A 113,933-nucleotide genomic window follows, 5' to 3' on the forward strand; every position below is an offset into this window, starting at 1 on the left:
CGCCGAGCTCGTCAAGGACCCGACCCTCAAGGTCTACCCGGGCTGGCCGCACGGCCTGTACGGCAGCCACCACGACACGTTCAACAACGACCTGCTGGAGTTCCTGGAGCGCTGACAGGAGGCCTCACCGGTCCCGGCCCCCGCTCCGGCCGGCGCCGTGCGCCTCGGTCTTCGAGGGCCGGGGCTGCCGGTCGCCGGCCCGCTCGCGCAGTTTCTGCGTCTTCTTCCGGATCTCGCCCAGCTTGCCGTACAGGGCGGGCCCCGGGCAGTCGGTGGTGTAGGCGTCCACGTGGCCGGATATGACGTCGAGTCTCGCCTTCTCGCCCTTGTCGAAGCGGCTCGCGTCGCTCGACGAGGTGAGGGTCGTGCGTCCCGTCGGGTCCGAGCCCCGCTCGAGCTTCCAGGCGGCGACCGCGGCTATCGAGTCGAGCATCGGCTCGGGCACCGCCTGCCCCTCGTGGAACGTGCCGACCGCCGCGATTCCGATGGTGTGGGCGTTGAACCCCTTGGTGTGCGCGCCCTCGACGGAGCGGGCCAGCCCCCCTGCGCGGCCTTCGTAGATCTTGCCGCAGCGGTCGACGATGAAGTTGTAGCCCAGGTCGTCCCAGCCGCGCTGTATGTGGTCCTTCTCCAGTGTCCGCAGCAGGCGCGGCACGTCGGAGCAGTCGTAGCCGTTCGGCTGGTTCGTGTGGTGGATGAAGACGCTGCGGACGCCGTGCAGCGCCGAGGCGCGCTCGCGCACCATCCCCTCGTCCGCGTTCCAGCCGCTGCGGGGCACCACCTCGGGACGGGGGGCGCCGGGAGGCGAACCGGCCCGTCCAGGGCCGTCGCGGCGGGCCGAGGACGTGGCCTCCCGCACCGGATCGTCCCAGGTCACCAGGAAGGCCACCGGAAGGAGGCCCACGACCACGAGTCGTGAGCGCCATCGGGGCTTTGGCTTACGGTGCCGCATAGGTGACACGGTGCGCCGGGCCCTCCGACTCGCACAGGTGACCGTATCCGTTCGGGTGACGGGCCCGCCCGGGGCGGACGGGCACCTCCCGGCCGCCCCGAGCCGCTACGACAGCGAGCGGGCGACCGCGGACGCCGCTTCCGCGATCAGTTCGTCCTCGGGCTCCGCGTCCTCCCCGCTGCGGTTCGACATGATCGCCATGACGACGGGGGCGGCACGCGGAGGCCACACGACGGCGATGTCGTTGCGGACGCCGTAGCCGCTTCCCGTCCCGGTCTTGTCGCCGACCTTCCACCCCTCGGGCACTCCCGCCCGGATGAGGCCGTCCCCCGTGGTGTTGCGCCGCAGCCACTCCGCGAGCTGGGAGCGCTCGGGCTTGCGCAGGGCGTCACCCAGCACATAGGCGCGCAGGTCCCCGGCGATCGCCCGCGGCGTGCTCGTGTCCGGCGTGGACCCGGGCTTCCACCGGCTGAGCTCCGGTTCGCGGCGCTCCATCCGGGTCACGTCGTCGCCCAGCCTCTCGAGTGCGGCGTCGAGGCCCTTCGGCCCGCCGAGCGCGTCGAAGAGCAGGTTGGCCGCCGTGTTGTCGCTGTGGCGGACGGCGGCGTCGCACAGCGCGCGCAGGCTCATCCCGGTCCCGACGTGCTTCTCGGTGACGGGGGAGTAGTCGACCAGGTCGTCGCGCGAGTACTCGATCACCCGGTCCATGCGGTCCGGCCCGTACTTCCGCAGGACCGCACCGGCGGCCAGCGCCTTGAACGTCGAGGCGTAGGCGAAGCGCTCGCGGTCCTTGTACGCGACCTCCTCGCCGCTGCCGGTGTCGACCGCGTAGACCCCGAGCCGTGCCCCGAACTTCTCCTCCAGCTTTCGCAGTTCACGAGCAGCCTGCTTCCCGTCCGCCCCTTCTCCCCCCGCTTCCGCCGACGGCCGCGACGACGGAGCCGCGTCGCCGCCACCCCCGCAGGCGGCCAGCGGCACGAGGGAGAGCACGGCGAGCGCGGCGACGGCGGCGCGGCGGGTCCCGGGCCTCCGCCGGGCCGGCAGGGGTGAATCGACAGGAAAGAGCGGCTTGTTCGGCATGACCGGAAACCTCCGTCGTGGGTGGGAAGAACACCCTCACCTCCGGGCAGCCATGCGGTCCAATACGCCCGAATGCCGTTCCATGACGATCCGGCATAGGCTCGGGCCCGTGGATCTGGTCGCAGCGAGCCGAGCGTTCGTCAGCGTCGGCGAGCACGGGAGTTTCACCGTGGGGGCCGCCGCGGCCCGGATGTCGCAGCCGGTGGCCAGCCGTCGCGTCGCCGCCCTGGAGGAGCGCTTCGGTGAGCGGCTGTTCGAGAGGACGTCACGACGCGCCGTCCTCACCCCCTTCGGGAGGGACCTGCTGCCGGCGGCACGCCAACTCGTCCAGGCAGCCGACCTGTTGCTGCACGAGGCGGACACCGTCAAGCAGAGGCCGAGGCCGATCGCGATGCCGGACGTCTGCTCCGCCGCGGCCCTCGCCCGGCTCATGGCCGACGCGGGGGCGCAGGGCCTCACGCTCGACCTGCGCGTCGCGGGCCCGGCGCGGCGCCTGGAACTCCTCCACTCGCAGCAGGTGCGCGCCGCGCTGCTCGCCGTGCCGCCGGACGAGGCGACGTGGTGCGTGCCGCTCGGGCTCGCGGGCGCGCGGGAACAGGGCGTGCGCCGCGTGTACCTCGAAACGCTGCGGCTGTCGCGGCTCTCCCCCGGCCCGGCCCGCCGTGTCCGGCTCCAGCCGGAGGACGACGTGCCGCACGTGCGCGACCCTCTGACCCGGCTGCGCGACGCCCTCGGCCTGCGTCCCTCGCAGCTCGCGGCCGCGCGTGATCTGACGACCGCCGCGGCCGAAGTCCTCGGCTCGGACGACCTGTTGCTGTGCTCCCGCGCGCAGGCCCGCGAACTCGGCCTGGACTGGCGCCCGTTGGGCGAGGTCTCCCTGCTCCGCGGTTACGCCCTGGCCGCTGCCGCGCAGGACTGCCCGCAGGAGCTCGAAGCGCGGCTGGCCGCCGCATTCGTCCGCTGCCTCGGCGCGGACGTGCCGGAGCGCGCTGCCGGAGGGGCGAGGCGATGAACACCGAGGCCGTGCTCAGCGAGGCGCGGAGCAGGCTGCGCGACGGCGGTCTGCACGCGTGCCTGCTCGTACGCGAACTCCACACCGGCGACGAGCTGGGAATCGAGCCGGACACCGTCCTCCCCGCGGCGTCCCTCGTCAAGGTCCCGCTGGCGCTGGCGACGGCGGAGCGCATCCGGCGCGGCGAGCTCGACGGAGCGACGATGCTGGACGTGCGCCCCGGCCGCATCACCACTCCCGGGCCCACCGGGATCAGCCGCTTCCGCCATCCCGCCCGTGTCGCGCTCGACGACCTGCTCTACCTGAGCACATGCGTCAGCGACGGGGCCGCCGCCGACGCGCTCTTCGGCCTCACTCCGCCCGCCCAGGTCACCGGAGTACTCCGGGAGTTGGGGCTCGGGGGCATCACTGTCCGGCACACCATGGGCGAGCTGTCCGACACCCCTGTCGAACGGCTCGACGCCTCGCAGGCGCACCTCGCCCACGCCCTCGCCGTCGGCGCCGGCACCAGCGGCCGTGGACACCGGGTGCCGCAGCTGGACACCACCCGCGCGAACACCGGAAGCGCCCGCGCATTCGCCGGCCTCCTCCAGGCACTGTGGACCCCGTCGGAGATCCATCCCGACGTGGCGCACCGCGTGCGCACCCTCATGTCCTGCAACGTGCTCCGGCACCGGCTCGCCCCCGACTTCAGCTCCGACGCCACCACCTGGTCGTCCAAGACCGGCACGCTGCTGAACCTCCGTCACGAGATCGGCGTCGCCGAGCATGCGGACGGCAGGCGCTACGCGATCGCCGTCCTCACCGAGTCGCAGGTGGCCGCCGTCGAACAGCCCGGCGCCGACGCCCTGATGGCCCAGGTGGCCCGGCGGCTGCGCGACCACCTCCGGCAGCGGTAGGGGTCGCGCGCACGCCGCGGCAGGGTTGCGCGCACGCCGCCCTGGTGATGCCCCGCGGGCGTTCCCACGCGCGCCGCGCACGTCGTGGTGCGTACGCGTAGCGGCTCGGGCCCCTGGGCAGAGGAGCGGCATGCCACTCACCGATGTCCGCCTCGTGTCGGGGCGTTCCATCCGTCTGGTCGAGATGCGGATGTCCTCCACCTACGGCGGGCTGATTGTCGGCTCCCCGTCGAAGCGGACCAACGAATTCATCGTCGACAGCACCGTGAACAGGGCCAGGAACGACTGTCCGAGCCGACCGGTCCACCTGGTCCCGCCCGCCCTCGCATACCCGGACGAGAGCGCGGGTGCGTTCGGGCCGGTGGAGGTGATGCCACGCGTCCGCTGCACGGGACTCTTCGAATCCTGGGAGATCGACCCCGCACACAACTCGGGATGGTGGTTCTCCGCGCTCACCGTGGTCTGGTTCCAGCACACCACGGACCTCCCGGCGGGGAACGACGCCCCCGCGGACCTGCGCGAGATCGCCTGGGAGGAACTCGCCGTGGACCTGGAGGAGTAGGGGGCCACGGCAGAGGGGGCCACGGCAGGGGGTCACGGCAGGCCCCCGGACGGCCCGCGTGGCACCGGGACTTCACCGGGCCCACGGCGTCACCCCGGAATCAGTACCGGAGTCGGCCCCGGCCCGGCGCCGACTCCCATGCCGGCACACCCAGTTGCCGCCGCCGCACCGCCGGAGGAGCCTCCCGGCCGAGTGGCGGCGTCCGAGAGCCGTTCAGGCGGAAGCGGGAGAAAAAACCATGGGGAAACGGAGACTGCCCCTTCTTCGGACGAGCGTCGTGGCCGCCGGTGCGGCGGCCGGTGGCGCGATGCTCTACAGACACCACCGGCGGCGCTCCGTCGTGGTCACCCTGTACAGCGAACCGCACTACAGAGGCGTACGGCAGGGCTTCGTGTACGACCAGAGGGCCTACGCGCTGGGCGCCACCAAGCTCCCCCAGGTCGGTTCCGTCCGCGTCGAGCAGGTCGACCGCACCTTCCGCAGGGGCCCGGACACACTGCGCTCCTTCCTGTACATGGCCGTCTCCGGTGACCGGCAGGCCCGGCAGGAGGCCTCTTTCTGGCTCCCCCTGGCACTCGTCCGGCTGACCGATCCGGACACGTGGCGCCGCGAACACGACCCGGCCGCAAGCAGGGCGTCGTGGGTCCGGCTGTGGGCGGAACGCCCCGCAAGCCCGCCACCGCCGCTGGACGGCGCGGCGGCCACCGGGCAGAAGCCGTACCACGACGTCCTGATGAGCACGCCGGACCTCGGGGAGTGGAGCCGGCGGGTCCGCTACATCGAAGCCGGAGTCCGCAATCCCTTCCGGACGGACCTCACGCCTCCGGGGCGGGAGAGCGGGCTGCCGCTGCCCCTGCAGATCGTGGAGTGACCGGCCTCCGACCCACCTGCTGCCGCCCCGTCGAGGTGCACCACGCGCGACGGTTGCACGCCACGGCCGAACGGTCCCGTATCGAGCCCCGACCGTGACGCCATCGCGACAGGCGTTCGGCAACCCGCTCGCCGCCCCGTTCCGTCCAATCGGCGATAGCGACAAGCCGCACCACCTCAGGGGGACGTCTCATGCACCATCCAGCACCGGCGGCCGGAGCCGTCGGACGCGGCCTCGGCCGGAACGCGCGCCGGCCGCTCGCGATGCTCGCGGCGGGGATGCTCGCCATGGCACTGGCCGTCACCGGCTGCAGCGGCTCCAGCAGCGAGTCCACGAGCCCGACGAGTGATCAGCGCGCGAACCACGCGCCCGAGAACGGCGAGGCGGGCGTGGGCGATTCGGCCGACCGGGCCCCGGACTCCAAGTCCGACGGCGAAGGGGGCCAGTCCGACAGCAAGCCGGGCGAGCAGAGCGGCACGGCCGATCAGAAGCCACCGAAGATCACACCGGACCAGGTCGTACGCAAGGCCAGGCTCACGGTGCGCGTCAAGGACGTGTCCTCCGCGCTCGACGACACGCGGACCGCGGTGGAGAGCGCCGGCGGATACGTCGGCGACGAGACCACCGACCGCGACAGCAAGGGCCACGAGCGGTCGCACCTGGTGCTACGGGTGCCGCAGGAGGAGTACACGGAGGTCCTGGACGAGCTCGCGGACAGCGGCAAGCTCATCGAACGCAAGGTGACGGCCGACGACGTCACCGGCCGGATGGTGGACGTCAAGAGCCGCATCGCCTCGCAGAAGTCGAGCGTCGAGCGCGTGCGGAAACTGATGGACGAGGCCACCGAACTCTCCGACGTGGTCTCCCTGGAGAGCGAACTGAGCACCCGCCAGTCGGCGCTGGAGTCGCTCCAGGCGCAGCAGGCGTCGCTGAAGGACCGTACGGCGCTGGCCACGATCACCCTCGTGCTCTCGGAGACCGAGGTGAAGAAGAAGGAGAAGAAGGACGACGAGACCGGCTTCACGGACGCGCTCGACGGCGGCTGGCAGGCGTTCGTCACGACGGTGCGCTGGGTCGCGGTCGTGATCGGGGCGACGCTGCCGTTCCTGGCCGCGCTGGCCTTGTTGCTGGTGGCCTGGCGTCTGGTGCGCGGGCGCCTGCCGCGCCGCGAGCGCAGCGCCTGGCGGTCCGCGCCTGTGCCCGCCGGCGCGGGCGGTGGGCGTCCGCCGGCCCCTGCCGGGGCGCCCTCGACGGTGCCGCCGCCGGCGAAGACACCCGGAGCCGCCCCGGAAGCGGCGGGGGCGCCGGGAGCGGAGGAAGCGCCGGAAGCACCAGAGGCGGCGAAGGCGTCCGAGGCGCCGAAGACCTCCGAGTCCGACTGAGCGCGCGGCTGCCCCGCGCCGCCGCAACCACCCGACGGCTGAGGCCGGTTCCCTGCCCGGAACCGGCCTCAGCCCTCCCGGGTCGTCCGCGGCCGGAGCGCCCCGGGAACCCGGGAACCCCGGCCCGGACCGTAGGCGGTGGTGGAGTCCATGCGGCGAACTCCTCACGCACGCACGGCAGTTCGCGAACAGGGGCCCTGTCGCCCCTACTGGGGAGAGAGTTCAGCTCTCCTTCGTGCGCGGGGTACTGACGAGTAGACAACTCTGCGCTGGAATACCCCGCATGACGACACACGGGCACGGCCCTCACCACGACGACCACGACCACCACCACCACGACCACCACCACCACGACCACGGCCACGGCCACCGCCACCGGACGCCCAGCAGACGCGCGCTGCTCGCCGGCGCGAGCGGCCTCCTCGTCCTCTCCTCCGCCCCCGGCACCGCGAGTGCGGCCGGCACCCGGACCGCCAGATCGTCCGACGTCCCGGCCCAACGCATCGGCGCCGCCCGCACCTCACGCCTCACGCAAGGCACCACGCTCGTCCACGCCGACATGCACAACCACACCGCCATGTCGGACGGCGACGGCGACCCCGAACTCGCCTTCGCCTCGCTGCGCGACGCGGGACTGGACGTCGCCGCCCTCACCGACCACGCCACACTGCTGGGCATCGAGGGCATCAGCGACGAGGAATGGGACCGCACGGGCCGGCTCGCCGACGCCGCCGACGACCCCGGGGCGTACACCGCCATCCGCGGATTCGAGTGGTCCCATCCGCTGCAGGGGCACGCCAACATCTGGTTCACCGACGACTGGGTCGACCTCGGCGGGGCCGACGGCCCGGACTCGCTCTACAGCTGGCTGCGGGACCGGGACGCCGTGGCCAGCTTCAACCACCCGGGCCGCGAGCCGGGGATGTTCGACAGCTTCAGCTTCTCCGCCGGCGTGCTGGAGAAGATGGTCGGCCTGGAGATGTTCAACCGCGGCGACGACTACCTCTTCGACGGCTGGTCCGACACCGGCCGCTCGCCCCTCGTCGCCTGCCTCAACGCCGGCTGGCGCACGGGCCTGACAGGCGTCACCGACGAGCACGGCACCGACTGGGGCTTCCCCGAGGGCAAGGGCCGCAGCGGACTGTGGGTCGCCGAGAACACCCGCGCCGGCGTCTTCGAGGCGATGCGGGCCCGGCGCTTCTTCGCGACGCGGGTCTCGGGTCTGCGGCTGGACGCAATCGCCGGCGGGGTCCGGATGGGCGGCACCCTCGGGCAGTCCTCGGGCGACGTCCGCTTCACCGTCGACCTCGACCGCGGCCCCGAATGGGAGGGCAAGCCCCTCAACATCCAGGTGCTGCGCCCCGGTTCGGACGCGCCGGCCGTCGCGGACGTCATCGAGACGCAGTCCAACAAGGTGACGGAGTTCACCGTGCCCCTCGACGCGGCCGACGGCGACTGGATCGTCCTGCGCATATCCGACCCGTCCCAGGCCAACCCCTCCCCGGGCCCGTCCGGCCACCCCTGCAACGACTGGGGCGTCGCGTACTCGAGCCCCTGGTGGCTCCAGGCGTGACCCGCGGCGCGGGCCCCTTCCGTATCCGCGCGTCTGCCTGTCCGCGCATCCGCGTACCGGAAGGGGCCGTCCCGCCCCGGGCCGCCCCGACGCCCTCCCGCCGGGCGCGGCTGCGGCAGGAGGCGCCGGCAGGAGGCGCAGGCAGGAGGCGCCGGCTCTCAGCGGGCGAGCGGCAGCTCGAACCACACGACCTTGCCCGAAGTCACGGACCGCGCACCCCACTTCGCGGCGAGCTCGTCGACCAGCTTCAGCCCCCGCCCCCACTGGCCGTCCGGGGTCGCCTCGGCGCGGTGCGGCAGGCGCTCGTCCGAGTCCGAGACCTCCACCACGAGGCTGGCCCCCTTGGCGAGCTGGATCCCGACATCGCCTCTTCCGTGCCGGAACGCGTTCGTGACCAGCTCGTTCGCCAGCAGCCCGGTCACGTCGCGCAAGGCGTCCAGGCCCCAGTCGACCAGCATCCGGTCTATGAGCTCCCGGGCCTCGGAGGCCATGGCGGGCTCCGGCGGGAGGCTCCAGCGGGCGCTCCTGTTCCGGGGCGTGGGCGTCGCCCGCGCCATGAGGATCGCCAGGTCGTCGCCCGCGGAGCGGGGAGCCATGCGGGCGACGACGTCGTCGCACCACTGCTGCACCGAGAAGACCGACGGGCCCGGCGCGGCCAGCGCCGACACCAGGGCGGCGATGCCGTCGCCGATGTCCCCCCGCTGCTCGACCAGCCCGTCGGTGTAGAGCACCAGCGTGCCGCCTTCGGGCAGCGCCAGTTCGGTGACGGGGAAGTCCGGGGCCACGAGCCCGACGCCGAGCGGCACCCCGGGTTCGACGGGGATGAGGCGAGTGGTGCTGTCCCGGTGCCGCAGGATCGGCGGCGGATGCCCGGCGCTCGCGATGCCGCACTCCCGGGTCACGGTGTTGTACACGGCGTACACGCAGGTGGCGTGCTGCATCGCCGGGCTGCTCTCCACGATGCCGTCCAGCCGCGTCAGCAGCTCGACGGGCTCCAGATCGAGCCTGGCCAGGGTGTGCATCGCTGTGCGCAGCCGGCCCATGCCGGCCGCGGCATGGATGTCGTGCCCCATCACGTCGCCGACGACCAGCGCGACGCGATGGCCGGACAGCGGTATGACGTCGAAGAAGTCTCCGCCGACGTTCGCGGAGCGGCTCGTGGACCAGTAGTGGTACCCGGTCTCCAGGCCCTGCCGGACGGGGATGTCCTTCTCGCCCGGCAGCATGTTGCGCTGCAGAGCGACCGCCGTGCGGCGCTCGTCGTCGTACAGGCGGGCGTTGTCCAGGCTGAGCGCGGTCCGTGCCGCGAGCTCCTCGGCGACCCTCCGGTCGTCCTCGTCCAGGGCGTCGCGGTCCGCGAACCGCCCGAACGTGACGAGCCCGAGGCATCGGCCGCGGGCCACCAGAGGCGCCACCACCCCGGAGTCCGGGACGGCGTCCTCCGGCGGCCCCGGCAGGACCTCCCCCGGGACGAGGACGGCGGCGTCCTCCGCCCGCAGCTTCCCCTCGTGCCAGGACAGTCCGGAGCTCAGGCCTCTGTGCGCGGGCGACCCCGCGGGGTGCTCGCGCACGCTCCCCGAGACGGCCTCCCGCAGGCGGCCGGAGCCGTCGTCCGCCGTGCCGCGCCCGGCGAGCAGGACCGTGGCCGCCGACCCGCCGGAGTCGGCGAAGGCGCTGCCGTCGAGGAAGTCGGTGCGCATCTCGACCGACGCGACGTCGGCGAAGTCCGGCACGACGAAGTCGACCAGCTCGCGCGCGGTCCGCGCCATGTCCAGCGTCGTGCCGACCTTGCTGCCCGCCCTGTTCACCAGGTCCAGCCGCCGCCGCACGCCGGATGCCTCCAGCAGGGCGGTCTGCCGCTGGGTCACGTCGACGACCAGTCCGCCCAGGCCGAGTACGCGGCCGCCGTCCGAGGTCAGGCGGAAGAACGTCACCGACCACACCCGGTCGCGGTCCCGGTGGCCCTCCGTGCGCCCCGAGATCAGGACGTTGTGGAGCGGTTCGCCCGTCTCCAGGACGCCGCGCAGATGCTTCTCGTACTCGCCCTTGTCGGCGGCCCGGACGACCTCGCTCACGCTGCGTCCCTCGTGGTCCTCCGCCGGGATCCCGTTGAAGCCCGCGAGGGCGTCGTTGACCATGACGTAGCGCAGTCCGGTGTCGAGGATCCCCATGCCGTGCGGGGAGGACCGTAGGAAAGCGTCCATGAACGACGCACGGCCGCACGGCGCCGCACCGGGCGAGGCGTCCGCCGCTGCTCCGCGGCCGTGGTGCGGCAGGGCATCGGAGTGCGACTGCCTGCGGTGATGCGGCGTTCTGCCGTACTGCGGCGGGTCGCTGAGCTCGCACAGCAGCCCCGTGGCGGCGCCTCCCGGAGGTCGCCCGCCGTCGGCCCCCCGGCCGTCCGGCGGCATCAGCGGCGAGCAGCTCAGCAGCACGTCCTGCCGGGCCCCGTCGCCGGAGACCACCGGCACGACCCGGCCGTAGTCCTCACCCGATGCCGCGCGGTCCCGGGCCTCGGCCAGCGCGTCCAGCGCAGGGCCGGCGAAGACCGCACCGCAGTGCCGGCCCAGCACGTCGGGGGCCGGCCGGCCGAACCATGCGGCGGCTGCGGGACTCCACGAAGTCACGTGCGCCGCGAGGTCCAGGGTGAAGGAGGCTATAGGCATGTTCTTCCATGACCGTGTTGGATGAATTGCCCGTTTTTGCAGTCTATGAGCCCGCTCGAACTCTCGCTCGACGGGCCCGGGGGCGGTCCGGAAATGCCCATGCGCCGCGCCCCCGCGCCGTAGGAGGATCCTCGCGGGACCGAGAGGGCGGGTGACACGTGGGCAAGATGCACACCGACGAAGCGGAGACCGACGAGGAACTGGTCGGACGGCTGCTGCGCGCCCAGTTCCCCCGATGGGCCGGCCTGCCGGTCACCCGGCTCGCTTCCGGCGGCACCGTCAACGCGATCTACCGGCTCGGCGAGGAGCTGACCGTACGGCTGCCGCTGCGGCCCGGCGGCGCCGAGGCCGTCGCGACGGAGGCACGGCTGCTTCCCCGGCTGGCGCCGCTGCTGCCGCTGCCGATCCCGGAAGTCGTCGCCGTCGGCGCCCCGGGCGAGGGATATCCCCTGTCCTGGGCGGTGCACCGGTGGATCGAGGGCCGCAACCCCGTGGAGGGCGGGCTGGCCGAGCCCGAGACCGTCGCCCGCGACCTCGCCCGGTTCGCGCTCGCCTTCCGCGAGATCGACCTGCCGGACGGCCCGCCCGCACACCGCGGCCGGCCGCTGATCGGCGAGGACCGGGAGATGCGGGCCGCGATCGAGGCGCTGCGCCGCACCGACGAGCCCTTCGACGCAGACGAGATCGCGGCGGCCTGGGCCGAGGCGCTCGCCGCGCCACCGTGGACGGGCCCGCCCTGCTGGACGCACTCCGACCTCATGCCGAGCAACCTCGTCCTCGCCGGCGACCGCGTCTCGGCCGTCATCGACTTCGGCGCCGCAGGCATGGGCGAACCGGCGACCGACCTCATTCCGGCATGGAACCTGCTGCCCGCCCCGGCACGGCGCGCCTACCGGGAGGCAGTCGACGCGGACGAGGCGACCTGGGCACGCGCCCGGGGCTGGGCGCTGTCCATGGCGGTCATCCAGCTCCCGTACTACCGGGAGACCAACCCCGTCATCTCCGCGAACGCCCGGTACGTGATCCGGGAGGTCCTCGGGAGCCGCGAGTAGGGAGGGGGCCGGAGGCGCGTGCGGTACGTGGAGCCCGGCCGGGAACCTCCTCCCGGAGGCGGGCTCTCCCGGCAACCGGTTCCGGTGCCCGCCGCGTCGACCATGGCATGACCGCGACTACTCCTGCCGAGCCTCCGCCCTACCCCCACTGCGGCCGCGGGGCCGGCACGGAAGACCCGGTGGGATGCCGGGGCCACCGCGTCCCGCACCCACGACCCGACGGCGGCGAGGCGGCCGATGCGGCCCTGCACGGCGCCTGCCTGGCACATCTCGACGGCAGCGACCGGGACACCTACCTGGCGTCCCTCCGCCCCGGCAGCAACATGGACCACCGCGGCACGACCTTCGACCCGGCCCTGTTAGCCGGCCTGCTGGACGCCGTGCGCGATCCCGCGGACCAGCGGCCGCGGTTCGGCGCCGTCCGCTTCGGCAGGGCGACGTTCGAGGGCGACGCCGCCTTCGGCACGGCGGCCTTCAAGGGCCGAGCCGCCTTCGACGGCGCGACGTTCACGGGCCGCGCCCTGTTCAACAGCGCCGTGTTCGGCAGCGAAGCCCGGTTCCGCGGCGCGACGTTCGAAGGCGACGCCTGGTTCGACGGGACGACGTTCGAGAGCGAGACCCGCTTCGACAGAGCGGCGTTCGGCGGCGACGCCTTGTTCCTCCGCGCGACGTTCGAGGGCGACGCCGTGTTCGACGAGGCGGTGCTCGGGGCCGGCACCGGGTTCCATCGCGCGACCTTCAGGGCCTGCGCCGGATTCGACGGCGCGACGTTCAAGGACGTCGCCCTGTTCGTCCGCGCGGCGTTCGAGGGCGACGCCTGGTTCGACGGCGCGGCGTTCGAGGGCGGTGCGGGGTTCAACAGCGCCACGTTCAAAGGCCGCGCCAGGTTCGACGGCACGACCTTCCAAGACGGCGCCAGTTTCGACAGGGCGGCGTTCGAGAGCGCCTCGTCGGTGGGGCCGCTGGCGTGCCGGGGAACCCTGAGCCTCGCAGAAGCCGTCTTCTCCGCGGCGGTGACCTTGGAGATCGCGGCGAGCAGAGTCGACTGCCACCGCACCCGCTGGGCCTCGACAGCCTCGCTGCGGCTGCGGCACGCGGTCATCGACCTCAGCGACGCAGTGCTGGAGTTCCCCGTCAGCGTCACTGCCCACGACCCCGAGTTCCTCACCACGAGGGGGTGCCCCCTGGACGAATCCGGGCTCCACCAGGCGCCGGTGCGCGGGGAGTCGCTGCACGGTGTGGACGCGGCGCACCTGGTGCTGACCAACCTGAACCTGGCCGAATGCCGCTTCAGCGGAACCGTCCACCTGGATCAACTGCGGATGGAGGGCCGCTGCCCGTTCCCCCTGCCCAACCCCCAAGGCATCCACTGGCGGCGCGGACTTCCGGTACGGCACACGCAACGGCTCCTCCTGGCCGAGGAGCAGCACTGGCGCCACAGCATGCCCCGCTCCGACCCGGGATGGCTGCCGGCGCCACCCGGCGCCGACATCGTGGAACCGCCCGCGCTCGCCGCCCTCTACCGTGCGCTGCGCAAATCCCACGAGGACTCCCGCAACGAGCCCGGCGCCGCCGACTTCTACTACGGCGAGATGGAGATGCGCCGCGCCGACCCCACCATCGCCCCCGCCGAACGCGGCCTGCTCAACCTCTATTGGGCCCTCTCCGGCTACGGCCTTCGCGCCGCCCGCGCCATCGCCTGGCTGCTGGCCGCGATGACCGCGACCGTGCTGCTGATGACCGGCTTCGGACTGCCGGACTCCCCCGCCCGGCCCTACCCGCGCGGAGCCGGCGTCATCGGCAAACAGAACCCGCAGTTGCGCGCCGACTTCCCCGACCGCTTCACCACTGCCCGCGCGCAGAAGGCCGCCGACGTCGTCATCAACTCCGTGATCTTCCGTTCCAGCGGCCAGTCCCTCACCACCGCCGGCCGCTACACCGAGATGGCCTCCCGCTTCGCCGAACCCGCACTCCTCACCCTGGCCCTCCTCGCCATCCGCGGCCGCCTGAAGCGGTAGCCCTCCGGCACAGACGCGGCACCCCGAAACCCCAAAAGCCCCTCCCGTCACCGGAAGGGGCCTCTGACCTGGTCTTTCAAGTGAGCCGCCTGGGGGAGTCGAACCCCCGACCTACGCATTACGAGTGCGTCGCTCTGGCCAACTGAGCTAAGGCGGCGTGCTGCCCGCAGGCCGAAGAACTCGGTGCGGGCGCAGCGCGGACAAGTTTACACAGGTTCCGGGGGTGCTCCGTACGGGGTATCGGGGGGGGTGGGGCGCCCGGCCGCCCCACCCCCCGGATACCGGCGTCCTGCCGCCCCGCCCCGCAACCTACGAGCAGCGCTTGCCGTCCTTCGGTGCCTTCCCCTTGAGCAGGTAGGCGTCGACGGTGTCGTTGATGCAGGCGCCTGCGCGCAGGTACGCGGTGTGCCCGTCGCCCTCGTAGGTCAGCAGGCGGGCCGTGTCGAGCTGGCCGGCGAGGCCCTGCGCCCACGCGTAGGGAGTGGCCGGGTCGCGGGTCGTGCCGATGACGAGGATCGGGTCCGCGCCCTTCGCGGCGATGCGGTGGGCTTCGCCGGTGGCCTGCTCGGGCCAGTAGCCGCAGTTGAGGGCCGCCCACGCGAAGCCGCGTCCGAAGACCGGGGATGCCTTCTCGAACGAGGGCACCGCCTTCTCCACCGAGTCCGGCGAGTCGAACGCCGCCGGAAGGTCCAGGCAGTTGACGGCGGGGTTGGCGTACATGATGTTGCCGTAGTGGCCGTTCGGGTCGCGCTCGTAGTACTCGTCGGCCATGGCGAGGAGTTGGGCGCCGTCGCCCTTGTTCGCCGTCGTCAGCGCGTCGCGCAGCTGGGGCCAGGAGCCCTCGTCGTACATGGCGCGGATGACGCCCGTCGTGGCGAGCGACTCGGTGAGTTCGCGCGGATCGCCCGTGGGGAGCGGCTTGGCGTCGACCTTCTTGAAGAACGCGCTGAGCTTCCGCCCGGCGTCCTTGGTGCTCTTCGTGCCGAGCGGGCAGTCCGACCGCTTGACGCAGTCCGCCGCGAACTCCTTGAAGGCCGTCTCGAAGCCGCCCGTCTGGTCGCGGTTGAGCTGCAGCATCGACAGCGACGGGTCCATGGCGCCGTCGAACACGAGCCGGCCGGAGCGCTGCGGGAACAGCCCCGCGTAGTAGGCGCCCAGGTAGGTGCCGTAGGAGGCGCCCACGTAGTTCAGCTTCTTGTCGCCGAGGAGGGCCCGCAGGACGTCCATGTCGCGGGCCGCGTCGACTGTCGAGACGTGCGCGAGCAGTTCGCCCTCACGCTTCTCGCAGCCGGCCGAGAACTTCTTGTACGCGCCGACGAGCTTGTCCTTCTCGGCGGCGTCATCGGGCGTCTGGTCGGTCTGCGTGTAGGTGTCCATCTCCTTGTCGGTGAGGCACCTGATCGGTTCGCTGGCGGCCACGCCCCGCGGGTCGAGGCCGACGATGTCGTACTTCTGCCGTACGGGCGCCGGATAGCCGACCGCCGCCGCCTGCTGCACGTACTCGATGGCCGAGCCGCCCGGGCCGCCCGGGTTGACCAGCAGCGAGCCGATCCTTCCGCTCTTCGCGCCCTTCTTCCGGGCCACGGCGAGGTTCAGGTCGTCGGCGGGGTCGGGCTTGTCGTAGTCCAGCGGGGCCTTCATCTTGGCGCACTGGAAGCCGTCTCCGTCGCCGCAGTCGCGCCAGGTGAGCTTCTGCTCGTAGTACCTCTTGAGGTCGGACGGTACGGAGGCGGGAAGCGGCTTGAGGGGTTCGGCGCTGTCGAGGCCGTTGGCGCGGTCGCTGCTCGCCGACGAAGGGGCGCCCTCCGGAGCGTCCGCCCCGCCCGAACCGGAAGAGCAGCCGCTCATCACCAGCATGACGGCCGCCCCGAGTACGGCCGTCGTGGTGCTCAGCCCGCGCCTGGTGTCCATGGACCATCCCTCGGTTCGCGTCGGTCTCGGCAGCCGGAGAGAAGCGGTCCGGCGATTGAGGGCGAGCGTATCCGGGGTCGGCGCCGGGCGTGTTCCCGTAACGGTGGGCGCTGCTCGGATCGGGTGACCGGGCGACGCGGTCGGCCCAGGCACGCCGGTGGGGCCCCACGGCGGGCCCCATGGCCGCCGGCCGTGCGAACGGCGCGGGCTCAGCCCGCCCGCAGCGTCATCGCCATCGCCTCGACGGCCAGCAGCGGGGCGACGTTCCGCTCGAGCGCCTCCCGGCACGCCAGTACCGCCTCGATACGCCGGAGTGTCTGCTCCGGCCGCGAGTTCGAGGCGAGCTCCGCCACCGCGGCTGCCGCCTCCTCGTTGGACAGGGCCACCCCGGAGCCCAACTGCCGTGCCAGGACGTCCCGGTAGAAGCCGGTGAGGTCCGTCAGGGCGAGGTCGAGCGAATCGCGCTGGGTGCGCGTGGCCCGCCGCTTCTGCTTGTCCTGCAGGTCCTTCATGACCCCGGCGGTGCCGCGCGGCATCCGGCTCTTGCCTTCCGCGCCCAGCGCGGCCCTCAGCTCCTCGGTCTCCCGCTCGTCGAGCTCCTCGGAGACCTCCTTGGCGTCCTCGGCAGCAGCGTCGATCAGCTCCTGAGCGGCCTTCAGCGCACCCCCGACGTCCGCCACCCGCTGCGGCATCCGCAGCACCGCCGCCCTGCGCCTGCGCGCACGGTCGTCCGTGGCGAGGCGGCGGGCCCGTCCGATGTGGCCCTGTGTGGCGCGGGCCGCGTAGGACGCCATCTCCGGTTCGATGCCGTCCCGCCGCATCAGCAGGTCGGCGACGGCGTCGACCGGGGGTGTGCGCAGGGCGAGGTGACGGCAGCGCGAGCGGATCGTCGGCAGCACGTCCTCCGTCGAGGGCGCGCACAGCAGCCAGACCGTCCGCGGCGCCGGCTCCTCGACGGCCTTGAGCAGGACGTTGCCCGCGCCCTCGGTGAGCCGGTCCGCGTCCTCCAGGACGATGACCTGCCAGCGGCCCCCGGCCGGGGACATCTGGGCCCTGCGCACCTGCTCGCGCGTCTCCTTGACGCCGATGCTGAGCAGGTCCGTGCGGATCACCTCGACGTCGGCGTGGGTGCCGATCAGGGACGTGTGGCAGCCCTCGCAGAAGCCGCAGCCGGGGGCGCCGCCGAGCGCCCGGTCCGGGCTCACGCACTGCAGGGCCGCGGCGAAGGCACGCGCGGCAGTCGAACGGCCCGAACCGGGCGGGCCGGTGAAGAGCCAGGCGTGCGTCATCGAGGAGCCGGAGAGCGGGGCCGTGCCCTTGCCGACCGCCTCGGCGGTGACGTACGCGTCGGCGTCGCGTGCCGCGGCGCTCAGCTGCGCCGTGACACGTTCCTGGCCGACCACGTCGTCCCAGACCGCCATCGCTGCCGTCCCTCCCTGACTTCCGGCTGCGCGGAAGCGCCCTCGCCGCCCGGGGCCGCTGCCCGCTCGCCCCACGTCCGTGTGACGCGGAAGGGGCCGGCCGCCGGCCCGCGTGCCGCGCGTCAGACCATTGTGGTCCACGGGACCGACAGCCGTGACCGGCGCTTCAGTTCCCCGGCTCGGCGGACCGGAGAGCGTGCGGGCGCGGACGCGGGAAACGCTCCCGGGCGCCCGGGCCGCCCCCTGCCGCATCCGGAGAGGCCGGGCGGCTTGGCCCGCCGGGGCCGGCCGCGGGGGGCCGGCCGCCGTCGGCACGTCCCGCCCCGGCGCGGCCGCTGCTCGCCGCGGCTACTTGCCGCGCCGCCGCTTCCGGCCGTCCTCGTCGTCGTCCTCGCCGGCGCCCAGCAACTCGTCCGCGAGCGACGGCACATCATCGAGAGGCGTCTCCTCCGCCCAGTCGGGCCGCGGACGCGACGAGCGCCGCGCCTCCGGCTCGGCCGGGGGCGGAGGCGGAGGCATCTCCCTCGTGCGCTCCTCCTCCTCCGCGGGCGGACGCGGAAGCTGCGTCGTCTCCTCGTCCGGCCGTTCCTGCGGGCCCCGCCGTCCCGGCTGCGAGGTGTCCGGCAGCAGCGGTGCCTGCGGAGTGCTGGGCAGCACCTGCGTGCGGTCGCTCTCCTGATCGCCGGCGGGCTCGCCGGGCTCCGGGAGCTTCGCGGTGTCGCCGTCGGAGCCGTCCGGGTCGGAACCGGTCCGGCGGGAGCGCGACTGCTCCGCCCGCTGCAGCGCCTCCTCCGCCTTGCGCTGCTTCTCGAGGCGGCGCTCCTCGGCCTGGGCCCGCAGCCGCGCCTCCTCTTCGGCGAGGCGCCGCTGCCGCGCGATCTCCTCCGCGCGTGTGCGCTCCTCGGCCTCCCGCCGCTGGCGTTCCTCCTCGGCGATCCTGCGGGCCTCCTCGGCACGCTGCCGGGCCTCCTCGGCGCGACGGGCCTCGGCGCGCTGCCTCTCCAGTTCCGCCTCGCGCTGCTTGCGCTCTTCCTCCTCGGCCCTCAACCGGGCCATCTGCTCCTGGCGTTCGCGCTCCTGGCGCTCCTCCTCCGCCTTGCGGGCGGCCTCTTCCTCCGCCCTGCGGCGCGCCTCCTCCTCGGCTGCCTTGCGTGCCTCCTCCCCGGCCTTCACCTCGGCCTCGGAGAGCGGCAGCACCTGGTCGAGCCGGTGGCGCACGGCCGTCGTCACCGCGTCGGGCGTCTGCGACGCGTCGACGACCAGGTAGCGCGCCGGGTCGGCAGCGGCCATGGTGAGGAAACCGGCGCGGACCTTGTCGTGGAACTCCGCGGGTTCGGACTCCAGCCTGTCCGGCGCCTCGGTGAACCTCTCGCGCGCCGTCTCCGGGGAGACGTCGAGCAGCACGGTCAGGTGCGGCACGAGCCCGCCGGTCGCCCAGCGCGAGATGCGCGCGATCTCCGTCGGCGAGAGGTCGCGGCCCGCGCCCTGGTAGGCGACGGAGGAGTCGATGTAGCGGTCGGAGATGACGATGGCGCCCCGTTCGAGGGCGGGACGTACCACCGTGTCGACGTGCTCGGCGCGATCCGCCGCGTACAGCAGCGCCTCGGAACGGTGCGACAGGCCCGACTCGGAGACGTCCAGCAATATCGAACGCAGCCGCTTGCCGACCGGTGTGGCGCCGGGCTCCTTCGTGACGACGACTTCGTGGCCCTTGGCGCGGATCCACTCGGCCAGGACCTCCACCTGCGTGGACTTCCCGGCTCCGTCGCCGCCTTCGAGGGCGAGAAAGAACCCGTTCCCGGCGGGCGCCTCCTTCGGGTGGCCGCCGCCCAGCGCTTCGAGCAGGTCCCTCCTGAGAGTGACGCCCTGGCGGTCGTCCGTACGCCCGAGCACGAGAGCCGCGACGGGCAGCAGCAGCGCGCCGACGAGCATCAGCGTGAAGGCGGCGCCGCCGTGGTCGAAGACGAACTCGCCGCTGCCCACGCGGTGCGGCCCGATGAAGCCGGACGCCGCCGGCGCGGCCAGGGCGCCCAAGGCGATCGCGATGCGGACGACGGTCTGCAGGTGCTCCGTCATGCGGGACCGGTGGCTCATCCCCGATACCGGCCGCAGGTCCTCCGTCTCCTGGTCCAGCAGCACGTGGCCGGACTGGGCGGCGAGACCGGCCGAGAAACCGGAGATCAGCATCAGCACTATGCCGGTCGTGGCGTCGGTGACGAGCCCGGCCGCGAGAAGGCCGACGCCGGTCACGGCGATGGCGAGCGCGAGCAGGCGGCGCCGGGAGAACCCGGGCAGGACGCGGGGGGCGAGGCGAATACCCGCGGCGGTTCCCCCGGTGAGCGCGAACACCTGGAGGCCGAAGCTGACAGGACCTCCCTCCAGGTCCGCTGCCTGGAGCGCGGCCACCGCGACAGCGCAGGAGATCGCCCAGGCGATCGCGGAGCAGGCCAGCAGCAGGAGCGGGATCGCTCCGGTGCGCCCCCGGTCGGGGCCGGGCTTCTCCTGCCCGGCCGCGGCGCCGCGGGGACGGCGCAGACCCTCGAGGGGGCTGCGCGGCCGCAGGCTCCCCGCGTCGGGAAGCTCCAGGAAGTACACGACGGAGACCGCCGCCGCGAAGAGTCCCGCGGCGACGTACGCGCCGAGCGCGGCCTGGTGCGTGTCGAACCACTCGAAGGGCGAGCTGAGCAGCTTGCTGACGAGGGTGACCACGACCAGCGTGATGGCGGCCGCCGGCAGCGACAGGAAGGTGCTGCGGAGCCAGAGCCGGCGCAGGGCGTCGTGGCGGTCCGGCAGCGGACGCACGGCGGAGCCCTCGGGGGGCGGGGCGGGCAGCAGCGCGGGGGCCGCGCTGTCCTTCGCGACCGTCCAGAAACGTTCGGCCACGCCGAGCACGAAGGTGGTGATGAGGATCAGCGCGAAGGCGTCCCCCGGCGTCCAGTCGACCCACATGGGCGCGACGATGAGGGCGAGGGCGCGCAGCACGTCGACCCCGAACATCGTCCAGCGCCGGTCCAGCACTCCCTTGCCGGGCGCCATGAGCGCGGAGAGCGGACCCAGCAGCACCGCGCCGAAGAGGAGCGTGGCCAGCAGCCGCGCTCCGAAGACGGCCGTGATGACCAGTGCCATGCCGCGGTATCCGCCGCCGAAGACGACTTCACCGCCCGCCGCCCTGACGGTCGCCGCCTGGAGGGCGAGCAGCAGGAGCACCAGCAGGGCCAGCGCGTCTCCGATCCCACCGGTCAGCTGGGCGCTCCACAGGCGCCGGAGCGGACCGAATCGCAACAGCGCGCCCACGGCGCGCTCGCGGGATTCCGCGGCGAGTGCGTCGTCAGGGGCGTCAGAGGTGGGGTTCACGCCCGATGGCTGATCTGCTCGCGTCATGGCGGTCAGCGTATAGGGCACGGCCGACGGCGCGTGGGGCCACCCGAACAAACGGGCGGGACCTGCGCTTTGACCGCCGGCGGGCCTACTCGGTCGTGGTGCCGGAGGAACCGGAACCCTTCGCCGCGGCCTTGGCGGTGGCCTTCTTCGCCGTGGCCTTCTTGGTCGTGGCCTTCTTGGCCGTCGTCTTCTTCGCAGCCGTCTTCTTCGCGGTGGCCTTCTTGGTCGTGGCCTTCTTCGCGGTCGACTTCTTGGCCGCGGACTTCTTCTTGGTGGCCTTCTTCACCGGCCCCTTCGCCCGCTTGTCCGCCAGGAGTTCGAACCCGCGCTCCGGGGTGATGGTCTCGACGTCGTCGTCCCGGCGCAGTGTGGCGTTCGTCTCGCCGTCGGTGACGTACGGGCCGAACCGCCCGTCCTTGACGACGACCGGACGCTCCGTCTCCGGGTCCGTGCCCAGCTCCTTCAGCGGCGGCTTGGCGGCGGCGCGGCCGCGCTGCTTGGGCTTGGAGTAGATCTCCAGCGCCTCTTCGAGGGTGATCGTGAAGATCTGCTCCTCGGTCTCCAGCGAGCGCGAGTCCGTACCGCGCTTCATGTACGGCCCGTACCGGCCGTTCTGCGCGGTGATCTCCTCGCCCGTCGACGGATCGGTGCCGACCACGCGGGGCAGCGCGAGCAGCTTGAGTGCCTGCTCGAGCGTCACCGTATCGAGCGACATGGACTTCAGCAGGGAAGCGGTTCTCGGCTTCACCGCGTTCTTGCCGGTCTTGGGAGTGCCTTCCGGCAGCACCTCCGTGACGTACGGGCCGTACCGCCCGTCCCTGGCGACGATCGGACGGCCGCTCTCCGGGTCGGTGCCCAGCTCGAAGTCGCCGCTCGGCTTCGCCAGCAGCTCCTTCGCAAGCTCGACGGTCAGTTCGTCCGGCGGGAGGTCGTCGGGGACGTCGGCGCGCTGGCCCGGCTCGTCGGGCGAGGGCGGCGGGCCCTCGACGTACGGGCCGTACCTGCCCACGCGCAGCGTGATGCCCTCGCCGACGGGGAAGGACGAGACGCCCTTCGCGTCGATCGCCCCGAGGTCGGAGACGAGCTCCTTCAGACCGCCCAGGTGGTCGCCGTCGCCGTTGCCCGAGTCGGCCGCGGAGCCCTGCACGCCCTCGCCGGCGGCCTCCTCGCCGAAGTAGAAGCGGCGCAGCCAGGGCACCGACGCGGCGCTGCCCGCGGCGATGCGGTCGAGGTCGTCCTCCATCTTGGCCGTGAAGTCGTAGTCGACGAGCCGTCCGAAGTGCTTCTCCAGCAGGCCCACCACGGCGAAGCTCAGGAAGGAGGGCACCAGGGCCGTCCCCTTCTTGAAGACGTACCGCCGGTCGAGGATGGTGCTGATGATCGAGGCGTAGGTGGAGGGGCGTCCGATCTCCCGCTCCTCCAGCTCCTTCACCAGCGTGGCCTCGGTGTAGCGCGCGGGCGGCTTGGTCGCGTGCCCGTCGGCGGTGAGGTCCTCGGCGGTGAGCGGGTCGCCCTCGGTGACGTGCGGGAGGCGGCGCTCGCGGTCGTCCAGCTCGGCGTTGGGGTCGTCGGAGCCCTCGACGTACGCCTTGAGGAAGCCGTGGAAGGTGATGATCTTGCCGGTGGCGCTGAACTCGGCGTCCCGGCCGTCGCTCGCCCGGCCTCCGACGCGGACGGTGACCGACTGCCCGGTCGCGTCCTTCATCTGCGAGGCGACGGTCCGCTTCCAGATGAGTTCGTAGAGCCGGAACTGGTCGCCGGTCAGGCCCGTCTCGGCGGGGGTGCGGAAGCGGTCCCCGGAGGGGCGGATCGCCTCGTGCGCCTCCTGCGCGTTCTTGACCTTGCCCGCGTAGACGCGCGGCTTGTCCGGCAGGTAGTCCGACCCGTACAGCTGCGTCACCTGCGCCCGGGCGGCGCCGACCGCGGTGTCCGAGAGCGTCGTGGAGTCCGTACGCATGTAGGTGATGAAGCCGTTCTCGTACAGCTTCTGCGCCACCTGCATCGTCATCTTCGCGCCGAAGCCGAGCTTGCGGCTGGCCTCCTGCTGCAGCGTGGTCGTACGGAAGGGCGCGTACGGCGAGCGGCGGTAGGGCTTGGACTCGACGGAGCGCACCGCGAACCGCGTGTCCTCCAGGGCGGAGGCGAGCGCGCGGGCGTTCTGCTCGTCCAGGTGCAGCACCTGGCCGGGGTTCTTCAGCTGACCGTCGGAGCCGAAGTCGCGGCCCTGGGCGACCCGCCGTCCGTCGACGGAGCTGAGGCGGGCGCCGAACGTGCCCGGCTCGGAGGCGTCGGTGGATCTCTCCGCCGCGAAGGTGGCCGTCAGGTCCCAGTACTCGGCCGAGCGGAACGCCATGCGCTCCCGCTCCACGACGAGCCGGGTCGCCACCGACTGGACGCGGCCTGCCGAGAGCCGCGGCATGACCTTCTTCCACAGGACCGGCGAGACCTCGTAGCCGTAGAGGCGGTCGAGGATGCGGCGGGTCTCCTGGGCGTCGACGAGGCGCTGGTTCAGGTCGCGGGGGTTGCGGACCGCGTCCTGGATGGCGTCCTTCGTGATCTCGTGGAACACCATCCGCCGCACGGGGACCTTGGGCTTGAGGACCTCGCGCAGATGCCACGCGATGGCCTCGCCCTCGCGGTCCTCATCGGTGGCGAGCAGGAGTTCGTCGGACTCGGCAAGAAGCTGCTTCAACTTCTTGACCTGGTCCTTCTTGTCCGTGTTGACGACGTAGAGGGGCTCGAAGTCGCTGTTGACGTTCACGCCCAGCCGCGCCCAGGACTCCCCCTTGTACTTCGCCGGAACCTCGGCGGCACCGTTGGGAAGGTCCCGGACGTGACCCACGCTGGCCTCGACCACGTAACCGGGGCCGAGATAGCCCTTGATCGTTTTGGCCTTGGCGGGCGACTCGACGATCACGAGTCGGCGCCCGCCGTTTGCGGGCTCGCGGGTCGGGGACAACTTCTCGCTCTTCTCTCCGGTCGGCATGCGGCATCGGTAGCTCGGTATCGCTGCGGAGTGTGACGGTACCTCCCGCCTACGTGTCAAACGGGAAAACTCCGCAACGCAACTCGAACGGTAACCCGACACCAATCGATCCTGCCGCCCGATACAGCCCGATCTTCAGGAGGCGAGCAGGACCCAGCCACCTGTGAGGAGCGAAATCACGCCGAATACGAGGGCTCCCACCGCGGCCGCGGAAGCCGGTACTCCGTAGGCCACCGGCAGGTGGGACCGCATCCGCACCCCGGTCCACAACAGCAGCGCCACCCCGAACAGCGCCAGCGACAGTCCCGCGAAGACGGACGGCGTACTCTCCATGCTGCTCTGCATGGCCCGCACCCTGGCACCGCCAGGCGACCCCGCCGCGAACAGCAGGTGAACCCGCGAAGCCGCCGCCCGGGCACCGGACCCCGTCGGGCCCCGGCAGGGCTGCCGGCTACTCCTCCGCCGCGTCCCGCGCCACCACCGGAAGCAGGAACCCCTGCTCGACCAGCAGCCGGATGGCGCGCGGCGTGCGGTCCCGCAGCAGCACGGGGTCCTCGCCCACCAGCTGCGCGATGGCGTCCAGAATCCGCCATGCGGGCAGCGAGCCGTCACACACGCCGGCGAAGCCCGCCCCGACGGTGTCGACCTTGGTCGCCCGCCGCATCCCGCGGTGCTGGCGGAGCACCACGTGCTCCGGGTCCTCGGCGCCGGGCATGCCGACCTGCTCCTGCACGACCCCCTCGGCGAGCTCGAAGTGGCAGTCCAGGAGGCCCGCGTCGTCCGTCGCCCGCAGGAAGTCCTGCCGCTGGAAGTGCTGCACGATCTCCTCGCCGAGCGGCTGCTCCACCGGATGCGGCCACTCCTCGACGAGGACGGCGGGATCGGCCGCGCCGCTCTTGCGCAAGGTGATCCAGCCGAACCCGACGGCCGTCGTGCCCCGCCGTTCGAACTCGTCGAGCCACTCGCCGTACCGGGCGGCGTACGCAGCGTCGCCCGCGCGGTGGTCCCCGGCGTCCCGCAGCCACAGTTCGGCGTACTGCGTGACGTCCTGCACCTCGCGCTGCACGATCCAGGCGTCGCATCCGTCCGGCACCCAGGACCGCAGCCGCTCGTGCCAGTCCTCCCCGTCCCTGTGCTCCCAGTTGGCGAGCAGCTGGCAGTAGCCGCCCGGCGCCAGGCGTCCGGCGGCGCGGTCCACGAGGGTGCGGCACAGGTCGTCGCCGCTCATGCCGCCGTCCCTGTACGTCAGCCGGGCCCGCGGGGAGATGACGAACGGCGGGTTCGAGACGATCAGGTCGTACGGCTCCTCACCGGCCACCGGCTCGAACAGGGTGCCCTGCCGGAACTCCGCCTCGGGGGCGCCGGAGAGCATGAGCGTGAGCCGTGCGAAAGCGAGAGCCCGGGGGTTGAGGTCGGTGGCCGTCACATGCCCGGCGTGCTGGGCGGCGTGGAGCGCCTGGAGCCCCGAACCGGTTCCGACGTCGAGCGCACGGGCGACGGGCCTGCGAACCGTGATCCCGGCAAGCGTCGTGGAGGCGCCGCCCACACCGAGGACGACGTCCCCGGCGTCCCCGCCGTTCGCGCCCTGCGGGGAACCGACGCCTCCGGCTCCCGCCACGGCGCAGCCGAGGTCGGCGACGATCCACCAGTCCTGCCCTTCGGGCCCGGAGTACGGCCGTACGTCCACGGTGGCGCGGACGCACTCCCCGCCATCCGCCGCTCCGGGTTCCGGTTCGCCGGGAACGAGCCAGCCGCCGGCGAGCACGTCGTCCAGGGGAAGCGCCGCCTCCACCCGGTCGCGGGGAACGCTCTGCTGCAGCAGGAACAGCCGGACCAGCGTCTGCAGAGGTTCCGCTCCGCGGGTGGCGCGCAGCGCGGGCACGGTCTCGCTCCGGGCGAGGGCGGCGTAGGCGGGCCCCCCGAGCAGGTCCAGCAGACCGTCGGCGGTGAAGTCAGCGCTGCGCAGCGCCTCCCGCAGCCGGTCGATGCGTTCGGAGTCCGCTTCGGGAAGGCGTTCGCTGATACTCACGTCACCATTGTGTCGTCCCCACGGCCGGGCGTGCCGCCGCGGGGGCGGGATCTCAGACCTTCGGGGAGTTGCCCGGGCGCTTGCAGCCCTCCTGCTCGGCCATCGCCTTGCCGACATCGCCCGACTGCAGCTTGCTCAGGGCCTTGTCGCCGCTCTTGCCGAGCGCGTCGAGCTTCGTGGCGACGCCCTGGAGCCCTTCGGCGAACTTCGCCTGGTCCTTGGTGTCCAGCCCTTCGACGGTCTTCCGCAGCTGGCCGTACTTCGAGGAGATGGTGCGCAGCTCCTTCACGGCGTCCTGGTGCAGCTTCTCGCCGTCGTCCACGGGCGGCGGGCCGGCCTGGTCGACGGCGCCGGCGAGCGACTTGTACGCACCAGAGATCTTGTCGAACGCGGCCGCGTCGGTCTTCTTGACCTCTTCCGAGGAGCTCTTCTCCTTGGAGGCCTCGTTGATGGAGGTGTTGGCCTCCTGGATCTTCTTGACCTCGGGCTGCACCTTGTCGCAGACCTTCTTGGCCCACGCCTCGGTCTCTTTGCCGCTGTCGTCGCTGCAGCCGGTCAGCGCGAGTGCGAGCACCGCGCCGCCGGAGAGTGCAGTCGCAACCTTCTTGTTCACCGGATCGGTCCCTTCCGTGGCTGTTCGGCCCGGAACATACACGCACAGGGGCTGCACACGGCTAGTCGGGCGAGAACTCTGCGCCTGATTGTAGCCGTTTGCACCACATTTCCTGACGGGGTGTGGGGCTTCCCACACCACGCACTGGGGCGGGCGAGGCGCCAACGCGCCCCGCCCGCCCCAGTGTTGGCGGGTCGACCTGCCCGAGGGTCAGGAAGCCGCGACCGGATCGGTCGGCTTCGCCGTCCGCTCGGCGTCGCTGCCCTCGCTGCCGCCCTCGGACGCGTCGTCGCTCATGGCGATGCCGCGCCTCTTCGAGACGTACACGGCTCCCACGACGACCGCCGCGGAGACGAGCGCGACGACTGTCCGCACGCCCGCGCTCGCGTCCTCGCCGTACGAGAACTGGATCACGGCGGGCGCGATGAGCAGCGCCACCAGGTTCATCACCTTCAGCAGCGGGTTGATCGCCGGGCCCGCGGTGTCCTTGAACGGGTCGCCGACGGTGTCGCCGATGATGGTGGCCTCGTGGGCCTCGCTGCCCTTGCCGCCGTGGTGCCCGTCCTCGACGAGCTTCTTGGCGTTGTCCCACGCGCCACCGGAGTTGGCGAGGAAGACGGCCATCAGCGTGCCGCAGCCGATCGCACCCGCCAGGAAGGCGGCGAGCGCACCGGCGCCGAACGTGAAGCCCACCAGGATCGGCGACATGACGGCCAGCAGACCCGGCGTCGTCAGCTCGCGCAGCGCGTCCTTGGTGCAGATGTCGACGACGCGTCCGTACTCCGGCTTCTCCGAGTAGTCCATGATCCCGGGCTTCTCGCGGAACTGCCGCCGGACCTCGTACACGACCGCGCCCGCCGACCGGGAGACGGCGTTGATGGCGAGGCCGGAGAAGAGGAAGACGACCGCCGCACCCAGCATCAGGCCGACCAGCGTGCTCGGCTGCGCGATGTCGAGGAGTTGCAGCATCTTGCCGCTGCTCTCCCCGGCCTCGCTGAGCGCGCTGACCATCTCCGTGCGGTACGAACCGAACAGCGCCGCGGCGGCGAGTACCGCCGTCGCGATCGCGATGCCCTTGGTGATGGCCTTGGTGGTGTTGCCCACCGCGTCCAGGTCGGTGAGGACCTGGGCGCCCGCGCCCTCGACGTCGCCGGACATCTCGGCGATGCCCTGGGCGTTGTCGGAGACCGGACCGAAGGTGTCCATGGCCACGATGACGCCGACGGTGGTCAGCAGACCGGTGCCGGCGAGCGCGACCGCGAACAGCGCGAGCATCACGGTGCCGCCGCCGAGCAGGAAGGCGCCGTAGACGCTCAGCCCGATCAGCAGGGCGGTGTAGACGGCCGACTCGAGGCCGATCGACATGCCCGAGAGGATCACGGTCGCCGGGCCCGTCAGCGAGGTCCGGCCGATGTCCCGTACGGGCTTGCGCTCGGTCTCGGTGAAGTAGCCCGTCAGCTGCTGGATCACCGCGGCGAGCACGATGCCGATGGCGACCGAGACGACCGCCAGCACGCGCGGGTCGCCGCTGTGGCTCAGGATCTCCTGGGCGTCGTCCCCTGCGACACCGGTCAGGTCGGCGTAGCTGGAGGGGAGGTAGGTGTAGGCCGCGATGGCGACCAGTACCAGGGAGATCAGCGCGGAGATGAAGAATCCGCGGTTGATGGCGGTCATGCCGCTGCGGTCCTTGGCGCGCGGAGCGACCGTGAACACACCGATCATGGCCGTGATCACGCCGATCGCCGGGACCAGCAGCGGGAACGCGAGACCGTCGTTGCCGAAGACCGCGGTGCCCAGAATCAGCGCCGCGACGAGGGTCACGGCGTACGACTCGAAGAGGTCGGCGGCCATGCCGGCGCAGTCGCCGACGTTGTCGCCCACGTTGTCCGCGATGGTCGCCGCGTTGCGCGGGTCGTCCTCGGGGATGCCCTGCTCGACCTTGCCCACGAGGTCGGCGCCGACGTCGGCGGCCTTGGTGAAGATGCCACCGCCGACACGCATGAACATCGCGATCAGCGCGGCACCCAGACCGAAGCCCTCCAGGACCTTCGGGGCGTCCGCCGCGTAGACGAGCACCACGCAGGCCGCACCCAGCAGGCCGAGGCCCACCGTGAACATGCCCACGACGCCGCCCGTACGGAAAGCGATCTTCATGGCCTTGTGCGAGACGCTTGTCAGGTCCGCGGCGGGCGCCCCTTCCTCGGGCGTCGCCTCACGTGCCGCAGCAGCAACTCGTACATTGCTGCGTACCGCGAGCCACATGCCGATATAGCCGGTGGCAGCGGAGAAGGCCGCGCCGACCAGGAAGAACAGCGAACGTCCAACACGCTGACCCATGTCGTCGGCAGGCAACAGGAACAACAGGAAGAAGACCACTACGGCGAAGATGCCGAGCGTTCGCAACTGCCGCGCCAGGTAGGCGTTCGCACCTTCCTGAACGGCTGCCGCGATCTTCTTCATGCTGTCAGTGCCCTCGGTCGCGGCGAGCACTTGACGGACCAGCACCACGGCGACGCCGAGAGCTGCCAGGGCGACTAGCGCGATCACGATGACGAGACCGCGGTTGGCGCTGGTCAGCACTGCGTCAGCGAGGTGCTGTTGATTCTGAGATGGGCTGAGGTGCCCCGCCATTCGTCCTCCTTGACGCTTGGCGCAGGGGCGCGCGGTTCGACGTACGGCTCCTGCTTGCAAAGATGTGGACGGATTGTAGGGATCAGCTCCAGATCAAAACAGAGCGCCGGATCGGCAATTCGCCTACACCAGCGGAGATCAAATGGAGTTCGTGTGGGGAATTAGCTCGGACGAGCTAGGCTTACAAAAATGCTGACGCTGTAAAAAATGATCAACACGGGCGCCGCATATGCCTCTCTTTTCACATCAAAGCCGCGCAGAAAAGAGGCTTTCGGAGTCCTCGCTGACACCCGGCAGCCGGACGCACAGGGGCCCGTACAGAGGGACGCGACCGTCCGAGGGTGCGGTGTCACCGGCTTGATGAAGATCCGGAAACAATTGCGACTCAGGCGGAATACTAGCTTCCGAATCCCTGCGACCAGCGCTTGGGGCCCTCGGGCTCTCCGAGTGCACCCGCCCCGTCTCGACGCCGCGAGTCACGGCGCGAAGCGTCTGGCGGTCAGCCCGCCCGGTTCTCTCTCGCTCGCCCGAAGCCTGCGCCGGGCTGTCCGCCGCGCAGCGCGCTTCCCAGCGCGGCTGACGCCGGGACGAGTGGCAGAGCAGGCGCTTGGACGTGCCGGGGCGCGGCTTGCGGGACGGGGCGCCGTCGCGATCAGCCCGGCCCAGGGCGAGGCTGACGAACGGTGCCGCCACTGGGGAGCAGTGAAGGGAACCTGCGAACCGGCCGGAAGAGCAGGTACAGGAAGAACGGCTCAGGGCTCAGGGGAGAACCGGCTCCGGAGTGACGGGCCAACTCATGCGGATCAGGCCGCCCTTGTCATCCGCGATCACTTCCACGTCGTCCACGAGACCGCTGATGACGGCGAGCCCCATCTCACTCTCGGCTTCTTCGCTGTCCGCCGCCGGGGACGCCGGGGCAGGCCCCGTGGAACCGTGGGCGCCGGCAGTCGCCGACGGGGCCGCGTCGCCCACTTCGATGGAGAACTTCTTCTCCTCCTCGATGAGCGCCACGCGTACGGGGGTGTCGAGTCCATGGCCCACGTGCAGGCCGACAGCGCGGGAGCACGCCTCACCGACCGCCAGGCGCACCTCGTCGAGCACGGCCTCGTCGACCCCGGCCCGCCGCGCCACTGCCGCGGCCACCAGCCTTGCCGTACGCACGTGCTCCGGCAACGCGCTGAAGCGGAGTTCCACGATGGCCATGCCATCCCCCTCGGTCTTGCACTGTCACATTGCCGGGTACCGGGCTCGCAGAGCCCGGTACCTCCGGCGTCTTTCGAATAGCCGGTCCGTCCGCGACGGACGTCAGTCGGTCGCGGCGACGGCCTCGTCCACGGAACCGTGGATGGGGAACACCTTGGTCAGACCGGTGATTCGGAAGATCTTGAGAATGCGCTCCTGGTTGCACACGAGACGCAGCGAGCCCTCGTGGGCACGCACCCGCTTGAGCCCGCCGACGAGCACACCGAGTCCGGTGGAGTCCAGGAAGTCGACGCCTTCCATGTCCACGACGAGGTGGTAGCTGCCGTCGTTCACAAGCTCGACCAGCTGCTCCCGCAGCTTGGGCGCGGTGTATACATCAATCTCGCCACCGACCTCGACGATCGTGCGATCGCCTACGGTCCGGGTCGACAGGGACAGGTCCACGGATCCTCCAGCACCTTGCTATCGAGTCGTCCCCCCACTGAAATATCCCAGCCGAGGACAGGCCGGGACAGCGGGCGGATCGGCAGCCGCAGAAGCATTCAATCACTTACGGGCCTGCACGCACGACGCCTTGCGGTCATTGAGCGTCGCGCCGGGGACACCCTGGGTGCCCACGGGCGACCGACCGCTTCTGGTCGCGACGAGCGTACGCTCACCTGCTGTGCCCTCCCGCAAGGTATCCGACAGTGATCCCCGAACGGTGCTCGCCCAACTCACCGCCGGGGAGGGCAGGGCTGCCCGCATCACCCATACGGAGCACTTGCCCCCGCGGGCGGGCCACCATGCGGAATGGCCCGGTCAGATCCGGCCTGAAGTGATCGATGCCGTAAGGGAGTCGGGCGTCGAACGGCTCTGGGAGCACCAGGCGCGCGTCGCCGAGCACGCCCTCAGCGGCGAATCAGTGATCATCGCCACAGGCACCGCCTCCGGAAAGTCGCTCTCCTACCTCATACCGACCCTGAGCGCTCTCCTCGAGGGCACTGACTCGGCGGCCGGATCGGGAGAGGCAGGCGGGGGCGAGGACGGGGAGAGCGCCGCGAACGGAGCCGCCTCGAACGGAGCTGCCTCGAACGGAGCTGCCTCGAACGGAGCTGCCTCGAACGCCGCCGGGACAGATGCCGACAGGGAGGACGGCAGCCGTCCGCCGAAGCAGCGCGCGAGGAGCTCGAACGGCGGGCCGCAGAGGCACCGCCGTGGCGGCACCGCCCTGTATCTGGCGCCCACCAAGGCGCTCGCCGCCGACCAGTGCCGCGCCGTCACGGAACTGGCCGCGCCGCTGGGGACCGCGATACGTCCGGCCGTCTACGACGGGGACACCCCCTTCGAGGAGCGCGAGTGGGTGCGCCTCTTCTCCAACTACGTGCTCACCAACCCGGACATGCTGCACCGGGGAATCCTCCCCGCCCACGCGCGCTGGGCCTCCTTCCTGCGCTCCCTGCGCTACGTCGTCATCGACGAGTGCCACACCTACCGCGGTGTCTTCGGCTCGCACGTGGCGCAGGTGATCCGGCGGCTGCGGAGGATCTGCGCCCGGTACGGCTCGGAGCCGGTCTTCCTCCTGGCGTCCGCCACCTCCGCCGGCCCGGGTGAGTCCGCCGCGCGGCTGACCGGCGTACCCGTGACCGAAGTCACCGAAGACGCCTCTCCCCGGGGTGAGTTGGTCTTCGCTCTGTGGGAGCCGCCGCTGACCGAGTTCGAAGGCGAGCGCGGAGCCCCGGTACGGCGTACAGCCACCGCAGAGGCGGCGGAGCTTCTGACGGACCTGGCCGTGCAGAGCGTGCGGACCGTCGCCTTCGTCCGCTCACGCCGGGGCGCCGAACTGATCTCCCTGATCGCCAAGGACCGTCTCGGCGCCGTGGACCGGCGGCTGCCGGACCGGATCGCCGCGTACCGGGGCGGATACCTGCCCGAGGAGCGCCGCGCCCTCGAACAGCGCCTGCACTCGGGCGACCTCCTCGGTCTCTCCGCGACCAACGCGCTGGAGCTGGGTGTCGACGTGTCGGGGCTCGACGCCGTGCTCATCACCGGATATCCCGGCACGCGTGCCTCTGTGTGGCAGCAGGCCGGGCGAGCCGGACGGTCGGGGGAAGGCGCACTCGCCGTTCTGGTCGCGCGGGACGACCCTCTCGACACCTATCTCGTGCACCACCCCGAGTCGCTCTTCCGCGCCCCGGTCGAGTCGACCGTCCTCGACCCGGACAATCCGTATGTCCTCGCCCCCCATCTCTGCGCGGCCGCGGCGGAGATCCCCCTCACCGAGGCCGATGCGGAGCTCTTCGGGCCGGGTTGTCCGGATCTGCTGCGGCAGCTGGAGGGGCGCAAGCTGCTGCGGCGGCGGGGAGGCTCCTGGTTCTGGACCCGCAAAGAGCGAGCTGCCGACCTGGCCGACATCCGCGGCTCCGGGGGGACGCCCGTCCAGATCGTGGAGGACGGAACAGGCCGCCTGCTCGGCACGGTCGACGCCGCGTCCGCCCACACCAACGTGCACGAGGGCGCCGTGCATCTGCACCAGGGGCGCACCTACGTGGTGAGGCAACTCGATCTGGAGGACTCCGTGGCGCTCGTGGAGGAGGCGAACCCTCCATGGACCACGATGGCCAGGGACACCACATCCGTGTCCGTGCTCGAGACGGAGGCGGAGGTGCCCTGGGGCGAGGCCCGGCTCTGCTACGGGACCGTGGAGGTGACGAACCAGGTCGTCTCCTACCTCCGGCGCCGCCTCGTGACCGGGGAGGTCATGGGCGAGACGAAGCTCGACCTTCCCCCTCGTACGCTGCGCACCCGGGCCGTGTGGTGGACCGTCACCGAAGACCAGCTCGACGCGGCGCGGGTCGGCCCGGAGATCCTCCCCGGGGCGCTGCACGCCGCCGAGCACGCCGCCATCGGTCTCCTGCCGCTGTTCGCGACATGTGACCGGTGGGACATCGGGGGCGTCTCCATCCCCCTGCACCCAGACACCCTGCTGCCCACCGTGTTCGTCTACGACGGGCAGCCCGGCGGCGCCGGCTTCGCCGAACGCGCCTTCCACACGGCTCGCGAATGGCTGGCCGCCACCCGGGACGCCATCGCGGCCTGCGAGTGCGAGGCCGGCTGCCCCTCGTGCATCCAGTCGCCCAAGTGCGGCAACGGCAACGACCCGCTGCACAAGCGGGGCGCCGTCCGGCTGCTGACGGAGCTGCTCAAGCCACCGCCTGACGGGACGTAGCAGCTCCGGCCGAGGCGCTGTCCACTCGCGGCAGTTCGCGTCCGTCGCTGCTGCGGCCGTCGAGGACGACCCTGCGTTCGGGGAGGCGGCGAGCCCGGCTCGGGTGGCCGCGTCCGGCGGACCCGCCCTGGCCCGGGCCTCGGGCGCGTACGGGCCCGTCGACACCCGCGCAGAGACGTCGGCGATCTCACCGCGCACGGAGCACCGGACCAGGCGGGCGCCTTGCGCGGACGCCACCCGGCGGGCCGCGGCGCACGCCCGGTCCTCGCCGTCGAGCGCCCGGTCCGCGGCGGCGAGCGCCGACAGATCCGCCGCACCGGCCGCACGGTGCCGCAGGGCCACCGCCTGTCCGAGCCCCATCAACGTGGCCGCGACGCCGCACAGCACCACCCCGCTCAGGGCCGCCCAGACCGTCGCCGAACCGCGGTCACTTCCCAGCACGGCCCATGCCTCCCGTCCCGTCCTCGGCCATGGCGACCGCTTCGGCGCTCAACGCGAGCGACAACGGACCGGGGCCGAGGGAGCGTGCCGTGACGCGCACACGCACGAGGTCTTCCTGACGGTGGGTCTGCACGGCGGCGTCCTCCGGAGCGGCGGAGCGCACAACAGTCCGTACGGCGGCCTCTTCCTCGCCCCGCGCAGCCGCACGGGCTCCGGCACGCGCCCCGTCGACCACCTGGATGTGCTGCGCCGCCGCCATCACTCCCCACAGCAGCATCCCGAACAGCAGGACCAGGGCAGGTACGACGACTGCGGTCTCCGCGGTGACGTAACCGTCGTCAGCCGCTCGCATCGAGCGCCCTCTCGATCAGTTGCTGCAACTCGGCGCTGACAGCGCCACTCGTCAGCACCTTGTAGAGCACGGCTGCGAATCCGCACGCCGCGATCGTCCCGACCGCGTACTCGGCGGTGCTCATGCCCGCATCGCGCGCCAACTCCTGCCGTACGGCGAGGAGATGGCGGCGTCCCTCTCCCAGCAGCCGATGCGGGGTCGCGACGCGAGCCCGAAGGATACGGCTGAGCTTGGTGAACATGGTTCGTTCCTTCCTGAGGTGAGGCGGTCGGTCGGTGACGTCCGTCCGAGTTCTGGCTCTGCCACGTGGCTTCGGAGTTCAGAGCAGGGACCGGGCCAGGCCTATGACCACCGGGGCCACTCCGACTGCCAGGAACGCGGGCAGGAAGCACAGCCCCAGCGGCCCCGTCACCAGAACCGCCGCACGCCTGGCGCGAGCAGCCGCTGCCCGCGAGGCCGTGGCGCGCAGCTCGGCGGCGAGCCTCGTCACGGACTCCGCCGCCGGTACACCGCCGCTGCCCGCGCGCTCCATGGAGCGGACGAAGGTGGCGCCGCCCGGCAGCGACCCGAAGCGCCCCCAGACCGCGGCGGGTTCAGCTCCGAGATGGAGCTCCGTCGCCGCCTTCGTCAGCCTGGCCCCCAGCGGCCCCCCGACCGACCTGCCCACCGCGTCGGCTGCCCGGTCCGGCGCGGAGCCCGCCGCGAGACAGGCCGCGAGCAACTCGGCCGCCAGAGGAAGCTGTGCGCCAGCGGTACGGAGTTCGGCCAGATCGCCGCTGCCGACGTCAGACCCCTCCCGCCGAACCGCCCATCGCCACACGCAGTACGCCCCGATGCCCGCGGCCAGCCAGCCGGGCACTCCTTCGACGACAGTCACGATCAGTGCCCCCGCTCCCGTGGCCGCTGCCCCAGCTCGCAGCCGACCGCGCCGGACCCGCCGCCTCCACCACTGCCGATGAGCGTCGAGACAGTGCTGCGGCGGGCGGGCGGCCCGACCGGAACGCCGCAGCCCGGCGGACCCGCGCTGCTCCGGCCGCTCCGGCTGTTCCCGTCCGGCCGCCTGCCCCAGCAGCAGCCGGCCCCGCGTGCGTGCCCGCCGCCCCTTCCAGAGCTCCCAGCACAGACCGGCGAGGGCTCCGCACGCCACCAACAGGGGCACCCACACCCGCGGATCGGCCGCAGTCATAGCTGTGTTCACGCCGCGCCCTTCTCCTCGTACTTGCCAGGGCCCTCCGCAGTGCGGACGAGCCGGGCGACCCAGGCGAGCCCCGCCCACTCCAGCAGCCCGCCGATCGCCAGGCAGGCCAGTCCAGCCGGGCTGTGCAGGAGGACATGCATCGGATCGGCCCCCATCGCGGCACCGAGCAACAGCCCGAATACGGGCAGGAGCGCGAGGACGAGTGCGGTGGAACGCGGCCCTGCCAGCAAGGCCTGTAACTCCTCGCGTTGGTCCCGTTCGGCCCGCAACGCGCAGGCCACCGTGTCGAGGCCCTTCGCGAGTCCCGCCCCTCCCTCCACCGACACGTGCCAGCAGGCCGCCACTCCCCCGAGCCCTTCCGCGCCGGGGCTGCGTGCCGCCTCCCGCAGCGCCTCCGGGACGTCCCCGCCGAAGCGCGCCGCCGCCAGCACCGCCGCACCGCTCTCCCCCAACTCCCTGAGGGGAACAGCCCCTGCGGCGAGGAGCGCCCGATCCGGTTGCCTCCCCGCGTGCAGCTCGCCCGCGACCGCGGCGCACAGCTCGACCACCGCCGCTGCTCGACGTTCCGCCGCCGAGCGGCGCCCACGCCTGAGCAGCAGCCGTCTGACGACGGGTACCGCGGCGGCGCCGGCGAGAAGAGGCAGCAGCGACTCGCCGAGGAACCCCAGTACCGCGCCCACCGGCAGACACCACCAGGCCCTGCCTTCCGTGCCTCCCAGCCGTTCCCGTACGGCGCTGATCAACGAAGCGCAGGCGGGCGGCAGCCGGGGACCTGGATCGCACGGCCCGCCGTCACCGGCGAGTATCAGACGTGCCCGGTTCACCCCGCCGTCCCGCCCCGCGAGGAGCCAGGCGGCAGCCCCCGCACACACCATCGCCGCGTACATGGGTGCCGCGTCGAGCCCCGGCACTCCGGTTCCCCCGGCCCCCGTCACCGCGTTCCCCTCTCCCGCTCGGCCCCCTCGGCCCCGTACGCCGTCCGCCCTGCCTCGTACGCCGATGTCCCGTACGGGGCGGCGCGCGCCGGGCCGCGTCGTCGGCCGCCGTACTCGGTGACGGCGGCTCGATCCGTGCGCCCTCTTCCGCAGAGCCGCGCCAACTGCTCGGCGCCACGCCCCTCCACGAACCCCCGGTCGCCCCACACCACGGCGGGAACCGTCGCGACCAGACCGTCCGCGCCCCGCGTCAGCACATGGATCTCGGCGACGCGCCGCCGGCCGGAACGGTCCCTCACGAGGTGCACCAGGACGTCCAGTGCGGCGGCGAGCTGGCTGTGCAGGGCCGCCCGGTCCAGCCCGGCGGCCGTCCCGAGCGCTTCCAGCCGGGCGGGGACGTCAGCCGCCGTGTTGGCGTGCAGCGTTCCGCAGCCGCCCTCGTGACCGGTGTTCAACGCGGCCAGCAACTCGGTGACTTCGGCGCCGCGGACCTCCCCGACCACGAGCCTGTCCGGCCGCATCCGCAGTGCCTGGCGCACCAGGTCGTCCAGGCCCACCGTGCCCGCGCCCTCCTGGTTCGCGGGCCGCGCCTCCAGCCGCACGACGTGGGGGTGGTCCGGCCGCAGTTCGGCCGAGTCCTCCGCGAGGACGATCCGCTCGTGAGGGGCGACGAGCCCCAGCAGCGCGCTCAGCAGCGTCGTCTTCCCGGAGCCCGTGCCCCCGCTGATGAGGAAGGAGAGCCTGGCGTCCAGCACGTCGCGGAGCAGCCGGTCACCTCCGGGAGGGAGGGTGCCCGCACTCACCAACTCGGCCAGCCGGAACGCACGAGGACGCACCACGCGCAGCGACAGGCACGTCGAACCTACCGCTACCGGGGGCAGTACGGCGTGCAGCCTCGTGCCGTCCGGGAGGCGCGCGTCCACCCACGGCCGGGCGTCGTCCAAGCGCCGCCCCGCCGACGTCGCGAGCCGCTGCGCCAGCCGCCGCACGGAGGCTTCGTTCCGGAAGCGCACATCGGTTCGCTCCAGCCCCCTGCCGCGGTCGACCCACACTTCGTCAGGACGGGTGACCAGCACGTCCGTGACCTCGGGGTCCGCGAGCAGGGGCTCCAGCGGCCCGGTGCCGACCAGCTCCGAGCGGAGCGCCTCCACCACACCCAGTACCGCGCTGTCGCCCAGCAGCCGCCCCTGGGCCCTCAGGGCCGACGCGACCCGGGCCGGGGTGGGCTCGGCCCCCGTCTCGGCGAGTCTGCGTCGAACCGCGTCGAGGAGCGACTCGTCAGCAGCCGAGGGCGGAGCGACGTCCGTCCCGCCCACGGTGCTCCGGTCCCCTGAACGGGGCACGCGACGCGCGCCGGCCACTCCGGCCGTCGTCCGCCCGCCCGCACTCAGCCCGCCGTCCACCGCGCTCATACGGCCACACCCCCGCCGCTGACGCCTCCGCTGAGCGCCTGGGACCAGAAGTCCCTGCAGAAGCGGGACAGCGCACCGCTCGTCTTCGCGCCCGGCGGCACCCCTCGCTCGACCGCCTCCAGCAAGCCGGCCTCCCACGGGAGTTCACCGGCCAGCGGGAGCCGGAGCAGCCGTGCCACTTCCTCCTCGTCCAGCCCCGGCCCGTACCCTCGCGCCCCGCCGGGGCCGCCGGGCGTCCGTACCACCGCCCGCAGGTCGCGCAGCACCATCTGCGTACGGGAGGCGACGCGGTGCGCGGCGGCGACCGCCCTCAGCTCCGCGGGGACCAGGAGCAGCCCGAGATCTGTCTGCGCGAGCGCTTCCGCCACCGTCTCGTCGATCCGCCGCGGCAGGTCGACGACAACGACGCCGCCCCGCCGCCGCGCGGCGGAGAGCACGGACTTCATCGCGTCCGCGGGGATCAGCACGGAGTCCCCGCGGTCCCAGCTGAGCACGCTCAAGTCGTGCAGTCTCGGCAGCGATTCCGCGAGCGCACCGCCGCCGACCCGCCCTCGCGACTCCGCGAACGCCGGCCATCGCAGTCCCTCCGTCCGTTCTCCGCCGAGCAGCACGTCGAGACCGCCTCCGAGGGCGTCGCCGTCGATCAGCATCGTGCGCTGCCCGTTCCGCGCCGCCGTGACGGCCAGGGCGCAGGCGAGGGTGGACGCGCCGGCGCCTCCCCGTCCGCCCAGGACCCCCACCGTCAGCGCCGGCCGGCCCACGCACTCCGCCGCGTCCGCGATGCGGCCCGCCAGCCAGCTCTCCGCGTCGGGCAGCATGACCACGCCTTCCGCGCCGATCCGCGCCCCGCGCTCCCAGACCCCCGGGTCGTCCAGGTCCTTGCCGACGAGCAGCACGCCGGCTCTGCGAGCCGCTCCGGGTGCGCCTCCGCCGGACGCGCCGCTGAGACCGGGCGCTCCGGCGCAGTCGTCACCCACGAGCACCAGCGGTGCCTTCTCCCAAGCCGCGGCGCCGCTCCAGCCCGCCCACGCCACCCGGCTCAGAGGTGCTCCGTGTGCGACTTCCGCTTCCGCTCCGGCGGCTGCGCACAGGCGCAGCAGGTCATCAAGGAGTTCTTCGTCCTCAGTGACAATCAGAATGGTTTCGGCCACGTTCCAGAGCCCCTTCACTCTTCACAGCCTCGCTCCCGCAAACACCTGCGAGAGCTGTCGGGAATCACTGTGCGGTGAAGAGGAAATGCCTGGTGATCATGGTCAAAAACTGTGGACATGCAGCGAGTTGTGAATAACTCCGTCACCCGTCCTGGCGACTTCCGCAGAGCAGCCCGACGATTACACTCAGTTACTGGTTCGATGGGTGCCGGAACAGGCGCTCGAAGATCGCTCAAGGAGGGGTCGGCGATCAGTCAAGGAGAAAAAGGGGCCCGGACATGCGACGACCCCCGCCGGGGGGGAGAGCGGGGGTCGTCCCCAGGGCCGACTCGGGGGGGGAGGAGTCGGGCCGGGTTAGCACGGTCGCGAACGATCCGTGACTTCCATGGTGTACCCGAGAGCCTTCTCAGGCAAACCCACGCGCCACAGCTTACGCCGAATGGCTGGCGCCTATGCTCGCCTTCGTGGAAAACCTAGCGATGCGCCGCACAGCCGCGTTCTTCGATCTGGACAAGACGGTCATTGCGAAGTCGAGCACGCTCACCTTCGGCAGATCCTTCTACCAGGGTGGCCTGATCAATCGCCGTGCCGTACTCCGTACTGCTTACGCTCAGTTCGTATATCTCCTCGGCGGAGCCGACCACGACCAGATGGAGAGGATGCGCGAGTATCTCTCTGCCCTCTGCCGTGGCTGGAACGTCCAGCAGGTGAAGGAGATCGTCGCCGAGACGATCCACGATCTCATCGACCCGATCATCTACGACGAGGCCGCGTCCCTCATCGAGGAGCACCACCTCGCCGGGCGGGACGTCGTCATCGTCTCGACGTCGGGCGCGGAAGTCGTGGAGCCGATCGGAAAGTTGATCGGGGCGGACCGCGTCGTGGCGACCCGCATGGTCGTGGAGGACGGCTGCTACTCCGGCGAGATCGAGTACTACGCGTACGGGCCCGCGAAGGCGGAGGCGATCGCCTGGCTCGCCGAGACCGAGGGGTACGACCTGAGCCGCTGCTACGCCTACAGCGACAGCATCACCGACGTCCCCATGCTGGAGTCGGTGGGCCACCCCTACGCCGTCAATCCGGACCGGGCCCTGCGCAAGGAGGCCGCCGGCCGCGACTGGCCGGTTCTCACCTTCTCCCGTCCGGTGCGGCTCAAGCAGCGCGTGCCGAACCTGTCGATGCCCTCGCGGCCCGCGCTCGCGATCGCCGCGGCGGCGGTCGGCGCCGCGGCCGCCACGGCGGGGCTGGTCTGGTACACGAGCCAGCGCCGCGCCCGCTTCGAGCGAGTTTGAGCGGAACGGTAAATACGGGAAATACCGCCCGCGAGGGGTTCCACATCGCCGCCCGCCGCAGTACAAAGGAGTTGACGGCCCGCGTGACCAGCGGAATCGGTTGAGGATTCCGACGCAGACAGGCCCACGGACCGGAAGCATGAATACCGGGTACCCACGCGACGCCAAGCCCGCGTAACGGGCTAGCTCGCAGGCGACGGGCACAGCGTCCCGGCCTGACGGGCCCGATGAGAGCACGCACTGGTAGCGCGGTATCCATGCCAGCGGCGGCACCACCCGTAAGGGCGGCGCCGCCGCAATTCGCTGTGCGCCTCGCGTGCCTACGCGGCTCCCCGCTGGAGCGCCTCGCACACCGCGGTGGTCTCGCGGGCGCCGAGTTCGGCCGCCTTCCCGCAGTGCCCGATCCATGCCGCCATGCCCTCGGGCGTCCCCGAGGCGTACGCGGCGAGGGCCATCGTGTACTGCTCGCGCCCCAGTTCCGCGTGTCCGGCCTCCGCGGGGCAGATCGACTTCGGGTCCAGCCCGCTCGCGACCAGGACGATCCGCTCGGCGGCGCGCGCCACCAGGCCGTTGTACGAGCCGAAGGGCCGCAGCGCGGCCAGCTCACCGTGCACCACCGACGAGGCCACGAGGGCCGGCGCCTCGCTTCCGGCCACGACGAACTGCGCCAGCCCGTCCAGCCGTACGGCCACGTCCTCCGCCGCCGGAGGCTCCCCCAGGCCCAGGTCCGGTTCGTTCACGGACTCGCCCGCGAGCCGGGGCCTCCCCACGGTCTCGTCCGGGACGTCGCCCCCTGCCACGACGAGATGCAGCCGGGCCAGTACACGAAGGGGCGACTGCCGCCATACGTCCAGTAGTTGGCCCGCCTCAGCAGTGGCGCGCAGGGCGGCCCCGACGGTCCGCGGCTCGCCCTCTTCCCCGAAGTCGGTGCGGCGCCGCATCTCCTCCAGCGCCCAGTCGGCGCCCTCCAGCGCTGCGGAACCCCGTGCGCCGCGCAGTGCGGCCTCCGCGGTCACTTCGCCGCTGCGGCGGCGCATGACGCGGTGCCCGTAGATGCGGTCCACTGCTTTCCGCACGGATTCCACGGAGTCCTGGACGCCCGGGAGCTTCCCGAGCGGGGCGAGAGGGTCAGCGGTGCTACTCATGCGTACGACCCTACGCGCCCCGCTCTGCCGCAAGCCGCGCCCCACGATCGGGTGGTATACCTGACGCCCTCGCAGCTCCGGGGGCCTGCGCAGACCTACGCTCTTGTTCATGAAAATCGCTTTCGTCGGCAAGGGAGGCAGCGGCAAGACCACGCTGTCCTCTCTCTTCATCCGTCATCTCGCCGCGCGGCGCACCCCTGTGATCGCAGTGGACGCGGACATCAACCAGCATCTCGGCGCAGCGCTGGGGCTCGATGAGGCCGAGGCGGCCCGCCTGCCCTCGATGGGTGCGCAACTCCCGCTCATCAAGGACTACTTGCGCGGCACGAACCCCCGTATCGCCTCCGCCGAGACGATGATCAAGACGACGCCGCCCGGAGAGGGCTCCCGCCTGCTGAGCATCACCGGGGACAACCCGGTCTACCGTGCCTGTGCCCGCACGCTCAGGCCCGAGGGCGACGGCGGCGGCGAGGTGCGGCTGATGGTGACCGGCCCCTTCACCGAGGCCGACCTGGGCGTGGCCTGCTACCACTCCAAAACGGGCGCCGTCGAGCTCTGCCTGAACCATCTCGCCGATGGCCGTGACGAGTTCGTCGTCGTCGACATGACGGCGGGCAGCGACTCCTTCGCCTCCGGCATGTTCACGCGTTTCGACATGACGTTCCTGGTCGCGGAGCCCACCCGCAAGGGGGTCTCCGTGCACCGCCAGTACAGGGAGTACGCGCGGGACTTCGGGGTGCCTCTGAGCGTCGTGGGCAACAAGGTGCAGGGGCCGGACGACCTGGAGTTCCTGCGGGACGAGGTCGGCGACGACCTGCTCACCGCGTTCGGGCAGTCGGACTGGGTGCGTGCGATGGAGAAGGGCCGTCCCCGCACGCTGGCCGAGCTGGAGGAGTCCAACCGCGGGGCTCTGGACGTCCTCCGGGAGACGGCCGACGCCGCGTACGAACGGCGCGACTGGCAGCGCTACACGGAGCAGATGGTCCACTTCCACCTGCGCAACGCGGAGAGCTGGGGCAACGAGAAGACCGGGGCCGACCTGTCCCAGCAGGTCGACCCCGGCTTCGTACTGGGGGAACGGCCGGCTCCGCAGCCGGCGCCCGCCTGACCGGGAGCCCGTTCCTTCAGCGGAATTCCCCCGCCGAGAGCCCGGGGCTGCCGGCGAGCGGCGCCCCGGGCTCTCGGCGGGGAAGGGGAGAGTGCGGACAGGGGGGTCGCGGTCAGGGAGGGACGTCAGCGCGAGAGGAGTTCGGTGCGCGGCGCGCGCAGGAACTTCTTCCAGCCGCCCTCGGGCTTCTCACCGACGGGCAGCGAGCGCAGCCGCTCGAGCACCTTCGGATCCTGCTCGTCCAGCCACTCGACCAGCTGCTTGAACGAGACGCAGCGGACCTCGCGCTTCTGGCACACCGACTTCATGACGTCCTCGACGGCGTCCATGTAGACCCCGCCGTTCCAGTCCTCGAAGTGGTTGCCGACGATCATGGGCGCGCGGTTGCCCTTGTAGGCACGCTCGAAGCCCTGCATCAGGCCGTCGCGCATCTGCTTGCCGTAGGCCGCGTGCTTCGAGGCCGGTCCGTGGACGGTTCCCGACTGGTTTGCCAGGAAGTTGTAGTCCATGGAGAGGGTCTCGAACTTCCGGCCCGGCATGGGGACTTCCTGCAGCGGCAGGTCCCACAGACCGCTCTTCTTCCCGGGCCAGACCTGCCGTCCGTTACCGCTGGAGTCGTAGCGGAAGCCCATCGACTTCGCCGCTTTCAGCAGGTTCTCCTGGCCCTGGAGACAGGGGGTGCGCCCGCCTATCAGCTCCCTGTCGTAGTCGAAGGGAAGCGGGTCCTCGCCCTTCCAGCCGGTGGTCGTCTTCCAGTTCTTGACGAACCACTTGGCCTGGCGTATTTCGCTCTTCCACTGGTCCGCCGACCAGCTGCCGACACCGCCCGGGCCGCAGAAGTGGCCGTTGAAGTGGGTGCCTATCTCGTTTCCGTCGAGCCACGCCTTGCGTATCTCCTTCAGCGTGGCGCGTATGTTCCCGTCCTTGAGGTAGCCGATGTCCGAGGCGCCCGTGCGGTGCCCGGGGGGCCTGTAGCGGGACGACTCGGCCTCGGGGAGGGCGTAGACGCCGCTGAGGAAGAAGGACTGGGCCGCGCCGTACCGCTTGCCCGCCTTGCGGAACCGGGAGAAGAGCTTCTTGCCGTCCTCCCCGGCGCCGTCCCAGGAGAAGACCACGAACTGCGGGGGCTTCTCGCCGGGGGCGAGCCGGCGGGAGGCGGGCTGGTTCGGCTGGGCGCCGGTCAGGGCCGTCGAGCCGTCCCCGATGACGCGGGACTGCTGCGCCGCCTTCTCCTCGGGGGCGGACTTGCCGTGACGTTCCGGAACGCCCGTGGTGGTGCCTCCGGAACAGCCGCTCATCACCGTGAGCGCCATCCCCGTGGATATGCCCACGAGCCACCGTCGCGTGGCTGTCATCGGATCACCTCATCCTTGTCCTTGTCTCTCCGTAACGGAGCAACTCCGGTACGTGAATCAAACGTTGCATCTCACGCATAACCGGCAACTCGGGCAAGGGATCGGGGTGGGATCGGGGTGACTTCTTCACTCGTTGAGCCGTAGGCCGCCGTCCGCGAGCGGGGCTCGACGACGGAGGGCCGCGCCGTGCGCGCCGCCCGCCCATCGGAGCGCGTAGGGCCAACTACCGGGGGCACACGAGGGCGAGAAGCTGCCCGCGGGGTTTCCGGGGACCCCGGGCGAGGGCCTCACCCTCAGCTTCGGAATACCGTCCGCAAGTCCACCGCCCGGCTCCGGACGCATGACCATGACAGGTCTAAACCAATTTCGTCGAGAACCCTTGTCACAACGGCGCAACGGCTGATGAGCTGTACCCGAGGTCCGAGGTCCGGGGCCTGTGGAGGACACAACAGACACCCTGGGAAAGGGAGATGTCGTGAGCAACGAAAGCCTGGCCAATCTGCTCAAGGAAGAGCGGAGGTTCGCCCCGCCCGCCGATCTGGCCGCCGAAGCCAACGTGACCGCCGCGGCGTACGAGCAGGCGAGGACTGATCGGCTGGGCTTCTGGGCCGAGCAGGCACGCCGCCTGACCTGGGGCAAGGAACCGACCGAGACGCTCGACTGGTCCAAACCGCCCTTCGCCAAGTGGTTCAAGGACGGCAAGCTCAACGTCGCGTACAACTGCGTGGACCGGCACGTCGAGGCCGGGCACGGCGACCGCGTCGCACTGCACTTCGAAGGCGAGCCGGGCGACACCCGCTCGCTCACCTACGCGGACCTTCAGCGCGAGGTCTCCAAGGCCGCCAACGCGCTGACGGAGCTGGGCGTCGAGGCCGGCGACCGCGTCGCCGTCTATATGCCGATGATCCCGGAGACCGTGGTCGCGATGCTGGCGTGCGCCCGCATCGGCGCCCCGCACTCGGTGGTCTTCGGCGGCTTCTCCGCCGACGCGCTGGCGACCCGCATCGAGGACGCCGACGCCCGCGTCGTCATCACGTCCGACGGCGGCTACCGGAAGGGCGGCGCCAGCGCGCTCAAGCCCGCCGTGGACGAGGCGCTGACCAGGCCGGGCACGGAGAACGTCCGCAACGTCCTGGTCGTCAGGCGCACCGGCCAGGAGGACATCGACTGGACCGACGGACGCGACGTGTGGTGGCACGACGTCGTCGACCGGCAGAGCGACCAGCACACGCCGCAGGACTTCGACGCGGAGCACCCGCTCTTCATCCTGTACACCTCCGGCACCACCGGAAAGCCGAAGGGCATCCTCCACACCACCGGCGGATACCTCACCCAGGTCGCCTACACCCACCACGCCGTGTTCGACCTCAAGCCGGACAAGGACGTCTACTGGTGCACGGCCGACGTCGGCTGGGTGACCGGGCACTCGTACATCGTCTACGGGCCGCTCGCGAACGGCGCCACGGAGGTGCTGTACGAGGGCACCCCCGACACCCCGCACAAGGGCCGCTGGTGGGAGATCGTCGAGAAGTACAAGGTCTCGCTGCTCTACACCGCGCCGACCGCCATCCGCGCCTGCATGAAGTGGGGCGACGACATCCCGGCCAAGTTCGACCTGTCGTCGCTGCGCATCCTCGGCTCCGTCGGCGAGCCCATCAACCCGGAGGCATGGGTCTGGTACCGCCACCACATCGGCGGCGACCGCACGCCCATCGTCGACACCTGGTGGCAGACGGAGACCGGCGGAGTCATGGTCAGCCCGCTGCCGGGAGTCACCGAGACCAAGCCGGGCTCCGCACAGCAGGCGCTGCCCGGCATCTCGGCGACCGTCGTGGACGACGAGGCGCGCGAGGTGCCCGACGGCGGCGGCGGATACATGGTGCTCACCGAGCCCTGGCCGTCGATGCTGCGCACCATCTGGGGCGACGACCAGCGCTTCCTCGACACCTACTGGTCGCGCTTCGAGAACCTGTACTTCGCCGGTGACGGCGCGAAGAAGGACGACGACGGCGACATCTGGCTGCTGGGCCGCGTCGACGACGTCATGCTCGTCTCGGGCCACAACATCTCCACCACCGAGGTCGAGTCGGCGCTCGTCTCCCACCCGAAGGTCGCCGAGGCGGCCGTCGTCGGGGCGACCGACCCGCAGACGACGCAGTCCATCTGCGCGTTCGTCATCCTCCGCGGTTCGGCCGCCGAGGACGACGGGCTGGTGGACGAGCTGCGCCAGCACGTGTCGAAGCAGCTCGGCCCGATCGCGAAGCCCAAGCGGATCCTGCCGGTCGCGGAGCTGCCCAAGACGCGTTCCGGCAAGATCATGCGCCGGCTGCTCCGCGACATCGCGGAGAACAGGGAGCTCGGCGACGTGAGCACGCTGACCGACTCCTCCGTCATGGCGCTGATCCAGGAGAAGCTGCCGAGCGCGGCCAGCGAGGACTGAGACGTGCGCCTTCGCATGGACTCAGACGTGTACTGACGCGGCGAAGTCCCGCCCGGCACCGGCCCGTTCCGGCCGGGACGGGACGTCCGGCGGGCGGAGCAGCGGCCGGCGCCCTGCCCGCCGCACCGCCGAAGTGGAGCGTCCGAGAGGGGCATCCGGCGGGCGCCGGATGCCCCTCTCCGCGTCGCGGGGACCCGCGGCACCACGGGGTCGCCCCGGCACGGCCCGGGGCGTTGCGCCCTCCGCCCGCCGCCGCCCCGTACGCTTCGTCAACATCGGGGCCGCGGGGCGGGCTTGCACCGGTGGCCTCCCTGGGCACACGTGCAGCACGATGGTCCGGCATGATCTGACGGACGAGCAGGCCAGATCCGATGGAGAGGGAGAAACCGATGAGTTCTGCCGACGACGGCCGCAGCCTCGGCCAGTTGGTCGCCTCGGCGACGGCCGAGATGTCCGCGCTCGTACACGACGAGATCGCGCTGGCCAAGGCAGAGATCCGGCAGGACGTGAAGCGGGGGATCGTCGGGGGCGGCGCCGCCACCGTCGCCGGGGTGCTGCTGCTCTTCTCGCTGCCCGTGCTCAGCTTCGCCGCCGCCTACGGCATCCACAACCTCGGTCTGGGGCTCGCCTGGTCGTTCCTGATCGTGGGCGGCGCGTACATCGTCGTCGCCCTGATCCTGCTGCTCCTGGCCATGCGGAAGTTCAAGCGGATCAAGCCGCCGGAGAAGTCGATCGCTTCCGCGAAGGAGACGGCGGCCGTGCTCTCACGTGCCAAGCCCCACCCCCGTCCGGCCGTCGACCTCGGCAAGGACGACCCGAGGCTCGAAGGGGGCGCCGGGCGCCCGGCCGTGGAGCGTGCACCGCACTCGGCAGGCGTCTGACGCTGCGCCCGCGAGAGCTGAGCGCGAGGGCCGGGGCGTACGCGGGCGCCCGCGCGGACGGCTTGGCGTAGGGCTGCGCGCCCTGGCGCTGCTCCGCACCACCGCACGCGACTGCCACCCGCACGCGGCGTCCGGTCCGCCGGAAGTGTGACAGGCTCGTCCGTATGACGCGTCCCGCAGTTCCCGCCCACGTGATCCGTCCCGAAGGCCCCTGGACGCACCGGGACGTCGCCGCGAACGGGGCGCGTTTCCACATCGCCGAGACGGGCGACGGACCGCTCGTCCTGCTGCTGCACGGATTCCCGCAGTACTGGTGGACGTGGCGGCACCAGATGACGGCGCTCGCCGACGCCGGGTTCCGCGCCGTCGCCATGGATCTGCGCGGTGTCGGCGGCAGCGACCGCACGCCGCGCGGCTACGACCCGGCCAACCTCGCCCTCGACGTGACCGGTGTCATCCGCTCACTCGGCGAGCCCGACGCCGCGCTCGTCGGCCACGACCTCGGCGGCTATCTGGCGTGGACGGCGGCCGTGATGCGTCCGAAGCTGATCCGGCGGCTGGCCGTCTCCTCGATGCCTCACCCGCGGCGCTGGCGGGCGTCGATGCTCAAGGACGTGCGGCAGACCGCGGCCGGGTCGTACATCTGGGGATTCCAGCGTCCATTCGTGCCGGAGCGTCAACTCGTGGCCGACGGAGGCGAGTTGGTGGGCAAGCTCGTGCGGGACTGGGGCGGTCCCCGGTTCTCCGAGCAGCCCGATTCCGCCGAGGCGGTCGCCCGCTACCAACAGGCCATGTGCATCCCCTCCACGGCGCACTGCTCCGTCGAGCCGTACCGCTGGCTGGTGCGTTCGCTCGCGCGCCCGGACGGGATCCAGTTCAACCGGCGCATGAAGCGGCCGGTCCGGGTCCCGACGCTGCAACTTCACGGGTCCCTCGATCCGGTGCTGCGTACGCGGAGCTCCGCCGGGTCGGGGCAGTACGTCGAAGCGCCGTACCGCTGGCGGCTGTTCGACGGCCTGGGCCACTGGCCGCACGAGGAGGACCCGGCCGCCTTCTCGTCCGAGCTCATCGGCTGGCTGAAGGACCCCGAACCCGACAGGTGACGCATGGTCCGGGCGAGCGGGGGCACCCGTGCGGACGGAGCCGCGCCGCTGGAATGCCGCCGCTCACGCTTCGCCCACGCGACCGACACGTGCCCCCCGCATACTCATTTGATGGGCCGTCAGACGGTTACCGGCCTCGGCGCCCGGGCAGAGTGCGCTGTATGGGCTGGACGCACGACTACCGTGACGTGGCACGTAAGAGCAGCGGACTGAAAGGGCTGGTCCCCGTGCAGCGAACGGGGCGCAACCGCCCCGATCGGCTCGGGATCATCGGCGAACCAGGGATTCCACACCTTCTCCGCCGTCGCGCGCGCTGGTTCGGCGCACGGCTGCGGCATCCACGCGGCTGAACCGCACCAGCGGATCACGCGAGCACTGACGAGACGCCGGCCGGCAGCACATCGCGCTGACAGCCGACGGACCGGCGCGTGGCGGGAGTTGAGCCGGGCTGCGGAGTGGACCACCGCCGGCGCGCACCCCCGTCGTGGGCCCGTGTGTGCCGGTGGCGCCGACGCAGCGGGCCGCGAGCAGGGCGGACCCGGATGCTCAGCCGCAGGGATCGGCTCGGGCTCCCCATCCGTCAGACGGCCGGGGTTTCCCATTCGTCAGACGACCCGCTCACATGGCGCAGGTCTGGCTGTCGGCCCGCTTCGCGACGCTGCGGCCCCGCACCGCGTCGGACCGCACCTCGTCGGCGGTCAGCGCGTACCCGGTGCGTGAGTCGTCGAGCGACTTGGCGAAGACGACGCCGTAGACCTTGCCGTCGGGCGTGAGGAGCGGGCCTCCGCTGTTGCCCTGGCGAATCGTGGTGTGCAGCGAGTAGATGTCGCGCCTCACCTTGTCGCGGTGGTAGATGTCGGGGCCGTCGGCGTCGACCCGGCCCCGTACCCGCGCGGCGCGGACGTCGTACCCGCCGTTCTCCGGGAAGCCCGCGACGATGGCGCCGTCGCCCCGCTTCGCGTCCTTGCCCGCGAACTCCAGTGCCGGTGCCTCCAGGGCGGGGACGTCGAGGACGGCCACGTCCCGCTTCCAGTCGTACAGGACGACCTCGGCGTCGTAGACCCGGCCCTCACCGCCGACCTGCACGGTCGGCTCCAGCACTCCCCCGACCACGTGGGCGTTCGTCATCACCCGGTGCCGGCCGTAGACGAAGCCGGTGCCCTCGAGGACCTTCCCGCACCTGGTGGCCGTACCGAGGACCTTGACGATGCTGCGCTTGGCCTCGGCCGCGACCGGCGACTTCGCCAGCTTCGGATCGGGCGCCGGGACCGACGTGATCGGCTCGTCGGAGAAGGGTGAGAAGACCTGCGGCAGCCCGTTCTGCGCGAGCGTCGAGGAGAAGTCGTTGAACCAGCTGTCCGCCTGCTGCGGCAGCACGCGCGAAACCCCCAGCAGCACGCTCGAGTTGCGCACCTCCTTGCTGACGGCCGGCAGGGACGTGCCCGCGAGAGCGGAGCCGATCAGCCACGCCACGAGCAGCATCGCCACCACGTTCACCAGCGCGCCGCCCGTGGCGTCCAGCGCCCGGGCGGGCGTCCACGTGATGTGCTGCCGCAGCTTGTTGCCGAGATGCGTCGTGAACGCCTGGCCCACGGACGCGCAGACGATGACGAGCACCACGGCCCCCACCACCGCCGCCGTACCGGGCGGCGAATCGTCCGTCACCCGCTCCCACACGAAAGGCAGCAGGTAGACGGCGACCAGGCCGCCGCCGAGGAAGCCGGCAACCGAGAGGATGCCGACGACGAAGCCCTGCCGGTAGCCCACGACGGCGAACCACACGGCGGCGAGCAGGAGCACGAAGTCCAGCGCGTTCACGGAAGCCACCGTTTCATGCGGGCCCCGGGGCCCGGACGGGGGACCCGGTCGCGGGTACGAGGCGGCGGGGTCGCCGGGCCGTCCAGCACGTCATTCGTCTCTTCTCTTCGTCGGTGGAGGGCGGCTCACGCACGCCAGTCGAGGGGTACCCGCCTGTCGCGGTCCCAGGGCCTCTCCCATCCGGCGTGGTGCAGGATCCGGTCGATGACGCCCGCCGTGAAGCCCCATACGAGGGCCGGCCCGACGCTGAACGCCGGACCGGTGTGGCCCGAGGGATGTACCGCCATGGCGCGGTTCGCCGGGTCCGCCAGTTCGGAGACGGGGACGGTGAAGACCCGCGCCGTCTCCGCGGGGTCGACGGGCGCCACCGGAGTGGGACGGCGCCACCAGGCCAGTACGGGCGTGACCACGAAATCGCTCACCGGGATGTACAGCGCCGGCAGCGTCGCGAAGATCTGCACCCCCGACGGGTCGAGGCCTGTCTCCTCCTCCGCCTCGCGCAGCGCGGCCCGCAGCGGGCCGTCGCCGTCCGGGTCGCCGTCCTCCGGGTCGAGGGCGCCGCCGGGGAACGAGGGCTGGCCCGCATGGGAGCGGAGGCTGGACGCCCGCTCCATCAGCAGCAGTTCCGGCCCGTCGGCACCCTCGCCGAAGAGCACGAGCACCGCCGAGGGGCGCCCCTCTCCGTCGGCCGGGGGCAGGAACCGGCTCAGCTGCCGGGCCTCGAGGGTGCCGGCGGCCCGCGCCACGGGCGTCAGCCAGTCCGGCAGTCCGCTGTCGTCGACGTCCACGGGTGCCGCGGGACGATCGCCGTGGAGCGCGGAGCCGTCACACGCGGAGCCCGTACGAGGTCCGCTCACCGGGCCGCCCCGTCGCCGCCCAGCGGAGGGGCCGGCATGCCCGGGTAGTCGGGCGGGGGCTTGAGACGCTGGCCGGGCCGGCCGCCCATCTCGTACTTGAGCAGCTTCTTCGCCTTCTCCGGATCGACCTCCCCCTCGCCGTACGAGGGGCACAGCTGCGCAATCGGGCACGCGCCGCACGCCGGTTTGCGCGAATGGCAGATGCGCCGGCCGTGGAAGATCGTGCGGTGCGAGAACATCGTCCACTCGCTCTTGGGGAGCAGGTCCGCGATCTCCGTCTCGACCTTGTCCGCGTCCGTCTGCTCAGTGAGCTTCCAGCGGCGTACGAGCCGGCCGAAGTGCGTGTCGACGGTGAGCCCCGGCACGCCGAACGCGTTGCCGAGCACCACGAAGGCCGTCTTGCGGCCCACACCCGGCAGCGAGACCAAGTCCTCTATCCGGCCGGGGACCTCACCGTGGAACCGGTCGCGCAGCGCCGCGGACAGGCCGAGCACGGACCGGGCCTTGGCCCGGAAGAAGCCCGTCGGACGAAGGATCTCCTCGAGTTTCTCGGGGTCCGCAGCGGCCATGTCCTCCGGCGTGGGATACGCGTCGAAGAGCGCCGGGGTCGTCTGGTTGACGCGCAGGTCCGTGGTCTGGGCGGAGAGCACAGTGGCGACGAGGAGCTGGAAGGGGTTCTCGAAGTCGAGCTCGGGATGCGCGTAGTAGTACACCTCGCTCAGCTCACGGTTGATGCGGCGGGCGCGGCGGACCTTGGCGAGACGGGACTCGGCTGCCGGGGGCTTGGCGGGTGCCTTCGCGGCAGCGGGCTTCTTCGCGGACGTCTTCTTGGCGGTCGCCTTGTTCGCACCAGCGGGCTTCTTCGCGGACGCCTTCTTCACCGTGGCGTCCTGCGCCGCGGCCTTCCCCGCGGCCTTCCGCGCGACGGCCTTTCTCGCTCCCGCCCCCGCGGCCGCTTCCTCCGCCTTCGCCTGGCTTGTTCTCTTCACGGGCTCCTGTTCGCCCACAGCGGAATCTCCCATCGCGCTCACCCGTCCGGCCCCGCTCCGCGTGCGCTCACCGGGGCAATGGACACTCGGCCAGACTAGAGGGACCCGATGACATCCGCCCCGCACGAAGGCAATTCACAGCCCAATCGGCCCCCTGCCTTCGGGGGCGCGGGGTGCGTGCGTCAAACTTGTGACTGATCGCACTGTTTCACCCTCCGGCATCATGGGGTTCAACGGTCCCCTCGGCCCCCGGGCCGGGGAGGTTTCATCCATGGGCAGGTCGACAAGGAGAGAACTCGTGGACGACGTTCTGCGGCGCGCCCCGCTCTTCGCGGCGCTCGATGAGGAGCAAGCCGCTGAGCTGCGCGCCTCCATGTCGGAGACCACGCTCGCGCGCAGTGAGGCCCTCTTCCACGAGGGCGACCCGGGCGACCGTCTCTACGTAGTGACCGAGGGGAAGGTGAAGCTCCACCGCACCTCCCCGGACGGCCGCGAGAACATGCTGGCCGTCCTGGGGCCCGGCGAGCTGATCGGCGAGCTGTCCCTCTTCGACCCGGGCCCGCGCACGGCCACCGCCTCCGCGCTGACGGAGGTCAAGCTGCTCGGCCTGGGCCACGGGGACCTGCAGCCCTGGCTGAACGTGCGTCCGGAGGTCGCCTCCGCCCTGCTGCGCGCCATCGCGCGCAGGCTGCGCCGCACCAACGACTCGATGTCCGACCTCGTCTTCTCGGACGTCCCGGGCCGCGTCGCCAAGCAGCTCCTGGACCTTTCGCGCCGCTTCGGTGTGCAGTCCGAAGAAGGCATCCACGTCGTGCACGACCTCACGCAGGAAGAGCTGGCCCAGCTGGTGGGCGCCTCCCGCGAGACGGTGAACAAGGCCCTCGCCGACTTCGCCGGGCGCGGCTGGCTGCGCCTGGAGGCCCGCGCCGTGATCCTGCTCGACATCGAGCGGCTGGCCAAGCGGAGCCGCTGACATACGTCAGAACAAGCGGTTCGTAAGGGGCGTCCTCCCTGGAGGGCGCCCCTTACGTCTGCCACCGCGCGGGAGGCGTGCCACGGGAGACGTCCCGCGCCGCTCGTTCAGGGCGTCTCCGCTGAGATCCCCCGCTCACGCAGATACACGAGCTGCGCCCGCACCGACAGCTCCGCCGCGGGCCACAGGGAGCGGTCGACGTCGGCGTAGACGTGCGCGACCACCTCGGAGGGGGTGCGGAACCCGCTGCGCACGGCGGTCTCGATTTGCGCGAGACGTTCCCGACGGTGCGCCAGGTAGAAGTCGATGACCCCCTGGGCGTCCTCCAGGACCGGACCGTGCCCCGGCAGGACGGTCGAGACCCCGTCGTCCGCGGTGAGCGAGCGCAGCCGGCGCAGCGAGTCCAGGTAGTCGCCCAGCCGTCCGTCGGGGTGCGCCACGACAGTCGTACCGCGCCCCAGCACCGTGTCGCCGGTCAGTACGGCGCCTTCCGCGGGCAGGTGGAAGCAGAGCGAGTCGGCGGTGTGGCCGGGGGTCGGCACCACGCGCAGTTCGAGACCCCCGGTGTCGACGACGTCGCCCGCGGCCAGGCCCTCGTCCCCGAGGCGGAGGGCCGGATCGAGCGCCCGCACCGACGTTCCCGACAGTTCCGCGAACCGTGCCGCGCCCTCCGCGTGGTCGGGATGGCCGTGGGTGAGCAGGGTGAGCGCCACGCGTTTCCCCGCGCGCTCTGCCGTGTCGATCACATGGCGCAGGTGTCCCTCGTCGAGCGGGCCGGGGTCGATGACGACGGCGAGATCGGAGTCCGGCTCGGCGACGATCCAGGTGTTCGTGCCGTCGAGCGTCATGGCGGAGGGATTCGGGGCCAGCACGCAGTGGGCACGGGCGGTCGCCGGGCCGCTGATCACGCCGCCGCGCGGCTGGCCGGGCAGGGAGGCGGCGTGTGTCATGCCGTGCTCCCGTCTCCCGTCGCACTGTCCGCGACAGCACTGTCCGGCACTCCACTGTCCGTGCCGCCGCCGGCGCTGTCACTCGCGGAGGCCGCCCCAGGGCGGGCGCTGTCCCCGACGTCGACGCGCTTGGTGAACTCGTCGTGGCCCGGCCAGCTGAGCACCACCTGACCGTCCTCCAGCCGTGCCTCCGCGAGCACCGGCGACAGGTCTCGCTGCGCACTCGCCCGCAGTGCCTCGGCCGCCGAACCGTACGGGGCGAGCTGGCGCAGCATGGCGATCGTGGGCGGCATCATGAGCAGCTCGCCGCGGTCGTAGCCTTCGGCTGCGTCGGCGGGACGCGTCCAGACCGTGCGGTCGGCCTCGGTCGACGCGTTGCGGGTGCGCTGGCCCTCCGGGAGCGCGGCCACGAAGAACCAGGTGTCGTAGCGGCGTGCCTCGAACTCGGGGGTGATCCAGTGCGACCAGCCGCCCAGCAGGTCGCTGCGGAGGACCAGGCCGCGCTGCTGCAGGAAGTCGGCGAAGGACAGTTCGTGCGCGACGAGCGCCGCGCGGTCACGTTCCCAGTCGTCTCCTGTCGTGTCGTCCACGACGCTCGACTCGTCCGGGCCTGCGAGCAGTACGCCCGCCTCCTCGAACGTCTCGCGCACGGCCGCGCAGACGATCGCCTGGGCGGTCGCCTCATCTGTACCGAAACGTTCCGCCCACTCCGTACGGGAGGGACCCGCCCAGCCGTCGCCCGGCCTGCGGCCGCCGCTGCCCCAGTGCTCGTCGCGCGGGTCGACGCCGCCGCCGGGGTAGGCGTACGCGCCGCCCGCGAAGGGCATGGACGTGCGCCGCCGCAGCATGTACACCGAGGGCCCGCCGCCGGGGGTGTCGCGCAGCAGCATGACCGTCGCGGCCAGCCGCGGCGTCACGGGCGTGAGCTCGCCCGCGGCCAGGGCGCGGATACGGGCCGGCCATTCCGGGGGGTACCACTGACCGTTCGTGGAGGAGGACGACATGGGCGGATGCTACGGGCCCTCGCTGCGATGTTCGAGAGGGGCCAGGGGCCACCTCGCCGGGAGCGGCGCCCGGCCGGGGCCCCGGCGCCGCAGGAAGGACGGGAACGCCGTCCCGCCTGCGGACGTCCGCCGCGGTATGCGGTCACCTGCGCGAGCTGGACGCTGAGACCACGCGCTGCCGCAACGGCACGCGGTCAGTACGACGTGCCCCAGCGGCACACGGTCAGTACGGCGCGGCCCGGCTACGGACAGCGGTACGACTCGTAGCCGGTACGACTCGCAGCCGGTGCGACGCGCGGTCAGTGCAACCGGTCAGCGCGACTCGCGCTCAGTCAGTCGGACCAATCGGCGAGCTCGACCTGGATCTCGACCTCGACCGGTGCGTCCATCGGGAGCACCGCCACGCCCACCGCGCTCCGCGCGTGCACACCCCTGTCGCCCAGGACCTCGCCCAGCAGTTCACTGGCCCCGTTGAGCACACCGGGCTGTCCGGTGAAGTCGGGCGCGGACGCCACGAAGCCGGTGACCTTCACGACACGGACAACGCGCTCCAGGCCGCCCGCCACCGAAGCCACCGCCGCCAGCGCGTTCAACGCGCACGTGCGCGCGAGGTCCTTGGCCTCCTCGGGCGTGACCTCCGCACCGACCTTGCCGGTCATCGGCAGCTTGCCGTCCACGAACGGCACCTGCCCCGCGGTGTAGACGTACCGCCCGCTGCGCAGCGCCGGAACGTACGCCCCCGCGGGAGTCGCCACGTCGGGCAGCGTGATGCCCAGCTCCGCGAGCCTGGCCTCGACGCTGCTCACTGCTTCTCCCGCTTCAGGTATGCCACCAGCTGCTCGGAGTTGGGCCCGGGAACGACCTGGACGAGCTCCCAGCCGTCCTCGCCCCAGGTGTCGAGGATCTGCTTCGTCGCGTGGACGAGCAACGGCACTGTCGAGTATTCCCACTTCGTCATGGTGCCGAGCGTAGCCCGTCGGTTCCCTGGTTAGGCTCCCGGGCGTGAGCAGGCTGCATGTGGTGACGGGCAAGGGCGGGACCGGCAAGACGACGGTCGCCGCCGCACTCGCGCTGGCCCTGGCCAGCGGCGGCAGGCGGACGCTCCTCGTCGAGGTCGAGGGCAGACAGGGCATCGCCCAGCTCTTCGAGACGGAGGCGCTGCCCTACGAGGAGCGGAAGATCGCTGTCGCGCACGACGGCGGCGAGGTCCACGCCCTGGCGATAGATCCCGAACGGGCCCTGCTGGACTACCTGCAGATGTTCTACAAGCTGGGCAGCGCCGGCCGCGCGCTGAAGAAGCTCGGCGCGATCGACTTCGCCACGACCATCGCGCCGGGGCTCCGGGACGTACTGCTGACGGGCAAGGCCTGCGAGGCGGTCCGGCGCCGCGACAAGAACGACCGCCGCGTGTACGACGCAGTGGTCATGGACGCGCCTCCCACGGGGCGCATCACCCGCTTCCTCGGCGTCAACGAGGAGGTCGCCGGCCTCGCCAAGGTCGGGCCCGTGCACAACCAGGCGCAGGCCGTGATGCGGGTGCTGAAGTCGCCCGAGACCGCAGTGCACCTGGTGACGCTGCTGGAGGAGATGCCCGTACAGGAGACGGTGGACGGGGTGGCGGAACTCCGTGCGGCGGGCCTCCCGGTGGGCGCCGTCCTCGTCAACATGGTGCGGCAGCACCTCCTCGACGAGGAGCTGCTGGACCGGGCGGAGAGCGGCGGTCCGGACGGTCCCGCCGGACACGTCGCCGAAGCGCTCGGCCGCGCGGGCCTGCCCCACGGGGACCGGCTGGTGGCTCCGCTGCTGGAGCAGGCGCGCGAGCACGCGGAGCGCGTGGGGCTGGAGAGGGACCAGCGCACCGCGCTGGCGGAGCTGGAGCTGCCCGTCTACGAACTCGGCCTGCTCGGCGAGGGAATCGAACTCGCGGGTCTCTACCAGCTCGCCGCGGACCTGCGCGAACAGTTGCCACCGTCCAGGGAGGCGGCATGACCGACAAGACCCCTCCGCCCCGGAAGTCCGCCGGACCCGGAGCCGGTGCCGCACCCGGCGGCAATCCGCTGGCCGCGGAAGTCCCCCTGGTCGTCGACCCGTTGCTCGACGACCCCGGCACCCGGATCATCGTCTGCTGCGGTGCGGGAGGCGTCGGCAAGACGACGACGGCTGCCGCACTGGGCGTGCGCGCGGCGGAACGCGGCCGCAGGACCGTCGTACTGACCATCGATCCGGCACGCCGTCTCGCACAGTCGATGGGCCTCACCGAACTCGACAACACCCCGCGCCCCGTCCCCGGCATCGACGGCGAGGCAGGCGGCGAACTGCACGCGATGATGCTCGACATGAAGCGGACCTTCGACGAGATCGTCGAGGCCCACGCCGACCCCGAGCGCGCCCAGGCCATCCTCGGAAACCCCTTCTACCAGTCGCTGTCGGCGGGCTTCGCGGGGACGCAGGAGTACATGGCGATGGAGAAACTGGGACAGCTGCGCTCTCCTTCGGACGACGGCGAGGAGTGGGACCTGATCGTCGTCGACACCCCTCCGTCGCGTTCCGCTCTGGACTTCCTCGATGCCCCGAAGCGGCTCGGCTCCTTCCTCGACGGCCGCTTCATCAGGATGCTGATGGCCCCCGCGAAGGCCGGAGGCCGTGCCGGGATGAAGTTCGTCAACCTCGGGATGGCCGGCCTCTCGATGTTCACCGGCGCGCTCAACAAGCTGCTCGGCACCGGGCTGCTGAGCGACGTGCAGACGTTCGTGGCCGCGATGGACACCATGTTCGGCGGCTTCCGCACCCGCGCCGACGCCACCTACCGGCTGCTGCAGGCACCGGGCACGGCCTTCCTCGTGGTGGCCGCGCCGGAGCGGGACGCGCTGCGCGAAGCGGCGTACTTCGTGGAGCGGCTGGCCGAGGACCGCATGCCGCTGGCCGGTCTGGTGCTCAACCGCGTTCACGGCAGCGGCGCCGCCGACCTCAGTGCGGAGCGGGCTCTCGCGGCGGCGGAAAATCTTGAAGAGGGCCGCATTGTGGATCGAGGGGACGGGAAGGAGAAAAAGGACGGCGCCCCCTCCCCCGGGCGGCCCGGCACCCAGGACGAGGACGAGGCCGATCAGCTGGCCGCCGCTCTTCTCCGGCTGCACGCCGAGCGCATGCAGCTGCTGACGCGTGAGCGCCGCACCCGCGACCGCTTCGCCGCCCTGCACCCCGAGGTGCCCGTCGCCGAAGTGGGCGCGCTCGCAGGCGACGTGCACGACCTCGCCGGACTGCGGGCGATCGGTGCCCAGTTGGCGCACGCGGCGGAGTCCGCCTGACGCGCACTGCTCCCGTCTGACGCTCACCCGTCCAACGCTCTGCCCGCCCGACGCTCTGCCCACCCGCGGTTCCGATCGCGGTCGCGGGCCGACCGCGCGTGCGCTCCCGCTCCGGGGCGCCGCACCGCGGGCCGTCCCATGCAGAACGCGGACGGGGCCCGCGGGCCGGCCCGATGGGGGTTGCGGGTCGGCACGAGGCCCGGTCCGTGTCTGCTGTGTCTCGTCCGGAAGTCACCCGGCAACGAGGTAGTGCGCCGCCATGAGGGCGCCCACGGGCCCGGCCGCTGGTCGCGGCCGGCCCGTCGGACTTCTGTACGCCTCTTGCGGCGGTACGTCTTCTCTCGGCGGGTGCCGTCCCGGGTCAGGGAACGGGCAGGTCACGGCAGCCCCGCGCACTCCCGTACGCGGTGGTGCCCAAGTCGCCGTCACATGACGCGAGCAGCCGTGCCGCTGGTCCCTCTGCGGCAGTCCGGCCGTCGGTCACCCGGCCGGTCGGTCACCCGACCTCTCGCGTACGCCGTGGAGTTCAGCCCGCCGCTGCGTAGTCCTTCACGGCGTTCACGGCGTAGTCCTTCGCCTCCTCAAGGTCCAGGGGCAGCATGCCTCCCGAGTCGCGCTCGTACTCGCTGCGCGCTGTCTCGAGCAGGCGGCGCCAGGAAGTGACCGTCGGACGCCGGCGCAACAACGCCCTGCGCTCCCGCTCGGTCATTCCGCCCCAGACACCGAACTCCACTCGGTTGTCCAGAGCATCGGCCAGACACTCGGTGCGCACAGGGCACCCGGTGCAGACGGCCTTGGCGCGGTTCTGTGCCGCTCCTTGCACGAACAGTTCATCCGGATCGGTAGTGCGGCAGGCTGCCTGCGCACTCCAGTCGGTTACCCAGCCCATAGCCGGCGCCGTCCTCTCCCGAATCGAGGCTCCCCCACGGCGGCGAACGGCATATTCACCGTTGCCAGATGGTGACGTTACGGAAGGTGGGCAGGGTGCAACACCCCCTGCGGGCCCAAACTTGGATGGCCCGAACGGACTATGCGGGCGCGACAGATCACCCACCGGAGTGACTCGGTAACAACCTGGGACTTCGAAGGCGAAGCAGGTGGACCGCGAAAGCGATGGGGCGCGACTTGCGAGACACATCACGACAGTTGGCGCTGTTCCGGACAATCCTCATCACTCACAGGAGTGAGGAATGAGGCAGTTGCGGTGCGATGCCGCGATGACGGTGTGAGGTTCGATGTGCCCATCAGCTTAGGCGAACAGAGGCTCCCCTGTCCGGCAATTGAGAACGTAGGCTGATCGGCATGGTGAAGAAGGGGTCGAGCGGCGCAGGCGTGCCCGCATCGCAGCAGGCGGCCAAGTTTCTCGGGGTCAGTGTGCTGGCGGGTGCGGTCCTCGCAGGACTCGCGCTGCCCGCTGCCGGCGGCCTCGGTCTGATGGCGAAAGGCACCGTCGAGGGCTTCGACGAGCTGCCCGCCAACCTCAAGCGCCCGCCGCTGAGTCAGCGGACCACCATCCTGGACGCGGACGGCGGCGAGATCGCGAAGATCTACTCGCGGGACCGCACCGTGGTCGACCTGAAGGACGTCTCGCCGACGATGCGCAAGGCCATCGTCGCGATCGAGGACGCCCGCTTCTACAAGCACGGCGCCGTGGACCTCAAGGGCATCCTCCGCGCCCTCAACCGCAACGCGCAGAACGGCGAGGTCGAGGAAGGCGCCTCCTCGCTCACCCAGCAGTACGTCAAGAACGTCTTCGTGGAGGAGGCGGGCGACGACCCGGACAAGGTCGCGCAGGCCACCCGGCAGACCATCGGCCGGAAGATCAAGGAACTCAAGTACGCGATCCAGGTCGAGGAGAGCCTCGGGAAGAAGAAGATCCTCGAGAACTACCTCAACATCACCTTCTTCGGGCAGCAGGCCTACGGCATCGAGGCCGCCGCGCAACGCTACTTCTCCAAGCCCGCCAAGGAACTCGATCTGGCCGAGTCGGCGCTGCTGGCCGGGCTCGTGCAGTCGCCCGCGCGGTACGACCCCGTCCAGCACGAGGACGCGGCCGAGAAGCGGCGCAACACCGTGCTCTCCCGTATGGAGGCGCTCGGCCACATCAGCGAGAAGGAGGCCCGGGAGGCACGGAAGGAGCCCCTCGGCCTGGACGTCAGCAAGCCGCGGAACGGCTGCATCACCGCCTCGCACGGCGCCGGCTTCTTCTGCGACTACGTACGCGAAGTGGTCCTCAACGACCCGGCGTTCGGCAAGACGGCCAAGGCCCGCGCGAAGCGCTGGAACCAGGGCGGCCTGACGGTCAGGACGACCCTGGACCCGAAGGCCCAGAAGTCCGTCGAGGCCTCGGTGAAGGGCCATGTGAACAAGTCCGACAAGGTGGCGACGGCCGCGTCCATCGTCGAGCCCGGCACCGGCCGCATCCTGGCGATGGGTCAGTCGCGACCGTACGGCTTCGGCAAGAACGAGACGCAGATCAACCTCTCCGTCGACCAGGACATGGGCGGCGGCGCCGGCTACCAGCCGGGCTCCACCTTCAAGCCGGTCATCGCGGCGGCCGCGCTGGAGCGCGGGATGAGCGTGTACAAGAAGTACCCCTCGCCGTACAAGATGAAGTACCCCTCCCCTGTGCAGACCTGCAAGGGGCAGTGGAACGGCAGCGCGCCGGTGGAGAACGAGAACCGGCGCGAGGTCGGCCCGTACGAGATGAAGGAGGCGACCGCGAAGTCGGTCAACACCTACTTCGTCTCCCTCATCAGCGAGACCGGCGTCTGCCCCGTCACGGAGATGGCGGAGAAGATGGGCATCCAGCGGGCCGACGGCAAGAAGATCGACCAGGTGCCGTCGATCTCCCTCGGCACGCAGGAGATGTCCCCCCTGACGATGGCCGAGGGCTACGCGACCTTCGCCAACCGCGGGGTGCGCTGCACGCCTGTCGCCCTGAAGTCGATCACCGACGCGGACGGCAAGTCGCTTCCCGTCCCGAAGACTTCGTGCACGCGGGCCATGAGCCAGCGCACCGCCGACACCGTCAACTCGCTGCTGCGCGGAGTCGTCGAGGACGGCACGGGGAAGAAGGCGGGGCTGAGCGGGCGCGACAGCGCGGGCAAGACCGGTACGACCGACCAGCGTTACGCCGCCTGGTTCGTCGGCTACACGCCGAACATGTCCGGCGCCGTCTGGGTCGGGGACCCCGCGCACAAGACGCAGATGACGAACATCAGCATCGGCGGCGTCTACCACGACAAGGTCTTCGGCGGTGAAGTCCCGGGCCCCATCTGGCGGGACGCCATGGCAGGCGCTCTGGCGGGCGAGCCCGCGCCGGACTTCAACCTCATCCCCATCCGGGACGGCAAGGGCAAGGACAAGGGGCGCGACAAGCCGAAGCCGCCGGACGACGACAGCCCCTGGCCCGACATCACGCTTCCGCCGGACTTCATCGGCGGCGGCGGCAACGGCGGCGCGGACACCGGCGCGACAGGCGGTCCCGGAGGCGGCTCCAACGCGGGTGCGGGCGGCGGCACCGCCGACGGCGGCGGAGGGTTCCCGTTCGGCGGCAACGGCAACGGCGGCCGGGGCGGCGGCGGGCCGGGCGGCCGCTAGCAGCGGCGCCGACGTCCCGGCGGCAGCAGTCCCCGGCCGCAGAAGCCGTGCGGTTCATGTGTGAGGGGCGTCCCCATGGGGGCGCCCCTCACGCGTACGCGACGGCCTCGCTGCCCGGCGGCCGTACCGTCCGTCGGACGGTCGCGGCAGGGCAGCCACGCCGGGGAGCGTCAGCCCTCCGCCAGCCGCTTCTTGACGGCGGCGGCCACCCGGCCGCCCTCCGCCCGTCCGGCCACCTTCGGGTTGACGATCTTCATGACGGCGCCCATGGCCCGCGGCCCCTCGGCGCCACCGGCCTGCGCCTCGGCCACAGCCTCACCGACCAGCGCGTCCAGTTCCTCGTCCGTGAGCTGCTTCGGCAGGTAGTCGGCGAGCACCTCGCCCTCCGCGCGCTCGCGATCGGCCTGCTCGGTACGCCCGCCGCCGGCGAACGCCTCCGCCGCCTCCCGGCGCTTCTTCGCCTCCCGGGTGATCACCGACTGCACCTCGTCGTCGGTGAGTTCACGCGCCGACTTGCCCGCGACCTCTTCCTTCGTGATCGCTGCGAGGGTCATGCGAAGGGTGGCGGAGCGCAGCTCGTCGCGCTTCTTGATCGCTGCGGTCAGGTCGTCCTGCAGCCGGGACTTGAGCGTAGTCATAGCGTCTTCGTGTCCTCCAGAGATTCAGGGGCCATCATCTCTCATGCCCCGCGCGCCGCACCCGTGGATATCGGCGCAGCGGACATCCACGCGGCGGCCGCGTCCCGCCCGCGGCGGCGAATGCGGGCCGCGGGCCGTGTCTGCGAACATGGGCACATGCGCGCCCGATACGGAATTCCGCTTACCCTGACGGCACTCGGCGCGGCCTGCGTCGGCTACGCGACGGTCGTGGAGCCCCGGTCCTTCCGCCTTCGACGCGTCACCGTCCCCGTGCTGCCGCCCGGCATGGACTCGCTGCGCGTACTGCACGTGTCGGACATCCACATGGTGAGCGGGCAACGGATGAAGCAGCGCTGGCTGCGGTCCCTCGCGGGGCTCCGTCCCGACTTCGTCGTCAACACGGGCGACAACCTCTCGGACCCCGAGGCCGTCCCCGAGGTGCTGGACGCGCTCGGCCCGCTCATGGAGCTGCCCGGCGCGTACGTCTTCGGCTCGAACGACTACTACGGGCCGAAGCTGCGCAACCCCGCCCGCTACCTGCTGGAGAAAGCGAGCGGACGCCACGGGCTCAACGGCAACCCGCCCGCCGTCGGCGCCGTCCACAACCCGTGGGAAGGCATGCGCGACGCCTTCGACAAGGCCGGATGGGTCGGGCTCAGCAACTCCCGCGGGCGCCTGAAACTCGAAACCGGTCAGGAGATCGGCCTCACCGGTCTCGACGACCCCCACATCAAGCGGGACCGCTACAGCGCCGTCATCGGCGGCCCCCAGGCGGACGCGGACTTCTCGCTGGCGGTGGTGCACGCTCCGTACCTGCGCGTACTCGACGCCTTCACCGCCGACCGGTACCCGCTCATCCTCGCCGGTCACACCCACGGGGGACAGCTGTGCGTCCCCTTCTACGGGGCGCTCGTCACCAACTGCGACCTCGACACCAGGCGGGTCAAGGGCCTCTCCAGCCACCGAGCGGGCGGACGGACGTCCTATCTGCACGTCTCCGCGGGCTGCGGCGCCAACCGCTACACACCGGTGCGCTTCGCCTGCCCACCGGAAGCGACGCTGCTGACGCTGACCGCCCGGCCTTGATCACCTGACCTCGGCGGGCTTGGTCTGGCGGCCTGGACGGGGCGGTTTCTGCGGCTTGGTCTGACGGGTCTGCCGTGCCGTGGCCTCGCCGCGGCGACCTTGCTCTGGCCGATCGGTCGTGTCCTGGGCGGCCGGTCGTGATCGCTGGGGACAGTGTGGGGCTCGGCATGCGGGTTCGTGAGGGCCGGGCTTGTCCCGGGCGATCGGGCCTGGTGGGCCTGCTGGGACGCGGGCCCGGGGACAGATCTCCGGCGACGGTGCGCACCGCGGTGCCAAGCCGACCTGGGGGACGTGCCAAGGCCGCAGGCTTGGGGGTGGACGCCGACCGGTGATCGCGGCGGTGCCGGAGCGCCACGCATGGACAAGGCAGCTCATCCCGGCCCCGGGCCGCCCGGCGGCGGCTGGTAGTCGCACGGAAACCGGATTTCGCCTGAGCGTCCGGCTGGGCTAAAGTAGTGCGCGTTGCTTCGGGGTGTGGCGCAGCTTGGCAGCGCGCTTCGTTCGGGACGAAGAGGTCGTGGGTTCAAATCCCGCCACCCCGACAGATGAAGTAGCAGTTCAGGGCCGGTGTCTCGGCATAAGACACCGGCCCTGAGGCGTGTTGTGCGGCCTTCTGGGAACGTGCGACGAAGCCACGGCGAAGATCGCAGATCTTCGCGGGCATGATCCGAGCCAGCCGTCGGACGGCGATGGGCCATTCACCGCAGAATTCTGTCGGCGAACGCAGCAGCACTACGCCCTCAGCCACTCCCGTACCGGCTGGACGAGGCGAGTGCATCGCCTTCGCCACCTGGCCTGCCAGGGGGTTCGACCAGTTCAGCCATGACATCGGTCGCCCTCGCCGGGGGAGCTTCTCGCCTCCGCCCGAGCCGTTCGGCGCACTGACAGCGAACCTTCCTCGGACCACCACCGCCCCGGCCATAGGTAGGCGGCGCTCATGGAAGAGCAACTGCCCTGCACTTGCCTTGTCTTCGATGATGGCAGGACATCAGTCGCACCCGTCATCGAGCAGAGAACTGCCGGCTTCCGTTTCCTCTGGGGCGTCGAGTGCTGGGATACATGCAGTGGACCGCACGCGAAGGTCCCCTCAAGCCGACAACACCAACCGCCCTCCTCCACCGCCCTGAGATGACCACGCCATCATGATCACTTTCCGTGAGCAACGGCGTCGCCGGCCTCCCCGGGATGGTGTACGCGAGGTGTGCGGCGTGTGATCCGCTTCTTACCTATGAGTAACAATGGCCTTATTTTCCGCCTCCTGCGACCTTGCATGCCTTTGATTGCAAGGCGACCGCCATGATGATCGCACAATTGATTGGTTGTTCGCTCTTGCGTGCAGTCGAAACAGAGGTGCAGGTGTGAACACCAACCTCAGGTCGTCAACTGCCAAGTCTCGCCGTTGCATTGACGGCGCGTTACGCGCGGTAGAGTCGCTTCAGCTCTCTTTCGATCCGGTGTCGATGGGCTCCGATCGGGCGCACCGCCCGGACCCAGCAACAACGGAAGAGAGCGAGGTTCGATGGCTGACTCCACGAGGCCAAGCGAGCGGGACGACGACGTTCAGCGTCCGGTGGCCGGGGATCACAAGACCCCCGACCCGGTGGACGGGAGCGGCGATGTTCCGCCTTGCGGACGCCACGAGGGGCCGGACCGCGGTGTCGCACAGCGACGGGCGCGGATCTGGTTGATCGCCAAGGCAGTTGCCTGGATCATCCGGATTCTCGTGGCTGTGCATAACGACGGCGAGTGAGGACTTAGCCTCACTCGCCGCCGGGAAACCGAAGCCGGCATGGACCCGCGTTCGTGGATTGGCTCCCGTGGACGCGGGTCCTCTGTCTTCGGTACCTCTAGACAGGGCCCTCTTCCGGAAGGCCCCTGGTGACAGTTTGTCGCGGACGCACTGCGCCCGCACAGACAGTGCCGTGCATGTACCCACTTTGGGAACCCATACTGAACCTAAACGATACCGCCCCCCTGCCATGACCTGCGAACTTCTTAGCACTCACTCCTGAGAGTTACACACCTGCGCACGAAACTGACGCTAGACGGTACCCTGACGGGGCACATGCCAAGCGTGTCGGGGGCCGATGTCAGTGGGACGTGGTGTCGCAGACTTTGACGGAGCAGCACTTCGCAGCTTCCGGCTGAACAAGCAAGGTGCGCACGGGCGTCCATTGAGTGCCCAGGAACTGGCCGCACTGGTCGGAACCTCGAAAGCACGCATCCTCGCCTATGAGAGCGAGCGGTCGATACCCGAGCCCAAGCGCATAGTCGACCTTGCAACGGTGCTGGGTGTGCCCCCCAAGCAGCTTTCCGTCTCGGATGCGGGCTACTACGCGATTCGCGACATGCGGTACCACACCGGGCGCACCGCAGCTGAGCTTGCTGCAGACCTCGGAATCAGCCGGGCTGCGTACCGGGATATTGAGCGCGAAGCGCTGCTCCCGGTCCGGGACGACGGGACTCTGCCGCTCCGGCTGTCAACTGCCCTTGATCAACCGCTTCGTTTGGTCCAACGGGCGCTGGAACAGCATCCCGTAGCCACGGCGCGCCGCACGCAGATCGCCGATCATCTGTCTGAACTGTTCCATCAAGCCGGCCATAAGCATGTACCGGCCGTGGTGGATGCGAGCGACGTCCACTTGCAAGCAATAGCGGGGATACTTCGCCGTTCCATAGGGGTTGTCTGCCGCCTTCTCAACTACGAACTGAGCCAGTATCGGCAGCTCTTGGCGGACCGTGCCGCTCGTGAAGCCGAGGCCGCATATGCTCAATCCGCGCGGGCAGGCGAGCGGGCAAGGGCCGCTGTGCTGGCCCTGAACAACCGCATAGAGACAGCACCTGCCTCCGTCGCCAGTACCCTGAACCGCTTCCTGGTGGAGGCCATGAACGGCAGGCAGTGGCGTGCCGTGGTGCAGCTCTACAACACGAACTGGCGACTAGGAACGCTTCATCACGTAGAAGACCCGAGTGACGAGGAAACCTGGAAAGCGCTTCAACAACGCGGTTTCATCGAAGAAGTCGGGGCTACGAACGCCGTCTTTCCTACGGAGCGGGGGGTGCGACAGGTACGGTCACAGGCCGCGCGTTACGGGTGTCTCTATCCCCGCATACCGGCTCCCATCCTGCCGCAGCCCCGTAGACGGAGTCAGCTCGCACATGTATCTGCCAGATTCAGCGACACCAGGATTCTCTGATTCCCCAAGGCTTCTTCGAAGTACTGCCGGATCGCCGCTGCAACATGACTCCACGAGAGCGTTTCTGAGATGCCCAGAGCACTCGGGCGTTCCAACGCTTGCGCTCGTAGGCGGCGGTCGATCCGGGGAGGGGTTCGGCCTGCTCCGGGCGGGCCGCCCCCGCCCCCGCCCCCGTCCCGCGCGAGCGCGATCGGAACGTCCGTCGGAAGTCCGGGCTGGCGGCGCCGAGTTCACGGCTTGCGGGCCAGGCCTCCCGCGATGAGCCGTTCCCACACGGTCAGTTCGCCCCGTGTCTGGCCGAACTCGCCGCTCAGCGCCACGGTTTCCGGCCGCCACAGGGGGCAGGGCACGATTCCCGGCTCGAGGAGGTCCAGTCCGTCGAACAGGCCGCGGATCTCCTCGTCCGTCCGCCACCGTCCGCGGCCGAAGGTGCTCTGCAGCAGCGCCTCGGCCTCACGGGTCTCCGGGTTGTCGCCGCTGCGGAAGTGGGAGATGAAGAAGTAGCTGCCGGAGCAGACCTGTTCCCGCCAGTAGCGGACGATCGCGCCGGGTTCCTCGTCGTCGTTGACGTGATGCAGGACCGCGCTGTGGATCACGGCCACCGGACGTTCGAAATCGATCAGGCCGGTGGTCTCGGGATGTTCCCGGATGCTCCGCGGGTCGCGGACGTCGGCCTGGATGACGCGGGTGCGCGCGTTCTCCTCCAGGAGGGCGCGGCCGTGGGCGAGGACGATGGGGTCGCTGTCGATGTAGACCACGCGGGCGTCCGGGGTGTGGCGCTGCGCGACCTGGTGGACGTTGTCCGCGGTCGGCAGGCCGCTGCCGACGTCGATGAACTGGTCGATCCCCGCGAGGGCGATCTCCGCGACGGCCCGGATGAGGTTCTGCCGGTTGGCGTGTGCGATGGCCACCGAACCGGGCAGGTCGTTCTTGAACTTGTCGCCGATGGCGCGGTCCACGTCGTAGTTGTCCTTGCCGCCGAGGAGGTAGTCGTAGACGCGGGCGATGCTCGGCTTCGTCTGGTCGATTCCGAAGGACTCCTCGGTCATGACAACTGCCCTTCTCCCGGGTGAGGTTGCTGCCGCGCGCTCAATCGTAGGAGGGGAGGGGGCTCTCCGTGGCCCGCCTTCGTGGACCGGCCGCTCCGCGTCGTCACCCGTGGGCAGGCGGCTCCCGTGCGGGCACGCCGCCCGTCACCGCACTACCATCCCGTCATGAGACTGGCTCACTACAGCGACGAGGATCTGGAACAGCACTCCCTGCGCCGCCGGGTGGCGGACGACGGGCAGCGGTCGGCTTTCGAGCACGACGTGGACCGGATCCTGTACTCCACGCAGTGGCGCGCGCTCGCGGGGAAGAGCCAGGTCGTCGCCAGTGGTGAACTCGGCGCGTACCACACCCGGTTGACGCACTCGATGAAGGTCGCCCAGCTCGGGCGGCGGATGGCCGAGCGTCTGGAGCGGCGCTACGGCGGCCCCAACCCGGCGCTCGTCGAAGCGGCTTGCATGGCGCACGACATCGGCCACCCGCCCTTCGGCCACGCCGGGGAGACCGCGTTGCGGGCGACGATGGACGAGCTGCACTTCGCGGGCGGCCTGCTCGACAGCTTCGAGGGCAACGCCCAGACCCTCCACATCCTCACGTTCCTCGCGGCCCACAAGTACCCGGGCCATCGCGGGCTGCACCTCACGCGCGCCTGCCTGGACGCCTCGACGAAGTACCCCTGGGAACGCGCCCCTCGCGACGGCGATCCCGCACGGCACGCGAAGTGGGGCGTCTACGCGGTCGACCGGGAGGCGTTCGCGTGGGTGCGGGACGGCCGCGGCGACGACGCGGTGCCGGTGGAGGAGCAGGTGATGGACTGGGCCGACGACGTCACCTACGCCTGCCACGACGTGGAGGACTTCTACCGGACGGGGCTGATCCCGCTTGCCGCGCTCTTCCCGTCCCCGGGCGCCGCGGGTGCCGAGACCGAGCGGGAGACGCAGCGCTTCCTGGACTACGTGGAGGCCAAGCGCCGTCTGGCAGGCGACCCGTTCGACCGCCAGGAGGCAGTGGAGCTCCTGGCCGACGTCGCGAAGGCCATGTCGGTGCCGGGGCCCTACGCCGGGCGCCACGAGGACGACGTCGCCGTCAACGCCCGGACGGCTCAGCTGATCGACCACTTCACCCGTGACATCGAGCTGGAGGTCGACGGGCCGGCCGCGATCCGCTACAGCGCCGCGCTCGTTGTCCCGCCGGGGCGCCGGGCCGCCTGCGACCTGCTGAAAGAGCTGGTCTGGTGCTACGTCATCGACCGCCCGGCGCTCGCCACCCAGCAGCACGGGAAGCAGCGCATCGTCTCCGAACTGCTGCGCTGGACCTACGAGTCGCCGCGGCTGCTCCCCACGGACAGGGCGGAGGAGCTCGAACTGCACGGCGATCCCCTGCGCGCGGCGGCGGACCACGTCGCCTCACTCACCGAGGATCAGGCCATGACCCTGCACCGCCGTCTCTCCGGCACCAGCCTCGGGTCCGTCAGCGACGCCATGTGGCTGTGACGGGCGGGGTGTTGAGCGCCGCTCCTTCACGCCGCGGTTCCGCCGGCCGGTCGTCGTCGGGCCCGGCCCGGTCGTCACCGGCCCCGTATCCGCTGTCGGTGGGGCGGCCTAGACTCCGGCCATGGTGGTCGTGACGAGCGCAGTCATCGAGGATCTGGCACCCGGTGGTGTGCTGCGGGCCTCGATCAATCTGGGGAATCCGGTGCTGGCTCAGGGCACTCCCGCGGCCCCTTCCGGGATCACGGTCGACATCGCGCACGAGGTCGCCGCTCGGCTGGACGTGCCCGTGGAGTTCGCCTGCTTCGACGCGGCACGGAAGTCGTACGAGGCGATGGCGGCGGGCCGGGCCGACCTCTGCTTCCTGGCCGTCGACCCCGCCCGTGAGGCGGAGGTCGCGTTCACCGCCCCGTATGTCGTCATCGAGGGCGTCTTCGCCGTGCCCCGGGAGTCGGCCGTCATGACGATCGAGGACGTGGACAGCGCAGGCGTGCGTATCGGTGTGAAGCAGGGTTCCGCCTACGACCTCTTCCTCTCCCGCACCCTCGAGCACGCCCGCGTCGTGCGCGGCGAGGAGGGTGTGGACGAGTTCCGCGCTCAGGGCCTGGAGGTCGCGGCCGGCATCAGGCAGCCGATGGCCGAGTTCGCCGCGGCCCATCCGGAAGTCCGGCTGATCGAGGGTGCGTTCATGCAGATTCGGCAGGCGGTGGGTACCCCTGCCACCCGGCGGCCGGAGACCGTCGCGTTCCTCCGCGGCCTCGTCGAAGAGCTGAAGGCCGTTGGATTCGTCGCCGGCTCACTCCGACGGGCGGGCCTGCCGGAGGCCCTGGCCGCGCCGCTCGCGTAACTGCGGCCGACGGGACGGCACGGGGCGGGGTCCGCCCGGCCCCCGCCCCCGTCACACGACCATGAAGAGCATCCAGAGGCCGAGGAGCGAGCCGAGGGCGCAGACGGCGATCCCGGCCACGGCCAGCGGCTTGCCCCGGCGGCCCCCGCTCGCGGCTCCGGCCGCGAGGACGAGCCCTCCCAGCGCGAGCGGGAGCACGACGTACCGCCGTTCGGCGAGCACGTTGAACGGGAGCAGCGGCACCACGCACGCGAGCAGGCCGATGATCACGGCGACCGCGCCCATCCCGACGCCGCTGGGGCGCCCTGCCGTCGGCGGACCACCGGGCTGCCCGGGGCCGGTCCAGGGCCGCGGCGGGTGGGGTTGCGGCGGCACCGGGCCCTGCGGCACCGGGCCTTGCGGCATCGGGCCCTGAGGCATCGGCGCGTAGTACGCGTCCTGCGGGGCCGGGCCGGTACCGCCCGGCCGCGGGGCGGACTGCGGGGGCTCGGGCGACGGTTCGAAGCTCACGGGGGCTCCTCACGAGGATTCGGTCTTCCGGGGCCGCTCGCCCGGCACGGTGACCGGAGCGTACGAACGGCCGTGCCCCCGCGGCAATACGGGGGCGGGGCGGCCCGGGCCGACCGCTGTCCGGCAGCGCGCCGGCGGGTGCGGGAGCGGTGGCGCACCGGCCCGCGGATGACGCCCTCGGCCTCGTACCCGCCGTGCTGCCCCGGTCAGTCGCCGGCCAGCGAGGACGTCCTCTGCCCGTCCTCCCGGGGCGTTCCCGTCTCCTCGGCGGCGGCCGGTTCCGCGGCGGTCGCCGGTTCCGCCGCGGCGGGCTTCGCCGTCGCCGGTTCCGCCCCGGCGGGGCCCGGGGCAGCGGGGTCCGCGCCCCCGGGGGTGCCCGCGGGGGCGGTGCGCCTGACGCGGAGGGACAGGAGCCGCCGCGCCCAGCCCGGCGCGAAGCGCGGAAGCAGCAGCAGCGCGAGACCGACCGTGCTGGCGCCGACGATGCCCGCGACGACCCACACGCTCCGGCTGTCCACGGAGAACGCGATCGTCCCGAACGCGATCAGGGCCGACCAGAAGTACATGATGAGTACGGCCCGGCGGTGCGAGTGCCCGACGTCCAGCAGCCGGTGGTGGAGGTGCCCGCGGTCGGGAGCGAAGGGCGACTTGCCGTTCCACGTGCGGCGCACGACGGCGAGGAGGAGGTCCGCGACCGGCAGGGCGATGACCGTCAGCGGCAGCAGCAGCGGGATGTAGACGGGCATCATCGCGTGAGTGGCCTCGCGGGTGCCCACCTTCTCCCCGAGCAGGTCGAGGTCCACCTGGCCGGTCACCGACACAGCGCTCGCGGCGAGCACGAGACCGATGAGCATGGACCCGGAGTCGCCCATGAAGATCCGGGCCGGGTGGAGGTTGTGCGGGAGGAAGCCCACGCACATGCCGATCAGTACGGCGGCGAACAGCGTCGCGGGGGCGGCTCCCTCGATGCCGTAGCCGTACCACATGCGGTAGGCGTGCATGAAGGACGCCGTGGCGGCGATGCAGATCATGCCGGAGGCGAGCCCGTCCAGACCGTCCACGAAGTTCACGGCGTTGATCGTGACCACGATCAGGAAGACCGTGACGAGCATCCCCTGCTTCTCGTCGAGGTAGACCGGGCCGACCCCGGGGATGGGCAGCCACAGGACCATCAGTCCCTGGAGCACCATCACTCCCGCGGCGACCACCTGGCCGCCGAGCTTGAGGAGCGCGCTCACCCCCCACTTGTCGTCCACCACGCCGATGAGCCAGATCACCGAGGCGCCCGAGAGCAGGGCGAGGGGTTCGCTCGTCGTCTCGAAGACCTCGCGGATGTTCGTCAGCCGGCCGGCCACCAGCAGGCCCGCGCACAGCCCCCCGAACATCGCGATGCCGCCCAGCCGGGGCGTCGGTTCGCGGTGCACGTCGCGCGCGCGGATCTGCGGCACGGCGCCGCCGGCGACGGCGAACTTGCGCACCGGGCCGGTGAGGACGTAGGTGACCGCGGCCGTGACGCACAGCGTCAGCAGATATTCACGCACGGGTGGTCCTGTGGGTAGTTCTCGCCGGCCGTTCCGGCCGCGCGGCGTCGGATCTCCCGCCATTGCATCACGGAGCCCGGGGCGCTCTCCGGCCGTCTCCCGCGCGTTGCCGTAGCGGGACGGCGCGGGCCCTCTCCCGGGACGCCGGAAGCAGGACGCCGGGAGCAGGACGCCGGGAGGAACGGGGAGAGGCGTGGGCCCGGGGCGGCTGTCGATGCCCTGGCGGTGGAGCAGCCGCCCCGGGAAGGCAGGCGGACGAGCCGGCTCGGCGCCGGAAGCCGGTGCAGAGACTTGCTGACGCCGGCGCCGTCGTGCCGAGGCGGGGCGTACCCGTCACGGGCCCCGCCTCACCACGCACAACGGCTCCCCCCTTGTCGGACCGTCGGCCTGTGCCGTGCACGACGCTACGTCCGGGTGACGAGGGCCTGGTAGGCCGGGCAGCCGTCCTGATCGCGGCGGCATCCGCCCGGTGTCCGCTTTGCACCGTGCATGTGGGGCGGGGCCTGTGCATGTGGGTCAGAAACCGGTCGGCGGGTCCGTTACCGGGCGCACGTCCTGGTCGGGGCACGGCCGTCGAGGCATGTACGCCGCTTCCGTGCGACGACGGCGTACATGCCCACTTCGGAGTCGAGGGGTACGGGAGCGTCCGGGAGGGGCCGCCAGCGGGGAGCCGCGACGATGCCCGGGTCGAGGACGTCGAGGCCCGCCACGAGCTGCGCCACTCCGTCGCGGCCGGTGAAGTTGACGGTGACGCCGCTGTCGGCCCAGATCCTCGCCGACTCGGGCATGGTGTCGCCGGTGAAGTCGGCGGTGGCGTGTGCGATGACGACGCAACTGCCGGGCGCGAGCGGCTGCATGAGGCGGCGGACGATGCCGCGGGTGCGCCCACCGCCGAGGAACGACGGCAGAGCGCCGAGCAGGAGACCGACGGGGCGGTCCGGGTCCAGCACTCCGGGGACGTCCTCCGTCGTGAACAGGCCGGGCAGGGCGAGGAGTTCGCCGGGACGGGTCGCGTCGCCGGTCATGCAGGCGGCGCGGCCCTCCGGGGTGCCGGGCTCGTCCCGCAGGGCGTTCCTCCAGTGGGCGACGACCTGTTCGTCGTTGTCGACCGCCACGTAGCGGGCGTGCGGGACGAGACTCTGCGCCGTCACATGGCCGCCGGGGTCCGTGGGGTTGCCGGGCCCGACGTCGAGGAACTGCTCGACCCCCTCGTCGACGAGGGCACGCAGGGCCCGGCCGAGGAAGCGCTGGACGCCGACAGCGCAGGGCCTGGCGGGGAAGACGCGCTCGATGCGCCGGGCGACCTCGCTGTCCTCCGGGTACACGGCGTCGCCGCCGAGGAGTTCGTCGTAGACGTTCGCCACGGACACCCTCTTCAGCCGGTGCCCGTCGGCGGAGACCGGCAGGGGGTAGCGGGGCCTCGTCAGGGCGGCCTGGTCGTGCCGGGGCCGCGGACGGGACGGCGCGGGGCGGCCCCGGCCCGGCACGGCGGGCTCGTCCGGCTGACCCGGCCGGTCCGCTTCGGCGGCGGCCGGAACCTGCTGCGCCACCGGGTCGGGCAGGGGCGCGTGCTCCCCTGCCGCCAGCAGCGCCAGATAGAGCTCGAAGCGGAAGCTTCCGGGCTGGGACAGCGTGAGGGAGCGGGGCGGCAGTTCGGCCGCGAGCTTCTTGATGCGCTCCGGAATCCGGTTCCGGCCGACGCCCAGGGCTTCCGCGGTACGTCCCTGGTGCGCCTGGTGCTGTAGCAGCCAGGTCCGCAGGAAGCCGCGGGCGGCGAGCGGGAGCCCGCGGAAGAGGCGTTCGGCGTGCGCGCGTCCTTCGCGGGCGGTGAGCAGGGAGCGCAGTGGCGGCACTTCGCCCTCGACCGCGGTGGGAGGGCACTGCGCGCGGATCCGGATGGCGAGGTAGAGGACGGCGGAGGCGGCGAGGGTGAGCGGCTCGTCCGGGCGTACGAGGCCCACGGTCTCCGCGGCCTCGCGGAGCCGGCGGCGTGCCGTCCTGCGGTGCGGATCGCTCCTGGAGGAGGGCGTGGTGAGGGTGGTCAGGCACTGCTCCAGCCGCCCGGTGAGCTCCGGCCCGTCGTACTTGGCGCTCAGCGGCCGCAGCAGCACGCGCGACCAGTGCTCGGCGCCGGAGGGCAGGGCGTCGGCGATGGAGGCGCCGAGCCGTCCGACGGCTACGCGGTCCAGGCGTGCCCGCGCCGTGAGCAGCGCTCCCGACGCCTGGTCGACGCCCTTCCTGGTGGCGGGCCACGGGACGGGGCGGCTGACTCCGGTGGCGCGTCCGGCCACGGAGGCGACGAGCGGCTGGAGCTGCTCGGCGGCGGCGCCCTCGTCCGCGTCGGGCGACCACGCCTGCCGCAGCACGATGAGGCGCCGCTCGTCGTCGGGGTCGACGACGGTGAGGCAGTCGCCTCGCAGCGCGTCCTGCACGGCGGCCGACAGGGGGGCGAGAGGTTCGCCCGGTGCCGCTTCGACGACGCACACCTGCACCGCGGGCGAACCGCACAGGTCCGGCAGCCCCAGTGACGAGGCGTCACGGGCGGCCAGAGCGGTCTTCCCGTCGAGGAGGTGCCGCAGCACCTGGGCGCGTACGGCGTACTGGCTGGCCAGCAGGTCCTGCCGCTGCATGAGGAACTCGGCCTTCTCCACGGCCTGTTCGAGGAGCCTGGTCACCCGGCGCGGCCAGGGGGAGGTGCGGAGCGCGAGGAGGACCTGCGCGCGCGGGCTGCCCGACTCGATGCGGTAGGCGAGAGCGGCGTGCCGGGCGGTCGTGAACTTCGCCGTGGCCGAGCGCCCGGTGAGCCGGCTGAGGAATTCGCTCTCCGCGTCCAGCGTCCGCTGCTCGTCCGGGGTGAGTGCGGGGTGCGCCCGGTCCTGGCGGTGGACGTCCCACGTGCGCGTCCGCGGGTCCTGTTCCAGGAGGACGACGCGGGCGGCGGTCTGCTCCTCGAGCAGGTCCAGCAGCCCGCCGGGGCCGCGTTCCTGGGTGTGGAGGAGCGCCGCCCTGCGGGAGACGGCCCTCCTCTGCGCCTGGTGGAGGCGTGCGGCGTCCGAAAGGCGCCGGTCCAGGCGGGACTTCAGCTCGGCCGCGCCGATGTGGCGGCCGGACGGGGCGAGTATCGGCGGGGCGCCGCACCGGGCGGCCGCGTCGGCCAGCCGCCCGGCGTGCTGCGGGACGGCGACCACGCCGGCCGTCTGGCGGCTCGCGAGTTCGCGGAGCCGCGCGCACGGGTCGTGCAGCGGCCAGCGCGCGCCGTCCGGTACGACGAGGAGGGTGTTCTCCAGGGGCTCCGCGGGCGCGGTCCAGCTGTCGCCGCACAGCTGCGTCTCGCGGATCTCGGCCCCGCGCGACGGCGTCGTGATCTCGCGTAGCCCGAGAGCGGCCTTCACTTCGTACGGCTCGAGCATCCGATCCCCGGGAAACGTCCGTCGGCGCGCCTCTCTCCGGTGGCCGGAGGGGTGTCTCGCGGCAGGGGAGGCGCGCTGTCCCTGGGCTGGATCGTACGTGAGGCGCCTCGCCCGGCCTCTTCCGCGTCCGCCGTCGCCTTCGGTGCGGACGCCGCCGAGCGGCAACGTTTCTGCACAGCCCGGGGCGGGGTCTACGTGTATGAGGGCCGGACGTTGGTGACACCTTGGCGGAGTCGGGTGGCTGGTGGTCGTCCGCCGGCTCCGCTGTAGGGGCGGTGGTAGTCGTAGTGGATGTTCCAGACCGCGATCGCGGCTGAGCGGGCGTCCTCGCCGGTGAACTCTCGGGCGTATAGCAGTTCTTCGGCGAAGATCCGTTGGTGACGTTCCACCTTCCCGTTGTGCTGCGGGGTGTAGGGCTTCGTCCCGTTCGGCGAGCTCGTCGGTGATGCGTTGGGCCGACCACTTGTACTCGCGTCGCCAGGTCGGTCGATCAGCCCAGCGCGCCAGCGGTTGACCCATTTCGAGGCGCAGGCACGTGAGATGCCCATCTCGGCGGCGACGTGTGCGATCGGACGCCGCTGGCAGCGGTGGACGAGCCGTCGACGCCCTTCGTATGAGAACGGCGCATTGGGGTGCGTCATGAGCGCGTCCTATGGGTTGACTCCACTCCGCTGTTCCGCCAGTTCGACGTACTTGTCGACAGCCACGGGGACTTCCTCGCCGAAGATGCTCTTCAGAGCTGGTAGCGATATGAGGCCCATCGGGCCGCGGGCCTCCAAACGCCAGGTGGCGTCGTAGCCGCCTTCATCGTTCGGTTCGATCCCGTGGTGCCAGTCGGTGTGTGTCCCCAGCAGGCTGTCGAAGCGATCGGTGTAGCTCTTCTTGGGCGTGACTTCGACGATCTCGTAATCGATCGGATCTTGCCCTTCGACCTTGACCTCGCCGCTGGTTCCGGCCTCGAACGGGCCGTCAAGCCTGATGTGTTCCAGGCCCTCGTCCCAGTCTGTGCGGGCAGGCACGTCCGCCCAGAGTTCCCAAAGGACGTCTCGGTCTGCAGTGGTCGCACGGGTGACGGTCACGACGTGGATGTCGCGCAGGGATCCGATCAGCACCAGGGCGAGAAGCAGTGTGAACAGGGAACCCAGGCCGGTCAGGACGACCTTGCGGCGGCTCATGCAGGACCTCTTTCCTCCTCGGACAGTTGCAGCGAGCAGGTAGCGTGCACTCGCACGACCTAGTTTTGCACATACGTGTCACACGTACGTGCAAAATCTTGAAGGAGGAACCGTGGTGCGCGCTGACAATCGCCAGGCTCTCTTGCGCGGTGCGCGACAATGCATCGATCAGCAGGGCTACGCCCGGACCACCGCCCGGAACGTCACCACCGCAGCCGGCGTGAGCACGGCCGCGATCGGCTACCACTTCGGCACCATCGACGCGTTGCTGGTGACGGCCGTCCTCGACGGCATGGAGGAATGGTCTGCGCAGCTTGGGGATCAGATGGCATCCATCGCCGAGTTGCCGGCCTCTGATCGATTGACGGCTCTCTACACAGCAGCGGTTGAGGCGTTCTCGGGCCACCGGGGCGTACTCGCGGCTTCGTTCGAACTGATCGCACGTGCCGATGCCAACGAGGATGTCCGCCGTCGCCTCCGCGAGTCGGTCCAGCACGCGCGCGAAGACCTCGCCCGCCTCCTGTTCGACCTCGATCCGGACGTCGACGAGGAGCGCACGAACCGAACAGGGGCGGTGTGTTACGCCATCCTCAGCGGACTCATGGTCCAGTGGCTGGTCGACCCCGAGGGTCTGCCAGGGCCGGGAACAGTGGGCGAAGACCTCACCACCGGTATCCAGAACATCTGAGAACCCCAGCCACTCAGGAACCGCCTCACCCTTCGTTCACGCGCTCCCAGCTCGCTTGATCCGTCTTCCGTTGCCCGTCAGCAACCTCCTGCCCCGCAACATCTACGCGGCGGCGGTGTCGTCGTAGACGAGCAGGCCGTCGTCGCGGACGCGGGCACCCCGCATCGGGGGGTGCGGGGTGAGGCGGCCGTCGTGCATGAGGTGCAGGACCGGGACTCCGCGTGCGAGGACGGCGAAGTCGGCGATGAGGCGGCGGTGGCACCGCCACCAGACGGCTTCGCTGCACATGACCGCCGTCCTCGTCCGGGCGGCCCCGCCGAGCAGCTCGTCCACCGCCTCCACGAACTCCGGGGAACGGGTGTGGGCGGCGTAGCCGCGGAACTGGCTGTTCCTCCAGACCACGTCGGGTGAGTCCTCCGGGACGGTACGGAATCCGCCGAGCCGCTTCTCCCAGCGGTAGCCGATGCCGCCCTCCGGCAGCCACCGCTCCAGCTCGCCGCGTCCGGCGTCGGGGTTCCTCCGGCTGCCCGGCGCGGTACGGACGTCGACCACCTCCTGGACGCCGGCGCCGTCGAGGAGCGCGGCCAGGGCGTCGCGGGCGGCGGTGCTGTGGCCGAACGTGACGAGCGGAGGCGGCGGCATACACCGATGGTGGCGGTGATCCGTGCCGTCCGCGCGCCGCCGGCGGCCCCGGGGCCGCGCGTACCCCGGGCGTGCTGGGTACGCGGGGCGTACGGGCGGCGGGGAGCGCGCCGTCCGCGAGCGGTGCGGTCGGAGGACGGAGGGAGAGCCGTGGAGGACGAGCGGCGCGGCGGCCCCGGCGCGCGGGGCGCCCCCGGGGAGCGGAACGGGCCGGACCCGCGGAGCGGACCGGACGGACCGGACGCACGCGACCGGCGCGAGGACGCGGCCGCGTCCGACGGGCTGGGCCCCGACGAGCGCGAAGCTCTCGCCAGGGAGCTGCGGGACCGGGCGGAGGCGCTGCGCCGGGAGGTCGAGGCCGCCGGGGACGCCGAGGAGCAGTTGCGCGAGGACTGCGATCTGGACGCCGCCGACGCCGGGGCCAGGAAGGCATCGGGGGAGAAGCTGCGCAGCCGGTCGGCGGAGGCGCTCGTCCGGCTGGACGGGACGGTGGCCGCGCTGGAACGTCTCCGCGACGGCACCTACGGCGTCTGCACGGACTGCTCGCGCCCGCTCGGACGCGAGCGCCTTCTGGCGGTGCCGACCGCGGAGCAGTGCGTGGCCTGCCGGCGGCGCCGGGAGGCTGCCTGAGCCTCCCCCGCCTCGCAGGACGCACGTGCCGGGCGGACCGTCAGGTCAGGGCCTTGGTCATGAAGACCCGGCTCGTGCCCGGGGGTTCGCACGGCACGTCGCCGAAGACCTGCCAGCCGTGCTTCTCGTAGAAGCCGGGCGCCTGGAAGCTGAGGGTGTACAGGACGGCGTTGCGGCAGCCCCGCCTGCGCGCCTCGTCCTCGGCCGCCCGCAGGACGGCGGTGCCGAAGCCGGAGCCGCGCAGCTCGTCGGGCAGGTGGAAGGACTCCACGAAGAGGAGCCCCAGCGAGGTGTGCCCGGACATGCCGCCGAGGACCCGTCCCGTTCCGGGGTCCTTGACGAGGACGGCCAGCGGGCGCCGGTCGTCGACGCCGGTCTCGGCGACGTTGAACTCGTCCAGCGCCGCCGCTATCCGGGCCAGGTCCTCCTCGGCGGGGGTGTCGGTCAGCTGCACGACGGGCTCCGGGCCGTCCGGCTCTCGCCGGGACGGTTCCGTGCCCGGTGTCGGGGTGTGCTGGGTGTGCTGCATGCGGTCCCTTCCTTCCTGCGTGTTCCTGCCTCGGAGTCCCCTGCCTCGGGGTTCCCTGCCTCGGTGCGGCGCGGACCGTCCCCACGTCTCACGCCGGCCTCCCTCCGCATTCCACCTGGCGGCCGGTTCAAGCGGCCTCCGGGACGGCGATCCGGCCTGCCCGCCGGGGCGGCGCGTGCGGGCCGCTCGCCGCGCGTGCCCGTGCGGATGCCGTCCCCAGGCCGGATGATGAAGTCGGGTGCCGGTCATGACGACGGCTGAAGGGATGCGGCGATGTCGAGGGCACAGGACCGTCTGCTGAGCCGGCTGCTGCTCGACAGCCACGTGATGCCGCTGGAACGCGTGGCGGCACGCGTCGCCGAACACTCGGAGGAAGCCGGCTTCCACGGGGTCCGCGTCTACCTCACGGACGTGCAGGAACGCGTGCTGCGGCTGCTGCTCGGACCGGGGCTGCGGCCCGGGCACGACGGTGAGGACTCGGAGCTGCCGGTCGAGGGGACGGTCGCGGGGCGCGCGTTCCAGTACGGGGAGATCGTCCGGGTGGCCGAGACCGGCCAGGAGGACGTCCTGTGGTGGGTCCCCCTGCTGGACGGAACCGAGCGGCTGGGCGTCCTGCGGGCGCGGACCCCGTCGGACGACAGCGGGACCCGGTCGGGTCTGAGGTCCCTGGCCGGGGCGGTGGCGCTCCTCGTCGTCAGCAAGCGGCACTACAGCGACGCCCATGCCCGCCTGGTGCGCAGCGCAGCGATGAACGTCCCGGCCGAGATGCAGTGGACGCTCATGCCTCCCCGCACCTACGCCGACGACCGCGTCGTGATCAGCGCGGTGATGGAGCCCGCCTACGGGGTCAGCGGTGACGCCTTCGACTACGCCACGTCCGGCCAGGTCGTCCATCTGGCGATCTACGACGCCATGGGGCACGACACCGCTGCCGGGCTCACCGCGAACCTCGCCATGGCCGCCGCACGCAGCGGGCGGCGCCAGGGCAGAGGGCTGGAGCAGGTGGCCGCGGGGGTGGACCGCGTCCTGGCCGGCCAGTTCGGCGGAGACCGCTTCGCCACCGCGGTGATGGCCGATCTGAACACCCGCACCGGCCGTCTGACCTGGGTCAACCACGGCCACTACCCGCCGGTCGTCATCCGGGCCGGCCGCTGGGTCACCCAGTTGGAGTGCTCACCGGGTCCACCTCTCGGCACCGCCTTCGACTATCCGGCGGAGCTGTGCCAGGAGACCCTCCAGCCCGGCGACCGGCTCGTCTTCTACACCGACGGGATCACCGAGGCCCGCAGCCCCACGGGGCAGGAGTTCGGCCTCGCGAACTTCCTGGACTTCCTGATCCGCCAGCACGCGGACGGGCTGTCCGTGCCCGAGACGCTGCGCCGTCTGGTGCGCACGATCCTCGACTACCACGACGAGCACATCGACGACGACGCCACAGTGCTGCTCGCCGAGTGGAACGGTCCCGGGGCGTTTCTTCCCGAGGAGGTCGAAGCCCGCGCGGGGCTGCCGCCCAGCAAGGGCTCCCGTCACGCGCGCTGAACGACCGGGCGACGCACCCTCGCGGCCCCTACCCGTACGGGCAGGTGTCGCGGGACGCCACGACCCGCTCCTCCCGGGGCGCGGGGCAGAGATCCTCACCCGCGGCCTTGTCTCCTCCGAGGAAGTGCTTGAACCACGCGACCGTCTGCCGGGACACCAGCCGGTCCGGCGGTGTCGCCACGAAGTGGTCGCCCTTCAGCTCCAGGTAGGCCTTCTCCTTCGCGTCGCCCAGACCGTCGTAGAAGGCCCGGGCGTGGCCGGAGGGCGGCGCGACCTCGTCGTCGCTGCCGCTGACGACGAGGGTCGCGGCCGAGACCCCGGACCAGTCGCGCTTCCCCGCGTAAGGGGTCAGCGGCACCGCCGCCTTGATCCTCGGCTCGCGGGAGGCCGCGTGGAGAGCGGCCCCGCCGCCCATCGAGTGGCCCATCACGCCCAGCCGGTCCGGGTCGGCGCGGTCGGCGGCGGCGCTGTGCTCCGCCGTCCAGTCGAGGGCGTGCAGCATCTGGCGGCCGCGCTGCGCCGGGGTGTCCTCCGGCGTCTTCGTGTCGAACGTGATCAGGACGAACCCGTGCGACGCCAGCAGCGCGCCGTACGCCTGCACCATGGACTGGTCCGCGCCCAGCCCCGGCGAGGCGGCGATGACGCCGTAGTCGCGGGAGCCGTCCGCGGGGTAGTAGACCGTGCCGCCGCGGAACTTCCCGTCCACGTCGTCCTGCCCGACCCTCTGGGTGCGCACGTCGTACGGCCCTTCCAGCGGGCCCGTGGGCGGGTACGACGGGCCGGCGGAGGACGGCCCGCCCTGCCCGCTCTCGCGGGGGCCGCCGGGGGGCGATCCGCCGGAGCAGCCCGCGCCGAGGAGGAGGACGGCCGACGCGACGACGGCGCAGCCCAGCCTCCGGTACCGGGTCGGTGCGGAGGCGGCTCGTGGCATGCGGACGACCGTACGGAGGGGCGTGCCGCCCGGCAAGCCCCGGCCGGGCACGACGGGCGCGGGCGGGCGGCTGGGCCCACCTCAGGGTTGCCGGGCGGCACGGGGCGGCGGGCGCCCGCTACTTGGCGATCAGCACGAGCGCCGAGCGCGCCTTCACGGAGTGCACGGTCCCCTCTCCGCCGAGCGGCTTCTCGGAGCCGGGGGACGCCACCTGGTCCTCTCCTTCGGCGGCGCTGTCGGTGTCCGTCACGACGTGCCACTTCCTGCCCTCTCCCGGGGAGGGCAGCGTGAACTCGACGGCTTCGGACCAGCCGTTGTACGCGACGTACAGGGCGTCGGCCGGGTCGCCGAGTTCGGTGCCGTCGAGGCGCCAGCCAAGGGCGTGCTTGTCCGGGTCGTTCCAGTACGCCTCAGTGGGCGCACCGCCCTCGGGGGTGTGCCAGCTCAGCTGCGGCAAGCCGTTCCCGTTGCCGTCGGCGTCGCTGTAGAAGCCGGACGGCCGCAGCGCCGGATGCGCCTTGCGGAAGGCGATCATGCGCTGGGTGAACGTGTGGAACGTCTTCTGGTCGGCGTCCGGGCGGTGCCCCAGCCAGTTGGCCTCGGAGTCGAGGTTGTAGGGGTTGTTGTTGCACTTGACGGAGCGCAGGTGCTCGTCGCCGCCGGTCATCATGGGCGTGCCGGCAGAGAGCATCTGGAAGGTCATCCCGTTGCGGGCCGCCTGGCGCTGGGCCGCCGCGCCGCCGCCCTGGTCCCAGGAGATGTTGTTGTCCGATCCGCCGTCCGACGGGCCGTACGGCCAGGGCTGGCTGTTGTCCTTCTCGTCGCAGCGGTAGAGGTCGGCGAGCGTGAAACCGTCGTGCGCGACCATGAAGTTGACGGAGTTCCACGGGTGGCGTCCGTCGTCCCCGTACAGGTCCGAGGAGCCGGCGAGGCGCGTGGCGAGCCGGCCGGGCGTGATCTCCTCGCTGCCCATGCGGTTCTGGTCGCGGCGGAAGGTGTCGCGGAACTGGTCGTTCCATTCGGCCCAGCCCGCGGGGAACTCGCCGACCTGGTAGGTGCCTTCGCCCAGCGCCCACGGTTCCGCGATGAGGTCCGTGCCGGGCCCGCCCTTCGCGGGGCGCGGGGGCAGGGCTTCGGTGACGGCGCTCAGGGCGGTACCGGGGTCGTCCCTGTCGTAGCGGAAGCATTCGTGCTCGCAGGTGTTGCCGAGCACCGGCGCCAGGTCGAAGCGGAACCCGTCGACGCCCAGCTCGTCCTTCCAGTACGCGAGGGAGTCCACGATGAGCTGGCGGCTCGCGCTCCCGCGGGTGTTGACGTTGCCGCCGACGCCGGTGTTGTCGACCGGGCTCTGCCGGTCGGCGGTCAGCGAGTAGTAGGCGGGGTTGTCGAGACCGCGCTGCGAGAAGAGGTTGTAGGTGTCCTTGTCGTCCTCCTCGTAAGGGCCGCCCTCGCCCGCGTGGTTGTAGACGACGTCGGCGAGCACCTTGATGCCCGCGTCGTGGAAGGCCTTGACCATGGCCTTGAACTCGCGCGTCGGTCCGCCCGGGCTGCGGTCGGCGGCGTAACGGCGGTCGGGGGCGAAGAAGTTGAGCGTCTCGTAGCCCCAGTAGTTGTCGTCGGCGGTGTCCTGCGGGTCGGCGTCGTTGGCGTCGTTCTGGCTCTCCTGCAGCGGCAGGAACTCCACGGCGGTGACGCCCAGTTCGGCGAGCTCCGCCGCTTTGCGTGCCGCGCCCCGGTAGGTTCCGCGCTCGTCCTCGGGGACGGAGGTGTCGTTCATCGTCAGGCCGCGCAGGTGCACTTCGTAGAGGACGTCGTCCTTCAGCGCGCCGGACGGTTTCGTGCCCGTGTCCGTGCCGTCCTCGGCCAGCACGACGCCCTTGGGGGCGTGCGGCCCGCTGTCCTCGGTGCGGTGCTGCGGCCCCGTGGCGTAGACGTTCTCGCTGTTCTGCGCGGGGGTGCGCGGATCGTGGCTGAGTTCGCGGGCGTAGGGGTCGAAGAGCAGCTTGTTGGGGTTGAAGCGGTTGCCCTCGGCGTCCACGTCGCTGCGGAAGCCGGCGTCGGAGCCCTTCTTCCAGGCCTCGTCGTAGGGCCAGTTGGGGCCCCAGGCCCGGTAGCCGTAGTGGACGGCGCCCTCGATGCCGTACTTCGACTCGAGCTCCGCGGCGTCGACGGTGACGGACCAGACGCCGGTGGCGTCGTCCTTCGTGAGCTGCCGCGAGGTCTTCTCCTGGGCGCCGCTCGCCTCGTCGTAGAGGTACACGTCGATGCGGGTGGCGCGGGAGGAGTAGACCCTGAACTCGATGGTTCCCGCGGCCTCGTCGTACGTCGCCCCGAGGCGGTCCGCCGCACGCTTCCGCGAGGTGCGGTCCCGCGAGGCGGCGTCCCGCCCGGCGCCGCCCGCCGACGGTCGGGACGCGGCGGCCTGTGCGGCGGCACCCCGTTCCGCGGCGGCGGAGGCGGCCGGGGCGGAGTCCGCACCGGCGGGCAGGGCGAGCGCGGGCACGGCGAGAGCGGCGCAGAGCAGGGCGGCGGACGCCGCTCTGCCTGCCGGATGGCTGAGAGTTCTGCGTGGGGGCATGCGCGTAGGCACGGCGGCTCCTTCAGATCCGTCGGTGTCGCTCGGGCCGCACGCGCCGGCAGCCTTACGCGCTGCGGGCCGTGACGCCGGAGTGGTAACGGCGGGACGGACCGCAGGCGTTGCAAGAACTTGCTGAAAGTATCGACAGCACGGAACCCTGTCCACCCCCCGGACGCATCGAAGCTGACGCACCGTGAAGGCGCGCGGCCCTGGGACGCGCCCCCGGGACGCCCCGGTACTTCAGCTGTCCGCCGGCCGCCTCCCGCGGAAGCGCAGGCCGCCGCTCTCCGGATGCCGGTCGACCCGGACGCCGGTGAACCCCGCCGCCGCGAGCCGCCCCGGAAGCTCCGCGGGCACGAGCGTGTTCCTCGTGTCCCCGATGTGCAGCAGCCGGAAGCGGAGGTTGGGCTGGCTGTCGCAGCCGGCGAAGACACCGCCGGGGCGCAGCACGCGGAACGCCTCACGGAAGATCCGGTCCTGGGTCTCCGTGGCCGGAACGTGGTGGAGCATCGTGAAGCACACGACCGACGAGAACGCGGCGTCCGGCAGCGGCAGCGCCGACGCGTCAGCGTGCACGATGCGCGCCCTGTCACCCCACCCCTCCTCCAGTCGCCGGACCGTGTCCCCGTCGATCTCCACGGCGGTCAGCCGGGGGACCTGCTCGACGAGGACTCGCAGGTTCGCCCCGTACCCGGAGCCCAACTCCAGTACGTCCTCGCCCAGTTCGACGTCCTCCAGCGCCCACGGCAGCAGGTGCTCGCGCACTCCGCGGGCCCACTTCTCGGAGCTGCACAGTCTGCGATGTGCTCGGTTCATCGGCATGCGGAAGACGCTACGGGGACGTACCGGATGTCCGCTACATCCGTGCTCGTCCCCCGCGGACGGCGCCCGAGCAAGGCGAGATTCGTCGGACAGGGCCTACGATCGGGGACGGCATCGCGTGCCGGTCACCGGCCGGGTGAGGCATGGAGGTGCCGGGAGATGCCCTCGGAGGCATTCCATGTCAGTCGAGTTGAACCACACGATCGTCCATGCCCGGGACAACCGGGAGTCCGCGGAGTTCTTCGCGGACCTGCTGGGTCTCGGGATCACCGCGGAGTGGGGCCCGTTCATCGCCGTCGACCTCAGCAACGGCGTCACGCTGGACTTCGCCGCAGTCCCCGCGGACCGGATCACCCCGCAGCACTACGCCTTCCTCGTCTCCGACGAGGAGTTCGAGGCGGCGTACGCACGGATCAGGACGCGCGGCATCGAGCACTACGCCGACCCGCACATGCGGCAGCCCGGCACCGTCAACCACAACGACGGCGGCAGCGGCGTGTACTTCATGGACCCGGTGCGCCACGCCATGGAGCTGATCACCGTGCCGTACGGCGGCTGGACGCGTTGATCCCGGGCGCCGCCCCCGGCGTGCCGGGGGCGGCGGTGCCGCGCTACTCGTAGACGACGTACTCCGGTGCCGGGCGGAGCGCGAGCACCTCCTCGGGCTTCATCAGCCGGCTGCCCTCGGTGTCCTCCTCGTAGAAGAGTTTGAATCCGGTGTGCATCCCCTCCGGTAGGTCGTCGACGAGCCGGCGCCAGGTCGCGCGCTTGAGGTCCGGGGAGCCGATGCCGTCGGCGCACTTGACCACCGGGACCCCGTCGGCCGGACGTACGGCGTCCTCGTCGCTGACGACGGAGGGGGAGACCTGGTGGAAGACGAGCGGCTTGTCCGGCAGGTCGTGCTCCTCGACCAGGTCCGCCAAGTAGCCGGCGACCTCGTCGAGTTCCTTCCCGCTCGTGTGCCCGTAGGTCTCGCCCGGTACCTCACCGGGCCCCATGTCCCACTCCGGGTCGAGCGCCACGCCGACGTCGGGACGGACGAGCCACTCGCGCAGCGCCTTCACCTCGTCCAGCGCGGCGGCGCGCCCCGGCTGCACGTTCAGCAGCAGCAACGCGTCGTGCTCCCGGGCGAGTTCGTGGAAGCGGCGGACGGTCTTCTCCGGCGTGCGGGTGCGGTACTCGCCGTCCGGGCCCGGCGTGGGATTGGCGACGGTCGCCAGCAGCTCCAGCACGGGCATGAGTTCACGTCCGTCGCCGAAGTCCCGTGCCTTCTCCTCCAGTTCGCGTATTCGCGCGGCCGGGTCACCGCTGCCCAGCCGTCCCAGGGCGGCGGCGCCGGGCAGTCCGCAGTACCCGACCATGCGGTAGCGGGGGAACAACTCCCGTCCCCCGCGCGGCAGTCGGGGACGCCGCCTGGTCCTGCTCGGCGACGGCGAAGCCGACCCGCTGCTCCGGCCCCCGCCGCCAGACCCGCCGCCGGACCCGGAACCGGACGGGCTCCCGGCGGTGCCGCACCCCGCGCCGCCGAACAGGGCGAGCCCCGCCGCCGCCGAGGCGGCGAGCATCCCCCGCCGGCTCGCCGCGGGCCCGGGGGCGGACCGCCCCCGCGTCCTCCGTGCGCGCTCCGCCTGCCCCTGCCGCTCAGCGGCCCGTCGCGATATGCCGTCCGTCATCTCCACAGCCTCCGTCCGCCGGTACGTGCTAGCGCTGCCCCGTAGCCGTGCGCTTGTCCCGGGCGCCCGCGGACGAAACGGCGATCCCGCGCCGGTCCGTGCCCGCCCCGCCCACGACGCACCCGCTGCGCCCGCGACGTCCCCCTCCGTCGGCCGGGCGCCCGCCCGGCGCGAGAATGGGCCCATGACGCAGAACACGGATGCCAAACCGGACAGCGCCCCGGACTGGGAGAAGCGCTTCCGGGCGCCGCGGGTGTCGCTGCCCGAATGGGCCGAGGACGCCCCCGACCGCTCGCTGTACATCTCCAACGTGACGGGGACGTTCGAGCTCTACGCGTGGGACCGCGCCACGGACGAGCACCGCCAGGCCACGGACCGCCCCAACGGCACCACCGACGGGACCCTCAGCCCCGACGGTGAGGAGATCTGGTGGTTCGACGACACCGACGGCGACGAATTCGGCGTGTGGAAGCGGCAGCCGTTCAAGGGCGGCGAGGACGAGGCCGCCGTCCCGGGCCTCGGACCGTCCTTCCCCGCCGGGCTCGCCATCGGACGCGACGGCACCGCCGTCGTCGGCCGCTCCACCGACGAGGACGGCACCACGATCCACCTCGCACAGCCCGGCAAGGAGCCGGTCGAGATCTACCGCCACCGCGAGTCCGCCGGCGTCGGCGGGCTCTCGCACGACGGCACGCTGCTCGTGATCGAGCACACCGAGCACGGCGACGCCATGCACTCCGCACTGCGCGTGGTACGCCCCGACGACGGAAGCACCGTCGCGGAGCTCGACGACAGCGAGGGCGGCACGAAGGAACTCGGCCTGACCGTCCTCGGGTTCGCTCCCGTGGCGGGAGACCAGCGGCTGCTCGTCGCACACCAGCGCAGGGGCCGCTGGGAGCCCGTCGTCTGGGAGCCGCTCACCGGCACCGTCACGGACCTCGCGATCGACCTGCCCGGCGACGTGAGCGCCGACTGGTACCCGGACGGCGAGGCCCTGCTGATCTCCCACAGCCACCAGGCGCGCAGCGACCTGTGGCGGTACGAGATCGCCACGGGCACGCTGAGCCGGATCGAGACGCCCCCCGGCTCGGTCTCCGACGCGACGGCCCGGCCCGTCCCGGGCTCCCGGGCCGGCGGCCCGGAGGGCACCGCCGTCGAGTACCTGTGGTCCTCGGCGGCGCAACCGCCCCGCGTGCGCTCGGCGGACGGCACGGTCGTCCTCGATCCTCCCGGCATGCAGGCGCCGCCGTCCGTCCCCGTCGAGGACGCCTGGGTCGAGGGCCCCGGCGGCACGATCCACGCCCTCGTGCAGAAGCCACGGGGAGAGGGCCCCTTCCCCACGGTCTTCGACGTCCACGGCGGCCCCACCTGGCACGACAGCGACGCCTTCGCGGGACAGCCGGCCGCCTGGGTCGACCACGGTTTCGCCGTCGTACGGGTCAACTACCGCGGCTCCACCGGCTACGGGCGCGAATGGACCGACGCGCTGAAGCACCGCGTCGGCCTGATCGAGCTGGAGGACATCGCCGCCGTCCGGGAATGGGCGGTCGCCTCGGGCCTCGCCGACCCCGAGCGGCTCGTGCTGGGCGGCGGCTCCTGGGGCGGCTACCTGACGCTGCTGGGCATGGGCACCCAGCCCGACGCGTGGGCGCTGGGCCTGGCCGCCGTCCCCGTGGCCGACTACGTGACCGCCTACCACGACGAGATGGAGGCGCTGAAGTCGCTGGACCGCACGCTGCTCGGCGGCTCACCCGAGGAGGTCCCGGAGCGGTTCGAGGCATCGTCGCCCATCACGTACGTCGACCGCGTCCGGGCGCCCGTCTACATCTCGGCCGGGGTCAACGACCCGCGCTGCCCCATTCGGCAGGTCGAGAACTACGTCCGGAGGCTGGAGGAGCGCGGCGTCCCCCACGAGGTCTACCGCTACGACGCCGGGCACGGGTCGCTCGTCGTGGAGGAGCGGATCAAGCAGCTGAAGCTGGAGATCGACTTCGCTCTCCGGCATCTCCCTGCCCGGGAGGACCGCCAGGACCGGGGTCGGGGTCCGGAATGAGGCCGAGCGCCGCGTCCTTCGCCAGCTCCACGTCCCGGCGGAACAGCCGGAACCACATGAAGAGCACGAAGCCCGCGAAGACGAACCACTCGGCCGTGTAGCCGAGGTTCTGGAACGCCTTCATGTCGAGGCCGGTGTTGTCGGGCTGAACCGGCGGCACCGGCCTCAGGCCGGACCCGGCCGGCGGCTCCTGCACGGTGATCCACGCGTCGTGCACGTCGTACGGCACCACGTTGACCAGCGACGCCGCGCTGATCATGCCGAGCTGCCCCTCGGGCAGCGCGCCGGCGGAGTGCACGCCCGGACTGCCCTGGGACTCCGACGCCTGCAGCGCGCCCGTGACCTCGACCTCGCCGCGGGGCGGGTCGGGCACCCGGTCCGCGTCGGCCTTCCCGGGGAGCCATCCCCGTACGACGGGCAGCGCCTTGCCCTGGCCCGGCTCGCCCGCGCCTCCCCCGGCGCCGGTCGTCCGCAGCAGCGACAGCACGTAGAAGCCCTGCCTGCCGTCCAGCGTCCGGTCCGGCACGAGCAGCGGATGCCGGGTGTCGAAGCGCCCGGTGGCCTCGGCCGGACGCCCGCTCGTCTCCGCGTCCACGGGAAGCAGCCGCGACAGCGGCGCCGGCTCGGCCCGTTCCGCCCCGGACGCCGCCTTTTGGTGCGCCTCGTGGCTGTCGACGCGCGCCTCGAAACGCGAGAGCTGCCAGCTGCCCATGAACAGGCAGACAGGGATCGCCAGCACCGCGAAGAGGTTGATCCCCCACCAGCGCGGGGTCAGCAGGAACCGGTACACGCTCCAACGGTACGGGGCGCCTCCGCCCCTCCGTACGCGGGGCGCCGCCCTCCTCTCCCGCCGCAGGCCTGGCCGCGGCGCCCGGGAGCCGGACGAGGCGCCCTCGATGCGGAGGGCGGGCCCCGCTACTCGGCCGCCAGGACTCCCGTGCGGTAGAGGGTGCCCGCACAGGCGCCTGGGAGCTCCGTGCCGGCGGCGGCCGGGTCGCCCACGTCCGGGATGTGCGTCAGCACGACGCTGGCACCCTCGTCTCCGCCGCCTCCGTCGCCGCCGCCCGTGGAGGGATTGTCGGGACCGCCGGAGCTGCCGTTGCCGCCGCTGTCCGCACTGCCGCCGTCGCTGCCGCCGGAGTTGCCGCCCGAATTGCCGTTGTTGCCGCCCTGGGCGCCGCCGGGGCCCTCGCCCTCGGCGGACCTGGGGCTGGGCGAGCCGCTGGGGCACTCCTCGGGGACCCAGGCGAACTTCACGACGTAGGCCTCCCCGGGTCTCAGCACCAGCTGGTCGGGCGACTGGTCCGGGTCGGGCAGACCGTCCGCGCCGTCACCGGGCGTGTGGTCGAGGACGTCTATGCGGTCGATGTCGGCACTGCCCTGAGCGGACGCACCCACGACCCCCTCGCCCTCCACGGTGCACGCGTCGGACGAGGTGTTGACCACCCGGAAGCTGCCGTAGACCTTGCCCTCGCCGTCGGGCTCACCGGCGGACGCCGACCCCTTGCCGAGCTGGTCGCGGCCGCAGCTCGGCGCGCTCGTCGCGAGGGTGTCGTTCGGGTCCGCACCGCCGGACGCCTTGCCCGCCGAGGGGGACGGGGACGCGGAACCGTCGCCGTCCCCACCCTTGCCGCCGCTGCGGCCGGCGCCGCCGTCGGCGCTGCCGGAGCCCTGCGAGTGGCCGCCGCCGTCCAGGCCGCCGGAGTTCTGGGCCTGCTCGTGGCTGTCGCCGGCGTTGACGGCACGACCGTCGGGCAGGCCGGGCACGAGACCGGTCGTCATCAGCGCGGGCACGCCCACGCCCGCGAGCACGACCGCCGCCGCCGCACCGGCCAGGGCCCGGCGGCGGTGCACCCGGCGAGCGGGAATCGCATGCCGCAGGTAGTCGAGCGACTGGGGGGACGGCTCGATGTCGCGGACGCTGTCGCGCAGCATCCGGCGGAGCATCTCCTCGGCGTCGTCGTCCTCGCCGTCGGCGCCTCCGCCACCGCTGCCACCGGAGCCGCCACCGGAGCCACCGCCGCCGCGGCCGTCACCGCCCGCGGAACCGCCACCGCCGACGGGACCGCCGCTGCCTGCGGCAGCCGGCGGGCCCTCCGGCGGGGACGCGGCGGAGGTCTCTCCGGCCTGCGGGCCGCCGGCCGGGAAGGCGGCGGCTGCGCCGTCGCCCTCCGCCGCACCCTCCTGGGCCTTGCCGGTCCGCGCGGCGGGCGGCGGACCGGGCTGCTCCGGGGCCGGACCGCCGGGCTCGAAGCTGCCGGTGATGGGGTTGAAGTCGGTGGGCCTGTCCGGGGATTCTGCTCTGTTCTGTCGGTTTGAGTGCATGGCTGTACCCGCGTCTCGGCCCGCGTCCGGCCCTTCGGGGCCGGACCGCGGTGCGTCGGTGAGGTCCGGGGGTCGTGGCACGTCGGGCCCGGCAGGGGAGCTGGGGCCTTCGGGCGTGCCGGGGACCTCGGTCGGTTCGGTGACGCCCGGTACGTCCGGGGCGTCGATCTGGGGAGGCTCCGGGATCTCGGGCTCGTCGTAGATGCCGGGGGTCTCCGGGATCTCAGGGGGTTCCGGGATCTCGGGCATGTCCGAAGTACGGGGAGCTGCCGGGATGTCCGGGGTCGGAGGGATCTCGGGGCTGTCCAGGACATGGGGCGCGTCCGGGATCTCGGGCATCTCCGCCGGCCCGGTGACGTCCGGCACGTCCGGGACGCCGGGCAGGTCCGGCAGGTCAGGGGCCTCGGGTGCGCGGTGCGGGGGCAGTTCCGGACCGTCGGGGACGTCGGGCGCGTCAGGGGCGTGCGGGGTCTCCGGCGCGTGAGGGCCCGGGAACTCGTCGGGCTCCTCCGGGTCGTCGTCGTGCGCGCCGCGGACCTCGCCGAGCCCGTCGGCTCCGCCCAGTTCGTGCGTGCCGTCCGGCCCGTGCGTGCCGTGCGGCTCGTGCCTCTCGTTCGGGGCGCGCGTCCCGGCGGGCTCGCGTGCGCCCTCCTTCTCCGTGGCCCGGCCGGAGTGGCCGAAGGAGACGACCCGGTGCCGGCTCCGCGGCACCACCACGGAGCTCTCTCGCGTGCGCAGGCCCTCCCTGCCGTACGCACTCATGAGGCGGCCTCCATGGCGACGCGCAGGGCCGCTATCCCGCGCGACCCGTACGCCTTCACCGAGCCCAGGGACAGGCCCAGCACCTCGGCGACCTGCGCCTCCGTCATGTCGGCGAAGTAGCGCAGCACCAGCACCTCGCGCTGGCGCCGCTGCAGCCCGCGCATGGCTTTGATCAGCTCGTCGCGCTCCAGCTGCTCGTACGCGCCTTCCTCCGCGCTCGCCATGTCCGGCATGGGCTTGGAGAGCAGCTTGAGTCCGACGATGCGCCTGCGCAGCGCCGACCGGGAGAGGTTGACGACGGTCTGCCGCAGGTAGGCGAGGGTCTTCTCGGGGTCGCGGACGCGCTTGCGCGCCGAGTGGACGCGGATGAACGCCTCCTGCACGACGTCCTCGCACGACGCGGTGTCGTCGAGCAGCAGCGCCGCGAGGCCGAGCAGCGAGCGGTAGTGGACGCGGTAGGTCTCGGTGAGATGGTCGACTGTCGTGCCGGCTGTCATCGCGTCGTCAGTCTCCGCGCCTTCGGCGGCGACGCGCGGCGGGCGAGTGGCGGACCACGGCGTTATCACCGGCATACCCCCGGTACTGAAACCGGTGGTTCCGGGAACTGCCGCCAACGCTGATCCGAGTGCCTCTGCCACGCTTGTTGGACACACACTCCCCCTGGAGGGTTGTACGCGTTCGGCTCAGCCGTTGACGAATCGTCGAACGTCCCCATGCGTACCAGCTCTTCCTGAATGCCCCTGTTGTCACAGCGTCCTGACTTCTGGCAGTGGAGTCGAAGACGCCGTCCGCCCCGCCGCCGGTTGCAGCGGGGGAAGCGAAATTCTCGTCCACGCCGGTCGTGCCCGCCAGTGCCAAGACCCCTCCGTACGGCACAACTTCGGCCGGCGCCCTGCATACCGAGGACGGTCGACGGTGGACATGCCCGCTCCCCCGCCCTGCGGCTGGCCGTCCCGCCGCGAACACCGCCCGCGGCGGACGGCGCCATGTGCCGGACACGCCCTACGCGACGACCCGTTCCGCGATCTGCGCCATGTTCAGCGCCGCCCCCTTGCGCAGGTTGTCCGCGCAGACGAACAGTTCGAGCGCGCACGGGTCGTCCAGCGACTGCCGTACGCGCCCCGCCCACGTGGGGTCCGTGCCCGCCACGTCCGCCGGAGTCGGGAAATCCCCCTGGGCCGGGTTGTCGCAGAGCACCACGCCCGGGGCGTTCGCGAGGATCGCGTGCGCCTCCGGCACCGACACCTCGTGCTCGAAGCGCGCGTGCACGGACACCGAGTGCGCCGTGAGCACCGGCACCCGTACGCAGGTCGCCGCCACGCGCAGTTCGGGCAGTCCGAGGACCTTGCGGGTCTCCTGCCGCACCGTGAGCTCGTCGGACGTCCAGCCGCCCTCCGCCATCTCGCCCGTGAAGGGCACGACGTTGTAGGCGACGGGCGTGGCGTGCGGGTTGGCGGCGTCCCCGACGGGAGCCGCCGCCACGCTGCCGAGACCGTCGGCGACGACGCGCCTGATGTCGCCGGGGTGCCGGCCGAGTTCGGCGCCGGCGGCGTCGGCCGAGGTGAGCGCCGCCAACTGGCCGCGCAGCGCCTCGACTCCGGTCCGTCCGGCCGCGGAAACGGCCTCGTAGCTGGAGACGATCAGCTCGCGCAGGCCCCACTCCGCGTGCAGCGCGCCCATCGCGACGATCATCGAGAGGGTCGTGCAGCCGGGGCTGGCGATGATGCCGCGGGGCCGCGAACCGACGGCGTGCCCGTTGAGTTCCGGGACGACCAGCGGCACGTCCCCGTCCATGCGGAACGCCTTCGAACCGTCCACGACGACCGTGCCGTTGGACGCCGCGACCGGCACCCACTCCGCGGCGACCTCGTCCGGGACGGCGAAGACCGCGACGTCGGCGCCCTTGAGCGCCTCCTCGTTCAGGGCGCGGACACTGACGTCCTCACCGCGGACCTCCCGTACACGGCCGGCCCAGCGCGGGGAGGCGATCAGCCGGATCTCTCCCCACACGTCCGCCCGCTCCGAGAGCAGCGAGAGCAGGACCGTCCCCACAGCCCCGGTCGCACCGACGACGGCCAGGACGGGCCGGCCCGTACGGTCACCGTCAGGGCCGACCGTACGGGCGAAGGGCGTCACCGACCTGTGCCTCCGTAGACCACGGCCTCGTCGCTCTCGCTGTCGAGACCGAAGGCCGAGTGCACCGCGCGCACCGACTCGTTGACGTCGTCCTCACGCGTGACGACGGAGATGCGGATCTCGGACGTGGAGATCAGCTCGATGTTGACCTCGGCCTGGGAGAGCGCCTCGAAGAACGTCGCCGTGACACCGGGGTTCGTCTTCATCCCGGCGCCGACGAGGGAGATCTTGGCAATCTGGTCGTCGTAGCGCAGCGAGTCGAACCCGATCGCGCCCTGCGCCTTCTCCAGCGCGGCGATCGCCTTGCGGCCCTCGGTCTTGGGCAGCGTGAAGGAGATGTCCGTCAGCCCGGTGGACGCGGCCGAGACGTTCTGCACGACCATGTCGATGTTGACCTCGGCGTCCGCGATCGCCCGGAAGATCACCGCGGCGACGCCGGGCTTGTCCGGCACTCCCACGACCGTGATCTTCGCCTCGGAGGTGTCGTGTGCGACACCCGAGATCATCGCCTGCTCCATCGACTGTTCCCCTTGCCCGCTGTCCTTGCCCTGCCCGCTCTTGAGCGCGGCCTGCGCACCGGGGACGCCTTCCCCCCGGCCGTCGTGGCCGCCAGGCGGTTCACTGCTCACCCAGGTGCCCTGCAGCCCCGAGAAGGACGAGCGTACGTGGATCGGGATGTTGTAGCGACGGGCGTACTCGACGCAGCGGTGCAGCAGCACCTTGGAGCCGTTGCTCGCCAGCTCCAGCATGTCCTCGAACGAGATCCAGTCGATCTTGCGGGCCTTCTTCACGACCCGCGGGTCGGCGGTGAAGACGCCGTCCACGTCGGTGTAGATCTCGCAGACGTCCGCCTCCAGCGCGGCGGCCAGCGCGACGGCCGTGGTGTCGGAACCGCCGCGGCCGAGCGTGGTGATGTCCTTGCTGTCCTGGGAGACGCCCTGGAAACCGGCGACGATGGCGATGTTGCCCTCGTCGACGGAGGTCTGGATACGGCCGGGCGTGACGTCGATGATCCGCGCCTTGTTGTGCGCGGAGTCGGTGATCAGGCCCGCCTGGCTTCCGGTGAACGACTGCGCCTCGTGCCCGAGGGATTTGATCGCCATCGCCAGCAGTGCCATGGAGATGCGCTCTCCGGCGGTCAGCAGCATGTCGAACTCGCGCCCCGTCTGGACCGGGGAGACTTCCTTGGCGAGATCGATCAGCTCGTCCGTCGTGTCACCCATCGCCGAGACCACGACGACAACCTGGTTGCCGTTCTTCTTGGCCTCGACGATCCGCTTGGCAACGCGCTTGATGCCCTCGGCATCGGCAACGGAGGAGCCGCCGTACTTCTGCACGACAAGGCCCACGTGTGCTCGCTCCTCGAATCTCAGTCGTTCTGCACCCTTGCCCCGCGAAGCTCCACGGAGGGACCCCGTCCGGGAATCCATGGGTCGGCTCAGTTTACCGAGAGAGCGTTCCGCCCTCTCGTCCAGCGACCAAACCTGCCCGTTCGAGGGCTGCCCACACGGGAACGTAAGGCAGCTCACACGGCCGGCACCGGGACGGGGCGTGACGGTCCGCACGCGGGAAGTGCCGCGTGCCTGGCCGCGCGGGGGTTGACGCTCGGCCCCGCGGCGACGCGTGCACCGAGCAGACAACTCGCGAGTAACCCGCGGGCCGACCGGACGCGGTGCACACGCTCCCGGTGCCGGACTGGCCTCCCGCACGACGCCTCCCAGCCGCATCCGCCGCGCTCGGGGGCGCCGGGCACGGGGCGCCGGGCTCGGGGCGCCGGGCTCCTCCTCTCCGCCTGCGCCGCCGGGCTCGTGGCCGAGCGGCCCGGAATCGGGCCCGCGAACGCCAACGCCCGGTCCTGACCTGCCCATTCACCCGGGGCGCGACCCGCCCGCCGCACCGGCTGCCCCTGCGGCGACAATTGCGCGACGACTCGGGGCGAGCGCCGCCGGGTCCGGCCCCGCAGGGCGCCCGGCGCAGGCGGAGAACCCTTCGGGCCGGTCCCCGGCACCGCTTCCCGGCCGCGGGCGGGCCCGACCCTGTGGACAGGGCGGCCTCCGCGCCCCGCTCCGGTCAGCACTCGGACAGCGTCCCGCCGCACGGCGAAGAGGAGCAGCGGTGAAGGAGATCGTCAGCCAGATCGACCTCGTGGAACGGCACGTGGGGAGCCGCACGGTCGCGGACGGCGAAGCCCGTACCGTCCTGCTGCGCCGCACCTACGACGCCCCGGTCGACGACGTATGGCACGCCTGTACCGACCCCGTGCGCCTCAGCCGGTGGCTGATGCCCGTCAGCGGGGACCTGGAACCCGGCGGGACGTACCGGCTGGAGGGCGGCGCGGGCGGCGGGATCCTGCACTGCGAGCCGCCCCGGCTGCTGCGGATCGGCTGGACGTTCGGCGACGCTCCGGAGTTCAGCGAGGTCGAGGTGCGGCTGGCGCCCGAGGGCGAGGACCGGACGCTCTTCTCACTGGAGCAGACCGCGGTGGTGCCGCCCGAGGTGTGGGACCCGTTCGGGCCTGGCGCGTTCGGCGTCCAGTGGGACCTGACGGCACTCGGGCTCGCCCTCGAACTCGGCGGCGGCCCGGCCGGCGACCTCGCCGCATGGCGTCAGGAGTCGGACGAGGCACGGGAGTTCATGACGCGCAGCAGCGAGGCCTGGGGAGCCGCGTACGCGGCCTCCGGGGGCTCCGCCGAGGCGGTCACCGCCGCCGTGCAGGCCACGACGGGGTTCTACGTCCCCCCGCTCGACGAGACCCGCGGCGTCTAGGGCCTGGGCCGGTACGGCGGGCCGGGGGCGGTCAGGATCCTCCGGTACCGGGTCGCCCTCCGGCGGCGGGCCGGCACCGCGGGCGCTGTCAGTGCCCGCTGGTTCAATTCCGGGCACAGGGGGCGGACGATGGAGTCCGGCCCCGCTTCGGAAGGTGGACCTCATGAGTGGACCGCACGTGACAGTGGAGCGCCGCATCGCCGCCCCGGCCGACCGGGTGTGGGCGGTGCTGACGGACATCGCGGCCGCCCCCCGCGTGATCAGCGGCATCGAGAGGGTCGAAATGCTCAGCGACGGCCCCTTCGGGGTCGGCACCCGCTGGCGGGAGACGCGCCGCATGCTGGGCAAGGAGGCCACCGAGGAGATGTGGGTCACGGCCAGCGAACCCTCGAAGCGCTGCGTCATCGAGGCCGGCTCCCGCGGCGTGCACTACGTCTCGGAGTTCCTCCTCACCGACGAGGGCGGCGCCACGTCGGTGCGTCTGACCTTCGGCTCCGAACTCGCGGACGGAAGCGGGCTGAAGGCGAAGCTGATGCAGGCGATGGGCTCCCTCGGCGCGAAGACGGCGGCCAAGGCCATAGCGAAGGACCTCGCGGACATAGCGGCTTCGGCGGAGGCCGGCGGCCCGGAGGCGGCGGACTGACCGCGTCCCGTCGCTCCCTGCCAGGGAGAACCAGGGTCGAGGCGAACCGTCCGGCGAACGCTGCGAGTTGACGTGCGCTCCGTGTGCCCGGCCGTGTCATGGAGGTCAACTCCCCGCCCCGCAAGGCGTATTGGCATCCTTGTGGCACGTCCGGCCGTTCCGGATGGCACACAGCCATGTCCAAATCACGCGATTGGGCCGTAATGTTCGCGTACGCCCTGTACGCAACTCCCCAGCACAGCAGGAGGCCCGCGTGTCCATCGACTACGTGAAGCGCCCAGCAGGCTCCCCCGCCGGGGCAGCCACCCGGCAGGCCGGGCCCCGAACGCCCGACGGCCTGGTGAACCTCCGCAAGACGGCACGCGTGGCGCTGGAGAAGGCCGGCCTCTCCGGCCGGCGCGCCGCCGTCTACCTGGTGCTGGACCGCTCCGGCAGCATGCGCCGCTACTACAGGGACGGGACGCTCCAGCACCTGGCCGAGCAGGTACTCGGCCTCTCCGCCAACCTGGACGACGACGGCACCGTCCCCGTCGTCCTGTTCTCCACCGAGGTGGAGGGCGTCGCGGAAGTCCGGCTCGACGCCTACGAGAACCGGATCGGCCCCCTCAACGAATCCCTGGGCCACATGGGCCGCACCAACTACCACCTCGCGATGGAGACGGTCGTCGACCACTACGTGGCGTCAGGGACACCCGACCCGGCGTTCGTCGTCTTCCAGACGGACGGAGCGCCCACGTCACGCTCCGCCGCGCAGCGTGCGCTGTGCGACGCCGCGAGGCTCCCCATCTTCTGGCAGTTCATGGGCTTCGGCGATCCGGAGAGCAAGCAGTTCGACTTCCTCCTCAAGCTCGACGAACTGCCCGTTCCCGCCCGGCGGGCGGTGGACAACGCGGGCTTCTTCCCCGCCGGCACCGAGCCGATGCGGATCCCGGACGAGGTGCTGTACGCGGAGCTGATGCGCGAGTTCCCCTCCTGGCTCGGCGCCGCCCGCCGGGCGGGGATCCTCTCCCGCTGACGCGCCCGCGCGCGCAGGCAGCGGGAGGGCGTACCCGCAGGACCGGCGGACCGGCTCCTAAGCGATGTCGGCGTGCGGGGTTCCGTCCAGCCGCTCCACGAGGTGGACGGTGACCGTGTCTCCGGCCTGCTTGCCGATGGCGCGGCGCACCTCGGCGCGCACCGGCAGCTTGTGCGTACCGTCGCCCAGCGCCATGAACGAACTACGGAACGGGTGCCCGTCGATCGTCCCGCGCACCTTCACCAGCCCCCGGGTTCCGAAGTACCCGACGGAGTCCGGCCACACCAGATAGGTCCAGCCGCCCACGTCGGGGCCCTTCCGCAACGTGGCGGTGAATCGCTTGTCCATGCCTGCCTCCCTCGACCGTCCGCTGTGCGGGCCTGCGAGAGAAGAGACCGGGACGACGCGGACGACTCATCGCCGCGAGCCGCGTCGTCCCCTCCAGAGGCCGGACGGGCAGACGGACGAGGGCGCCGGGGAAACCCGGGGCCACGGGCGGCACCGGGGCAGGGCGAGCCGGCCCGGCGCGCCGAGCGGAACCGACGCTCAGCCGCGGCCGGCTTCGGGCTGCATCCCCAGCGGCACACCGATCTCTGCGGCCATGACCGCACCGGCCTCCTTCTCCAGCAGGCCGTCGTCCTCCCCGGCGTCGCTGTCCGTGTCCAGCCCGTCCAGCGCGCGGAGCGGAGTGTCGAGACGGACGTGCGCCACGAGGGACTGCAGGGCACGCAGAGCCGCCGAAGCCGTGGGACCCCAGTTCGACAGGTAGGAGAACTGCCACCACCACAGGGCCTCGCTGACCCTGCCCTCCTTGTAGTGGGCCATTCCGTGCCGCAAGTCCGTGATCACACCGACCAGATCGTCGGAGATACGGCATGCGACGGGGGCCGTACGGGGCTCGTACGGGTCGAAGACCTCGGAGTAGACGTCGACCGGTTCCAGCAGCGCGGCGAGCTTGAGCCGCATCTCGTCGACGTCGGGCTCGGGGCCGATGTCCGGCTCGTACCGCTCGACGGGGACGAAGTCCTCGTGCGCCCCCAGCCGGCCTCCGGCGAGGATGAGTTGCGACAGCTCCAGCAGCAGGTAGGGGACGGCGCTGTCGGGGTCGTCCCCCTTGGCGACCTCGGTCACCGAGACGATGAAGCTCTCGATCTGGTCGGAGATCTGTACGGCGAAGTCGTCCGGATTGTCCTTGATCGCGTTCAGCGTGGCGTCAGACATCAAGCAACCTTCTCCCCTCGAAGGCCCGCCCCAGCGTGACCTCATCGGCATATTCAAGATCTCCCCCGACAGGGAGGCCGCTTGCCAGGCGCGTCACCCTCAGCCCCATGCTCGAGACCATACGCGCGAGGTAGGTGGCCGTCGCCTCTCCTTCCAGGTTGGGGTCCGTGGCCAGGATCAGCTCGGTGACGGCACCGTCCGCGAGCCTGCTCATCAGCTCCCGGATCCGGAGGTCGTCGGGCCCGACGCCTTCGATGGGGCTGATGGCACCGCCGAGCACGTGGTAGCGGCCGCGGAACTCACGCGTCCGCTCGATCGCCACCACGTCCTTCGGCTCCTCGACCACGCAGATGACGCTGCGGTCACGCCGCGTGTCCAGGCACACCCGGCACTGCTCCTCCTGCGCGACGTTGCCGCACACGGCGCAGAACCGGACCTTGTCCTTGACCTCCAGCAGTGCGTGCGCGAGACGCCGTACGTCCGTGGGCTCCGCCTGGAGGACGTGGAAGGCGATCCGCTGCGCGCTCTTGGGACCGACGCCGGGCAGCCTGCCCAACTCGTCGATGAGGTCCTGAACCACGCCTTCGTACACGGATGCTCCTGCCTGTCTCTCCGGGCTTCCGGGCCTGTGCCCTTCCGCCCACGGCCCGGCGAACCGTAGCCGCCCCCCGACCGCGCCACCACCGCCTGGAACCCCGAAAGATCCCTGAGAGGCCGCTCGTCGAGCGGCCCCGTGACATGAACGACCTGGTGCCCCCTGGCCGTTCCCTGAAACCGGACCGGCCGGCCCGGTCCGGGGCCTTCCGGATCCATGAGGGCCGGAAGGCCCCGGCCGCTCGGACCTGCGGCCCCCGGGACCTGTCCGACAGGCCCTAGAAGGGGAGTCCCGGAACGCCCCCGCCGCCCAGCCCCTCCGCGAGCGGGCCGAGCTTCTGCTGCTGCAGCTGCTGGGCGCCGGCGACGGCGTCCCGAACAGCGGCGAGCACCAGGTCGGAGAGCGTCTCGGTGTCTTCCGGATCGACGGCCTTCGGGTCGATGACGAGGCCCTGGAGCTCACCCGCCCCGTTCACGGTCGCCTTGACCAGGCCGCCGCCGGAGGAACCGTCGACCGTACTCTCGGCGAGTTCCTGCTGCGCCTCGGCAAGGTCCTGCTGCATCTTCTGGGCCTGCTGCAACAGCTGCTGCATGTCGGGCTGGCCCCCACCACCGGGAATCACGACTTGGCTCCTGGCTCGTCGACGTCTCTGATGTCCGCGCCGCCGCCACCGCCGCGGACCGACGGTGCGGAGCACGCGCTGCACGCACCGCGCATGTTCTGCGCGGAGTGCGCATACGGCACATGGCTCACGTAACCGCCGTACGCGTACTTCTCTTTCCACGGCTGAGCCTACGTGCTCGGAGCGGAGCCCGCTGAACCTGTCCTCATCCTGCCGAGGGCGCACCGGCGGCACCCGCGGGGATCACCCGTGCTCGAACTCCTCGATGACCGTGGCCCCGAGCTCACGCATGATCAAGTCGTGGCCGGAGAGCGCCGATTCGTCGAGGTCGGGGTCGTCCTCGGCGGGCATGTCGTCCTCGAGGCCGCCGCTGTACGCACTGGCCGCCGCGGAACCGGCACCCGGCCCTCCGCGTGCGGCGTACGACGAGCCGGCCTGCCCGGGGACCGCCCCGGCCGGTGCCGCGACCGCCGTGCCCCCGGCACCGCCCGGCCCCGGCCCGGCCTGCGCGGCCGCCATGGCCTGCCGGGCGCCCGCGGACGCCCCGCCCGCAGATCCCTCGCCGCCCTGCCCGGGTCGCGCCCCGGGCTCCTGGCTTGCGGCCTGGCCCGGAGCAGAGGAGCCGCCGGACGCACCGGAAGCACCGCCGCTGCCGAACCCGCCGCCGAACCCGCCGCCCAATCCGCCGCTCTGCCCGCCCGGACCGGCACCGCCGCCCTGCGGCCCGCCGCCGGGGCCGGAGCCCGCTCCGCCGGAGGGGTCGACGATCGCCTCGACCTTCCAGTGCACGCCGAGCGCGTCGTTGACGGCCTGCACGAGGACGTCCTCGCTGCCGCCGCCCGCGAAGCTGTCCCGCGCGCCCGCGTTCGAGAAGCCGAGCTGCAACGTCGTGCCGTCGAACCCGACGATCTGCGCGTTCTGGCTGAGGAGGATCCAGGTGAAGCGGCGGCGGTTCTTCACCGCCTCCAGGATCTGCGGCCACATCTGCCGCACCTGGGCAGCGCCCTGCGCGGGGTCCTTCGCCTCGCCGGCCCCGCCGCCCGCCTCCTCGCCCGGCGGCGGCAAGGACGACGCAGCCGCCGCAGCCCCCGCGGGCGCCTGCTCGGCCGGTGCACCCGGCGAGCCGCTGCCCCCGCCGCTCACAGGCCACGCGCCCGGACGGGACGCCTGCCCGGAAGTCTTGTCGGCACCGCTCGTCCCGGACGGCCACGCGCCGGGCCTGCGCCCGCCACCGCCGCCCGCCGGCCCCGGCGGGCCCTCCGCCGGACGCTCCGCGGCGGCAGGCTCGTCGGCCGCACCGGGGGCCGCCTGCCCGCTCGGGGCCTGAGCCGCACGCGGCGCCGCAGGCCCGGCAGGGGCGGAACCCTGCGCGGGAGGCCCGTCCACCGGAGCCGCCGGCTCCTCTCCCCCCGCGGCGGGACGTACGGGAGGCGGGGCCACCGCCCCAGCCCCGGCAGCACCCGTCCCGGCCCCGGCGTCGGCACCGGCCCCCGCCCCGAGCCCGGTTCCGGCGAAGGCCGCCCCCCGCTCCAGCCTGTCGAGCCGCGCCTGCACGGAACGCTCGTCGCTGTAGGCGGCCGGCAGCAGCACCCGCGCGCAGATCAGCTCCAGTTGAAGCCTCGGCGACGTCGCCCCGCGCATCTCCGTCAGGCCCGTGTTGACGACGTCCGCGGCGCGGCTGAGCTCCGCCGCCCCGAAGGTCCCGGCCTGCGCGCGCATCCGCTCGACGACGTCGTCGGGGGCGTCGATCAGCCCCTTCTCCTCCGCGTCCGGCACGGCGGCGAGGATCACCAGGTCCCGCAGCCTCTCCAGGAGGTCCGTCACGAAGCGGCGCGGGTCGTGACCGCCCTCGATGACCCGGTCGACGATCTCGAACGCCCGCGCGCCGTCTCCCGTGGCGAAGGCCTCCGCCACCTCGTCGAGCAGCGCGCTGTCCGTGTAGCCGAGCAGGGCGGTCGCCATGGCGTACGTCACGCCGTCCTCGCCCGCGCCCGCCAGGAGCTGGTCCATCACCGACATCGAGTCCCGGACCGATCCGGCCCCCGCACGGACGGCGAGCGGCAGCACCGACTCCTCGACCGGGATCGCCTCCCGCGTGCAGACCTCGGCCAGGTAGTCCCGCAGAGTGCCCGGCGGCACCAGACGGAACGGATAGTGGTGCGTACGCGACCGGATCGTGCCGATGACCTTCTCCGGCTCGGTCGTCGCGAAGATGAACTTCAGGTGCTCCGGCGGTTCTTCGACGACCTTCAGCAGGGCGTTGAACCCCGCCGAGGTGACCATGTGCGCCTCGTCGACGATGTAGATCTTGTAACGGCTCGACGCCGGCCCGAAGAACGCCTTCTCCCTCAGCTCGCGAGCGTCGTCGACACCGCCGTGGGACGCGGCGTCGATCTCGATCACATCGATCGAACCGGGCCCGTTGCGCGCGAGATCACGGCACGAACGGCACTCGCCGCACGGCGACGGAGTGGGCCCCTGCTTGCAGTTGAGGCACCGGGCGAGGATGCGCGCGCTCGTCGTCTTGCCGCAGCCGCGCGGCCCGCTGAAGAGATAGGCGTGGTTGACCCGGTTGTTGCGCAGAGCCTGCTGCAACGGTTCGGTCACATGCTCTTGCCCGATGACCTCTGCGAAGGTCTCGGGGCGGTACCGGCGATACAGGGCGAGGGACGACACACCCCCGACGATATCGGTGCCCACCGACAAGTCACGCCGCCCTCGTCCGGCCCGCCTCCCCCACCCGCGCGAGCGCGGACAGCGAGCCCGCACAAGGATCTTGAGCCGCGGCGAGGCCCGGCGCGAACCGCGTGCGCATCTCCTGGAGGAGCGCCCGGAACGCGAACGCCCCTCACGCACCCGCCAGAGCCCTCCTACCCTTGCTGCCTTCCGGCCCTGGGGGAGTTCAGAGAGATAGCGCCACGTGAGGGGCTGCGCCCAACACTACCCGATGCGCGTACCGGGGATCGAGTTCGCGAGCACTCCTGAACGTCTTGTAGAGTCTGCGGCGGAGGATTCGCCTAGTGGCCTAGGGCGCACGCTTGGAAAGCGTGTTGGGGGCAACCCCTCACGAGTTCGAATCTCGTATCCTCCGCCCAGCCTCACCGGGCTGTCACGAAGGCCCCGACCGGGAAACCGGCCGGGGCCTTCGTCGTTGCGTGGTTGCTCTTCGTCTTTTCCCATCCTCCTTCAGCTTCGTGGCTGGATCTCGGTGCCGACGGGTTCGACGGGTTCGGTGAGCGATGCGACCAGGTCTTCCACCACCGGTGGGCCGCCCGTGACGCGCAGGGCCTCGACGCGGTGGGACAGCTCCGGCTGTGTCAGGGGGATGCCGACCAGGTCCTGCCGCCCGGCGAGCGCGAAGCGTGGGAGGAGGCCCAGGCCCTGTCCTCCGGCGAGCAGCTCGGTGTACGTACGCACGTCGTGGCCGTCGTACCGCAGGGCCACCCGCAGATGGGGGCTGTCTCCGACCACGGCGCACAGGTCCGCCAGGGGGGCGCTCACGCCCGGTGCGTCGATCCACCGGGCGTCGATCAGGTCCGCCAGCCGTAGATCCGTGCGGTGTGCCAGGGGGTGGTGGGGCGGCAGGGCCACCACCACCGGCTCCCGGCAGACCGGTACGCCGCGCAGCCCGGCCCCCCGGGGCGGGCGCAGGGGGTCCTCGGGCAGGGCGAAGCCGTCGACCAGGCCGAGGTCCAGTTTGCCGGTGGCGACGCCCTCGGCGACCGCCTGGCGCGGCAGCGTACGTACCGTCAGCTCGTGCGCACCGGCACGCCGGGCCACCTCACCGATGATCCGCAGTGCGTGTGCGGTGGCCGCCAGTGGACAGATGCCGACGGTCAGCCGCCCGGTGGTTCCGCCCTTCACCCTCTGGACTTCCGCACGCGCGGCGTTGATGCGCAGGAGGATCGAGGCCACGTGGTCCATCAGCCGGGCACCGGCCTCCGTCGGGCCCACCGGCCGCCGACAGACCAACTCGACGCCCAACTCCCCTTCCAGCGAGGCAATCTGCTGGGACACCGCGGACTGCGTATAGCCCAACTCCCGGGCGGCGTCGGAGAAGGAGCCGTGAGTGATGACGGCCGAGAAGGTCTTGAGCAGGCGCGGGTCCACCGGATCAGCATCACTTATCGAGGAATCAGAAGCTATCGTTTGTCCTTTTGCCATGGCCGCTGGATGATTCCGGCGTGCCCACCACCGTCGCACCACGCCCCCAGGCCGACCTGGACCTTTCGCGCACCCGGCCCGCCCGGATCGCGCTCGTCGGCGAGCGGTCGGCGGGTGTGCCCGCGCACACCCGCTACGCGCCGATGCTGGAGGCGCTGTGGCGCCGCGAACGGCTGCTGGTGGACGCCTACTGGGTGTCAACCGCGCAGCTCGACGGCCCTCGGGACCTGGCCGGCTTCGACGGCATCTGGCTGGTGCCGGGCAGCCCGTACCGGAGCGAGGCCGGAGCGGTGAGCGCTGTGCGCACGGCGCGCGAGCGGGACATCCCCCTCCTGGCGACCTGCGGCGGCTTCCTGCACGTCCTCCTGGAATTCGCCCGCCACGTATGCGCGCTGGACGGTGCCGCCCACGCCGAGAACTCCCCCGGCAGCCCGCTTCGGCTGATCGTGCCGCTGTCGCGCGACCTCGTGGGCCATGAGGGGACTGTCCACATCGAGCCCGGCTCACTGGCCGAGGAAGCGCTCGGCGCGCGTACGACCGTGGAGCGCTACCAGTGCACGCACGCTCTGGACCCCCGGTACGCCGGCACCCTGCGCGACCACGGGTTGCGCTTCACCGGCCACGACGACGACGGCCACCCCCGCATCGCCGAACTGCCGGGGCACCGGTTCTTCCTGTCCACCTTGTTCCAGCCCGAACTGGCCGACGACACCTCCCGTCCCCATCCCCTGGTGCGCGCCTTCGCCTCCGCAGCGGTCGGGAGCAGCGCGGAGACGTAATCGAGGGGCACAGGCCCGCCCCCGTGAAACGCGCGACAAGAAACGCACGGCAAATCGAAAGGACTCGAAGTGGCAAGCTCCGTAACAGCTTTATCCGCTGTACCGGCCAAGTCGTGGGTACCTCAGTTCGTCACCTGCTCGATGATCTGGGGGTCCGGGTTCGCGCTCATCAAGATCGGTGTCGAAGCCGGCATCGAACCGGGTTGGGTCGCCTTCTGGCGATGCTTCTTCGGAGCACTGGTGCTGTGGGGCCTGGTACTGGTGCGGCGGCTGGGAGTGCCGCGTGACCTGCGGGTGTGGGGGCACGCCCTGGTGGTGGGGACGGTGCTCAATGCCTTCCCCTTCACTCTGTTCGCCTGGGGCGAGCAGTACATCGACTCCGTCACGGCCGGGGTGTGGAACTCCACCATTCCCCTGTTCACCCTGATCTGGGTAGTGATCATGTTGCCGGACGAGAAGCCGACCCTGCGGCGGCTGCTCGGCATTGCCACCGGCCTGGTCGGCGCCCTGGTGGTGCTCGGAGTGTGGTCGGGCGGGCAGTCCTCGCTGATGAAAGGGAGTGTGATCTGCCTGGTCGCCACCGCCTCGTACGGGCTGGGTTACACCTACACCCGCCGTTTCCTGTCCGGCGGAGACATCCCCGTGATCGCCCTGACCGCCATTCAGGTCAGCTGGGCGACCCTCGAACTTGCCGTTGCCGCACCACTGTTGAGCGGTGCACCACATTGGGGCGGGACGGGGCCGATGGCCGCCATGGTGGTGCTCGGCGCCGTGGGCACCGGGCTCGCGTACATGTGGAACTTGTCGGTGATCCGCGCCGTCGGCTCGACGGTCGCCTCCACGGTTGCGTATCTGACCCCGTTGTGGGCGGCGATCGTCGGGGTGTTCTTCCTGAACGAGTCGCTGGGCTGGAACACCGTGGTGGGCGCGGTACTGATCGTCAGTGGCGTACTGCTGACCCGCACCGCGCCGTCACGTCCGGTGGCTGAGGCCAAGGCCGGAGCCGGGACCGGGGCCGAAGCCGTACCCCAGCCGGCCGAGGAGGAGAAGGGAGAGGGGACCGTGCAACCGGCGCGACACTGAGGAAGGCCGGTAAGCCCTCAACCGCCGGACGGCCCGTCCGGCAGCAGCACGGTGTCCAGCCGCCGCAGGCCCTCGGTCACCGTGTCGACGTCGCGGGCGAAGCCGAGCCGGAAGCCTTCGTCGGAGCCCATGGTCTCCCCGGGGGTCAGCAACAGGCCGGCCTCCAGCGCCCGGCGGCACAGCGCCAAGGAGGTCTCACCGGTACGCAGTTGTATCCAGGCAAAGGGCGTGCCCTGCGGCGGCACCAGCCGGACGGCATCCGGGTGGCGGGCCGCCCACTTCTCGACGAGCCGCAGGCCCGGGGCGCACAGCCGGTGGTACTCCCGCGCGTAGTTCTCGTGCCGGTCCAGCGCCGAGCAGGCCAGGGCCTCGCACAGCACGGAGTTGGCGATCGAGGTGAGGAACTTGCGCTCCGCGCAGGCTTCCGCTACCTGCGGCGCGCCGTACACCCAGCCGGTGCGCAGGCCCGGCAGGCCGTAGGTCTTGGACAGACCGGAGACCGAGATCACCCGGTCCTGGCCCACGGCCGGGGAGCGCGACAGATCGATCGCGTACTCCTCGTCGACCAGCAGATAGGCGTCCCGCTCCGCCACCAGCGCCACCAGCGCCCGCAGTTCCTCCTCCTCGACCCGGAGGCCGGTGGGGTTGCAGGGCGAGTTCAGCGCGATCAGCCGCAGGTTCTCACCGGCCGCCGCAGTCACGGCGGCGGCGTCCACGGACAGATCCGGTCCGTACGGCAGGACCGTCACGCTCGCGTCGAGCCGGGGCGGCAGGTCCAGCAGCGGTTGCCATCCGGGGTTGAATGCGATCACCTGGTCGCCGGGCCGCAGCAGCACGTCGAACAGCAGGAACAGCGCCTCCTGCGCGCCGTGCGTGACAGTGACCGACTCCGGCCGACCGCCGTACAGTCCGGCGATCCGGTCGCGCAGTTCCGTGGTGCCCCGGTCGGTGCCGTAGTCGAGCTTGAGGTCCGCGGGGACGGTCAGGTCGGACAGCCTGCGGCTCGGTACGTAGCTGTTGCCGAGGTCGACATCCCAGCGCCCGGCGGAGTCGACGAACGTCCAACGGGCGATGGAGTAGACCGACTTCGCGGCGATGCCGGCGTCGAGGGGCGTCATGCGGCAGTCCCCCGCGCGGCCGAGGCTCGGACGGTCGGCCTGCTGGTGTCCGTGTGCGGTGCGGGCGTGCCTGTTGCGGGCGTGCCTGTTGCGGGCGTGTCCGGTACGGCGGGCAGTCCGAGATGGGCGCGGAGTCGCGGTGCCAGGAATCCGGCCGCGACCTGCTCCGAGGCGCCGGACAGGGTGACCGCGCCCTGCGCGTCGATGGCCGTCTCGAAGGCACCGCCGGGCATCCGCACCCGTACCGCGTGGTCCACCAGGCCCAGGGCATGAGCGGCGCTGGCCGCGGCGCAGGCGCTGCTGCCGGAGGCCAGGGCGTAGCCCGCGCCGCGCTCCCAGATCTCGATCTCCACCGTCGCGCGGTCGAGCACGCGCATGAACTGCACGTTGGTCCGCTCGGGGAAGGCCGGATGGCCCGCGATCAGCGGCCCCAACTCATGTGCCAGCGCGGCGGACACCTCGGGGAGCGGGACGACGGTGTGCGGGTTGCCGTTGTTCAGACAGGTCACCTGGAGCTGTCGCCCTGCCATGTCCAGCGGCCGGGCCACGACGGGGCCGGGCAGGCCCTGCGCCGGAATGTCAGCCGCCTCGAAGGTGGGGCGGCCCATCTCCACCCGGGCGATGCCCTCGTCGAGGTCCTCGATCCGCACCGCGGTGTCGCCCGCGAGCGTACGGATGAGGACGTCCCGCGCTCCCTGGTGGTACTGGGACAGGTGGAGGGCGAATATTCGCAGTCCGTTGGCACTCCTGCCACAGACGCTGCCGTCGGAGTTGAAGGCGCGCAGGACAACCGGCTCGCCGTCTCGTACTGCACCGACCGGTCCCAGCAGGATCCCGTCAGCACCGATGCCGAAGTGCCGGTCGCACAGCAGGCGGGCGGCCTGCGCGGTGGACGGCAGCCCCAGCAGGTCGATCCGCTGCGGATCGATGACCAAGTAGTCGTTGCCCAGTGCTTGGTACTTCACGAAGTCGTACATGTGTCACCTGCTTCCGGGAGTCGTGGCGGTGCCCGACCGGCTGTCGCCTGACCGCTCGGGGGCCGTACACCGACGAGAGATGCTCGTACGGTGTGCGGCCCCCAGCGGTCCGGACCCAGACCGCGTCCCTACATCGCCGACGGCTCCGGCGCGTCGTTCAGGGCCGCCTCGTCGTGCTGGTCGCCGTACCACCTCTCGCTCCAGCGGGAGAAGGCGACGATGAGGATGTCGCGGTGCCCGGGACCGCCGTCGGCGGAGAGCACGTCGGTGACGTCGTGTGCGAGCGCCCGGTCGTCCAGCAGCACAGCCTGACCGGCCTCCAGGGTGCCGTCCCAGAACGGCTCCTCCGCGCCGGGCTTCCACAACCGGGTCAGACCGCCCGCGACGTTGTTGCGCCGCAGGACGGCGATCATGACGAATTCGTGCCCGTCGTGGTGCACGCCCTCCGGCGTCAGCGGGCCGGGCTTCTCACCGGTGGCCCGGGTGCGGTTCTGATGGACGTTGATCTGCCAATCTTCCGTGGTGTCCAGGGGGAACCCCTCGGCCCCGGTCCGGATGAGCGGCGTGAAATCCACCTCGATCGGCAGATATCCCCGGCGGACACCACCGGCGACGTTATTGAACTTCTTGAACGTGGTGTAGTCCCGGTGCGGCAGGAGTTCAAAACCCCAACCGGCACTCTCCGTGAAGCTCATGCGGTACTGCGAGAACCGTTTGTACCGGGTACCGTTGCCCATGTACTCGTCTACCGGGCAGTTGTCATAGCTGTCCAGCACATTCGGCTCAACCGCCGGTATGTCGATGACCGAGAAACGCTGGTCGGACAGTGGCATACGACTCGCCTTTCATTCCGCGAAGCTTGTTCCACTAGGTATTCCGGGTCCGGGTATCGGGTGCATGCCCGGGTCCGTCGGCCGGCTCCGTGCCACGTCAGCCGGTGACGAGTGCATCGGTCTCCGCGGCGCCGCGGTCCTCCACATTCTCACCGGCCACCTCGGCCAGCCGTTCGTCCAGATAGCGCGCCGAGGAATTGAGCCGCCACAACGCCCCGCGGGCGATTCCCAGTCGCATGTACTCCGACGGCGCGGCTGGTTTCACAATGTTGTGGAACCAGCCCGCGGCGTGCTGGGAGTCGATGGTGATGTGCAGACGGTGGTAGACGATTCCCACGTCCGGCAGGCCGAGTCGTTCCCACGCACTCACCACCTGCACGAAGCGGTCTGGCACCAGCCATTCCGTCATGCCCAGGAAACCGACGGCCTCGGGATACCGGTGCCGGTACCGGCTGAGGAGCACTGCGAGATTTCCGCTCAGGAGTGCGGTGGCGGTCAGCGACTCCTCCATCTCCGTCTCGGACACGTTGAACACGTCGAATATCTGGTTGAAGAGAGTGGTGTGGACCTCTTCGGGCTTACCATTCCCCATCTCGTCCCAATAGTTGGACGCGATCTCCATCTTCGCGGCACCGCTGGTGCCCACCTGCATCAGAGCCAGCAGGTCGTCGAACCGACCGTCGACCACGGACTCCTGGATCATGTACGTGCGCAGGTCCGCCGCGGTGGCGTGGTTGCGGATGAAGTCCGTGTAGTACGGGTGCTTGAAGACGCGGTGCTGCCTGGCCTGTCCCTTGAGCCAGGAAAGGAACTCACCGGGTTCGGCGGGCAGGTCCTCCAGGAGCGTGGCGTCCAGCTGCCGGTCCTCGCCGAGCAGCGTCGCCTGCTCCAGCAGCCGGGTCACCTCATGGACCGCGATCGAGCCCTCTGCTGTCTCCGCGTCCGGGATACGCATGGTCAGGTGGTAGATACGAGACAATAGGAGCTGTTGGTGATAAAAGCTCTCCAGGTCTCCGGACAGGGCATTTTCGTTCAGATCGGCAATTGCCGCCCTTATTCTGTCGCGTTCCGATCCTGTGAACTGTCGGTCCACCTCGTCGGCAGGCCTTGACAACCAGCCAGAGATCTCCGTGACCAACATGGATGAGTCGTACACGCCCACTCCTTTGGTTTTCTGCGTGAGGTTCCTGAGGACACCTGCGACGACTCTCGGCCACACAGTCGTTGCGGTTCAGAATGCCCGAAAAGCGACTTGCGTCGAACGCGGACCGCGTGCGTATAGAAGAATCTCAGGCCACTGTGGCCTCCCCGTGGCTGGACGGTGGCGCCAGCCCCTGGCAGCATGAATTCGCTCGGCCGCCTATTCCCCCCCATGCCTCACAGCGGCACAGGGAATCGTAGATGGGACGCGACATGGTGACACAGGAAAGCAGTCTGAGCTTCCACTTACTTGGGTCGTTGCGTGTGCTGCACGGAGAGAGGGAAGTGCCCTTACCGGCGGCGAAGTTACGAATCCTGCTGGCGTCGATGCTGCTGCGTGCCAATCAGACGGTTTCCATGAATGAATTGGCCGCAGATCTATGGGATGAAAATCCACCCCGAGGCGCCCACACAACGCTGCGCTCCTATGTCATGAGATTGCGCCGGGCGCTGTGCCCATCCTCCGAAGAGCGGCTGGAGCCGATCCGTACCCTTCCGGGCGGCTATCTCATGACCGTGGACGACTCCCAGCTGGACCTGCTGCGTTTCCGCAGCACACTGACAATGGCCCAGCGCATGGCTGCCCACGGGGACCACCGACGGGAAAGCGCACTGCTGCGCGAGGCGCTGGGCCTGTGGCGCGGGCCCGCACTGTCGAACGTGCCCTCGGACGCCCTGCACCGCGATTTCGTCCCGGGGCTCGCCGAACGCCGCTACAGCGCGCTGGAGCAGCGCATCGACCTCGATCTGAAACGCGGGGCGCATCGCGAGGTCGTCGTCGAACTCCGCGACGCGCTGCGCACGTGCCCGTGGCGGGAGCACTTCTGGGCACAGCTGATGTTGGCGCTCTACCGGCAGGGCCGCCAGGCCGAAGCACTCGACGCGTTCCGGCAGGTCAGCGGACGGCTGCGGGGTGAGCTCGGAATCGCCGCCGGTTCGGAACTCAGGCTTCTGCACCAGCAGATCCTCACCAACGACCCGGCGCTGAACCTGCCCCTCCGCTCCACCTTGACGACACCTGGAGATCGGCACCGCAACCGTCTATGTCGCCGCGCTGCTGTGGCGGCGCCTCGTACCTGCTAGAGCACCGGAGGCTAGGGTGCTCAGGCTGTAGCCGGTCGAGAGGGGACCACTGCTCGCATCCGATGGCTCCAACTCCGTGGTTGCAGTTCTGGTTGCATTCACCTCCGTACAAGAGTGTCCATGCGCCGCGTACCCCACCCGCGGAGTCCAGTTCAGAACGACCCCGCTCTCACCCGGATCCCAGGACGAACATTCGGAAAGCGTGTTGGGGGCAACCCTTCACGAGTTCGAATCTCGTATCCTCCGCCCAGCCTCACCGGGCTGAACGAAGGCCCCGACCGGGAAACCGGCCGGAGCCTTCGTCGTTGCCGGTCTCATCAACATCTCGACCACACCGGGGGTCATGCCTCTCCGTCGCACCACCGCCACTCTCCGCAGCCCCAAGTCGGGCCCCGCGAAAGGCGAAACGTGAACTCCCGCCCACCGCCCGGCACTTCACCCCCGTCACCGCCCTCGCGAACCAACGCTCCGCGCCGCACGCCGACCGTCACCACCACTCCTCGATGCACCCCCGGACTGCGCACGACCGACGACGGGGGCCGGACGTCCGTGCCGACCGATGCCTCCCCGGCAACCGGCTGCCCGTCGGCGCCGGTCCGGAGCTCTCGGCGAGGCGCTCACAGTGCGTGAACAGACGGCTAACGGGCAGTCAGACCGAGCGGCGTGTTGCGGTTGAAATGCGCAACTCCTCCCTTACCGTGTGTCACTGCCTACATGCGATCGGCCACTGGTCGCATCCAAGCCCTCACGAAAGTGGAGATCAAATGCGCAAGCTTCGCGAAGCTGCCGTACTGGCCGCCATGGTCGGCAGCGTCACCATGATCGGTGCCGGCGTCGCAGCCGCCGGCGGCTCGGAGCCGCCCACGATCGTCGCCTGCACCCAGGCCAACGGCGACACCATCGAGGGCGGCGACGTCGACGCTCCCCTCCTCACCGCGCTGACCCCGGGCGGCGGCGACGCCGACTCCCGCGCGCAGCAGAACAACTGCGGCATCGGCGTGGAGGACAACACGAACACCTCCGGCAGCGCCACCGGCGGCACCACCGAGGGCCTCCTCGGCGCCTGACGCCGACTCGTCGGTACACGCATTCAGGGACCGGGCCCGCGGGCTCGGTCCCTGAGTCATACCCCCGCCGCAAGCAGTCGCCGGCGGCGGAAGGCGCGACGCCCACGCAACCCGTCTGCACATACCGGCGTGTTGCAGGCGAAAAGCACCAACAGGGGCAATATCGTTTGTCCCTGCTACATGCGATCAACTACTGGTCGTGTCGAGCCCTCACGAAAGTGGAGATGAAATGCGCAAGCTTCGCGAAGCTGCCGTACTGGCCGCCATGGTCGGCAGCGTCAGCATGCTCGGTGCCGGCGTCGCAGCCGCCGGCGGATCGCAGCCCCCCATCGTCGCCTGCAACCAGACGAACGGTGACGACATCACGGAGGGCGACCTCGACGCTCCCCTGCTGGCAGCGCTCACCGGTGGCGGCGGCGACGCCGACTCCCGCGCGCAGCAGAACAACTGCGGCATCGGCGTCGAAGGCAACACCAACACCTCCGGTGACGCCACCGGTGGCGACGCCTCCGGCCTGGTCTAAGCAGTAAGGACCGGCCACGTCGGTACACATTCAGGGACCGAGCCCTCGGGCTCGGTCCCTGAATCATGTGCGACAGGGGCGCAACGACCGCCAATGACCCGAACCGGAGCGGCGATTCCGCGGAGCGGCGTGTTGCAGTCGAAAAGCGCTATTCACGCAATACCGTATGTAACTGCATCAATGCGGTCATTGTTGATCGTGTCAAGCCTCATGGAAGTGGAGATCAAATGCGC

The 113,933-nt window shown here is 71.6% G+C and carries 94 protein-coding genes, 3 tRNA genes, 1 other RNA gene and 3 pseudogenes (2 of these 101 cut by a window edge); 40 read left to right on the top strand and 61 right to left on the bottom strand.

Annotation, left to right across the window (positions count from 1 at the left end; all coding sequences use genetic code 11):
* Positions 1–115, top strand: partial view of an alpha/beta fold hydrolase gene (locus H181DRAFT_RS19960; protein WP_045865935.1) — the 3' end only. The gene continues 707 nt to the left of window position 1, outside the view; the window shows 115 of its 822 coding nt (coding positions 708–822); its start codon lies off the left edge, out of view; it ends in the stop codon at positions 113–115.
* Positions 116–124: 9 nt separating this feature from the next.
* On the opposite strand, the gene H181DRAFT_RS19965 is transcribed toward H181DRAFT_RS19960, so the two are convergent.
* Both H181DRAFT_RS19965 and bla read right to left on the bottom strand, forming a co-directional pair.
* On the bottom strand, positions 125–904 hold the full coding sequence (locus tag H181DRAFT_RS19965; RefSeq protein ID WP_254666913.1) for a peptidoglycan recognition protein family protein: 780 nt from the start codon (positions 902–904) through the stop codon (positions 125–127).
* A 153-nt stretch (positions 905–1,057) separates the two neighbouring features.
* Complete coding sequence (bla, locus tag H181DRAFT_RS19970; protein ID WP_045865937.1) at positions 1,058–2,032, bottom strand: class A beta-lactamase; 975 nt, start codon at positions 2,030–2,032, stop codon at positions 1,058–1,060.
* A 109-nt stretch (positions 2,033–2,141) separates the two neighbouring features.
* On the opposite strand from bla, the gene H181DRAFT_RS19975 reads away from it, so the two are divergent.
* The 6 genes from H181DRAFT_RS19975 (at position 2,142) to H181DRAFT_RS20000 (ending at position 8,331) form a co-directional block, all read left to right on the top strand.
* Complete coding sequence (locus H181DRAFT_RS19975) at positions 2,142–3,044, top strand: LysR family transcriptional regulator (protein WP_254666914.1); 903 nt, start codon at positions 2,142–2,144, stop codon at positions 3,042–3,044.
* On the top strand, positions 3,041–3,943 hold the full coding sequence (locus tag H181DRAFT_RS19980; protein WP_045865939.1) for a serine hydrolase: 903 nt from the start codon (positions 3,041–3,043) through the stop codon (positions 3,941–3,943). The genes H181DRAFT_RS19975 and H181DRAFT_RS19980 overlap by 4 nt, the downstream gene beginning before the upstream one ends.
* Positions 3,944–4,073: 130 nt before the next feature.
* Positions 4,074–4,505, top strand: a complete 432-nt coding sequence (locus H181DRAFT_RS19985; protein WP_045865940.1) for a hypothetical protein — start codon at positions 4,074–4,076, stop codon at positions 4,503–4,505.
* 238 nt (positions 4,506–4,743) lie between these two features.
* Positions 4,744–5,376, top strand: a complete 633-nt coding sequence (locus tag H181DRAFT_RS19990) for a hypothetical protein (protein WP_139131733.1) — start codon at positions 4,744–4,746, stop codon at positions 5,374–5,376.
* A gap of 191 nt (positions 5,377–5,567) precedes the next feature.
* A complete protein-coding gene (locus H181DRAFT_RS19995; protein WP_045865942.1) occupies positions 5,568–6,758 on the top strand; it encodes a DUF4349 domain-containing protein in 1,191 nt (396 codons plus the stop codon).
* A gap of 283 nt (positions 6,759–7,041) precedes the next feature.
* Positions 7,042–8,331 (top strand): CehA/McbA family metallohydrolase, encoded by a 1,290-nt coding sequence (locus H181DRAFT_RS20000; protein ID WP_175439807.1) that lies wholly within the window; start codon positions 7,042–7,044, stop codon positions 8,329–8,331.
* 158 nt (positions 8,332–8,489) lie between these two features.
* On the opposite strand, the gene H181DRAFT_RS20005 is transcribed toward H181DRAFT_RS20000, so the two are convergent.
* Complete coding sequence (locus H181DRAFT_RS20005) at positions 8,490–10,997, bottom strand: ATP-binding SpoIIE family protein phosphatase (RefSeq protein WP_052708655.1); 2,508 nt, start codon at positions 10,995–10,997, stop codon at positions 8,490–8,492.
* A 167-nt stretch (positions 10,998–11,164) separates the two neighbouring features.
* Between H181DRAFT_RS20005 and H181DRAFT_RS20010 the strand changes: the two genes are divergently transcribed.
* Both H181DRAFT_RS20010 and H181DRAFT_RS20015 read left to right on the top strand, forming a co-directional pair.
* Positions 11,165–12,049, top strand: a complete 885-nt coding sequence (locus H181DRAFT_RS20010) for an aminoglycoside phosphotransferase family protein (protein ID WP_045866073.1) — start codon at positions 11,165–11,167, stop codon at positions 12,047–12,049.
* Positions 12,050–12,156: 107 nt separating this feature from the next.
* On the top strand, positions 12,157–14,067 hold the full coding sequence (locus tag H181DRAFT_RS20015; RefSeq protein WP_078895860.1) for a pentapeptide repeat-containing protein: 1,911 nt from the start codon (positions 12,157–12,159) through the stop codon (positions 14,065–14,067).
* A gap of 83 nt (positions 14,068–14,150) precedes the next feature.
* Here the strand turns inward: H181DRAFT_RS20015 and H181DRAFT_RS20020 are convergent.
* The 11 genes from H181DRAFT_RS20020 to bldG all read right to left on the bottom strand — a co-directional run bounded on the left by H181DRAFT_RS20020 (position 14,151) and on the right by bldG (position 30,686).
* A tRNA-Thr gene (locus H181DRAFT_RS20020) sits at positions 14,151–14,224 on the bottom strand.
* Between the two features lie 152 nt (positions 14,225–14,376).
* On the bottom strand, positions 14,377–15,978 hold the full coding sequence (locus tag H181DRAFT_RS20025) for an alpha/beta hydrolase (protein ID WP_045865943.1): 1,602 nt from the start codon (positions 15,976–15,978) through the stop codon (positions 14,377–14,379).
* A 209-nt stretch (positions 15,979–16,187) separates the two neighbouring features.
* On the bottom strand, positions 16,188–17,399 hold the full coding sequence (locus H181DRAFT_RS20030; protein WP_045865944.1) for a DNA polymerase III subunit delta': 1,212 nt from the start codon (positions 17,397–17,399) through the stop codon (positions 16,188–16,190).
* Positions 17,400–17,747: 348 nt separating this feature from the next.
* Positions 17,748–20,780, bottom strand: a complete 3,033-nt coding sequence (gene tmk / locus H181DRAFT_RS20035; RefSeq protein WP_052708657.1) for a dTMP kinase — start codon at positions 20,778–20,780, stop codon at positions 17,748–17,750.
* A gap of 85 nt (positions 20,781–20,865) precedes the next feature.
* Positions 20,866–23,739 carry a type I DNA topoisomerase gene (gene topA, locus H181DRAFT_RS20040; protein ID WP_045866076.1) on the bottom strand — a complete coding sequence of 958 codons (2,874 nt, stop codon included), beginning with the start codon at positions 23,737–23,739 and terminating at the stop codon, positions 20,866–20,868.
* Positions 23,740–23,901: 162 nt separating this feature from the next.
* Positions 23,902–24,111 carry a hypothetical protein gene (locus H181DRAFT_RS20045; protein ID WP_368073277.1) on the bottom strand — a complete coding sequence of 70 codons (210 nt, stop codon included), beginning with the start codon at positions 24,109–24,111 and terminating at the stop codon, positions 23,902–23,904.
* Between the two features lie 106 nt (positions 24,112–24,217).
* Positions 24,218–25,795: a DUF7059 domain-containing protein gene (locus H181DRAFT_RS20050; protein WP_254666915.1), complete on the bottom strand. Its 1,578-nt coding sequence runs from the start codon at positions 25,793–25,795 to the stop codon at positions 24,218–24,220.
* A 52-nt stretch (positions 25,796–25,847) separates the two neighbouring features.
* Positions 25,848–26,408 (bottom strand): small secreted protein, encoded by a 561-nt coding sequence (locus H181DRAFT_RS20055; protein WP_045865945.1) that lies wholly within the window; start codon positions 26,406–26,408, stop codon positions 25,848–25,850.
* A gap of 210 nt (positions 26,409–26,618) precedes the next feature.
* Complete coding sequence (locus tag H181DRAFT_RS20060) at positions 26,619–29,039, bottom strand: sodium-translocating pyrophosphatase (protein WP_045865946.1); 2,421 nt, start codon at positions 29,037–29,039, stop codon at positions 26,619–26,621.
* 759 nt (positions 29,040–29,798) lie between these two features.
* Positions 29,799–30,242, bottom strand: a complete 444-nt coding sequence (locus tag H181DRAFT_RS20065) for an ATP-binding protein (protein ID WP_045865947.1) — start codon at positions 30,240–30,242, stop codon at positions 29,799–29,801.
* A 102-nt stretch (positions 30,243–30,344) separates the two neighbouring features.
* Positions 30,345–30,686 carry an anti-sigma factor antagonist BldG gene (gene bldG / locus H181DRAFT_RS20070; RefSeq protein ID WP_019547857.1) on the bottom strand — a complete coding sequence of 114 codons (342 nt, stop codon included), beginning with the start codon at positions 30,684–30,686 and terminating at the stop codon, positions 30,345–30,347.
* A 220-nt stretch (positions 30,687–30,906) separates the two neighbouring features.
* On the opposite strand from bldG, the gene H181DRAFT_RS20075 reads away from it, so the two are divergent.
* On the top strand, positions 30,907–33,450 hold the full coding sequence (locus H181DRAFT_RS20075; RefSeq protein WP_254666916.1) for a DEAD/DEAH box helicase: 2,544 nt from the start codon (positions 30,907–30,909) through the stop codon (positions 33,448–33,450).
* 129 nt (positions 33,451–33,579) lie between these two features.
* Here the strand turns inward: H181DRAFT_RS20075 and H181DRAFT_RS20080 are convergent.
* The 7 genes and pseudogenes from H181DRAFT_RS20080 to ssd form a co-directional block, all read right to left on the bottom strand.
* Positions 33,580–33,891: pseudogene (locus H181DRAFT_RS20080) on the bottom strand (Rv3654c family TadE-like protein); the annotation flags it as partial.
* Positions 33,878–34,243 carry a TadE family type IV pilus minor pilin gene (locus H181DRAFT_RS20085; RefSeq protein ID WP_045865949.1) on the bottom strand — a complete coding sequence of 122 codons (366 nt, stop codon included), beginning with the start codon at positions 34,241–34,243 and terminating at the stop codon, positions 33,878–33,880. The pseudogene H181DRAFT_RS20080 and the gene H181DRAFT_RS20085, both read right to left, overlap by 14 nt.
* Positions 34,230–34,484, bottom strand: coding sequence for a DUF4244 domain-containing protein (locus H181DRAFT_RS20090; protein ID WP_045865950.1), 255 nt, complete (start codon positions 34,482–34,484; stop codon positions 34,230–34,232). The genes H181DRAFT_RS20085 and H181DRAFT_RS20090 overlap by 14 nt, the downstream gene beginning before the upstream one ends.
* A gap of 78 nt (positions 34,485–34,562) precedes the next feature.
* On the bottom strand, positions 34,563–35,441 hold the full coding sequence (locus H181DRAFT_RS30005) for a type II secretion system F family protein (protein ID WP_254666917.1): 879 nt from the start codon (positions 35,439–35,441) through the stop codon (positions 34,563–34,565).
* Positions 35,438–36,328, bottom strand: a complete 891-nt coding sequence (locus H181DRAFT_RS20100; protein ID WP_045866080.1) for a type II secretion system F family protein — start codon at positions 36,326–36,328, stop codon at positions 35,438–35,440. The genes H181DRAFT_RS30005 and H181DRAFT_RS20100 overlap by 4 nt, the downstream gene beginning before the upstream one ends.
* Positions 36,329–36,372: 44 nt before the next feature.
* Positions 36,373–37,788 carry a TadA family conjugal transfer-associated ATPase gene (locus H181DRAFT_RS20105; protein ID WP_078895862.1) on the bottom strand — a complete coding sequence of 472 codons (1,416 nt, stop codon included), beginning with the start codon at positions 37,786–37,788 and terminating at the stop codon, positions 36,373–36,375.
* The gene (ssd, locus tag H181DRAFT_RS20110; RefSeq protein WP_045866082.1) at positions 37,785–38,939 is read right to left on the bottom strand and encodes a septum site-determining protein Ssd; all 1,155 of its coding nucleotides are present in this window, start codon (positions 38,937–38,939) and stop codon (positions 37,785–37,787) included. Before ssd ends, H181DRAFT_RS20105 begins: the two co-directional genes overlap by 4 nt.
* Positions 38,940–39,391: 452 nt before the next feature.
* On the opposite strand from ssd, the gene H181DRAFT_RS20115 reads away from it, so the two are divergent.
* Entirely contained in the window at positions 39,392–40,231 is an 840-nt protein-coding gene (locus H181DRAFT_RS20115) for an HAD family hydrolase (RefSeq protein ID WP_045865951.1), read from the top strand.
* A gap of 320 nt (positions 40,232–40,551) precedes the next feature.
* On the opposite strand, the gene H181DRAFT_RS20120 is transcribed toward H181DRAFT_RS20115, so the two are convergent.
* Complete coding sequence (locus tag H181DRAFT_RS20120; RefSeq protein ID WP_045865952.1) at positions 40,552–41,376, bottom strand: Fic family protein; 825 nt, start codon at positions 41,374–41,376, stop codon at positions 40,552–40,554.
* 109 nt (positions 41,377–41,485) lie between these two features.
* On the opposite strand from H181DRAFT_RS20120, the gene H181DRAFT_RS20125 reads away from it, so the two are divergent.
* On the top strand, positions 41,486–42,484 hold the full coding sequence (locus tag H181DRAFT_RS20125; RefSeq protein WP_045866083.1) for an ATP-binding protein: 999 nt from the start codon (positions 41,486–41,488) through the stop codon (positions 42,482–42,484).
* A gap of 125 nt (positions 42,485–42,609) precedes the next feature.
* Here the strand turns inward: H181DRAFT_RS20125 and H181DRAFT_RS20130 are convergent, their stop codons facing one another.
* Entirely contained in the window at positions 42,610–43,839 is a 1,230-nt protein-coding gene (locus H181DRAFT_RS20130) for a polysaccharide deacetylase family protein (RefSeq protein WP_254666918.1), read from the bottom strand.
* A gap of 475 nt (positions 43,840–44,314) precedes the next feature.
* Between H181DRAFT_RS20130 and acs the strand changes: the two genes are divergently transcribed.
* The 3 genes from acs to H181DRAFT_RS20145 all read left to right on the top strand — a co-directional run bounded on the left by acs (position 44,315) and on the right by H181DRAFT_RS20145 (position 48,263).
* On the top strand, positions 44,315–46,279 hold the full coding sequence (acs, locus tag H181DRAFT_RS20135; protein ID WP_045865953.1) for an acetate--CoA ligase: 1,965 nt from the start codon (positions 44,315–44,317) through the stop codon (positions 46,277–46,279).
* Between the two features lie 389 nt (positions 46,280–46,668).
* Positions 46,669–47,160 (top strand): phage holin family protein, encoded by a 492-nt coding sequence (locus H181DRAFT_RS20140; RefSeq protein ID WP_045865954.1) that lies wholly within the window; start codon positions 46,669–46,671, stop codon positions 47,158–47,160.
* A 164-nt stretch (positions 47,161–47,324) separates the two neighbouring features.
* Positions 47,325–48,263, top strand: a complete 939-nt coding sequence (locus H181DRAFT_RS20145; protein WP_045865955.1) for an alpha/beta fold hydrolase — start codon at positions 47,325–47,327, stop codon at positions 48,261–48,263.
* Between the two features lie 618 nt (positions 48,264–48,881).
* On the opposite strand, the gene H181DRAFT_RS20155 is transcribed toward H181DRAFT_RS20145, so the two are convergent.
* The 3 genes from H181DRAFT_RS20155 to nth form a co-directional block, all read right to left on the bottom strand.
* On the bottom strand, positions 48,882–50,081 hold the full coding sequence (locus H181DRAFT_RS20155; RefSeq protein ID WP_045866085.1) for a MarP family serine protease: 1,200 nt from the start codon (positions 50,079–50,081) through the stop codon (positions 48,882–48,884).
* A gap of 125 nt (positions 50,082–50,206) precedes the next feature.
* On the bottom strand, positions 50,207–50,869 hold the full coding sequence (locus tag H181DRAFT_RS20160; RefSeq protein WP_045865956.1) for an NUDIX hydrolase: 663 nt from the start codon (positions 50,867–50,869) through the stop codon (positions 50,207–50,209).
* A 65-nt stretch (positions 50,870–50,934) separates the two neighbouring features.
* Positions 50,935–51,960 carry an endonuclease III gene (gene nth / locus H181DRAFT_RS20165; RefSeq protein WP_078895864.1) on the bottom strand — a complete coding sequence of 342 codons (1,026 nt, stop codon included), beginning with the start codon at positions 51,958–51,960 and terminating at the stop codon, positions 50,935–50,937.
* A 265-nt stretch (positions 51,961–52,225) separates the two neighbouring features.
* Between nth and H181DRAFT_RS20170 the strand changes: the two genes are divergently transcribed.
* A complete protein-coding gene (locus H181DRAFT_RS20170) occupies positions 52,226–52,900 on the top strand; it encodes a Crp/Fnr family transcriptional regulator (RefSeq protein WP_028438501.1) in 675 nt (224 codons plus the stop codon).
* Positions 52,901–53,007: 107 nt separating this feature from the next.
* On the opposite strand, the gene H181DRAFT_RS20175 is transcribed toward H181DRAFT_RS20170, so the two are convergent.
* The 4 genes from H181DRAFT_RS20175 to H181DRAFT_RS28950 form a co-directional block, all read right to left on the bottom strand.
* Complete coding sequence (locus H181DRAFT_RS20175; protein ID WP_045865957.1) at positions 53,008–53,850, bottom strand: MBL fold metallo-hydrolase; 843 nt, start codon at positions 53,848–53,850, stop codon at positions 53,008–53,010.
* Positions 53,847–54,854 carry an NUDIX hydrolase gene (locus H181DRAFT_RS20180; RefSeq protein ID WP_045865958.1) on the bottom strand — a complete coding sequence of 336 codons (1,008 nt, stop codon included), beginning with the start codon at positions 54,852–54,854 and terminating at the stop codon, positions 53,847–53,849. The genes H181DRAFT_RS20175 and H181DRAFT_RS20180 overlap by 4 nt, the downstream gene beginning before the upstream one ends.
* Before the next feature lie 332 nt (positions 54,855–55,186).
* Entirely contained in the window at positions 55,187–55,660 is a 474-nt protein-coding gene (locus tag H181DRAFT_RS20185) for a RidA family protein (RefSeq protein ID WP_045865959.1), read from the bottom strand.
* Positions 55,657–55,812, bottom strand: coding sequence for a Sp36 family protein (locus tag H181DRAFT_RS28950; RefSeq protein ID WP_074467952.1), 156 nt, complete (start codon positions 55,810–55,812; stop codon positions 55,657–55,659). Before H181DRAFT_RS28950 ends, H181DRAFT_RS20185 begins: the two co-directional genes overlap by 4 nt.
* A gap of 44 nt (positions 55,813–55,856) precedes the next feature.
* On the opposite strand from H181DRAFT_RS28950, the gene H181DRAFT_RS20195 reads away from it, so the two are divergent.
* A complete protein-coding gene (locus H181DRAFT_RS20195) occupies positions 55,857–56,843 on the top strand; it encodes an ATPase BagA (RefSeq protein WP_045865960.1) in 987 nt (328 codons plus the stop codon).
* A complete protein-coding gene (locus H181DRAFT_RS20200; RefSeq protein WP_078895865.1) occupies positions 56,840–58,159 on the top strand; it encodes an ATPase BagB in 1,320 nt (439 codons plus the stop codon). Before H181DRAFT_RS20195 ends, H181DRAFT_RS20200 begins: the two co-directional genes overlap by 4 nt.
* Before the next feature lie 526 nt (positions 58,160–58,685).
* On the opposite strand, the gene H181DRAFT_RS20205 is transcribed toward H181DRAFT_RS20200, so the two are convergent.
* Positions 58,686–59,048 (bottom strand): WhiB family transcriptional regulator, encoded by a 363-nt coding sequence (locus H181DRAFT_RS20205; protein WP_045865961.1) that lies wholly within the window; start codon positions 59,046–59,048, stop codon positions 58,686–58,688.
* 413 nt (positions 59,049–59,461) lie between these two features.
* Here H181DRAFT_RS20205 and H181DRAFT_RS20210 point away from each other — a divergent pair, with 413 nt between their 5' ends.
* On the top strand, positions 59,462–61,762 hold the full coding sequence (locus H181DRAFT_RS20210) for a transglycosylase domain-containing protein (RefSeq protein ID WP_045865962.1): 2,301 nt from the start codon (positions 59,462–59,464) through the stop codon (positions 61,760–61,762).
* A gap of 170 nt (positions 61,763–61,932) precedes the next feature.
* Here the strand turns inward: H181DRAFT_RS20210 and H181DRAFT_RS20215 are convergent, their stop codons facing one another.
* The gene (locus tag H181DRAFT_RS20215) at positions 61,933–62,400 is read right to left on the bottom strand and encodes a GatB/YqeY domain-containing protein (RefSeq protein WP_045865963.1); all 468 of its coding nucleotides are present in this window, start codon (positions 62,398–62,400) and stop codon (positions 61,933–61,935) included.
* A gap of 156 nt (positions 62,401–62,556) precedes the next feature.
* Between H181DRAFT_RS20215 and H181DRAFT_RS20220 the strand changes: the two genes are divergently transcribed.
* From H181DRAFT_RS20220 to H181DRAFT_RS20235, 4 genes are all read left to right on the top strand, one after another.
* Complete coding sequence (locus tag H181DRAFT_RS20220) at positions 62,557–63,486, top strand: metallophosphoesterase (protein WP_045865964.1); 930 nt, start codon at positions 62,557–62,559, stop codon at positions 63,484–63,486.
* 468 nt (positions 63,487–63,954) lie between these two features.
* Positions 63,955–64,028 (top strand) — tRNA-Pro (locus H181DRAFT_RS20225).
* Between the two features lie 977 nt (positions 64,029–65,005).
* Positions 65,006–65,236, top strand: a complete 231-nt coding sequence (locus H181DRAFT_RS29515) for a hypothetical protein (protein ID WP_045865965.1) — start codon at positions 65,006–65,008, stop codon at positions 65,234–65,236.
* Positions 65,237–65,660: 424 nt separating this feature from the next.
* The gene (locus H181DRAFT_RS20235; RefSeq protein WP_254666919.1) at positions 65,661–66,683 is read left to right on the top strand and encodes a helix-turn-helix domain-containing protein; all 1,023 of its coding nucleotides are present in this window, start codon (positions 65,661–65,663) and stop codon (positions 66,681–66,683) included.
* Positions 66,684–66,913: 230 nt separating this feature from the next.
* Here H181DRAFT_RS20235 and H181DRAFT_RS20240 read toward each other — a convergent pair whose 3' ends face one another.
* A complete protein-coding gene (locus H181DRAFT_RS20240; protein ID WP_045865966.1) occupies positions 66,914–67,732 on the bottom strand; it encodes an SAM-dependent methyltransferase in 819 nt (272 codons plus the stop codon).
* 165 nt (positions 67,733–67,897) lie between these two features.
* Here H181DRAFT_RS20240 and dgt point away from each other — a divergent pair, with 165 nt between their 5' ends.
* Together dgt and H181DRAFT_RS20250 are read left to right on the top strand one after the other, a co-directional pair.
* Positions 67,898–69,223, top strand: a complete 1,326-nt coding sequence (dgt, locus tag H181DRAFT_RS20245; protein WP_254666920.1) for a deoxyguanosinetriphosphate triphosphohydrolase family protein — start codon at positions 67,898–67,900, stop codon at positions 69,221–69,223.
* 121 nt (positions 69,224–69,344) lie between these two features.
* On the top strand, positions 69,345–70,067 hold the full coding sequence (locus tag H181DRAFT_RS20250; protein ID WP_045865967.1) for a transporter substrate-binding domain-containing protein: 723 nt from the start codon (positions 69,345–69,347) through the stop codon (positions 70,065–70,067).
* A 51-nt stretch (positions 70,068–70,118) separates the two neighbouring features.
* Here the strand turns inward: H181DRAFT_RS20250 and H181DRAFT_RS20255 are convergent, their stop codons facing one another.
* From H181DRAFT_RS20255 to H181DRAFT_RS20275, 6 genes and pseudogenes are all read right to left on the bottom strand, one after another.
* Positions 70,119–70,577 (bottom strand): hypothetical protein, encoded by a 459-nt coding sequence (locus H181DRAFT_RS20255; protein ID WP_045865968.1) that lies wholly within the window; start codon positions 70,575–70,577, stop codon positions 70,119–70,121.
* A 206-nt stretch (positions 70,578–70,783) separates the two neighbouring features.
* Positions 70,784–72,118, bottom strand: a complete 1,335-nt coding sequence (locus H181DRAFT_RS20260) for an MraY family glycosyltransferase (RefSeq protein WP_078895866.1) — start codon at positions 72,116–72,118, stop codon at positions 70,784–70,786.
* 539 nt (positions 72,119–72,657) lie between these two features.
* Positions 72,658–75,528, bottom strand: a complete 2,871-nt coding sequence (locus tag H181DRAFT_RS28520; RefSeq protein WP_052708659.1) for an SAM-dependent methyltransferase — start codon at positions 75,526–75,528, stop codon at positions 72,658–72,660.
* A gap of 191 nt (positions 75,529–75,719) precedes the next feature.
* Positions 75,720–75,938, bottom strand: a pseudogene (locus H181DRAFT_RS30015) (integrase core domain-containing protein); the annotation flags it as partial.
* Between the two features lie 30 nt (positions 75,939–75,968).
* Positions 75,969–76,169, bottom strand: a pseudogene (locus H181DRAFT_RS30020) (leucine zipper domain-containing protein); the annotation flags it as partial.
* 9 nt (positions 76,170–76,178) lie between these two features.
* On the bottom strand, positions 76,179–76,703 hold the full coding sequence (locus H181DRAFT_RS20275; RefSeq protein WP_045865969.1) for an SRPBCC family protein: 525 nt from the start codon (positions 76,701–76,703) through the stop codon (positions 76,179–76,181).
* A gap of 112 nt (positions 76,704–76,815) precedes the next feature.
* On the opposite strand from H181DRAFT_RS20275, the gene H181DRAFT_RS20280 reads away from it, so the two are divergent.
* A complete protein-coding gene (locus H181DRAFT_RS20280; protein WP_158715456.1) occupies positions 76,816–77,391 on the top strand; it encodes a TetR/AcrR family transcriptional regulator in 576 nt (191 codons plus the stop codon).
* 102 nt (positions 77,392–77,493) lie between these two features.
* Here the strand turns inward: H181DRAFT_RS20280 and H181DRAFT_RS20285 are convergent, their stop codons facing one another.
* Positions 77,494–78,033: a DUF488 domain-containing protein gene (locus H181DRAFT_RS20285; protein WP_045865971.1), complete on the bottom strand. Its 540-nt coding sequence runs from the start codon at positions 78,031–78,033 to the stop codon at positions 77,494–77,496.
* Positions 78,034–78,183: 150 nt separating this feature from the next.
* On the opposite strand from H181DRAFT_RS20285, the gene H181DRAFT_RS20290 reads away from it, so the two are divergent.
* Entirely contained in the window at positions 78,184–78,663 is a 480-nt protein-coding gene (locus H181DRAFT_RS20290; protein ID WP_254666921.1) for a TraR/DksA family transcriptional regulator, read from the top strand.
* A gap of 40 nt (positions 78,664–78,703) precedes the next feature.
* Here the strand turns inward: H181DRAFT_RS20290 and H181DRAFT_RS20295 are convergent, their stop codons facing one another.
* Positions 78,704–79,192: a GNAT family N-acetyltransferase gene (locus H181DRAFT_RS20295; protein WP_078895867.1), complete on the bottom strand. Its 489-nt coding sequence runs from the start codon at positions 79,190–79,192 to the stop codon at positions 78,704–78,706.
* 273 nt (positions 79,193–79,465) lie between these two features.
* Between H181DRAFT_RS20295 and H181DRAFT_RS20300 the strand changes: the two genes are divergently transcribed.
* Positions 79,466–80,731: a PP2C family protein-serine/threonine phosphatase gene (locus H181DRAFT_RS20300; protein ID WP_045865972.1), complete on the top strand. Its 1,266-nt coding sequence runs from the start codon at positions 79,466–79,468 to the stop codon at positions 80,729–80,731.
* Positions 80,732–80,759: 28 nt separating this feature from the next.
* Here H181DRAFT_RS20300 and H181DRAFT_RS20305 read toward each other — a convergent pair whose 3' ends face one another.
* From H181DRAFT_RS20305 to H181DRAFT_RS20315, 3 genes are all read right to left on the bottom strand, one after another.
* A complete protein-coding gene (locus tag H181DRAFT_RS20305) occupies positions 80,760–81,662 on the bottom strand; it encodes an alpha/beta hydrolase family protein (RefSeq protein WP_045866093.1) in 903 nt (300 codons plus the stop codon).
* A gap of 118 nt (positions 81,663–81,780) precedes the next feature.
* Positions 81,781–84,252, bottom strand: a complete 2,472-nt coding sequence (locus H181DRAFT_RS20310; RefSeq protein WP_199810837.1) for a glycogen debranching protein — start codon at positions 84,250–84,252, stop codon at positions 81,781–81,783.
* 228 nt (positions 84,253–84,480) lie between these two features.
* A complete protein-coding gene (locus tag H181DRAFT_RS20315; protein ID WP_045865973.1) occupies positions 84,481–85,062 on the bottom strand; it encodes a class I SAM-dependent methyltransferase in 582 nt (193 codons plus the stop codon).
* A 178-nt stretch (positions 85,063–85,240) separates the two neighbouring features.
* Between H181DRAFT_RS20315 and H181DRAFT_RS20320 the strand changes: the two genes are divergently transcribed.
* Complete coding sequence (locus H181DRAFT_RS20320; protein ID WP_045865974.1) at positions 85,241–85,630, top strand: VOC family protein; 390 nt, start codon at positions 85,241–85,243, stop codon at positions 85,628–85,630.
* Between the two features lie 43 nt (positions 85,631–85,673).
* On the opposite strand, the gene H181DRAFT_RS20325 is transcribed toward H181DRAFT_RS20320, so the two are convergent.
* Complete coding sequence (locus tag H181DRAFT_RS20325) at positions 85,674–86,441, bottom strand: hypothetical protein (RefSeq protein WP_052708661.1); 768 nt, start codon at positions 86,439–86,441, stop codon at positions 85,674–85,676.
* Positions 86,442–86,919: 478 nt separating this feature from the next.
* Between H181DRAFT_RS20325 and H181DRAFT_RS20330 the strand changes: the two genes are divergently transcribed.
* A complete protein-coding gene (locus H181DRAFT_RS20330) occupies positions 86,920–88,788 on the top strand; it encodes a S9 family peptidase (RefSeq protein ID WP_045865976.1) in 1,869 nt (622 codons plus the stop codon).
* Here the strand turns inward: H181DRAFT_RS20330 and H181DRAFT_RS20335 are convergent.
* From H181DRAFT_RS20335 to H181DRAFT_RS20355, 5 genes are all read right to left on the bottom strand, one after another.
* The gene (locus H181DRAFT_RS20335) at positions 88,700–89,578 is read right to left on the bottom strand and encodes an SURF1 family protein (protein ID WP_045865977.1); all 879 of its coding nucleotides are present in this window, start codon (positions 89,576–89,578) and stop codon (positions 88,700–88,702) included. The two genes, H181DRAFT_RS20330 and H181DRAFT_RS20335, sit on opposite strands and share 89 nt — an antisense overlap.
* Positions 89,579–89,703: 125 nt before the next feature.
* Positions 89,704–91,875, bottom strand: a complete 2,172-nt coding sequence (locus H181DRAFT_RS29675) for a hypothetical protein (protein WP_052708662.1) — start codon at positions 91,873–91,875, stop codon at positions 89,704–89,706.
* Positions 91,872–92,447: a SigE family RNA polymerase sigma factor gene (locus H181DRAFT_RS20345; protein WP_045865978.1), complete on the bottom strand. Its 576-nt coding sequence runs from the start codon at positions 92,445–92,447 to the stop codon at positions 91,872–91,874. Before H181DRAFT_RS20345 ends, H181DRAFT_RS29675 begins: the two co-directional genes overlap by 4 nt.
* A 430-nt stretch (positions 92,448–92,877) precedes the next feature.
* Positions 92,878–94,011 (bottom strand): aspartate-semialdehyde dehydrogenase, encoded by a 1,134-nt coding sequence (locus tag H181DRAFT_RS20350; RefSeq protein WP_045865979.1) that lies wholly within the window; start codon positions 94,009–94,011, stop codon positions 92,878–92,880.
* Positions 94,008–95,360 carry an aspartate kinase gene (locus tag H181DRAFT_RS20355; protein ID WP_045865980.1) on the bottom strand — a complete coding sequence of 451 codons (1,353 nt, stop codon included), beginning with the start codon at positions 95,358–95,360 and terminating at the stop codon, positions 94,008–94,010. Before H181DRAFT_RS20355 ends, H181DRAFT_RS20350 begins: the two co-directional genes overlap by 4 nt.
* A gap of 766 nt (positions 95,361–96,126) precedes the next feature.
* Here H181DRAFT_RS20355 and H181DRAFT_RS20360 point away from each other — a divergent pair.
* The 3 genes from H181DRAFT_RS20360 to H181DRAFT_RS20370 all read left to right on the top strand — a co-directional run bounded on the left by H181DRAFT_RS20360 (position 96,127) and on the right by H181DRAFT_RS20370 (position 98,435).
* Positions 96,127–96,777, top strand: coding sequence for an SRPBCC domain-containing protein (locus H181DRAFT_RS20360; protein WP_045865981.1), 651 nt, complete (start codon positions 96,127–96,129; stop codon positions 96,775–96,777).
* 163 nt (positions 96,778–96,940) lie between these two features.
* The gene (locus tag H181DRAFT_RS20365; protein ID WP_045865982.1) at positions 96,941–97,420 is read left to right on the top strand and encodes an SRPBCC family protein; all 480 of its coding nucleotides are present in this window, start codon (positions 96,941–96,943) and stop codon (positions 97,418–97,420) included.
* Between the two features lie 268 nt (positions 97,421–97,688).
* A complete protein-coding gene (locus H181DRAFT_RS20370) occupies positions 97,689–98,435 on the top strand; it encodes a VWA domain-containing protein (protein ID WP_045866096.1) in 747 nt (248 codons plus the stop codon).
* A 57-nt stretch (positions 98,436–98,492) separates the two neighbouring features.
* On the opposite strand, the gene H181DRAFT_RS20375 is transcribed toward H181DRAFT_RS20370, so the two are convergent.
* From H181DRAFT_RS20375 to ffs, 6 genes are all read right to left on the bottom strand, one after another.
* Entirely contained in the window at positions 98,493–98,783 is a 291-nt protein-coding gene (locus H181DRAFT_RS20375; protein WP_045865983.1) for a DUF1905 domain-containing protein, read from the bottom strand.
* A 198-nt stretch (positions 98,784–98,981) separates the two neighbouring features.
* Complete coding sequence (locus H181DRAFT_RS20380) at positions 98,982–99,656, bottom strand: DUF5063 domain-containing protein (RefSeq protein WP_045865984.1); 675 nt, start codon at positions 99,654–99,656, stop codon at positions 98,982–98,984.
* A complete protein-coding gene (gene recR / locus H181DRAFT_RS20385; protein ID WP_045865985.1) occupies positions 99,649–100,248 on the bottom strand; it encodes a recombination mediator RecR in 600 nt (199 codons plus the stop codon). The genes H181DRAFT_RS20380 and recR overlap by 8 nt, the downstream gene beginning before the upstream one ends.
* A gap of 280 nt (positions 100,249–100,528) precedes the next feature.
* Entirely contained in the window at positions 100,529–100,873 is a 345-nt protein-coding gene (locus H181DRAFT_RS20390; protein ID WP_074467955.1) for a YbaB/EbfC family nucleoid-associated protein, read from the bottom strand.
* Positions 100,874–101,116: 243 nt separating this feature from the next.
* Positions 101,117–103,549 (bottom strand): DNA polymerase III subunit gamma and tau, encoded by a 2,433-nt coding sequence (locus H181DRAFT_RS20395; protein ID WP_045866098.1) that lies wholly within the window; start codon positions 103,547–103,549, stop codon positions 101,117–101,119.
* Positions 103,550–103,707: 158 nt separating this feature from the next.
* Positions 103,708–103,806: signal recognition particle sRNA small type (gene ffs, locus H181DRAFT_RS20400), an RNA gene on the bottom strand.
* 73 nt (positions 103,807–103,879) lie between these two features.
* Between ffs and H181DRAFT_RS20405 the strand changes: the two genes are divergently transcribed.
* Positions 103,880–103,964 (top strand) — tRNA-Ser (locus tag H181DRAFT_RS20405).
* 95 nt (positions 103,965–104,059) lie between these two features.
* Here H181DRAFT_RS20405 and H181DRAFT_RS20410 read toward each other — a convergent pair.
* The gene (locus H181DRAFT_RS20410; protein ID WP_107068812.1) at positions 104,060–104,983 is read right to left on the bottom strand and encodes a LysR family transcriptional regulator; all 924 of its coding nucleotides are present in this window, start codon (positions 104,981–104,983) and stop codon (positions 104,060–104,062) included.
* Positions 104,984–105,057: 74 nt separating this feature from the next.
* Here H181DRAFT_RS20410 and H181DRAFT_RS20415 point away from each other — a divergent pair, with 74 nt between their 5' ends.
* Together H181DRAFT_RS20415 and H181DRAFT_RS20420 are read left to right on the top strand one after the other, a co-directional pair.
* A complete protein-coding gene (locus H181DRAFT_RS20415; RefSeq protein WP_078895869.1) occupies positions 105,058–105,816 on the top strand; it encodes a CTP synthase C-terminal region-related (seleno)protein in 759 nt (252 codons plus the stop codon).
* A gap of 69 nt (positions 105,817–105,885) precedes the next feature.
* Complete coding sequence (locus H181DRAFT_RS20420) at positions 105,886–106,899, top strand: DMT family transporter (RefSeq protein WP_045865987.1); 1,014 nt, start codon at positions 105,886–105,888, stop codon at positions 106,897–106,899.
* 17 nt (positions 106,900–106,916) lie between these two features.
* Here H181DRAFT_RS20420 and H181DRAFT_RS20425 read toward each other — a convergent pair whose 3' ends face one another.
* From H181DRAFT_RS20425 to H181DRAFT_RS20440, 4 genes are all read right to left on the bottom strand, one after another.
* Positions 106,917–108,017 carry a pyridoxal phosphate-dependent aminotransferase gene (locus H181DRAFT_RS20425; protein WP_045865988.1) on the bottom strand — a complete coding sequence of 367 codons (1,101 nt, stop codon included), beginning with the start codon at positions 108,015–108,017 and terminating at the stop codon, positions 106,917–106,919.
* Complete coding sequence (dapF, locus tag H181DRAFT_RS20430) at positions 108,014–108,994, bottom strand: diaminopimelate epimerase (RefSeq protein WP_074467956.1); 981 nt, start codon at positions 108,992–108,994, stop codon at positions 108,014–108,016. The genes H181DRAFT_RS20425 and dapF overlap by 4 nt, the downstream gene beginning before the upstream one ends.
* Positions 108,995–109,122: 128 nt before the next feature.
* A complete protein-coding gene (locus H181DRAFT_RS20435; RefSeq protein WP_045865989.1) occupies positions 109,123–109,827 on the bottom strand; it encodes a 2OG-Fe dioxygenase family protein in 705 nt (234 codons plus the stop codon).
* Positions 109,828–109,924: 97 nt separating this feature from the next.
* Positions 109,925–110,782, bottom strand: a complete 858-nt coding sequence (locus H181DRAFT_RS20440; RefSeq protein WP_254666922.1) for an iron-containing redox enzyme family protein — start codon at positions 110,780–110,782, stop codon at positions 109,925–109,927.
* Positions 110,783–111,228: 446 nt separating this feature from the next.
* Here H181DRAFT_RS20440 and H181DRAFT_RS20445 point away from each other — a divergent pair, with 446 nt between their 5' ends.
* The 4 genes from H181DRAFT_RS20445 to H181DRAFT_RS20460 form a co-directional block, all read left to right on the top strand.
* On the top strand, positions 111,229–112,110 hold the full coding sequence (locus tag H181DRAFT_RS20445; protein ID WP_074467957.1) for an AfsR/SARP family transcriptional regulator: 882 nt from the start codon (positions 111,229–111,231) through the stop codon (positions 112,108–112,110).
* 764 nt (positions 112,111–112,874) lie between these two features.
* Complete coding sequence (locus tag H181DRAFT_RS20450; RefSeq protein WP_045865991.1) at positions 112,875–113,177, top strand: hypothetical protein; 303 nt, start codon at positions 112,875–112,877, stop codon at positions 113,175–113,177.
* A 229-nt stretch (positions 113,178–113,406) separates the two neighbouring features.
* A complete protein-coding gene (locus H181DRAFT_RS20455; RefSeq protein WP_045865992.1) occupies positions 113,407–113,700 on the top strand; it encodes a hypothetical protein in 294 nt (97 codons plus the stop codon).
* A gap of 227 nt (positions 113,701–113,927) precedes the next feature.
* Positions 113,928–113,933 carry the 5' portion of a hypothetical protein gene (locus H181DRAFT_RS20460; RefSeq protein WP_074467958.1) on the top strand. Its footprint extends 294 nt past the window's final position, so 6 of the gene's 300 nt are visible here — the first part of the coding sequence; the start codon lies at positions 113,928–113,930; the stop codon falls past the right edge of the window.

Origin of the sequence: Streptomyces sp. WMMB 714, assembly GCF_900090125.1 — a bacterium.
Classification (GTDB): Bacteria; Actinomycetota; Actinomycetes; order Streptomycetales; family Streptomycetaceae; genus Streptomyces; species Streptomyces daqingensis.

Excerpts from the sequence above, each read along its gene's own strand:
- bla (WP_045865937.1), bottom strand. The coding sequence starts at position 2,032 with ATGCCGAACAAGCCGCTCTTTCCTGTCGATTCACCCCTGCCGGCCCGG.
- H181DRAFT_RS19980 (WP_045865939.1), top strand. The coding sequence starts at position 3,041 with ATGAACACCGAGGCCGTGCTCAGCGAGGCGCGGAGCAGGCTGCGCGAC.
- H181DRAFT_RS19985 (WP_045865940.1), top strand. The coding sequence starts at position 4,074 with ATGCCACTCACCGATGTCCGCCTCGTGTCGGGGCGTTCCATCCGTCTG.
- H181DRAFT_RS19990 (WP_139131733.1), top strand. The coding sequence starts at position 4,744 with ATGGGGAAACGGAGACTGCCCCTTCTTCGGACGAGCGTCGTGGCCGCC.
- H181DRAFT_RS19995 (WP_045865942.1), top strand. The coding sequence starts at position 5,568 with ATGCACCATCCAGCACCGGCGGCCGGAGCCGTCGGACGCGGCCTCGGC.
- H181DRAFT_RS20000 (WP_175439807.1), top strand. The coding sequence starts at position 7,042 with ATGACGACACACGGGCACGGCCCTCACCACGACGACCACGACCACCAC.
- H181DRAFT_RS20005 (WP_052708655.1), bottom strand. The coding sequence starts at position 10,997 with ATGCCTATAGCCTCCTTCACCCTGGACCTCGCGGCGCACGTGACTTCG.
- H181DRAFT_RS20010 (WP_045866073.1), top strand. The coding sequence starts at position 11,165 with ATGCACACCGACGAAGCGGAGACCGACGAGGAACTGGTCGGACGGCTG.
- H181DRAFT_RS20015 (WP_078895860.1), top strand. The coding sequence starts at position 12,157 with ATGACCGCGACTACTCCTGCCGAGCCTCCGCCCTACCCCCACTGCGGC.
- H181DRAFT_RS20025 (WP_045865943.1), bottom strand. The coding sequence starts at position 15,978 with ATGGACACCAGGCGCGGGCTGAGCACCACGACGGCCGTACTCGGGGCG.
- H181DRAFT_RS20030 (WP_045865944.1), bottom strand. The coding sequence starts at position 17,399 with ATGGCGGTCTGGGACGACGTGGTCGGCCAGGAACGTGTCACGGCGCAG.
- tmk (WP_052708657.1), bottom strand. The coding sequence starts at position 20,780 with ATGACGCGAGCAGATCAGCCATCGGGCGTGAACCCCACCTCTGACGCC.
- H181DRAFT_RS20045 (WP_368073277.1), bottom strand. The coding sequence starts at position 24,111 with ATGCAGAGCAGCATGGAGAGTACGCCGTCCGTCTTCGCGGGACTGTCG.
- H181DRAFT_RS20060 (WP_045865946.1), bottom strand. The coding sequence starts at position 29,039 with ATGGCGGGGCACCTCAGCCCATCTCAGAATCAACAGCACCTCGCTGAC.
- H181DRAFT_RS20065 (WP_045865947.1), bottom strand. The coding sequence starts at position 30,242 with ATGGCCATCGTGGAACTCCGCTTCAGCGCGTTGCCGGAGCACGTGCGT.
- H181DRAFT_RS20085 (WP_045865949.1), bottom strand. The coding sequence starts at position 34,243 with ATGCGAGCGGCTGACGACGGTTACGTCACCGCGGAGACCGCAGTCGTC.
- H181DRAFT_RS20090 (WP_045865950.1), bottom strand. The coding sequence starts at position 34,484 with ATGTTCACCAAGCTCAGCCGTATCCTTCGGGCTCGCGTCGCGACCCCG.
- H181DRAFT_RS20100 (WP_045866080.1), bottom strand. The coding sequence starts at position 36,328 with ATGTACGCGGCGATGGTGTGTGCGGGGGCTGCCGCCTGGCTCCTCGCG.
- H181DRAFT_RS20105 (WP_078895862.1), bottom strand. The coding sequence starts at position 37,788 with ATGAGCGCGGTGGACGGCGGGCTGAGTGCGGGCGGGCGGACGACGGCC.
- H181DRAFT_RS20115 (WP_045865951.1), top strand. The coding sequence starts at position 39,392 with ATGCTCGCCTTCGTGGAAAACCTAGCGATGCGCCGCACAGCCGCGTTC.
- H181DRAFT_RS20120 (WP_045865952.1), bottom strand. The coding sequence starts at position 41,376 with ATGAGTAGCACCGCTGACCCTCTCGCCCCGCTCGGGAAGCTCCCGGGC.
- H181DRAFT_RS20125 (WP_045866083.1), top strand. The coding sequence starts at position 41,486 with ATGAAAATCGCTTTCGTCGGCAAGGGAGGCAGCGGCAAGACCACGCTG.
- H181DRAFT_RS20130 (WP_254666918.1), bottom strand. The coding sequence starts at position 43,839 with ATGACAGCCACGCGACGGTGGCTCGTGGGCATATCCACGGGGATGGCG.
- H181DRAFT_RS20140 (WP_045865954.1), top strand. The coding sequence starts at position 46,669 with ATGAGTTCTGCCGACGACGGCCGCAGCCTCGGCCAGTTGGTCGCCTCG.
- H181DRAFT_RS20145 (WP_045865955.1), top strand. The coding sequence starts at position 47,325 with ATGACGCGTCCCGCAGTTCCCGCCCACGTGATCCGTCCCGAAGGCCCC.
- nth (WP_078895864.1), bottom strand. The coding sequence starts at position 51,960 with ATGGGAGATTCCGCTGTGGGCGAACAGGAGCCCGTGAAGAGAACAAGC.
- H181DRAFT_RS20175 (WP_045865957.1), bottom strand. The coding sequence starts at position 53,850 with ATGACACACGCCGCCTCCCTGCCCGGCCAGCCGCGCGGCGGCGTGATC.
- H181DRAFT_RS20180 (WP_045865958.1), bottom strand. The coding sequence starts at position 54,854 with ATGTCGTCCTCCTCCACGAACGGTCAGTGGTACCCCCCGGAATGGCCG.
- H181DRAFT_RS28950 (WP_074467952.1), bottom strand. The coding sequence starts at position 55,812 with ATGACGAAGTGGGAATACTCGACAGTGCCGTTGCTCGTCCACGCGACG.
- H181DRAFT_RS20200 (WP_078895865.1), top strand. The coding sequence starts at position 56,840 with ATGACCGACAAGACCCCTCCGCCCCGGAAGTCCGCCGGACCCGGAGCC.
- H181DRAFT_RS20205 (WP_045865961.1), bottom strand. The coding sequence starts at position 59,048 with ATGGGCTGGGTAACCGACTGGAGTGCGCAGGCAGCCTGCCGCACTACC.
- H181DRAFT_RS20210 (WP_045865962.1), top strand. The coding sequence starts at position 59,462 with ATGGTGAAGAAGGGGTCGAGCGGCGCAGGCGTGCCCGCATCGCAGCAG.
- H181DRAFT_RS20215 (WP_045865963.1), bottom strand. The coding sequence starts at position 62,400 with ATGACTACGCTCAAGTCCCGGCTGCAGGACGACCTGACCGCAGCGATC.
- H181DRAFT_RS20220 (WP_045865964.1), top strand. The coding sequence starts at position 62,557 with ATGCGCGCCCGATACGGAATTCCGCTTACCCTGACGGCACTCGGCGCG.
- H181DRAFT_RS29515 (WP_045865965.1), top strand. The coding sequence starts at position 65,006 with ATGGCTGACTCCACGAGGCCAAGCGAGCGGGACGACGACGTTCAGCGT.
- H181DRAFT_RS20240 (WP_045865966.1), bottom strand. The coding sequence starts at position 67,732 with ATGACCGAGGAGTCCTTCGGAATCGACCAGACGAAGCCGAGCATCGCC.
- dgt (WP_254666920.1), top strand. The coding sequence starts at position 67,898 with ATGAGACTGGCTCACTACAGCGACGAGGATCTGGAACAGCACTCCCTG.
- H181DRAFT_RS20250 (WP_045865967.1), top strand. The coding sequence starts at position 69,345 with ATGGTGGTCGTGACGAGCGCAGTCATCGAGGATCTGGCACCCGGTGGT.
- H181DRAFT_RS28520 (WP_052708659.1), bottom strand. The coding sequence starts at position 75,528 with ATGCTCGAGCCGTACGAAGTGAAGGCCGCTCTCGGGCTACGCGAGATC.
- H181DRAFT_RS20275 (WP_045865969.1), bottom strand. The coding sequence starts at position 76,703 with ATGAGCCGCCGCAAGGTCGTCCTGACCGGCCTGGGTTCCCTGTTCACA.
- H181DRAFT_RS20285 (WP_045865971.1), bottom strand. The coding sequence starts at position 78,033 with ATGCCGCCGCCTCCGCTCGTCACGTTCGGCCACAGCACCGCCGCCCGC.
- H181DRAFT_RS20295 (WP_078895867.1), bottom strand. The coding sequence starts at position 79,192 with ATGCAGCACACCCAGCACACCCCGACACCGGGCACGGAACCGTCCCGG.
- H181DRAFT_RS20300 (WP_045865972.1), top strand. The coding sequence starts at position 79,466 with ATGTCGAGGGCACAGGACCGTCTGCTGAGCCGGCTGCTGCTCGACAGC.
- H181DRAFT_RS20305 (WP_045866093.1), bottom strand. The coding sequence starts at position 81,662 with ATGCCACGAGCCGCCTCCGCACCGACCCGGTACCGGAGGCTGGGCTGC.
- H181DRAFT_RS20315 (WP_045865973.1), bottom strand. The coding sequence starts at position 85,062 with ATGCCGATGAACCGAGCACATCGCAGACTGTGCAGCTCCGAGAAGTGG.
- H181DRAFT_RS20320 (WP_045865974.1), top strand. The coding sequence starts at position 85,241 with ATGTCAGTCGAGTTGAACCACACGATCGTCCATGCCCGGGACAACCGG.
- H181DRAFT_RS20330 (WP_045865976.1), top strand. The coding sequence starts at position 86,920 with ATGACGCAGAACACGGATGCCAAACCGGACAGCGCCCCGGACTGGGAG.
- H181DRAFT_RS29675 (WP_052708662.1), bottom strand. The coding sequence starts at position 91,875 with ATGAGTGCGTACGGCAGGGAGGGCCTGCGCACGCGAGAGAGCTCCGTG.
- H181DRAFT_RS20345 (WP_045865978.1), bottom strand. The coding sequence starts at position 92,447 with ATGCCGGTGATAACGCCGTGGTCCGCCACTCGCCCGCCGCGCGTCGCC.
- H181DRAFT_RS20365 (WP_045865982.1), top strand. The coding sequence starts at position 96,941 with ATGAGTGGACCGCACGTGACAGTGGAGCGCCGCATCGCCGCCCCGGCC.
- H181DRAFT_RS20375 (WP_045865983.1), bottom strand. The coding sequence starts at position 98,783 with ATGGACAAGCGATTCACCGCCACGTTGCGGAAGGGCCCCGACGTGGGC.
- H181DRAFT_RS20380 (WP_045865984.1), bottom strand. The coding sequence starts at position 99,656 with ATGTCTGACGCCACGCTGAACGCGATCAAGGACAATCCGGACGACTTC.
- H181DRAFT_RS20425 (WP_045865988.1), bottom strand. The coding sequence starts at position 108,017 with ATGACGCCCCTCGACGCCGGCATCGCCGCGAAGTCGGTCTACTCCATC.
- dapF (WP_074467956.1), bottom strand. The coding sequence starts at position 108,994 with ATGTACGACTTCGTGAAGTACCAAGCACTGGGCAACGACTACTTGGTC.
- H181DRAFT_RS20435 (WP_045865989.1), bottom strand. The coding sequence starts at position 109,827 with ATGCCACTGTCCGACCAGCGTTTCTCGGTCATCGACATACCGGCGGTT.
- H181DRAFT_RS20440 (WP_254666922.1), bottom strand. The coding sequence starts at position 110,782 with ATGCGTATCCCGGACGCGGAGACAGCAGAGGGCTCGATCGCGGTCCAT.
- H181DRAFT_RS20445 (WP_074467957.1), top strand. The coding sequence starts at position 111,229 with ATGGGACGCGACATGGTGACACAGGAAAGCAGTCTGAGCTTCCACTTA.
- H181DRAFT_RS20450 (WP_045865991.1), top strand. The coding sequence starts at position 112,875 with ATGCGCAAGCTTCGCGAAGCTGCCGTACTGGCCGCCATGGTCGGCAGC.
- H181DRAFT_RS20455 (WP_045865992.1), top strand. The coding sequence starts at position 113,407 with ATGCGCAAGCTTCGCGAAGCTGCCGTACTGGCCGCCATGGTCGGCAGC.